The organism is Ruegeria sp. ABF4_144, from assembly GCF_056160045.1.
In genome coordinates this window covers 2,848,859-2,960,078 of record NZ_JBSWWK010000001.1, presented here as the reverse complement: position 1 = coordinate 2,960,078, position 111,220 = coordinate 2,848,859, and the positions used below count along the sequence as shown (strand labels likewise).

121 protein-coding genes, 1 other RNA gene and 1 riboswitch (2 of these 123 cut by a window edge) are annotated in these 111,220 nt (G+C 58.3%); of the genes, 85 read left to right on the top strand and 37 right to left on the bottom strand.

Going from position 1 to position 111,220, the window contains the following annotated elements; all coding sequences use genetic code 11:
- A protein-coding gene (locus ACXAGD_RS14785) for a lytic transglycosylase domain-containing protein (RefSeq protein WP_475211612.1) crosses the window boundary here: on the bottom strand, positions 1-1,111 show its 5' portion. The gene continues 854 nt to the left of window position 1, outside the view; the window shows 1,111 of its 1,965 coding nt (coding positions 1-1,111); the start codon lies at positions 1,109-1,111; its stop codon lies beyond the left edge, outside the window.
- 133 nt (positions 1,112-1,244) lie between these two features.
- On the opposite strand from ACXAGD_RS14785, the gene dapA reads away from it, so the two are divergent.
- Positions 1,245-2,117 (top strand): 4-hydroxy-tetrahydrodipicolinate synthase, encoded by an 873-nt coding sequence (gene dapA, locus ACXAGD_RS14780; protein ID WP_475211611.1) that lies wholly within the window; start codon positions 1,245-1,247, stop codon positions 2,115-2,117.
- A 73-nt stretch (positions 2,118-2,190) separates the two neighbouring features.
- Here the strand turns inward: dapA and ACXAGD_RS14775 are convergent, their stop codons facing one another.
- The 7 genes from ACXAGD_RS14775 to pdxR all read right to left on the bottom strand — a co-directional run bounded on the left by ACXAGD_RS14775 (position 2,191) and on the right by pdxR (position 12,167).
- Entirely contained in the window at positions 2,191-3,078 is an 888-nt protein-coding gene (locus ACXAGD_RS14775; protein WP_475211610.1) for a dimethyl sulfoxide reductase anchor subunit family protein, read from the bottom strand.
- The gene (locus tag ACXAGD_RS14770; RefSeq protein ID WP_475211609.1) at positions 3,078-3,827 is read right to left on the bottom strand and encodes a 4Fe-4S dicluster domain-containing protein; all 750 of its coding nucleotides are present in this window, start codon (positions 3,825-3,827) and stop codon (positions 3,078-3,080) included. The genes ACXAGD_RS14775 and ACXAGD_RS14770 overlap by 1 nt, the downstream gene beginning before the upstream one ends.
- The gene (locus tag ACXAGD_RS14765; protein WP_475211608.1) at positions 3,824-6,643 is read right to left on the bottom strand and encodes a molybdopterin oxidoreductase family protein; all 2,820 of its coding nucleotides are present in this window, start codon (positions 6,641-6,643) and stop codon (positions 3,824-3,826) included. Before ACXAGD_RS14765 ends, ACXAGD_RS14770 begins: the two co-directional genes overlap by 4 nt.
- Positions 6,644-6,670: 27 nt before the next feature.
- A complete protein-coding gene (locus tag ACXAGD_RS14760; RefSeq protein WP_475211607.1) occupies positions 6,671-7,702 on the bottom strand; it encodes a YeiH family protein in 1,032 nt (343 codons plus the stop codon).
- A gap of 71 nt (positions 7,703-7,773) precedes the next feature.
- On the bottom strand, positions 7,774-8,796 hold the full coding sequence (gene pta / locus ACXAGD_RS14755) for a phosphate acetyltransferase (RefSeq protein ID WP_475211606.1): 1,023 nt from the start codon (positions 8,794-8,796) through the stop codon (positions 7,774-7,776).
- A gap of 5 nt (positions 8,797-8,801) precedes the next feature.
- On the bottom strand, positions 8,802-10,580 hold the full coding sequence (gene xsc, locus ACXAGD_RS14750; protein WP_475211605.1) for a sulfoacetaldehyde acetyltransferase: 1,779 nt from the start codon (positions 10,578-10,580) through the stop codon (positions 8,802-8,804).
- Between the two features lie 126 nt (positions 10,581-10,706).
- Complete coding sequence (gene pdxR / locus ACXAGD_RS14745) at positions 10,707-12,167, bottom strand: MocR-like pyridoxine biosynthesis transcription factor PdxR (protein WP_475211604.1); 1,461 nt, start codon at positions 12,165-12,167, stop codon at positions 10,707-10,709.
- Positions 12,168-12,302: 135 nt separating this feature from the next.
- Between pdxR and ACXAGD_RS14740 the strand changes: the two genes are divergently transcribed.
- Both ACXAGD_RS14740 and ACXAGD_RS14735 read left to right on the top strand, forming a co-directional pair.
- Positions 12,303-12,611: an ArsR/SmtB family transcription factor gene (locus tag ACXAGD_RS14740; protein WP_475211603.1), complete on the top strand. Its 309-nt coding sequence runs from the start codon at positions 12,303-12,305 to the stop codon at positions 12,609-12,611.
- Positions 12,604-13,635 carry a permease gene (locus ACXAGD_RS14735; protein ID WP_475211602.1) on the top strand — a complete coding sequence of 344 codons (1,032 nt, stop codon included), beginning with the start codon at positions 12,604-12,606 and terminating at the stop codon, positions 13,633-13,635. The genes ACXAGD_RS14740 and ACXAGD_RS14735 overlap by 8 nt, the downstream gene beginning before the upstream one ends.
- 38 nt (positions 13,636-13,673) lie before the next feature.
- Here ACXAGD_RS14735 and ACXAGD_RS14730 read toward each other — a convergent pair whose 3' ends face one another.
- Together ACXAGD_RS14730 and ACXAGD_RS14725 are read right to left on the bottom strand one after the other, a co-directional pair.
- On the bottom strand, positions 13,674-14,066 hold the full coding sequence (locus ACXAGD_RS14730; protein ID WP_475211601.1) for a hypothetical protein: 393 nt from the start codon (positions 14,064-14,066) through the stop codon (positions 13,674-13,676).
- Between the two features lie 52 nt (positions 14,067-14,118).
- A complete protein-coding gene (locus ACXAGD_RS14725; RefSeq protein ID WP_475211600.1) occupies positions 14,119-14,880 on the bottom strand; it encodes a DUF1013 domain-containing protein in 762 nt (253 codons plus the stop codon).
- A gap of 130 nt (positions 14,881-15,010) precedes the next feature.
- Between ACXAGD_RS14725 and ACXAGD_RS14720 the strand changes: the two genes are divergently transcribed.
- Positions 15,011-15,652, top strand: coding sequence for a ribonuclease T2 family protein (locus tag ACXAGD_RS14720; protein WP_475211599.1), 642 nt, complete (start codon positions 15,011-15,013; stop codon positions 15,650-15,652).
- On the opposite strand, the gene ACXAGD_RS14715 is transcribed toward ACXAGD_RS14720, so the two are convergent.
- Positions 15,649-16,137: a hypothetical protein gene (locus tag ACXAGD_RS14715; protein ID WP_475211598.1), complete on the bottom strand. Its 489-nt coding sequence runs from the start codon at positions 16,135-16,137 to the stop codon at positions 15,649-15,651. The two genes, ACXAGD_RS14720 and ACXAGD_RS14715, sit on opposite strands and share 4 nt — an antisense overlap.
- A gap of 198 nt (positions 16,138-16,335) precedes the next feature.
- Between ACXAGD_RS14715 and ACXAGD_RS14710 the strand changes: the two genes are divergently transcribed.
- Positions 16,336-16,833, top strand: coding sequence for a lactoylglutathione lyase family protein (locus ACXAGD_RS14710; protein WP_170335661.1), 498 nt, complete (start codon positions 16,336-16,338; stop codon positions 16,831-16,833).
- 72 nt (positions 16,834-16,905) lie between these two features.
- Here the strand turns inward: ACXAGD_RS14710 and recR are convergent, their stop codons facing one another.
- The 4 genes from recR to ACXAGD_RS14690 form a co-directional block, all read right to left on the bottom strand.
- Complete coding sequence (recR, locus tag ACXAGD_RS14705) at positions 16,906-17,499, bottom strand: recombination mediator RecR (protein ID WP_475211597.1); 594 nt, start codon at positions 17,497-17,499, stop codon at positions 16,906-16,908.
- Between the two features lie 64 nt (positions 17,500-17,563).
- The gene (locus ACXAGD_RS14700; protein WP_475211596.1) at positions 17,564-17,908 is read right to left on the bottom strand and encodes a YbaB/EbfC family nucleoid-associated protein; all 345 of its coding nucleotides are present in this window, start codon (positions 17,906-17,908) and stop codon (positions 17,564-17,566) included.
- Between the two features lie 11 nt (positions 17,909-17,919).
- A complete protein-coding gene (locus ACXAGD_RS14695; RefSeq protein ID WP_475211595.1) occupies positions 17,920-18,207 on the bottom strand; it encodes a hypothetical protein in 288 nt (95 codons plus the stop codon).
- 86 nt (positions 18,208-18,293) lie between these two features.
- On the bottom strand, positions 18,294-20,045 hold the full coding sequence (locus ACXAGD_RS14690) for a DNA polymerase III subunit gamma/tau (RefSeq protein ID WP_475212604.1): 1,752 nt from the start codon (positions 20,043-20,045) through the stop codon (positions 18,294-18,296).
- Positions 20,046-20,176: 131 nt separating this feature from the next.
- Between ACXAGD_RS14690 and ACXAGD_RS14685 the strand changes: the two genes are divergently transcribed.
- Entirely contained in the window at positions 20,177-20,680 is a 504-nt protein-coding gene (locus ACXAGD_RS14685; RefSeq protein ID WP_475211594.1) for a protein-tyrosine phosphatase family protein, read from the top strand.
- 1 nt (position 20,681) lies between these two features.
- Here ACXAGD_RS14685 and ACXAGD_RS14680 read toward each other — a convergent pair whose 3' ends face one another.
- On the bottom strand, positions 20,682-21,089 hold the full coding sequence (locus ACXAGD_RS14680) for a hypothetical protein (RefSeq protein ID WP_475211593.1): 408 nt from the start codon (positions 21,087-21,089) through the stop codon (positions 20,682-20,684).
- Positions 21,090-21,172: 83 nt separating this feature from the next.
- A riboswitch (cobalamin riboswitch) is annotated at positions 21,173-21,393 on the bottom strand.
- Between the two features lie 141 nt (positions 21,394-21,534).
- Between ACXAGD_RS14680 and ACXAGD_RS14675 the strand changes: the two genes are divergently transcribed.
- Positions 21,535-22,392, top strand: coding sequence for an alpha/beta hydrolase family protein (locus tag ACXAGD_RS14675; RefSeq protein ID WP_475211592.1), 858 nt, complete (start codon positions 21,535-21,537; stop codon positions 22,390-22,392).
- Positions 22,393-22,431: 39 nt separating this feature from the next.
- Here the strand turns inward: ACXAGD_RS14675 and ffs are convergent.
- Positions 22,432-22,530, bottom strand: an RNA gene (gene ffs, locus ACXAGD_RS14670) — signal recognition particle sRNA small type.
- A gap of 39 nt (positions 22,531-22,569) precedes the next feature.
- A complete protein-coding gene (locus tag ACXAGD_RS14665) occupies positions 22,570-24,417 on the bottom strand; it encodes a bifunctional 2',3'-cyclic-nucleotide 2'-phosphodiesterase/3'-nucleotidase (RefSeq protein ID WP_475211591.1) in 1,848 nt (615 codons plus the stop codon).
- Positions 24,418-24,625: 208 nt separating this feature from the next.
- On the opposite strand from ACXAGD_RS14665, the gene nudC reads away from it, so the two are divergent.
- Genes nudC through ACXAGD_RS14650 form a run of 3 tightly spaced genes read left to right on the top strand, consistent with a single transcriptional unit; the run spans position 24,626 to position 26,615 of the window.
- On the top strand, positions 24,626-25,606 hold the full coding sequence (nudC, locus tag ACXAGD_RS14660; RefSeq protein WP_475211590.1) for an NAD(+) diphosphatase: 981 nt from the start codon (positions 24,626-24,628) through the stop codon (positions 25,604-25,606).
- A 40-nt stretch (positions 25,607-25,646) separates the two neighbouring features.
- Complete coding sequence (locus ACXAGD_RS14655; protein ID WP_475211589.1) at positions 25,647-26,114, top strand: SRPBCC family protein; 468 nt, start codon at positions 25,647-25,649, stop codon at positions 26,112-26,114.
- Positions 26,115-26,144: 30 nt separating this feature from the next.
- On the top strand, positions 26,145-26,615 hold the full coding sequence (locus tag ACXAGD_RS14650) for an N-acetyltransferase family protein (RefSeq protein WP_475211588.1): 471 nt from the start codon (positions 26,145-26,147) through the stop codon (positions 26,613-26,615).
- A 1-nt stretch (position 26,616) separates the two neighbouring features.
- On the opposite strand, the gene ACXAGD_RS14645 is transcribed toward ACXAGD_RS14650, so the two are convergent.
- Positions 26,617-27,450 (bottom strand): prephenate dehydratase, encoded by an 834-nt coding sequence (locus ACXAGD_RS14645; RefSeq protein ID WP_475211587.1) that lies wholly within the window; start codon positions 27,448-27,450, stop codon positions 26,617-26,619.
- 120 nt (positions 27,451-27,570) lie between these two features.
- On the opposite strand from ACXAGD_RS14645, the gene ACXAGD_RS14640 reads away from it, so the two are divergent.
- The 5 genes from ACXAGD_RS14640 (at position 27,571) to ACXAGD_RS14620 (ending at position 33,967) form a co-directional block, all read left to right on the top strand.
- Entirely contained in the window at positions 27,571-28,080 is a 510-nt protein-coding gene (locus ACXAGD_RS14640) for a c-type cytochrome (protein ID WP_475211586.1), read from the top strand.
- Between the two features lie 174 nt (positions 28,081-28,254).
- Positions 28,255-30,195, top strand: a complete 1,941-nt coding sequence (locus ACXAGD_RS14635) for an extracellular solute-binding protein (RefSeq protein WP_475211585.1) — start codon at positions 28,255-28,257, stop codon at positions 30,193-30,195.
- Positions 30,196-30,200: 5 nt separating this feature from the next.
- Entirely contained in the window at positions 30,201-31,286 is a 1,086-nt protein-coding gene (locus ACXAGD_RS14630; protein WP_475211584.1) for a microcin C ABC transporter permease YejB, read from the top strand.
- Entirely contained in the window at positions 31,287-32,393 is a 1,107-nt protein-coding gene (locus ACXAGD_RS14625) for an ABC transporter permease (RefSeq protein ID WP_475211583.1), read from the top strand.
- The gene (locus ACXAGD_RS14620; RefSeq protein WP_475211582.1) at positions 32,390-33,967 is read left to right on the top strand and encodes an ABC transporter ATP-binding protein; all 1,578 of its coding nucleotides are present in this window, start codon (positions 32,390-32,392) and stop codon (positions 33,965-33,967) included. Before ACXAGD_RS14625 ends, ACXAGD_RS14620 begins: the two co-directional genes overlap by 4 nt.
- Before the next feature lie 28 nt (positions 33,968-33,995).
- On the opposite strand, the gene ACXAGD_RS14615 is transcribed toward ACXAGD_RS14620, so the two are convergent.
- The 3 genes from ACXAGD_RS14615 to hemN all read right to left on the bottom strand — a co-directional run bounded on the left by ACXAGD_RS14615 (position 33,996) and on the right by hemN (position 38,032).
- Positions 33,996-34,475 carry a DUF995 domain-containing protein gene (locus ACXAGD_RS14615; RefSeq protein ID WP_475211581.1) on the bottom strand — a complete coding sequence of 160 codons (480 nt, stop codon included), beginning with the start codon at positions 34,473-34,475 and terminating at the stop codon, positions 33,996-33,998.
- Between the two features lie 93 nt (positions 34,476-34,568).
- Positions 34,569-36,500, bottom strand: coding sequence for an elongation factor G (locus ACXAGD_RS14610; protein ID WP_475211580.1), 1,932 nt, complete (start codon positions 36,498-36,500; stop codon positions 34,569-34,571).
- Positions 36,501-36,676: 176 nt separating this feature from the next.
- A complete protein-coding gene (gene hemN, locus ACXAGD_RS14605; protein WP_475211579.1) occupies positions 36,677-38,032 on the bottom strand; it encodes an oxygen-independent coproporphyrinogen III oxidase in 1,356 nt (451 codons plus the stop codon).
- Between the two features lie 61 nt (positions 38,033-38,093).
- Between hemN and fnrL the strand changes: the two genes are divergently transcribed.
- Both fnrL and ACXAGD_RS14595 read left to right on the top strand, forming a co-directional pair.
- Entirely contained in the window at positions 38,094-38,837 is a 744-nt protein-coding gene (gene fnrL / locus ACXAGD_RS14600) for a transcriptional regulator FnrL (RefSeq protein ID WP_475211577.1), read from the top strand.
- A 74-nt stretch (positions 38,838-38,911) separates the two neighbouring features.
- Positions 38,912-39,163 carry a GlsB/YeaQ/YmgE family stress response membrane protein gene (locus ACXAGD_RS14595; protein WP_170335624.1) on the top strand — a complete coding sequence of 84 codons (252 nt, stop codon included), beginning with the start codon at positions 38,912-38,914 and terminating at the stop codon, positions 39,161-39,163.
- Between the two features lie 41 nt (positions 39,164-39,204).
- On the opposite strand, the gene ACXAGD_RS14590 is transcribed toward ACXAGD_RS14595, so the two are convergent.
- On the bottom strand, positions 39,205-40,044 hold the full coding sequence (locus ACXAGD_RS14590) for a universal stress protein (RefSeq protein ID WP_475211575.1): 840 nt from the start codon (positions 40,042-40,044) through the stop codon (positions 39,205-39,207).
- Positions 40,045-40,238: 194 nt separating this feature from the next.
- Between ACXAGD_RS14590 and ccoN the strand changes: the two genes are divergently transcribed.
- Genes ccoN through ccoP form a run of 4 tightly spaced genes read left to right on the top strand, consistent with a single transcriptional unit; the run spans position 40,239 to position 43,652 of the window.
- Positions 40,239-41,846: a cytochrome-c oxidase, cbb3-type subunit I gene (gene ccoN, locus ACXAGD_RS14585; protein WP_475211573.1), complete on the top strand. Its 1,608-nt coding sequence runs from the start codon at positions 40,239-40,241 to the stop codon at positions 41,844-41,846.
- 15 nt (positions 41,847-41,861) lie between these two features.
- Entirely contained in the window at positions 41,862-42,590 is a 729-nt protein-coding gene (ccoO, locus tag ACXAGD_RS14580) for a cytochrome-c oxidase, cbb3-type subunit II (protein WP_475211571.1), read from the top strand.
- A gap of 10 nt (positions 42,591-42,600) precedes the next feature.
- A complete protein-coding gene (locus ACXAGD_RS14575; protein ID WP_475211569.1) occupies positions 42,601-42,792 on the top strand; it encodes a cbb3-type cytochrome c oxidase subunit 3 in 192 nt (63 codons plus the stop codon).
- Positions 42,789-43,652, top strand: coding sequence for a cytochrome-c oxidase, cbb3-type subunit III (ccoP, locus tag ACXAGD_RS14570; protein ID WP_475211567.1), 864 nt, complete (start codon positions 42,789-42,791; stop codon positions 43,650-43,652). Before ACXAGD_RS14575 ends, ccoP begins: the two co-directional genes overlap by 4 nt.
- Before the next feature lie 137 nt (positions 43,653-43,789).
- On the opposite strand, the gene ACXAGD_RS14565 is transcribed toward ccoP, so the two are convergent.
- Positions 43,790-43,921 carry a hypothetical protein gene (locus ACXAGD_RS14565; RefSeq protein WP_475211566.1) on the bottom strand — a complete coding sequence of 44 codons (132 nt, stop codon included), beginning with the start codon at positions 43,919-43,921 and terminating at the stop codon, positions 43,790-43,792.
- Between the two features lie 101 nt (positions 43,922-44,022).
- On the opposite strand from ACXAGD_RS14565, the gene ACXAGD_RS14560 reads away from it, so the two are divergent.
- From ACXAGD_RS14560 to nusG, 7 genes are all read left to right on the top strand, one after another.
- A complete protein-coding gene (locus tag ACXAGD_RS14560; protein WP_475211565.1) occupies positions 44,023-44,898 on the top strand; it encodes a LysR family transcriptional regulator in 876 nt (291 codons plus the stop codon).
- Positions 44,899-44,999: 101 nt separating this feature from the next.
- Entirely contained in the window at positions 45,000-46,427 is a 1,428-nt protein-coding gene (ccoG, locus tag ACXAGD_RS14555; RefSeq protein ID WP_475211563.1) for a cytochrome c oxidase accessory protein CcoG, read from the top strand.
- Position 46,428: 1 nt separating this feature from the next.
- The gene (locus ACXAGD_RS14550; RefSeq protein ID WP_475212602.1) at positions 46,429-46,887 is read left to right on the top strand and encodes a FixH family protein; all 459 of its coding nucleotides are present in this window, start codon (positions 46,429-46,431) and stop codon (positions 46,885-46,887) included.
- Between the two features lie 4 nt (positions 46,888-46,891).
- On the top strand, positions 46,892-49,069 hold the full coding sequence (locus ACXAGD_RS14545; RefSeq protein WP_475211561.1) for a heavy metal translocating P-type ATPase: 2,178 nt from the start codon (positions 46,892-46,894) through the stop codon (positions 49,067-49,069).
- 5 nt (positions 49,070-49,074) lie between these two features.
- On the top strand, positions 49,075-49,233 hold the full coding sequence (gene ccoS / locus ACXAGD_RS14540) for a cbb3-type cytochrome oxidase assembly protein CcoS (protein WP_475211559.1): 159 nt from the start codon (positions 49,075-49,077) through the stop codon (positions 49,231-49,233).
- 68 nt (positions 49,234-49,301) lie between these two features.
- Positions 49,302-49,499, top strand: a complete 198-nt coding sequence (gene secE / locus ACXAGD_RS14535) for a preprotein translocase subunit SecE (RefSeq protein WP_170328797.1) — start codon at positions 49,302-49,304, stop codon at positions 49,497-49,499.
- Between the two features lie 198 nt (positions 49,500-49,697).
- Positions 49,698-50,231, top strand: a complete 534-nt coding sequence (gene nusG / locus ACXAGD_RS14530; RefSeq protein WP_170415591.1) for a transcription termination/antitermination protein NusG — start codon at positions 49,698-49,700, stop codon at positions 50,229-50,231.
- A 128-nt stretch (positions 50,232-50,359) separates the two neighbouring features.
- On the opposite strand, the gene ACXAGD_RS14525 is transcribed toward nusG, so the two are convergent.
- Both ACXAGD_RS14525 and ACXAGD_RS14520 read right to left on the bottom strand, forming a co-directional pair.
- Positions 50,360-51,124, bottom strand: a complete 765-nt coding sequence (locus tag ACXAGD_RS14525; protein WP_475211558.1) for a hypothetical protein — start codon at positions 51,122-51,124, stop codon at positions 50,360-50,362.
- The gene (locus tag ACXAGD_RS14520; protein ID WP_475211556.1) at positions 51,121-51,981 is read right to left on the bottom strand and encodes a hypothetical protein; all 861 of its coding nucleotides are present in this window, start codon (positions 51,979-51,981) and stop codon (positions 51,121-51,123) included. The genes ACXAGD_RS14525 and ACXAGD_RS14520 overlap by 4 nt, the downstream gene beginning before the upstream one ends.
- A 311-nt stretch (positions 51,982-52,292) precedes the next feature.
- On the opposite strand from ACXAGD_RS14520, the gene rplK reads away from it, so the two are divergent.
- Entirely contained in the window at positions 52,293-52,742 is a 450-nt protein-coding gene (gene rplK / locus ACXAGD_RS14515) for a 50S ribosomal protein L11 (RefSeq protein WP_010440985.1), read from the top strand.
- Between the two features lies 1 nt (position 52,743).
- On the top strand, positions 52,744-53,442 hold the full coding sequence (gene rplA / locus ACXAGD_RS14510) for a 50S ribosomal protein L1 (RefSeq protein WP_475211555.1): 699 nt from the start codon (positions 52,744-52,746) through the stop codon (positions 53,440-53,442).
- A gap of 88 nt (positions 53,443-53,530) precedes the next feature.
- On the opposite strand, the gene ACXAGD_RS14505 is transcribed toward rplA, so the two are convergent.
- On the bottom strand, positions 53,531-54,364 hold the full coding sequence (locus tag ACXAGD_RS14505) for a phosphotransferase family protein (RefSeq protein WP_475212600.1): 834 nt from the start codon (positions 54,362-54,364) through the stop codon (positions 53,531-53,533).
- 477 nt (positions 54,365-54,841) lie between these two features.
- Between ACXAGD_RS14505 and ACXAGD_RS14500 the strand changes: the two genes are divergently transcribed.
- The 5 genes from ACXAGD_RS14500 to rpoC all read left to right on the top strand — a co-directional run bounded on the left by ACXAGD_RS14500 (position 54,842) and on the right by rpoC (position 65,270).
- Complete coding sequence (locus ACXAGD_RS14500) at positions 54,842-55,141, top strand: hypothetical protein (protein ID WP_475211554.1); 300 nt, start codon at positions 54,842-54,844, stop codon at positions 55,139-55,141.
- A gap of 312 nt (positions 55,142-55,453) precedes the next feature.
- Positions 55,454-55,972, top strand: a complete 519-nt coding sequence (gene rplJ, locus ACXAGD_RS14495) for a 50S ribosomal protein L10 (protein WP_170375385.1) — start codon at positions 55,454-55,456, stop codon at positions 55,970-55,972.
- A 79-nt stretch (positions 55,973-56,051) separates the two neighbouring features.
- On the top strand, positions 56,052-56,426 hold the full coding sequence (rplL, locus tag ACXAGD_RS14490) for a 50S ribosomal protein L7/L12 (RefSeq protein ID WP_008204003.1): 375 nt from the start codon (positions 56,052-56,054) through the stop codon (positions 56,424-56,426).
- A 250-nt stretch (positions 56,427-56,676) separates the two neighbouring features.
- Entirely contained in the window at positions 56,677-60,813 is a 4,137-nt protein-coding gene (gene rpoB, locus ACXAGD_RS14485; protein WP_475211553.1) for a DNA-directed RNA polymerase subunit beta, read from the top strand.
- 215 nt (positions 60,814-61,028) lie between these two features.
- Complete coding sequence (gene rpoC, locus ACXAGD_RS14480; RefSeq protein ID WP_475211552.1) at positions 61,029-65,270, top strand: DNA-directed RNA polymerase subunit beta'; 4,242 nt, start codon at positions 61,029-61,031, stop codon at positions 65,268-65,270.
- A gap of 197 nt (positions 65,271-65,467) precedes the next feature.
- Here the strand turns inward: rpoC and ACXAGD_RS14475 are convergent, their stop codons facing one another.
- Positions 65,468-66,133 (bottom strand): hypothetical protein, encoded by a 666-nt coding sequence (locus ACXAGD_RS14475; RefSeq protein WP_475211550.1) that lies wholly within the window; start codon positions 66,131-66,133, stop codon positions 65,468-65,470.
- 414 nt (positions 66,134-66,547) lie between these two features.
- On the opposite strand from ACXAGD_RS14475, the gene ACXAGD_RS14470 reads away from it, so the two are divergent.
- Positions 66,548-67,417 carry a DMT family transporter gene (locus ACXAGD_RS14470; RefSeq protein ID WP_475211549.1) on the top strand — a complete coding sequence of 290 codons (870 nt, stop codon included), beginning with the start codon at positions 66,548-66,550 and terminating at the stop codon, positions 67,415-67,417.
- On the opposite strand, the gene ACXAGD_RS14465 is transcribed toward ACXAGD_RS14470, so the two are convergent.
- Positions 67,402-68,208, bottom strand: coding sequence for a putative rhamnosyl transferase (locus tag ACXAGD_RS14465; RefSeq protein ID WP_475211548.1), 807 nt, complete (start codon positions 68,206-68,208; stop codon positions 67,402-67,404). The genes ACXAGD_RS14470 and ACXAGD_RS14465 overlap by 16 nt on opposite strands.
- A gap of 397 nt (positions 68,209-68,605) precedes the next feature.
- Here ACXAGD_RS14465 and rpsL point away from each other — a divergent pair, with 397 nt between their 5' ends.
- The 18 genes from rpsL (at position 68,606) to ACXAGD_RS14375 (ending at position 81,675) form a co-directional block, all read left to right on the top strand.
- Positions 68,606-68,977, top strand: a complete 372-nt coding sequence (gene rpsL, locus ACXAGD_RS14460) for a 30S ribosomal protein S12 (protein ID WP_005621086.1) — start codon at positions 68,606-68,608, stop codon at positions 68,975-68,977.
- A gap of 15 nt (positions 68,978-68,992) precedes the next feature.
- Entirely contained in the window at positions 68,993-69,463 is a 471-nt protein-coding gene (gene rpsG, locus ACXAGD_RS14455; RefSeq protein WP_039529242.1) for a 30S ribosomal protein S7, read from the top strand.
- Positions 69,464-69,481: 18 nt separating this feature from the next.
- Positions 69,482-71,599, top strand: coding sequence for an elongation factor G (gene fusA, locus ACXAGD_RS14450; RefSeq protein ID WP_475211547.1), 2,118 nt, complete (start codon positions 69,482-69,484; stop codon positions 71,597-71,599).
- A gap of 60 nt (positions 71,600-71,659) precedes the next feature.
- Positions 71,660-72,835 (top strand): elongation factor Tu, encoded by a 1,176-nt coding sequence (gene tuf, locus ACXAGD_RS14445; RefSeq protein WP_475208403.1) that lies wholly within the window; start codon positions 71,660-71,662, stop codon positions 72,833-72,835.
- Between the two features lie 187 nt (positions 72,836-73,022).
- A complete protein-coding gene (locus ACXAGD_RS14440) occupies positions 73,023-73,706 on the top strand; it encodes a hypothetical protein (RefSeq protein WP_475211546.1) in 684 nt (227 codons plus the stop codon).
- Positions 73,707-73,934: 228 nt separating this feature from the next.
- On the top strand, positions 73,935-74,249 hold the full coding sequence (rpsJ, locus tag ACXAGD_RS14435; RefSeq protein WP_008756422.1) for a 30S ribosomal protein S10: 315 nt from the start codon (positions 73,935-73,937) through the stop codon (positions 74,247-74,249).
- A gap of 18 nt (positions 74,250-74,267) precedes the next feature.
- Entirely contained in the window at positions 74,268-74,993 is a 726-nt protein-coding gene (rplC, locus tag ACXAGD_RS14430) for a 50S ribosomal protein L3 (RefSeq protein ID WP_170328778.1), read from the top strand.
- On the top strand, positions 74,990-75,607 hold the full coding sequence (gene rplD, locus ACXAGD_RS14425) for a 50S ribosomal protein L4 (RefSeq protein WP_155148664.1): 618 nt from the start codon (positions 74,990-74,992) through the stop codon (positions 75,605-75,607). The genes rplC and rplD overlap by 4 nt, the downstream gene beginning before the upstream one ends.
- A complete protein-coding gene (locus ACXAGD_RS14420; protein ID WP_008757532.1) occupies positions 75,604-75,900 on the top strand; it encodes a 50S ribosomal protein L23 in 297 nt (98 codons plus the stop codon). Before rplD ends, ACXAGD_RS14420 begins: the two co-directional genes overlap by 4 nt.
- Positions 75,897-76,529 carry a hypothetical protein gene (locus ACXAGD_RS14415; RefSeq protein WP_475211545.1) on the top strand — a complete coding sequence of 211 codons (633 nt, stop codon included), beginning with the start codon at positions 75,897-75,899 and terminating at the stop codon, positions 76,527-76,529. Before ACXAGD_RS14420 ends, ACXAGD_RS14415 begins: the two co-directional genes overlap by 4 nt.
- 121 nt (positions 76,530-76,650) lie before the next feature.
- Positions 76,651-77,412 (top strand): hypothetical protein, encoded by a 762-nt coding sequence (locus ACXAGD_RS14410; protein WP_475211544.1) that lies wholly within the window; start codon positions 76,651-76,653, stop codon positions 77,410-77,412.
- A 239-nt stretch (positions 77,413-77,651) separates the two neighbouring features.
- Complete coding sequence (gene rplB / locus ACXAGD_RS14405; RefSeq protein ID WP_170356688.1) at positions 77,652-78,494, top strand: 50S ribosomal protein L2; 843 nt, start codon at positions 77,652-77,654, stop codon at positions 78,492-78,494.
- Between the two features lie 3 nt (positions 78,495-78,497).
- Positions 78,498-78,776 (top strand): 30S ribosomal protein S19, encoded by a 279-nt coding sequence (gene rpsS / locus ACXAGD_RS14400; RefSeq protein ID WP_005980699.1) that lies wholly within the window; start codon positions 78,498-78,500, stop codon positions 78,774-78,776.
- Positions 78,777-78,779: 3 nt separating this feature from the next.
- A complete protein-coding gene (gene rplV / locus ACXAGD_RS14395; RefSeq protein WP_475211542.1) occupies positions 78,780-79,160 on the top strand; it encodes a 50S ribosomal protein L22 in 381 nt (126 codons plus the stop codon).
- The gene (gene rpsC, locus ACXAGD_RS14390; protein ID WP_008758042.1) at positions 79,160-79,870 is read left to right on the top strand and encodes a 30S ribosomal protein S3; all 711 of its coding nucleotides are present in this window, start codon (positions 79,160-79,162) and stop codon (positions 79,868-79,870) included. Before rplV ends, rpsC begins: the two co-directional genes overlap by 1 nt.
- A gap of 12 nt (positions 79,871-79,882) precedes the next feature.
- On the top strand, positions 79,883-80,296 hold the full coding sequence (gene rplP, locus ACXAGD_RS14385) for a 50S ribosomal protein L16 (protein ID WP_058283513.1): 414 nt from the start codon (positions 79,883-79,885) through the stop codon (positions 80,294-80,296).
- Between the two features lie 159 nt (positions 80,297-80,455).
- The gene (locus ACXAGD_RS14380; RefSeq protein WP_475211541.1) at positions 80,456-81,004 is read left to right on the top strand and encodes an amino acid synthesis family protein; all 549 of its coding nucleotides are present in this window, start codon (positions 80,456-80,458) and stop codon (positions 81,002-81,004) included.
- Between the two features lie 50 nt (positions 81,005-81,054).
- Positions 81,055-81,675 carry a 2OG-Fe(II) oxygenase family protein gene (locus ACXAGD_RS14375; protein ID WP_475211540.1) on the top strand — a complete coding sequence of 207 codons (621 nt, stop codon included), beginning with the start codon at positions 81,055-81,057 and terminating at the stop codon, positions 81,673-81,675.
- A 99-nt stretch (positions 81,676-81,774) separates the two neighbouring features.
- On the opposite strand, the gene ACXAGD_RS14370 is transcribed toward ACXAGD_RS14375, so the two are convergent.
- Positions 81,775-82,389, bottom strand: a complete 615-nt coding sequence (locus ACXAGD_RS14370; RefSeq protein WP_475211538.1) for a hypothetical protein — start codon at positions 82,387-82,389, stop codon at positions 81,775-81,777.
- 242 nt (positions 82,390-82,631) lie between these two features.
- Between ACXAGD_RS14370 and rpmC the strand changes: the two genes are divergently transcribed.
- From rpmC to ACXAGD_RS14215, 31 genes are all read left to right on the top strand, one after another.
- Positions 82,632-82,838 (top strand): 50S ribosomal protein L29, encoded by a 207-nt coding sequence (gene rpmC, locus ACXAGD_RS14365; protein ID WP_010437082.1) that lies wholly within the window; start codon positions 82,632-82,634, stop codon positions 82,836-82,838.
- Between the two features lie 4 nt (positions 82,839-82,842).
- Positions 82,843-83,073, top strand: coding sequence for a 30S ribosomal protein S17 (gene rpsQ, locus ACXAGD_RS14360; RefSeq protein WP_152459158.1), 231 nt, complete (start codon positions 82,843-82,845; stop codon positions 83,071-83,073).
- 76 nt (positions 83,074-83,149) lie between these two features.
- Complete coding sequence (rplN, locus tag ACXAGD_RS14355; protein WP_008757934.1) at positions 83,150-83,518, top strand: 50S ribosomal protein L14; 369 nt, start codon at positions 83,150-83,152, stop codon at positions 83,516-83,518.
- 2 nt (positions 83,519-83,520) lie between these two features.
- Complete coding sequence (rplX, locus tag ACXAGD_RS14350) at positions 83,521-83,832, top strand: 50S ribosomal protein L24 (RefSeq protein ID WP_008755589.1); 312 nt, start codon at positions 83,521-83,523, stop codon at positions 83,830-83,832.
- The gene (rplE, locus tag ACXAGD_RS14345; protein WP_475211536.1) at positions 83,825-84,385 is read left to right on the top strand and encodes a 50S ribosomal protein L5; all 561 of its coding nucleotides are present in this window, start codon (positions 83,825-83,827) and stop codon (positions 84,383-84,385) included. The genes rplX and rplE overlap by 8 nt, the downstream gene beginning before the upstream one ends.
- A 19-nt stretch (positions 84,386-84,404) precedes the next feature.
- Complete coding sequence (rpsN, locus tag ACXAGD_RS14340; RefSeq protein ID WP_068340744.1) at positions 84,405-84,710, top strand: 30S ribosomal protein S14; 306 nt, start codon at positions 84,405-84,407, stop codon at positions 84,708-84,710.
- 13 nt (positions 84,711-84,723) lie between these two features.
- The gene (rpsH, locus tag ACXAGD_RS14335; RefSeq protein ID WP_010437099.1) at positions 84,724-85,116 is read left to right on the top strand and encodes a 30S ribosomal protein S8; all 393 of its coding nucleotides are present in this window, start codon (positions 84,724-84,726) and stop codon (positions 85,114-85,116) included.
- A gap of 11 nt (positions 85,117-85,127) precedes the next feature.
- A complete protein-coding gene (gene rplF / locus ACXAGD_RS14330) occupies positions 85,128-85,661 on the top strand; it encodes a 50S ribosomal protein L6 (protein ID WP_008757873.1) in 534 nt (177 codons plus the stop codon).
- An 11-nt stretch (positions 85,662-85,672) separates the two neighbouring features.
- Positions 85,673-86,032, top strand: coding sequence for a 50S ribosomal protein L18 (rplR, locus tag ACXAGD_RS14325; protein ID WP_039523386.1), 360 nt, complete (start codon positions 85,673-85,675; stop codon positions 86,030-86,032).
- 115 nt (positions 86,033-86,147) lie between these two features.
- Complete coding sequence (gene rpsE / locus ACXAGD_RS14320; RefSeq protein WP_155148691.1) at positions 86,148-86,717, top strand: 30S ribosomal protein S5; 570 nt, start codon at positions 86,148-86,150, stop codon at positions 86,715-86,717.
- A 12-nt stretch (positions 86,718-86,729) separates the two neighbouring features.
- The gene (rpmD, locus tag ACXAGD_RS14315; RefSeq protein WP_475211534.1) at positions 86,730-86,918 is read left to right on the top strand and encodes a 50S ribosomal protein L30; all 189 of its coding nucleotides are present in this window, start codon (positions 86,730-86,732) and stop codon (positions 86,916-86,918) included.
- A 112-nt stretch (positions 86,919-87,030) separates the two neighbouring features.
- Positions 87,031-87,414 carry a hypothetical protein gene (locus ACXAGD_RS14310; RefSeq protein ID WP_475211532.1) on the top strand — a complete coding sequence of 128 codons (384 nt, stop codon included), beginning with the start codon at positions 87,031-87,033 and terminating at the stop codon, positions 87,412-87,414.
- 187 nt (positions 87,415-87,601) lie between these two features.
- The gene (locus ACXAGD_RS14305) at positions 87,602-87,817 is read left to right on the top strand and encodes a DUF1127 domain-containing protein (RefSeq protein ID WP_475211531.1); all 216 of its coding nucleotides are present in this window, start codon (positions 87,602-87,604) and stop codon (positions 87,815-87,817) included.
- Between the two features lie 177 nt (positions 87,818-87,994).
- Positions 87,995-88,855, top strand: coding sequence for a hypothetical protein (locus ACXAGD_RS14300; protein WP_475211529.1), 861 nt, complete (start codon positions 87,995-87,997; stop codon positions 88,853-88,855).
- A gap of 145 nt (positions 88,856-89,000) precedes the next feature.
- Positions 89,001-89,474 (top strand): 50S ribosomal protein L15, encoded by a 474-nt coding sequence (gene rplO, locus ACXAGD_RS14295; RefSeq protein ID WP_170387765.1) that lies wholly within the window; start codon positions 89,001-89,003, stop codon positions 89,472-89,474.
- 109 nt (positions 89,475-89,583) lie between these two features.
- Positions 89,584-90,948, top strand: a complete 1,365-nt coding sequence (gene secY / locus ACXAGD_RS14290; RefSeq protein ID WP_475211528.1) for a preprotein translocase subunit SecY — start codon at positions 89,584-89,586, stop codon at positions 90,946-90,948.
- Positions 90,945-91,520, top strand: coding sequence for an adenylate kinase (locus ACXAGD_RS14285; protein WP_475211527.1), 576 nt, complete (start codon positions 90,945-90,947; stop codon positions 91,518-91,520). The genes secY and ACXAGD_RS14285 overlap by 4 nt, the downstream gene beginning before the upstream one ends.
- 201 nt (positions 91,521-91,721) lie before the next feature.
- Positions 91,722-92,090, top strand: a complete 369-nt coding sequence (gene rpsM, locus ACXAGD_RS14280) for a 30S ribosomal protein S13 (protein ID WP_170334082.1) — start codon at positions 91,722-91,724, stop codon at positions 92,088-92,090.
- Between the two features lie 15 nt (positions 92,091-92,105).
- Complete coding sequence (rpsK, locus tag ACXAGD_RS14275) at positions 92,106-92,495, top strand: 30S ribosomal protein S11 (protein ID WP_008757289.1); 390 nt, start codon at positions 92,106-92,108, stop codon at positions 92,493-92,495.
- A gap of 114 nt (positions 92,496-92,609) precedes the next feature.
- The gene (locus ACXAGD_RS14270) at positions 92,610-93,626 is read left to right on the top strand and encodes a DNA-directed RNA polymerase subunit alpha (protein ID WP_058276312.1); all 1,017 of its coding nucleotides are present in this window, start codon (positions 92,610-92,612) and stop codon (positions 93,624-93,626) included.
- A gap of 118 nt (positions 93,627-93,744) precedes the next feature.
- Positions 93,745-94,167: a 50S ribosomal protein L17 gene (rplQ, locus tag ACXAGD_RS14265; RefSeq protein ID WP_039538314.1), complete on the top strand. Its 423-nt coding sequence runs from the start codon at positions 93,745-93,747 to the stop codon at positions 94,165-94,167.
- 155 nt (positions 94,168-94,322) lie between these two features.
- Positions 94,323-95,375: a TauD/TfdA family dioxygenase gene (locus ACXAGD_RS14260; RefSeq protein WP_475211526.1), complete on the top strand. Its 1,053-nt coding sequence runs from the start codon at positions 94,323-94,325 to the stop codon at positions 95,373-95,375.
- Positions 95,376-95,447: 72 nt separating this feature from the next.
- Positions 95,448-96,833 carry a trypsin-like peptidase domain-containing protein gene (locus tag ACXAGD_RS14255; protein WP_475211524.1) on the top strand — a complete coding sequence of 462 codons (1,386 nt, stop codon included), beginning with the start codon at positions 95,448-95,450 and terminating at the stop codon, positions 96,831-96,833.
- 1 nt (position 96,834) lies between these two features.
- Complete coding sequence (locus ACXAGD_RS14250; RefSeq protein WP_475211522.1) at positions 96,835-98,148, top strand: replication-associated recombination protein A; 1,314 nt, start codon at positions 96,835-96,837, stop codon at positions 98,146-98,148.
- Between the two features lie 106 nt (positions 98,149-98,254).
- On the top strand, positions 98,255-99,298 hold the full coding sequence (locus ACXAGD_RS14245) for an RluA family pseudouridine synthase (RefSeq protein WP_475211521.1): 1,044 nt from the start codon (positions 98,255-98,257) through the stop codon (positions 99,296-99,298).
- Entirely contained in the window at positions 99,295-99,966 is a 672-nt protein-coding gene (locus tag ACXAGD_RS14240) for an HAD-IA family hydrolase (protein WP_475211519.1), read from the top strand. Before ACXAGD_RS14245 ends, ACXAGD_RS14240 begins: the two co-directional genes overlap by 4 nt.
- Before the next feature lie 4 nt (positions 99,967-99,970).
- A complete protein-coding gene (locus ACXAGD_RS14235; protein WP_475211517.1) occupies positions 99,971-100,678 on the top strand; it encodes an ATP12 family chaperone protein in 708 nt (235 codons plus the stop codon).
- A gap of 207 nt (positions 100,679-100,885) precedes the next feature.
- Positions 100,886-101,902: an amino acid ABC transporter substrate-binding protein gene (locus tag ACXAGD_RS14230; protein ID WP_475211515.1), complete on the top strand. Its 1,017-nt coding sequence runs from the start codon at positions 100,886-100,888 to the stop codon at positions 101,900-101,902.
- A gap of 126 nt (positions 101,903-102,028) precedes the next feature.
- The gene (locus tag ACXAGD_RS14225) at positions 102,029-103,297 is read left to right on the top strand and encodes an amino acid ABC transporter permease (protein ID WP_475211513.1); all 1,269 of its coding nucleotides are present in this window, start codon (positions 102,029-102,031) and stop codon (positions 103,295-103,297) included.
- A 1-nt stretch (position 103,298) separates the two neighbouring features.
- A complete protein-coding gene (locus ACXAGD_RS14220; RefSeq protein WP_475211511.1) occupies positions 103,299-104,654 on the top strand; it encodes an amino acid ABC transporter permease in 1,356 nt (451 codons plus the stop codon).
- 12 nt (positions 104,655-104,666) lie between these two features.
- Complete coding sequence (locus ACXAGD_RS14215; protein ID WP_421596689.1) at positions 104,667-105,458, top strand: amino acid ABC transporter ATP-binding protein; 792 nt, start codon at positions 104,667-104,669, stop codon at positions 105,456-105,458.
- 45 nt (positions 105,459-105,503) lie between these two features.
- Here ACXAGD_RS14215 and ACXAGD_RS14210 read toward each other — a convergent pair whose 3' ends face one another.
- The 7 genes from ACXAGD_RS14210 to ACXAGD_RS14180 form a co-directional block, all read right to left on the bottom strand.
- The gene (locus tag ACXAGD_RS14210; protein WP_475211509.1) at positions 105,504-106,001 is read right to left on the bottom strand and encodes a SixA phosphatase family protein; all 498 of its coding nucleotides are present in this window, start codon (positions 105,999-106,001) and stop codon (positions 105,504-105,506) included.
- Positions 105,998-106,684: a ferredoxin gene (locus ACXAGD_RS14205; RefSeq protein ID WP_475211507.1), complete on the bottom strand. Its 687-nt coding sequence runs from the start codon at positions 106,682-106,684 to the stop codon at positions 105,998-106,000. Before ACXAGD_RS14205 ends, ACXAGD_RS14210 begins: the two co-directional genes overlap by 4 nt.
- 21 nt (positions 106,685-106,705) lie before the next feature.
- Positions 106,706-107,569: an acetylglutamate kinase gene (gene argB, locus ACXAGD_RS14200; protein ID WP_475211506.1), complete on the bottom strand. Its 864-nt coding sequence runs from the start codon at positions 107,567-107,569 to the stop codon at positions 106,706-106,708.
- A gap of 60 nt (positions 107,570-107,629) precedes the next feature.
- Positions 107,630-108,283 carry a ribosome biogenesis GTP-binding protein YihA/YsxC gene (gene yihA / locus ACXAGD_RS14195; RefSeq protein WP_475211505.1) on the bottom strand — a complete coding sequence of 218 codons (654 nt, stop codon included), beginning with the start codon at positions 108,281-108,283 and terminating at the stop codon, positions 107,630-107,632.
- On the bottom strand, positions 108,280-109,017 hold the full coding sequence (locus ACXAGD_RS14190) for an MOSC domain-containing protein (RefSeq protein WP_475211504.1): 738 nt from the start codon (positions 109,015-109,017) through the stop codon (positions 108,280-108,282). The genes yihA and ACXAGD_RS14190 overlap by 4 nt, the downstream gene beginning before the upstream one ends.
- Positions 109,014-110,843: a membrane protein insertase YidC gene (yidC, locus tag ACXAGD_RS14185; RefSeq protein WP_475211503.1), complete on the bottom strand. Its 1,830-nt coding sequence runs from the start codon at positions 110,841-110,843 to the stop codon at positions 109,014-109,016. The genes ACXAGD_RS14190 and yidC overlap by 4 nt, the downstream gene beginning before the upstream one ends.
- Before the next feature lie 123 nt (positions 110,844-110,966).
- Positions 110,967-111,220: the 3' portion of a putative bifunctional diguanylate cyclase/phosphodiesterase gene (locus tag ACXAGD_RS14180; RefSeq protein WP_475211502.1), read on the bottom strand. Its footprint extends 1,291 nt past the window's final position; 254 of the gene's 1,545 nt are visible here — the last part of the coding sequence; the start codon falls outside the window, past its right edge; its stop codon occupies positions 110,967-110,969.

Genomic DNA, 111,220 nt, shown 5'->3' with positions numbered 1-111,220 from the left:
AATCGGCACCTATCGAATAGGCGTCATAGGCTTTGTCCGCATCCCCTTGCGCCGCATAGGCCCGGCCCAGCCAATAGCCGCCGCGTCCTTTCGAAATCGGCGATTCCACCGCGCCCGAGAAATTCTGGAAATGCCGTACTGCCGTAGCGGGATCATTCAGCTTGCGCAGTGCTAGGAACCCGGCCAGCCACTCCAAATCCGCATAGCCATAGCCCATCTCGGGCGTCATGTGGTGGTTGGCGGCGATATTGTAGGCGCGGCTGACATCGCCATTGCGCATTTCAAGCCGTGCCAGTCGGCGGCGGCCCTCGGCCCATTTGTCCGGTTCACCCAGCGCATCCGGCCCGGTAGAGCGCGCCAGCATCAGGTCAATCGCGCTGTCGTCCAGCTCCTTCTTGTCGCGCCAGACAAAGCGGTCAAAAGCCAAACCCGGAGCCCCGGCCAGCGACTCCGGAACAGCGGCGACTTTGCCGTCCACACCGGGTTGGCGTTTTTGCAAAGCAATCCGCGCCTCGGCCAGCTTGCGCTGATCAGTGCTGACCAGTGGCAGCATCTGTCCAGCGCTGACAAGGTGCCCGTCCCACAGCATCCGGTCCAGTCGGGCGGTGTGATGGGGTTTCAGCAGTTTGCCAAAGTTCTCAAGGTAATCCTTCTGCAGACCAGCCCCCATCGGCATGGTACGCCATGCGGTCACGATATCGGCCTCGGCATCCCCTGTACGACCCTTAGCCTTAAGCGCCACAGCGTAGTTCAACGCACCCTCAGCGGTCTGGGGTGGAATATCGGCATAGAATTTCAATACGCGGTCGGGGTCTGCACCGGTGAAAGCGGGTTCGCTTTTGCGCCGTAGCCAGGCCTGCCCGGGCCAGTCTGGACGGCGGTCAAGAAACACCAGCACGTCGCCCGAGCTGCCAAAGCCCTGCCGCAGCCAGTGCCAGACGATGATATCGCGGCTGACAGACCCTCGGTTGCCAGACACACGCAAGGCTGCATTCCAGTCACCCTTGCGCATTTCATTCATCCCGGCGCGCAGATCGCCTACGTCGTCGGCCTGTGCCTGCCCGATTGAGCCCAGAATCACTGCTATCAAAAGCGCCAGAACGCGTGTCATGCCTTGCATTTCCCAACCAACCAAGGATACAGCCACTCAGGATAAACCTTGCGCCGCCGGGATCAACTCACATCGCGACGATTGTGATGGCCCGAGGCGTAAAAAATGCTAACCGCACACCAAGGAGCGTGTCATGTTCAAAGGCTCAATGCCAGCCCTCGTCACCCCGTTCACAAACGGCGAGTTGGACCTGAAGACACTCAAACACTTGGTGGAATGGCAAATTCAGGAAGGTTCGACCGGGTTGGTCCCTGTTGGTACCACCGGTGAAAGCCCGACGCTCAGCCATGAAGAGCATGAAACCGTGGTGGAAGAGGTCGTCAAGGCCGCTGCCGGTCGTGTGCCGGTGATTGCAGGTGCGGGCTCGAACAATACGGTCGAAGCGATCCGCTTCGTGCGATTCGCAGAACGAATTGGCGCGGACGCGGCACTGGTTGTGACGCCCTATTACAACAAGCCCACCCAAAAGGGTTTGATCGCGCATTTCCGCGCGCTGCATGACTGCGCAGATATTCCGATCGTCATCTACAACATTCCCGGCCGGTCGATCATCGACATGACGCCCGCAACGATGGGAGAGCTGGCCGAGCTGCCGCGCATTGTGGGCGTGAAGGACGCGACCGGTGATTTGGCCCGCGTCAGCCAGCAGCGCGCTTCCTGCGGGCCGGACTTCTGTCAGCTGTCCGGTGAGGACGCTACCGCGCTGGGCTTCAACGCACATGGCGGTGTCGGCTGCATCTCGGTCACTGCAAACGTGGCGCCGAAACTGTGTGCTGAATTCCAGCAGGCAACGCTGGCCGGCGACTATGCCAAGGCGCTGGCTTATCAGGACCGTCTGATGCCCCTGCACGAAGCGATCTTTATCGAGCCGGGTCTGGTTGGTGCGAAATACGCGCTCAGCAAGCTGGGCCTGTGCAGTGAAGAGGTACGCTCGCCGCTGACGCCATTGGACGACAGCACCAAGGCCGCCATAGACGCGGCGATGGCCCATGCTGATCTGATCTGACTTTATAGACAATCAAAATGAATGGGCGGCCTCTGATCTCAGATGGCCGCCCGTTTTCGTTTGAGTGTGAGATTTAACGCTTGCCGTAATACAGCCCTACCACATGTTCGGCCTGCGCAAAGAACAGCCAGCGAGACACTACAACGCCGGTCAGATGTGACAGCACTGCCAACAGCGCAAAGATATGTTTGATCGCAACGCCCGAGACCGGGATAAGGATCAACAGCAAGGGCAGCACAAACGCGAGCCCGAAGGAAATCACCCGTAGTTTCTGCGCATGTTTGCGACCCACCACGTGAACGAATTCACGCAGCAGATAGTTCGTGCCGGTGTGTGGCGGCTCAAAAGCGCGGACGGTACCTCGGCCACCCAAACCAGTGGCAGTGCCCAAGGAGGTGCCGGAACCGGCAAATGCAGCGTCGCCTTTGGCCCAATAGGCCAACTGTACAGCCCCTGCGATGGCCAACAGCCATGGGGCCAGGGCCTCGGCACCAGCTAACAGCGCGCCTCCTGCCAGACTGAAAGACAGGAACATTGCCGGGGTCAGGTTCATGTTCCAACGCGGGATGGTCTTGAGCTGGGTGTAGATCATCGAGGTGGTGAACACGGTGGCGAGGCAGAGCAGCGCTCCGATCCAGCCTATGATCGCCCAATGGCTGCCCGCAAACACGGCGCCAAGGGCATACAGCCCCATGATAAGCAGCGCTGCAACGGCACAAACGCCTTCCCGGCTCAGCCAGCTGGAGCGCCATTGGCTGAAAGCCTTCCAAGCGCGTTCTGGATGACCCAAGTGGAATGTCGAAGCCAGCAAGCCGCCCACCGCCAGCGCATATGCAATGAGGTAGAACACAAATGCCACGAAACCGGTCACCGCAGGCTGTCCAAGGCCAAGGAAAAACAGCAACCCGAAGCCCAACCCGGAGCTGGTTGTGAAGATGATGACAGAAGGGGCTGGGTGCATCAGAGCTTCTCCAGAGTTTTGTCTAGCCACCCAAGGAAACCCTTGGGTTCTTCGGCGACGGGGGCCAGCAGCGGGGCCAAGATGTCGATCTGGTCCTCGATCTGATCCTTGGGCCGCGGCGGCAGGTATTTGTTGACGGGCTTGGTGCCCATCTCAGGCATCAGGTCCATCCCTTCGCGCTCGGCAACCAGTTTGCTGACATCGCTGTTGGGGTCGCCCAGATCACCAAAATGCCGCGCGCCCGCCGGGCAGGTGCGCACGCAGGAGGGCACGCGGTCCACCTCAGGCAAGTTCTCGTTATAAATGCGGTCAACGCAGAGGGTGCATTTCTTCATCACGCCTTCCGCCGCATCCAATTCCCGCGCGCCATATGGGCAGGACCATGCGCACAAGCCGCAACCGATGCAGTCGCTTTCATTGACCAGCACGATGCCATCTTCGACCCGCTTGTAACTGGCCCCGGTGGGGCAGACGGTGACACAGGGCGCGTCCTCGCAATGCAGGCAGGATTTGGGGAAGTGGATCAATTGCGCCGTACCCTGCTCCGGTTGCACCTCGTAGGAATGCACGCGGTTCAGGAAGGTGCCCGACGGGTTGCCGCCATAGGCGTCCTGATCCGACAGCGGCGCGCCATAGTTTTCGGTATTCCAGCCCTTGCAGGAAATCACGCAGGCGTGGCAGCCGACACAGGTATCAAGGTCGATAACCAGACCCATCTTACGTTCGGTGGATTGGGGGAGTTGGGTCATTTGCCTACCTTCCACGCAAGATCTTTCGGGCCGGTTCCAACGGGTGACTGGATCGCGTCAAATTCGGGCTGGCTTTCTGCGTCGCCCGGGGCTGCCGACTTTTCGATTTTCACTTTCAGATCGAACCATGCAGCTTGGCCAGTGACCGGGTCGGAGTTCGCCCACCGCATCCCGTCGCCTTTGGGTGGCAGCAGCTCGTGGATCAGGTGGTTCAGCAGGAAGCCTTTGGTCGCTTCTGGTGCATCCTCTTGCAGCGCCCAGGCGCCTTTGCGTTTGCCGATGGCGTTCCATGTCCAGACGGTATTGTCGTTCAGTGCCGCCATCTCCATCACGGGTACAGTGATTTCGCCATGCGGAGAACTGACCTTAGCCCAGTCTCCGTCCTGCAGCCTATGCTCGCGCATCAGTTTGGTCGGAACGTAAAGCGGGTTGCGTCCGTGCAACTGGCGCAGCCACGCATTCTGGGTGCCCCAACTGTGATACATTGCCATCGGACGCTGGGTCAGGGCGTTGACGGTGAAGCCTTCGTTGCCCTGCTGGTCGGTTTCATACCAGATCGGCAGCGGATCCATCTTCTCTTTGATGCGCTGACGCAGGTGGTCTGGGGGCTGTTTGTCGCCATGCCCTTCGGCGGCCAGTTGGAACTTGCGCATAGGTTCAGAATAGAGCTGGAACAGGTAGGGTTGCGGGCTGTCATAGATGCCCATGCCTACCGCCCAATCCTGATAGGCTGTATTCCACGGTTTGTAGTAATCCGCGCCTTTGGGAATATGCGCGACGAAAAAGCCACCATTTTCGATATAGCGGTTCAGTTGTTCCGGGTTGACCTCTCCGCGGCCTTCCTTGTCACCGTCTTCGCCCCGAAACCCGGCGAGCGGACCGATGCCCGGCTTACGCTGGTGGTTGACGATATAGTCGGCGTAATCCTTCCACTTGGGCGTGCCGTCTTCGTTGGTGAAGCCCGGCAGGCTCATGCGGTTGGCGAGTTCGATCAAAACCGACTGAAAGCCGCGCACGTCGCGGTCGGGTTCCACAACCGGCCAGCGGATCGCGTCGGCAGCCGCGTCAGCCTCGCAGATCGGGCGATCTAGCAGCGATATACAGTCGTGCCGTTCCAGATAGGTGGTGTCGGGCAGGATCAGATCCGCATAGGCCACCATTTCCGAGGAATATGCATCCGAATAGATGATTTTTGGGATGACATATTTGCCGTCTTCGGTTTTGGCCGTCAGCATCTCCATCACACCTTTGGTGTTCATGGAGGAGTTCCACGACATGTTCGCCATATACATGAACAGCGTGTCGATCTTGTAGGGATCGCCTGCCGCAGCGTTTGAGATCACCATATGCATCAGGCCATGGGCCGACATCGGGTTTTCCCAAGTGAACGCCTTGTCGATCCGCTGCGGTGTGCCGCAATCGTCGATCAGCAGGTCCTCGGGGCCGCGGGGGAAGCCGAGATGCGGGCCTTCCAGCGGGCGGCCCGGGCGGCGATCGCCATGGGGCGTGGGATGCGCCTCGACCGGCTTGGGGTAGGGTGGCTTGAAGCGGAAGCCACCAGGCACCTCGACCGTGCCTAGCAGGATTTGCAGCACGTGCAGGGCGCGGCAGGTCTGGAACCCGTTTGCATGGGCCGAGATGCCGCGCATGGCGTGGAAGCTGACCGGGCGGCCGATCATTTTCGAATGCGTCTCACCCCGAAAGTCGGTCCATTCGTGGTCCAGCTCGATCGCTTCGTCAAAGGCGACGCGGGCAATCTCGGCGGCAATGGCGCGGATGCGTTTGGCGGGGATACCGCACCGCTCGGCGACGGCTTCGGGGGCGTGGTCGTCGGACAGGTATTTCTCGGCCATCAGGTGGAAGACTGGGCGATGGGTGACGCCGTCTTTTTCATAGGTGGCCGACAGGTCCGGGCGCACGCCGGGTTTGTCGAAGGCGGTGGGTTCGCCGGTGACACGATCGATCACCAGCGGTTTGCCGTCTGCGTCGCGCAGGAACAGGCCCTTTTCAGGCCCCTCGGTAGCGTTCACCAGAACCGGCGCATTGGTGTAGCGGCTGAGGTAGTCCAGATCGATCTTACCTGCCTTCATCAGCACATGGATCAGCGACAGGATAAACAACCCGTCGGTGCCCGGTGTGATGCCGACCCAGTCATCAGCGACAGCATTATAGCCCGAGCGGATCGGGTTCACTCCGATCACCCGCGCACCGCGCGCTTTGATCTTGCCGATGCCCATCTTGATCGGATTGCTGTCGTGGTCCTCGGCTACGCCGAACAGCATGAACAGCTTGGTGTGGTCCCAATCGGGCTGGCCGAACTCCCAGAATGCGCCGCCCATGGTGTAGATGCCGCCCGCTGCCATATTGACCGAGCAGAACCCGCCATGAGCCGCATAGTTAGGTGTGCCGAAATTCTGTGCCCAGAAAGAAGTGAAGCTTTGGCTTTGATCACGGCCAGTGAAGAAGGCCAGTTTCTGCGGCGCGGTTTCGTGCAGTTCGTTCAGCCAGCCGACGGCGGTGCTGATCGCCTCATCCCATTCGATTTCACGAAACTCACCCGAGCCGCGCGGACCGACCCGCCGCAAGGGCTTGCGCAGACGGGATGGCGCGTTGACCTGCATGATCCCCGCCGATCCTTTGGCGCACAGAACGCCCTTGTTGACCGGGTGATCTCGGTTGCCCTCGATATAGGCAACTTTGCCGTCCTTCATGTGTACATTGATGCCACAGCGACAGGCGCACATGTAACAGGTGGTGCGCCGGACCTCGTCCGAGACTTTGGGGCTGGTATCGATCTTCGGTTGCTGGATGGTCATCTGGCGTCCTTCTGTCGGGGCAGCGTATCAGGTCAGGAATGTTATTCCGGCAAGGATAACTCCTGCAATGAAAAGAGTTTCTACGACGATCAGGGCGATGGCCGCGCCGCCGACCGACAGGATCTGTTTGAGGTTGGTTTTCATACCGACCGCAGCGATGGCGATCAGCAGCAACCAGCGCGAAACTTGACTGAGCAGTTCGGAGATAAATGGCGGGATCAGGCCGAATGAGCTGGCCGCAGCCAGAACCAGAAAACCCACGACAAAGCTCGGCAGGATCGGGGGGCGTTTGCCTGCCTCGTCCATGTCGGTAACGCCACGGATGATCAATGAGGCGACCAGAACCACCGGCGCCAACATCGCCACGCGGAACAGTTTTACCAGTGTCGCGGTGTCACCGGTCTGTTCCGAGATCGAGAACCCCGCGCCGACCACTTGGGCCACGTCGTGGATCGTACCGCCAAGGAACACGCCGCCAGCCACGTCGCTCATGCCCAGCGTGCGCACCAGGATGGGATAGGCGATCATCGCGATGGTCGACAGCACGGTGACGCCCAGAACGGTGAAGATCAGCCGTTCCTCAGATCGCTCATCCTTGGGTAGGATGGCGCTGATCGCCATCGCGGCAGAGGCGCCGCAGATCGCGACCGATCCTGCGGTCAGAAAGGCAAAACGCCATTTATGGCCAAAGAACCGCGCGATCAGCAGGCCAAAGGCAATCGTGGCCAGCACCCCGCCAACAACCAATGCTATTAGATCCCAGCCCAACCCCATCATCAGCGTCATAGATACGCGCACACCCAACAGCGCTACGCCCAGTCGCAGCAGCGATTTCGCAGCAAAGCCGATGCCGGGGACGGTTTTGCCCTCTTCCCCCAGAAAGCTAAGCGCGATGCCCAGCAACAGTGCCATCAGCATTGCTGGCGTGGCATAATGCTCGGACAGGAATTTGGCAGTCACGGCAACGGTTATCGCCACCAGCACGCCGGGAAACAGGGTGCGGATCGTCTGTGAGGCGTTTGCGCCAATAAGAGACGTAAGTTCGGTCTTTGCCAGCATCTACCCGACATGCCTTCTGGAAAAAATTGCGGTATTGGCGGACAGGCCGCCAGCGTTCTTCGGTGGCCGGGTCAACGCGTCTCCGGTGTGGATTGGGTGTGTTGCGCCTGAACGGCTGTCACGGCGATCATGTGTAGAATGTCTTCTGCGGAGCAGCCGCGCGACAGGTCGTTGGCGGGCTTGGCCAGTCCCTGCAGCACCGGCCCGATCGCCTCAACCCCGCCGATGCGTTGAGCGATCTTGTACCCAAGGTTTCCTGCATTCAGGCTGGGAAAGACAAAGACATTGGCCTCACCTTTCAGCGGCGAGTCCGTGGCCTTCTTGGCCGCAACCTCGGGCACGAAGGCTGCATCGAACTGCAACTCTCCGTCGATCAGAAGCGACGGGTCTTTTTCGCGCGCGATATGCGTGGCCTCGACAACCTTGGAGACCTTGGCATGTTCGGCACTGCCCGAGGTGGAAAAGGACAACATCGCAACGCGTGGGGTGTCACCTGTCAGGGTCTCGTAGGACGCGGCCGAGGCACGGGCGATCTCGGCCATTTCATTTGCGTCCGGATCAACGACCAGACCGCAGTCGGCAAAGATGTGTGCTCCCTTGACCTCGTGATGGTCCTTGCAGAACAGCATCAGGAAAAAGCTTGAGACCATCGCGGCATCCGGTGCCGTACCGATGATCTGGAGCGCGGCGCGCACGGTATCGGATGTGGTTTCGACCGCGCCGCCGACAGTACCGTCGGCGATGCCCTGCTGCACCAGCAGGGCGGCATAGGTAAGCCGGTTCGTAATCTGTTGCTGCGCCTCTTCCAGCGTCATACCCCGATGCTTACGCCGCTCGTACAGCGCCTGCGTCAGGTCGGGCGTTAATTCGGACTCAGCCGGATCGTGGACTTCAATCCATTCAGGGTCATAACCCTCATGGGCCTGCAACAAGGCCGAAACCTCAGCCTTGTCGCCTATCAGGATGATCCGTGCGACGTTTTCTTTCACGGCCATAACCGCGCCTTGAACAACACGGGGATCATCGCCCTCGGCCAGGGCGATGATCTTGTCAGAGGCGCTTGCCGTCCCGAGAATGGCGCGCAGCGGCTTCACGCGGATTAAACTCCGGCCTGAGGGGCCATGTCGTCCGAGCTGATGCCAGCAACTTCGACAGGCTTCTTCATCGCATCACGGCGGAAGGGCTCACCCAGTTCCTGGTTGATCATGGCTTCGATCAGGGTGGTGATGCCGTTCTTCTGGTCCTCGATGGCCTGATTCAGGGCTGCGGTCAGCTCGTCCTGAGTACGGGCAACGACGCCTTTCAGACCACAGGCCTGCGCGATACCGGCATAGGACACTTTGGTGTCCAGCTCGGTGCCGACGAAGTTGTCGTCGAACCACAGGGTCGAGTTCCGCTTTTCCGCACCCCACTGGTAGTTGCGGAAGACGATCTGGGTCACGGCGGGCCATTCCTCGCGGCCGATAGCGGTCAGCTCGGTGACCGCGATGCCAAAGGCACCGTCGCCCGAGAAACCAACAACCGGTGTGTCCGGGCAGCCGATCTTGGCGCCGATCACCGACGGCAGACCATAGCCACAGGGGCCGAACAGGCCCGGGGCCAGGTATTTGCGGCCCGCTTCAAACGACGGATAGGCGTTGCCGATGGCGCAGTTGTTGCCGATGTCGGACGAGATGATCGCCTCTTTCGGCAGCGCGGATTGGATCGCACGCCAGGCCATGCGCGGGCTCATCCAGTCTGGCTTGGCGGCACGGGCGCGCTCGTTCCAGGTGGTGCCCGGATCGTCCTGCTCGTGGTCCATCGAGGTCAGTTCCTGTGCCCAACGCGATTTTTTCTCCGCAATTTTCACTTTGCGCGCGTCGCGACCCTCGTCACCAGCGGTGTCTGCCAGCTGTGCCAGGATGTTGGTTGCAACGGTGGCGGCGTCGCCGACGATGCCGACCGAGACCTTCTTGGTCAGGCCAATGCGATCCGGGTTGATGTCGACCTGAATGATCTTCGCATCAGCCGGCCAGTATTCCAGTCCGTAACCGGGCAGGGTCGAGAACGGGTTCAGACGGGTGCCAAGGCACAGAACCACGTCGGCTTCCTTGATCAGCTCCATCGCGGCTTTCGAGCCGTTATAGCCCAGAGGACCGGCAAACAGCGGGTGCGAGCCGGGGAATGCGTCGTTGTGCTGGTAGCCAACGCAAACCGGGGCGTCCAGACGCTCGGCCAGCGCTTTCGACGCTTCGATGCCGCCCGCGGACAGAACCGTGCCTGCACCATTCAGGATAACCGGGTTCTTGGCGTCCGACAGCAGCGCCGCGGCTTCGGTCACGGCCGATGCACCGCCCGACGGCAGTTCGAATTCGACAACGGCGGGTAGCTCGATATCGACGACCTGAGTGAAGAAATCACGCGGTACGTTGATCTGTGCTGGGGCCGATGCACGTTTGGCCTTGGTGATAACACGGCTCAGAACTTCGGCCATCCGCGACGGGTCGCGCACTTCTTCCTGATAGCAGACGCAGTCGGCGAACATGCGCATCTGCTCCATTTCCTGGAAGCCGCCCTGACCCATGGTCTTGTTGGCGGCCTGCGGCGTAACCAGCAGCAGCGGGGTGTGGTTCCAGTAGGCGGTTTTGACTGCGGTGACAAAGTTGGTGATGCCGGGACCGTTCTGCGCGATCATCATCGACATTTTGCCGGTGGCGCGGGTGTAGCCGTCAGCCATCATCCCGCCCGAGCCTTCATGCGCGCAATCCCAGAACGTAATGCCAGCTTTCCCGAAAATATCCGAGATTGGCATCATGGCCGAACCGATGATGCCAAAGGCATGTTCGATCCCGTGCATTTGCAGCACCTTAACAAAGGCCTCTTCGGTGGTCATTTTCATCTGAGTGTTCTCCGCGCATAGGTGGGTGGAGCCGGGCCATTGGCTCAGCCTTTGGATACGGTTTAGGCGCAAGGGGCCGGGCGACGTTAGGGCCAGAATTTGCGGCGGAATAGGTCCAGAGTCGCGTCAGATGGCACGAATCGCGTCGGCGATCAGTTTCACACCCGGTGCGATGCGGTCTTGCCGGATAGAGGAATAGCCGAGGCGATAGAAATTCTGCGGGCGGTCTGGCCCCGAAAAGAATGGCGCGCCGGGCTCGATATGGACGCTCTGGTCCTGCAACGTGCGAGCCAGCCGGGTCGTGTCGACATGTTCCGGCGCGGACATCCACAAAGAGGACCCGCCCAGAATGCCGCGCCCGGCCACGGTCAGCCCGTATTCTTCGACGGCAGTGTCCAGTGTTTCGCGCCGTCGCGCCAGAACCTTGGACATGCGCCTGATCTGCGCATCGTAATGGCCCAGTGACAGGAAATAGGCCGCCGTGCGCTGGATATGACCCGGTGGATGGCGCAGCACCAAAGACCGCAGTGCGCGGGCCTCGCGAATAAACGGCTCCGACCCGACCATGTAGCCAAGCCGCAATCCCGGGAAAAGGGATTTCGAGAAGCTGCCCACATAGATTACCCGGCCATCCCGATCCATCGACTTCAGCGCCGGAGAGGGTGCACCAAGAAAGGCCAGCTCGAACTCATAGTCGTCTTCGACCACCATCGCGTCCAGGTCTCGTGCGCGCTCCAGCAGTTTGTTTCGACGGCTGACCGGCATGGTCGAGGTTGTGGGGCTTTGGTGACTGGGCGTGGTGAAGATGACGTCAGTGTCGTCAGGCAGCGCGTCCGGCGGCAACCCGTCGCGATCAACCGGCAATGGGGTGACGTTACAATCCCAAACCTCCAACAGGCTGCGCAGGGCGTAATAGCTCGGGTCTTCGATCACTGCCGTCCGGTTGTGGGTCAGCAAGATGCGCGAGGCCAGCCACAGCGCGTTCTGCGCGCCCATGGTGATCAGAATCTCTTCGGGGCGGGCGGCAATACCGCGGCGGGGTAGGGTGTGGCGGGCGATGAACTCGACCAGCAGCGGATCATCCTGATCGACGTAGTCTGCGGTCAGGGAATCGAAGTCCTTGTGACCCAGCGCCCGCACGGCGCACAGGCGCCAGTTGGCGTGGTCGAACAGGGTTCGGTCGGCCTGCCCATAGATGAACGGATAGCGATAGTCGCGCCAGTCGGCTGGTTTCGACAGCACATCCCTCCCCGAAAACCGCCGGGCCAGCGCCGCGTCCCAGTCCACGGTTTCGGTGCCGCGCTGGACGGGGGTATATTTCGGCGGCACGGGCGCGTTTTGCGAAACATAATACCCCGACCGGCCTTTGGCGGTGAGGTAGTCATTGGCCAACAGTTCGGTATAGGCCAGCGTCACCGTGATCCGGCTAACGCCCAGATGGGCCGCCAATTTGCGGGACGAGGGCAGCTTTTCCCCGACATGGAATCTGCCGGAAAGAATGCCTTCGGCGATCATCTGCTGGATTTGCGCCTGCAGCGTGCCTTGCCCGTTCAGCTCAAGAAAGAAAGTGTCGACCGATATTGCCATAGGGCCTTATAGGTTGGCCTTATGGGTTGGGCAATCTGGACTTAAGCAATTCTCGAGAATTCGTGATGCAAGTGGTTGACCCTGCGGCTTGATTAAACTAAATAACCAGAAATCTAGTTTAATGGAGTAAGCGAGATGTGGGAAACCGCTGCAGCAGGATTTTCGGCTATGGGATCCGAGGCCCGGCTGAAGGTTCTGAAGACTCTGGTCCGGGCTGGGCAAGCTGGCCTGACGGTTGGCGAGATACAAGAGAGGACGGGGATCGCCCCGTCAACTCTGGCGCATCACCTTCGATTTTTGGCTGCGGGCGGCGTCGTCGAGCAAGAGAAAGTTGGGCGCAACACGATCAATCGTGCCTGCTATGACGAATTGAGAAATCTGGCGCAGTTCATCCTTGCCGAATGCTGCGCAGACGAAGTGGGAAAGGCCGCGAACGATGGTTGAGTTGACACAAAACCCAAAGGTTTCGGCCAAAACCGCCCTTGATTTGATCAAGACCCCCTGGGCGTTGATCGTGGCGATCCTGGTGGCTGTCGCCGTTCTGGACCCCGGCAACTGGACTGAGGTCGTGACCTTTGCCGGCAAGGCGCTGGCGCATACCGGTCAGTACATCCTGTTTGCCGTTCTGCTGCTGTCTTACCTCAAGGCGACCGGGGCCGAAGTTATGGTTGCCCGCGCCTTTGAAGGGCGCGAAACGCGAATGATCTTCCTTGCGGCGCTTTTCGGCGGGTTGGCTCCGTTCTGTTCCTGTGAGGTCATTCCGTTCATTGCCGGTCTGTTGGCACTGGGTGCACCGCTGTCTGCAGTGATGGCGTTTTGGCTGAGCTCTCCGCTGATCGACCCGCCGACCTTGCTGATCACAGCAGGCGCGCTGGGCTGGCCGTTTGCCATCGGCAAAGCCGTCGCAGCCGTCGCGCTGGGTCTGTTCGGAGGCTTCGTCGTGCGTGGCCTGATGCGCTCGGGGGCATTTGCGCAACCGTTGCGCGAATACAAACCGGCCGGGTGCTGCGGGTGCGGTCCGAAACAGGACGACAAACCGGTCTGGCGCTTCTGGCAGGAACCCGAACGCCGCCAGCGATTCCGCACTGAATTCGTGCACAACGGGCTGTTCCTTCTGAAGTGGTTGGCACTGGCCTATGTGCTCGAAGCGCTGTTGGTCAGCTATGTGCCGGCGGACCTGATCGCCCGCGTGGTCGGTGGTGAAGGTGTCGTGCCCATCGTGATTGCCGCGCTGGTCGGGATGCCAGCCTATCTGAACTCGTACGTCGCGCCGCCGCTGCTGGCAGGGCTGACGGAACAGGGGATGAGCGCGGGTGCGGCGATGTCCTTCATGGTCGCAGGCGCGGTCAGCTCAATCCCGGCAATGGCGGCGGTTTGGTCGCTGGTCAAACCTCGTGTCTTTGCCACCTATCTGGGGCTGGGGATCACAGGTGCGATCATCGCGGGAATCCTGTTTCAGATGATCTAAAGGAAAAACCGCCCGGTGAAACCACCGGGCGGTTTTGCTTATTGGTTGGCCTCGCACAGGCTCGGCAGTTTGAAGCGATACCGTGCCTCACCGCTGTCTACGTAGACGCGTTTTTCGACACAGGCAGTGGTGCCGACGGTGCGGGCAACATGTTCTTTGGGTTCATTGATCGATGTGGCCGACCCGTCCGGCAAGCGCACCGAGGCGATGACACCGTTTTTGAGGTCGCCGTTCACCGGGGTAGCCGACAGGACCGCAACGGTTATGAACGAGTCATGTTCGTGCGCGCCATCGTCATTAAGAACAAGCAGCGCGGTAGCGATGGAGATGGTGCCAATAACTGCCACCACCAGCAGGCCCCAGGTTTTCAGAAAAGCATAGATCGAAACGGCGCGATGTGGGCCAAAGATCTTGGACAGGAAGGTCAGCATAGGTTTTCCGAGAAAAAAGCCCCGGTCCGTTCAGACCGGGGCTATCTGAGCATTAGGGGCGCAGATCGTCTTCGTCTTCTTCGTCGGCCCCACCCTTGGGCAGGTTGAAGAAGCTGTCTGCGTCAATGATCGGTTCGTCGTCTTTTTCGGCTTCGGGCTCATCGGACAGCGAGAAGGTCTCAAGGCCTTCGATCGCGGTCGGGATCTTCGGCGCAGCGTCCATTTCCAGCGACTGCTCAGTCGAAACCAGTTTACGGCGTTCGTCATCGCTCATGACGCCACCTTCGGCAGCTTTTTTGGCAGCGGCTTTCTGAACGATTGCGTCCAATTCGGACTGTTTACAAAGGCCCAGTGCGACCGGGTCGATCGGCTGCATATTGGCGATGTTCCAGTGGGTTCGCTCGCGGATCGACTGGATGGTGGGCTTGGTTGTGCCGACCAGCTTGGCAATCTGACCATCGCTGAGTTCGGGGTGGAACTTGACCAACCACAGGATCGAGTTCGGACGGTCCTGACGTTTGGACAGCGGCGTGTAACGCGGGCCACGGCGCTTTTCCTCACCGGCAGCAGCGGCGTTGAACTTCAGCTTCAGCTTGTGCAGCGGGTTGTTCTGCGCCGAGTCGATCTCTTCCTGGGTCAGCTGGTTGTTGGCGATGGGGTCGAACCCTTTGACGCCCGCGGCCACGTCACCGTCTGCGATGCCCTGCACTTCCAGTTCGTGCATGCCCACGAAATCCGCGATCTGCTTGAAGCTGATCGTGGTGTTGTCCACCAGCCATACGGCTGTTGCCTTGGCCATAAGCGGTTTTGCCATCAGCCCGTCTCCTATAAATACATCTGTCCCGTCGCCGGAATTCGGCGGCCCCGTGGTCTTGGGGCAGGTTTCCGTTGTCGGGGAACTTGGCCCGTATATAGTCGCGCCAAGGCAAGAAGGGAAGAGGCGAATGCGCTGGGCGGTTTTGGGGCTGGTTTTGTGGGTGTTGAGCGTGATCGCGGCGCTGGCCGATGGCGAAAAGGCGGGGGAGTTCGACTACTACGTTCTGTCGCTCAGCTGGTCGCCCAACTGGTGCGCCCGCGAAGGGGATGCACGTGGTTCGGACCAATGCGATGCGCGTCATGACCACGGCTGGATTTTGCACGGGCTTTGGCCGCAATATCATCAGGGCTGGCCTGCCTACTGCCGCACACCCGAGGCACCACCGTCTCGTGCCATGACCCGCGACATGGCCGATATCCAAGGATCATCTGGCCTTGCGTGGCATCAGTGGAAGAAGCACGGCACCTGTTCCGGCCTTTCCGCATCGGACTACTATGCGTTGTCGCGGCAGGCTTATGCGCAGGTCGAGCGTCCGCAGGTGTTCCGTAAGCTGGACGCGTCGGTCAAACTGCCCGCTTCGGTGGTGGAAGACGCATTCCTAAAGGCCAACCCTGCGCTGGAACGCGACATGATCACCATCACCTGCAAACAGGGCTACATCGAAGAGGTACGCCTGTGCCTGTCGCGTGACCTTGAACCGGTGCCTTGCGGGCGGGATGTGATCCGCGACTGCACAGCCAAGGACGCGCTGTTCGATCCGATTCGTTAAAGCTCTCGGTTCTGGCATTCGCGGGCATATTCCAACGCTTTGGCAGTGCCTTTGAGATCAATCGCCATCACCACTTCGCCCGCCGGGTTGTAGACGGTCATCGTTTTGTTCTGCGCAATCGCTTGGACGAAACCCCGGTCGGTGAAAAACACGGTCGCCCCCGGCACATCGCGCTGATTGAACCCAATGGCGGTGGCGTCAAAGCTCTTGCCGTCCAGCTCGAACCGGATCGGATAGCTTTTACCTTGTTCGATATCGCCCCAGGCTTTGTTGTAGACGGCGAAGTATCCGCGATTGTCCAACGCATCATAGCCGATACGCACGACCGAGAGGTCCTGATAGATGGTCTGGATCAGACAGCCGTTGCCCAGCGCGGGATCCATCATGATGTTCCAGCCCTCAACAAAGCCCTTGTCGATGAGTTCCTGCGAAAAAGCGGCGGTTGCTGTAAAGGCGGCCAGCGTTAGGGCGAAAAGGCGTTTCATAACTGTTCCCAATATCAAATGGATAAGGTCACAGACATAGTACACGCTGCGTGCATGAGGCAAAGGCCGTTCTTGATTGATGTGGCCGCGAACAAAGACCTATGTGTATTGCGGAACCCGGCTATGTCTCGCCGGGCGAGCGCTTGAAACTCGGCTGCGGCAGAATAGTTTTCGCTCCATAAAGTTAAGGAGCGCGCCATGCCGCAACATCCAAGAACATTCTCTCATATCGGATTGTCCGTCCCAAACGTTGACGAGGCCGTAAAGTTCTACTCAGAAGTCCTTGGTTTTTACGTAATCATGCCACCGACGGACGTAGTAGAGGATGACACGGATATCGGTGTCATGTGCACTGATGTGTTTGGCCCGGAATGGAAAAAACTACGTATTGCGCATCTCGCTACCGCTGATCGGATCGGGTTCGAGCTTTTCGAGTTTCACGGGAATTACGTACCTGAAAACAATATCGATTTTCGCCAGAATGGTACGTTCCATTTTTGCGTTCAGGACCCGGATGTCGAAGGCCTTGTAGAAAAAATCGTGGCCGCAGGTGGCAAACAGCGGATGCCGATCCGATACTATTACCCCGGAGAGAAACCATACCGTATGGTCTACGTTGAAGACCCCTTTGGCATTGTCTTCGAGATTTACAGCCACTCTTATGAATTGACCTATTCGTCTGGTGCTTACACCTGACAAACTGGGCAGGTTCCGGTGTGAAACTGGAACAGGCAACAGCGTGTTCTGGTTGACGTCGTATCGCGGTACTCAGAGCTCTTTTCGGGCTCTTAGCGCCGCCGTAATCGTCCCGTCATCCAGATAATCCAGTTCGCCGCCAATAGGCACGCCTTGCGCCAGTGAAGTCAGGCGAACCTGCCCTTCCAACTGATCGGCGATGTAGTGCGCCGTGGTCTGGCCGTCGACTGTGGCATTCAGCGCGAGGATGATCTCGGTAATCCCTTCGGCCATGACCCGATCTTTCAGTCGGGGAATGCGCAACTCGTCCGGGCCGACGCCGTCCAGCGCCGACAACGTACCGCCCAGCACGTGATAGCGGCCTTTGAACACGCCTGCGCGCTCCATCGCCCAGAGGTCGGCGACGTCTTCGACCACGCACAACTCTCCGGTTGCGCGGTCCTCGCTGTTGCAGATGTCACAGATATCGGTGGTGCCCACGTTGCCGCAGTTCAGGCATTCTCGGGCGGTGACGGCAACCTGCTGCATCGCGTCAGATAGCGGTGTCAGCAATAGGGCGCGTTTGCGGACCAGGTGCAGTACGGCGCGACGGGCCGAGCGGGGCCCGAGGCCCGGCAGCTTGGCCATCAGGTCAATCAGGTTGTCGATATCGCTGTTCGAGCTCACCGCGAATGTTCCTGCAAAAGGGCCGGGCAGGGGTGCCCGGCCGGTTTTCCGTCAGGAGTGTCTATCAGAACGGCAGTTTGATGTCTGCGGGCAGACCCATGCTTTCGGTCAGTTTTGCCATCTCGGCCTGAGAACGCTCGGCTGCTTTGGTCTGCGCGTCTTTGATGGCGGCCAGGATCAGGTCTTCGACCACTTCCTTGTCGTCGCCATTGAAGATCGACGGGTCGATGTCCAGACCTTTGAGCTCACCCTTGGCAGTGGCGGTCGCTTTGACCAGACCTGCGCCGGATTCGCCGACAACCATCAGGTTGTTTAGCTCTTCCTGCATATCCGTCATTTTGGCCTGCAAATCCTGCGCTGATTTCATCATCTTGGCCATATCGCCCAGACCGCCGAGTCCTTTGAGCATTGTTCTTTCTCCTAATTGCGGGGGCGCAGAGCGCCGTGAATGAGTGTGGCACATATCGCAATTGCCAGCCCAAGGAACAAGAGGGGAGATCCAATGCAACCTTCGCGCATTGCTTCCCATCTGACATCGTCCAATACGGGGCCATAATAATCCCCGCTAACCACAATGGCAGCAAGGAACCACAGCGCGGCGATCACCCATTTGATAACACGTCGATTTCCTGTGATCGCGATCAGGCTGAGACTTACAAGAACTACGATCAACGGGTTGAGGGCCAGTGCTACGAACTCGTCAAGCATGGACGCAGGTCCTGACGTCGGGTCCCATAGCGGTCTTTCTTTATCGCATACTTCGGCCATCGCACTTGAAGCTGCAAAAGAGAGGATCAATCCTCCTCGAAGGGATCCCATTCGTCTTCCACCTCGGGCAGGGCTTCGGTTTCGACCTTGGCAGCGCGTTCTTCCGGTGTCTCAATCCGTTTAATGCGCGCTTTGGGAAACTGCATCAGGACGGCCTGCACCAAAGGGTGCTGCTCGGCCTGCGCCTTCAATGCCAGATCAGCTGCGTCACGGACCTCGGCGATGGTTGCCGCTTCCCCATCGGCGACGATGGACACCGCCCAGCGGTTTCCGGTCCACCGCTGTAGTGCCGAACCGATCCGGGCGGCCAGATCGGTGGGGGCGTTATCCGTCGGTGTGAACTCGATCCGGCCGGGTTGGTAGGATACGAGGCGGACGCCATTTTCAACTTCGACCAACAGTTTCACGTCGCGGTTTGTGCGGATCAGTTCCACGACATGGTCAAAGCTAGGATAGCGCGCAAGGGCTGCTTGGGTGTCTTGGGCCAGCGCGGCGGTGGGTGCGCCAGCAGGGCCGCGCGCTGTTGTGGTATACGAAGCAGGAGCTGGCTGTGCAGGCGCATGGGACGGTACGGCCATGCCGCCTCCGGGGCCGCCGTTCGGCGGGGGTGGAGGTGCATCCTGTAGCCGCTTGATCAGTTCCTCCGGGCTGGGCAGGTCGGCCACATGGGTCAGGCGGATCACGGCCATTTCGGCGGCCATCATCGCATTTGGCGCGGCCGAGACTTCTTCCAGCGCTTTCAGCAGCATCTGCCACATCCGAGTCAGAACCCGCATCGGCAGGGCTTCGGACATCTGTTGCCCACGGGCGCGCTCATCCGGCGAAACCGTCGGGTCTTCGGCCGCATTCGGGGTGATTTTCACGACCGAGACCCAGTGAGTGATCTCGGCCAGATCGCGCAGAACGGCCAGTGGGTCGGCGCCCTCGGCATATTGTGCGCTCAGTTCAGTTAGCGCGCCTGCCGCGTCCCCGCGCAGGATCATGTCCATCAGGTCCAGCACCCGCCCGCGATCGGCCAGGCCCAGCATCGCACGCACCTGATCGGCGCTGGTTTCCCCGGCCCCGTGCGAGATCGCCTGATCCAGCAGAGAGGTCGCATCCCGCGCTGAGCCTTCGGCGGCGCGGGTGATCAAGGCCAGCGCGTCATCGGCGATCTGGGCATTCTCGGCCGCTGCGATCTTGCTGAGCAGGCCGATCATGTCCTCGGGTTCGATCCGGCGCAGGTCGAACCGCTGACAGCGCGATAGAACCGTCACAGGGACTTTGCGAATCTCGGTTGTGGCGAAGATGAACTTCACATGCTCGGGCGGTTCCTCAAGCGTCTTCAGCAGCGCGTTGAAGGCGCTGGTCGACAGCATGTGGACCTCGTCGATGATGTATATCTTGTAGCGCGCACTGGCAGCACGATAGCGGACGCTGTCGATGATCTCGCGAATGTCGTTCACGCCGGTGCGGCTGGCGGCGTCCATCTCCATCACGTCGACATGGCGGCCTTCCATGATGGCCACGCAATGCTCGCACTGACCGCAGGGTTCTGTGGTAGGCTTGCCTTCGCCATCGGGGCCGATGCAGTTCATGCCCTTGGCGATAATCCGCGCCGTGGTGGTTTTGCCGGTGCCGCGAATGCCGGTCATGATAAAGGCCTGCGCGATCCGGTCGGCTTCGAACGCGTTTTTCAGCGTGCGCACCATCGCGTCCTGACCCACTAGGTCGGCAAAGGTTTCGGGGCGGTATTTGCGGGCAAGAACCTGATAGGCGGGGCTGGGCGTGTCGTTCATGTCTGCTCTGTCGGATTCGGGTTCCGATGCAGCGTAGAGACCCCCGCCGCCCGCGTCCACATCCCGCTTGGCGAATTTCTGTTTGCGTCGCAGTTTATGTACCTTAAGCACGTATCAAGGAGGGCCATCTGGTGAGACTGTTTGCAATTCATCCGGTGCAGGTAGGGAACGGTACGGTCGCCCTGTCGCCATTGCCGGGGCGCGCGGGAAATTACGCTCAGGACTTTCACGTTATCCGCGACTGGCAGCCCGACCTGGTGATTTCCATGACCACAGAGGGCGAGATGCTACAGGAGGGTGCCTCCGGATTCGGCGATGACCTGTGCGCCGCTGCAATCGCGTGGGCCCATCTGCCGGTCACGGATTTTGGCGCGCCGCCGCCTGAGGTTCAGGCCGCGTGGTCCGACGTTAGCGCGGCTGCGGCACAGGTTCTGGCCCGTGCTGGCCGCGTGCTGGTGCATTGCCGGGGCGGTTGTGGCCGGTCCGGGATGGTTGCCTTGCGCCTTATGGTAGAACACGGTGAACGCCCCGAGGTGGCGCTGAGACGTCTGCGTGCCGTACGGCCCTGCGCCGTTGAAACCGACGGTCAGTTGGACTGGGCAGCGCAGGCGGCCAGCGCCCGACGGAACAATTAACTCAGAGCGCCGCGTGCTGTTCTGGTAGTGCAACCGGGCTTTGAGCCAGCGTCGAAACCTCAAGCATCGCGTAGGGTGGGTGGGCCAGGACATCGGCGGGCAAAGAGCTGAACACATCCGTGAACATCATGTCTGCATAGCTATCAAGTGAATCGGTAGAGACATCGGGCTCCGCGCCGCAAAAGACTCGAATCTGATCCTGACGCGCGCGAAAGCGGGCGGTACAGCCTTCCGGGCAATGGGTCAGCTCGCTGCTGCCTTCGACCTGGAAATTTGGTGTTGTGGCAGGTGCAGCGGTCTCAATCGCCTGGGTGATGACGCGCGCGACTTGTGCCAATGCCGGGCAGGTTTTTCCGGTGCGCTGGCAAACAGTGGCCGAGAATTCGTGTGTTTTGGTCTTCCAGATCATGATGCGCCCTCCGCGCGCAGAACGGGGGCGTAGAACAGGTGTGACAGCGTGCCGACGACCTGCCCCGGACACCCCGCCCGAGTTTCGGTTTTGGTTCGATGGCAGGTCTCCTGACTTGCGGGTCTACGCGTTGCCGACCTTCCCAGCCTTTCGGCCAGTGGTATCCCGGCATTGCTCACCGCTTACAGTTGCGGGGGCAGTCTCGGCCTTGGTTCGTTCCGGCATTGCCGGGCAGAACCGCACCGTGTTCCCTTTTCATCCCGCCCCAAGATCTGGGTCGAGAACCATCGCGTCATCGCTAGCGGGTGTGGGCGACCTGAGTCAAGCGGGCAAATTGCGCGGACAAGCGGACGTGTGGTCATGCAAGGGCGCTGTTGACTTGTGGGTGGAAACAAGGCGGACTGGAGAAAGTGAACCAATCGGTTCAAAATCTGGAGGCCGTACTATGCTGGACGCTGCACAAGCTGTATCAACCGAGGACTTCCAGTTTCCCTCTGGCGCGGGCAGTCTGTCTGCGCGCCTGTACCTGCCCGCTTCGGCACCCAGGGTTGCCGTGGTCATTCACGGCGCAACCGGCGTGCCCAGGGACTACTATCGGCATTTTGCACGTTGGCTGGCCGAGGTGCAGGGAATGGCCTGTCTGACCTATGACTACAGTGATTTTGGCCATTCTTTAAGCGGGCCGTTGAAAGCATCGCAGATTAAAATGGCCGATTGGGCCTTGATCGACATGCCTGCGGCCCGGGCGGAGATGCGCCGCAGGTTCCCTGACGCGCAGCAATGGAGCATCGGTCATTCTGTCGGCGGGATGTTGGGGCCGATTCAACCGGATATCGATCAGATCGACCGCATGATTTGCGTCTGCGCTGGTCCAGTAACGGTGTCAGACCACCCTTGGCCTTACCGAGCGTTGGCTTTGCTGTTCTGGTACGGTCACGCGCCCGTGGCGGTGAAAGCACTTGGGTACCTTCCGGGAAAGGCGCTGGGATTCGGAGCTGACTTGCCTGCAAGCGTCTATTGGCAGTGGCGGCGGTGGTGTACCGCTCCGCAAAACTACTTGCCCGAGATTGGGGTAACTCTGCCCGAGGCCCGCTGGGCGCAGTCAGAGACACCCGTCGACCTGTTCACTTTCGAAGACGACGATCTTGTACCGCCCGCAGCAGTCTGGCGGTTGGCAGACCTGTATGGGCCGCATGCGCGCCGTCACCTGTTGTCTCCAGATGAGTTCTGCCTGCCGGACGTGGGGCATATCGGTGCCTTCGCCCGCCGCAATGCCGCCCTCTGGCCACGGTTGATCGCATGACATCGCCTGTTCCGGCGATTTACATGCACTGAAGGGAAGAAGTGAGAGGTTGGACATCGACCCAAGCGGGGCTCGTTGTGGCTGCTTCCTTCCGGACCTGACCAGGTTGGCGAGGCGCTCGCCCGCGCCAACCTCTCATCGGTCGATATAGGCAACAGGCGCGGAAAAGACAACCCGTCAGAGCGTCAAACGGATCAGCAAAAAGCCGTCATCGTCCTCTCTGACCAGCTGTGGGGCGTATTCCTCAAGCTCGGCAATGTGATCGCGGGCCTTCGGACCGGTCCTGAGCAGAGCTGTCGCCCCCGGCAACGGCTTAAAGCGAAAGGCGCGGGGGGCGTTTGCCATCGAATCCCGGGGCAGGGCACCCGACAGGTAATTCTGCAAAATCTGCTGGACGGGCTGAGCAGGCAGCGCGACCGGCTCGGCGTGGTCGACAAAGGGGAAATGTCCCCCTCCGTTGGCACGGTAATTGTTCAGCGCAACGACAAAGCGCTGGTCAGCGGCCACGGGGCGCCCCTCGAATCGGATATCGTGAATGCGGCGATGCGCAAGATTGGTCAGGCGCCCTAAATCGTCAAAGCGCGAAGGCTGCGAGAGGTCGATCTGATAACTTAGCCCCTGGAGAACGTCGAAGTTATGACCGGCACGGCTGGGGTCGACCAGATCGGTTTCAAAGTCTGGCTTAATCTGATTGAAAACGCATACCGACATTTCCAGCCAATCGCTGATCTGCGCGCCATTCACGACCACAGCCTGCAATTCGTTGGGAAATACGTACAGATCGTTGATGTGACGCAGGAATACCTGCCCCGGTGGCACATCCGTGTAAAAGCGCGGCCCGGCGCGCCCTCCGAACTTTGAAGGAGCCACCGCGGATAGAAGAGGCAGCTCTGCTAAGGGCGTTCCTTGCAGATGTGGACGCAGGGCCGCTGCCTGTGCTGCGGCAACCAATGCAAGCCCCCTGTCCGGGGCGCAAAAGCTGAAATAGCTGTGCAGATGCCGGTCTGTTCGCCCCATGGGCTGTGCAGCGTGACGGCGTGTTTCCGAATGGCCTTTGGTGAACACGCGCAGCAATTCAGGATCTTCTGCAACCGGCTGGACCAAGCCGTCAGTGCCGACTGGGCAGACCGAGCGCAATTCGGCGCTGTGATCCTGAATGGCCCAAGTTCCGTCATATGCCCTGTTTAGAATGAGGTCGATCACCCCCAGATTTGACCCGGCCGGGCCCGGCATGACCACCGGTTTTCCGTGGACCCGCCCCCGGATGGCGTCGACATGGTCCAACCCCTCATGAGCAGGGCCGGGAAGCGTCAAGTGGGAATGCCCCGCGATCACGGCGTCAATGCCGTCGATGGCAGCCATTGGGATGATCGCATTTTCCATGTCGGGTTCTGCATTGGGTGATCCCAACCCTGTATGCGCCAGCGTCAGGATCAGATCACACCCCTCTGCTTGCAGGTCACGCACCTTGTTGCGGGCGCAGGTTAGCATGTCGTCCATGACGATTTTGCCTTGCAGCCTGTGCGACTCCCACTTTGCGGTCTGTGGGGGTAGGACCGAAAATACACCGATTTTCAGCGTGGCCTGCTGGCCCTGATACAGCGCCCTGCGGGTCAGAATTTCATGGCTTTTCCAAAAAGGGTTGGTCTTTTGCCTGTGCGCATTGCTGCACAACACCGGGCAGGGGGCATCGGCCAGAATACGGTCCAGAACTTCCAGCCCAAAGCCGAAATCGTGGTTGCCCAAACCGATGGCGTCATAGCCAAGCTCCCCAAAGGCCTGCATCAGAATATGCGGCGCATTGGTCTGTTCCGCTGCCCAATCCCCGATCGGAGTGCCCTGCAGAGAATCTCCGTTGTCGAAAAGCAGAACCAGCGCGCCCGCTGTCATCGCTTCGTACCGCGCGGTCCGGATCAGGCTGGCGGTACGCGTAAGCCCGATCGAGGGTTCCGGGGCGTCCGAGTAATAGTCGAATCCGCTCAGGTTCATATGCAGATCGGAGGTTGCCAAAATCCGTATCTTCAAGACAGGGTGAGACTGAGGAACAGGGCGTGACAAATCTCTACTTTTAGCAGTTATATGTTAAGCATTTTCCCCAAGAAGTATAATAGATGCAACATATAAGGCGTGCCTGCGATCATTTGACGGCCGCGGGTTTCCGGGTTTCTGGAATTGCCATTGCAACGCTGCCGCAGCCGTGGCAGCCCTGTGTCGACGACCCAAAGGAACACTCATGAAACACGCGGAACTAGTGACGTTTGGCGGCTCCGGCCTGGATCGTGCTGCACATATCCGGGGGGATGCGGATCAGCTTGCGCAGATGAGGGCCCATCCGCAGGCGTCATGCCTGCTGATGTGGCGAGGCAAGCCGCTGGTTCAGGGAGAGGGCCTGGATCGGCTGGGTCTGATCCCCATGGCGCATGATCTGGTGGCAAACGGTCCGGGTGGTATTGTTGAGGAATCCATTTTTCTGGGCCTTTCGGATGGATCGCCGGTTTTCGCGCTCGATATCTCGAACTGGTCCCCCGAAGGCCAGGACATGTCCCAGTTGGGGGCGTTTGTTGATCGGACCGAGCAGCAACATCCCGAACTGCCCCAAGGCCATGTCTTTGCTGAGTTGCGCCGGGTCATGACCCGCCTCTCGGCGCGCGATGCAGAGCTGTCCGCGGCGGCTAAGGCAGTGATCGGATGGCACGAAACCCACCGGTTCTGCGCCCGTTGCGGTGCTGCCAGCGAGATATCACAAGCCGGATGGCAGCGCAGTTGTCCATCCTGCGGCGGGCAGCACTTCCCGCGTACTGACCCGGTTGTGATCATGTTGATTACAAACGGAGATTCAGTACTGATCGGGCGATCTCCGGGATGGCCCGAGGGGATGTATTCCCTGCTGGCCGGTTTTGTTGAGCCCGGTGAAACGCTTGAGGCCGCTGTTCGACGCGAGGTGATGGAGGAGGCAGGTGTGCCGGTCGGCGCGGTAAGTTACCTGTCGAGCCAACCCTGGCCGTTTCCGGCCTCATTGATGTTTGGCTGTGCGGGTGAAGCGCTGTCGCGCGAGATCACCATCGACCCGGTGGAAATCGAGGATGCGATGTGGGTCAGCAAGCCCGAGATGATGCAGGCCTTTGCCGGAGAGCATCCAAAGCTGTTGCCAGCCCGCAAGGGGGCTATCGCGCATTTCCTGCTGCAAAACTGGCTTGCGGATACGCTCGACTGACAGATACTAGGCCACAAGCTAAAGAGAACCACGACCCGTCATGCAGTTTACAGCGCGCGAAGATATCGAAGCCCCCATCAACGCGGTGTTTGAGATGGTCGCTGATTTTGAGCGGTTCGAGCGTCTGGCGATGCGCCGCGGGATCGAAGTGCGACGCCTGTCGGGCCATATGGGCGTGGTGCCGGGTACGCAGTGGGAAACTGAGTTCAAGCTGCGCGGCAAGCCTCGCCAAATCTCGATTGAAATGGCGGAATGCGATCCGCCCTCTCTTTTGCGCTTCGATGCCATCAGCAAGGGTATGAACGGGGTGACAATCATTGAATTCCTTGCTCTGTCCCAGCGCCGCACCCGTCTGAGCATTGACATGTCTCTTGCTGCCAGATCTTTGCCTGCGCGGCTGTTGCTGCAATCGTTGCGTTTGGGTCAGGCGCGGTTCCGACGGCAGTTTCAGTTGCGGCTGAATGAGTTCGCCCGCGAAATCGAAGAGCGTCACCTGCATGGCACATAGGCCGTCCGGACTGATTGGTGGGGACTACGAATGAGCAATGTTGTTTTTCGCACGGTCATAGCAGAAGACGCTGAGGGTATTTCCGACGTCTTGCAGGACATAGCGGCAGCCGGCAAAAGAACCAGGCCAAGCGACGTCGGATTTGCCAGAGCGCAATACGTGGCCCATCCCGACAAGATCCGATGCACTGTCGCCGTGGATGCAAACAACAGGCTGTTGGGGTTTCAATCGCTCATAAAAGCACAGGAAAACAATCCCTACGAAGTGACCGTGGGTTGGGCTGTCATAGGCACACATATCCGGCCCACAGCAGCCCGTCTTGGCGTTGGTCGGGGCTTGTTTGCTCAATCACTGGTCGCTGCGCGCGCGTCAGGGGTTCCGGCGATCGATGCGACGATTGCAGCCGACAACGCCGAAGGGCTGGCCTACTATCACGCGATGGGCTTTGTCGACTACAGGCAGCTGGCCGGTGCCGTTTCCAAAAAGTATTCGGTGCGATAACCTAGCCGCGCGGATGTGCTGCCGGATAGACGCCCAAAATCTCGACATTGGTGGTGAAGTGTTCCAGCTCGTCCATGGCCAGTTGGACGTTTCGGTCATCCGGGTGGCCGACGATATCGGCATAAAACTGGGTCGCAGTGAATGAGCCATCGACCATATAACTTTCCAGCTTGGTCATGTTGATGCCGTTGGTGGCAAAGCCCCCCAGCGCCTTGTAAAGCGCCGCCGGGATGTTGCGCACCTGAAATACGAAGCTGGTGATCATGCCATGCGGTCCGCGCCGGGACAGGTCCGACTGGCGGGACATGACAAGAAAGCGCGTGGTGTTGTTGTCCTGATCTTCGATATGGCGGGCCAGTACGTTCAGGCCATAGATTTCCCCGGCCAACTCACTGGCCAGCGCGGCGGAATGCAGGTCGCCTTGTTCCGAGACCTCACGCGCGGCGCGGGCGTTGTCGGGGCTGACGCGGCCTCGGATGTTGTGTTCCTTCAGGAAGCCGGCGCATTGCGGCAGCAGAACCAGATGGGAATGAGCCTCGGTAACATCGGCCAAAGTTGCCCCGGGCACGGCCAGCAGGTTGATGTGCACGCGCACGAAGGCTTCATCAATGATATGCAGTCCGCTGTGCGGCAAAAGACGGTGAATATCCGCTACCCGGCCGTAGGTCGTGTTCTCGACCGGCAGCATCGCCAGATCCGCTTCGCCGGACCGAACCGATTCGATCACATCTTCGAACGTACGGCAGGGCAGGGCCTCCATATCGGGGCGCGCATTGCGGCAGGCCTCGTGGCTATAGGCGCCGGGTTCTCCCTGAAATGCGATACGTTTTGTCATATGGTCGATTCCGTGCAACAAGTTCTTGAATTGGGCGTTTAGTCGCGGTGTCTATACCTTGCCTCTCGACATGGGAAGCCTTAGACACCTGCGCAGACAGCTGAAATGGACAAGCGATCAATGTTCGACACGATGACAGTTACCAAGGCCGCTGCAGGCCTGTTTGGCACCTTTCTGGTGCTGCTTCTGGCCAAATGGGGTGCCGAGGTGCTTTATCATGCCGATGGGCACGGTGAGACGGCTTCTTACATCATCGAAACCGAAAGCGCGGGTGAAAGCGCAGACGGTGAAGAGGTGGTATTCGAAGATATGCTGGCCGCCGCCGACCCGGACAAAGGTGCCAAGGTTTTCCGTAAGTGCACCGCCTGCCACAAGCTGGAAGACGGCGCCAACGGCACTGGCCCTTACCTGTACGCAATTGTGGATCGTCCCGTTGCTTCGGCCAAAGGTTTCACAGGCTATTCGGCGTCGATGCAGGCGCATGGCGGCAACTGGACACCCGAAGCTCTGGACGCGTTCCTGACACGTCCCAGCGCCTATATCTCGGGCACATCCATGAGCTTTGCGGGCCTGAAAAAGCCGCAGGACCGCGCCGATCTGATTGCTTATCTGCAGACCATCGGCAACTGATCCTGTGATCAACCGCACTGAGTTTCAAAGCCGCTGCCCCGCGCAGCGGCTTTATTTTTGCCTAACGACATCTTCACAAAGCGTTCACGCAATCTAAACTTGAACCTGACAGTGCTGGTCATTTAGCTGGCGCGCGCGAGATATAGACAGACCGGATAATCAGGAGAGGCAGCCATGGCGAAAAAAAGTGTTTCGGGCTCTGGGTTCCAAATTAACCGCAGAACCACGTTGCAAATGCTGGGCGGCGGCCTTCTGACGTCAACGCTTGCTCCGGTGCCCGGGTTCGCAGCAGGCGCGGCAGAACCTGAGATCATCCGTGCGCATGGGTACTCCTTCTTTGGCGATCTAAAGTACCCGCCGGACTTCAAGCATTTCGACTATGTGAACCCGAATGCCCCGGTGGGTGGTGAGATATCGGTTGCTTCACGCGGAACCTTTGACGGAATGAACCGGTTCAACTGGCAGGGTAAGGCTGGTCGCTATTCGGGATTGATAGCAGAGTCCATGTTTGGTGACAGCCCCTTCGGTTCCGCGTCTCCGGCAGATTCCATTACCGAAGCCTATGGTTTGCTGGCTGAAGCGGTCGAATACCCCAGCACCAAAGAGTGGTGTGTTTTCTACATGCGTCCCGAGGCACGGTTTGCCGACGGAACGCCGCTGACCGCGCATGACGCTGCGTTTACGCATGACCTTTTCCTGGAACAGGGTATCCGTAGCTATGCGCGCGGCGTCAAGCAGCGCATCAAGGGGTACGAGATTATCGACGACTATACGATCAAGTATAATTTTGTTGACGGAATCTCGCGCCGATCCCTAATTTCGCAGGTTGGCGGTACACCTGTTTTCTCGAAAGAATGGTACGAAAAAACGGGTGAGAGGCTGGATAAGCAAAGCCTAGTCACGCCTATGGGCAGTGGTCCCTATGTCCTTGATGACTATGAGATCAACCGCTTTATCGTCTATCGCCGCAACCCTGACTATTGGGGTTGGCACCTGCCGATCAACGTTGGCCGGCACAACTTTGAAACCGTTCGGGTCGAATACTTCGCGGATGACGCGGCAGAGTTCGAAGCGTTCAAGGCGGGGATCTACAACTTCCGTACCGAAGGAAGCACCAAGAAATGGGCGACCGGATATGATTTCCCGGCGGTTCAGAACGGATATGTAAAACGTGAGAGCATTCCGGTGATGCTGCCGCCATCGCCATCAGGTTTCATCTTCAACATGCAGCGCGCACCTTTTGACAACATCAAGGTCCGCGAAGCGCTTGGGCTGGCGTTCAATTTCGAATGGACATCTGAGTCTCTGCAATTTGGGCTGACGGAACAGCGCCATTCCTTTGCTGAAAACTCTGAGGTCGCCGCAGATGGATTGCCGGATGAGCAGGAAACGGCGTTCTTGCGGTCTCTGGGTGACCTGGTGCCAGAAGAGATTTACACGCAAGAAGCTGTGCGGGCCCATACATCGAACGCCAGTCGCACGGTTGATCGCCGCAACAAGCGCACAGCGCTCAAACTGTTTGAAGAGGCGGGGTGGACGGTATCCAGCAACGGCAAGCTTCAGAATGCCGAAGGACAGCCGCTTGAGGTCACCATAATGCTGAACGCGTCCTCCTCGGATACTGCTGAGGCTATCGTGACGACCTATGCTGCAAGCCTGGAAAGCTTTGGCGTTGCGGTGACAGTCGAAAAAACCGACAGCGCGCAGTGGATTCAGCGCTACTACGACAAAGATTTCGATATGATCTTTTTCCGCAATCAGACCTTCCTGGAGGCGGGCACCGGGCTCAAACAGTTCTTTGGGTCTGAAACCGCGGTGGTGTCGTCGTACAATCCACAATCTCTGCAAGAGCCGCTTGTGGACGCGATCATTGATGGGGCCCTTGCAACGAAGTCGCGCGAAGAGGAGATCGCCGCGCTCAAATCGTTGGATCGGGTGCTGCGTTACCTCCGCATTCAGGTCCCGACCGGTTATGTGGCGGAAACCTGGGTCGCGTATTACGACATGTTTGAACATCCCGAAGAGTTGCCGCCCTTGGCCGTCGGGCAGTTTGACTTCTGGTGGTTTAATGAAGAGAAGTACCAGAAACTGAAGGCTGCAGGCGCGGTGAGGTAACCGAATTGGGCGCGTATATTCTTCGCCGGCTATTGCTGGTCATACCGACGCTACTTGGAATCATGATCGTGAACTTCACCCTGGTGCAATTTGTGCCGGGGGGGCCGATCGAGCAGATACTGGCTCAGATGCAGGGCGAAGGGGACGTGTTCGCAGGCTTTGCCGGTGGCGAAGGCGCCCCGGCCGAGGAAACCTTTGGGTCCGACAGCGAGTATATCGGCGCCCGCGGTTTGCCGAAGGAGTTTATCGAAGAGCTCGAAAAAGAGTTTGGCTTCGACAAACCTCCGGTCGAGCGGTTTCTCACGATGATGGGCAACTACCTGACGCTGGATTTCGGTGAGAGTTATTTCCGCTCGATCAGCGTGATCGATCTGGTGCTGGAAAAGATGCCGGTGTCGATCTCGCTGGGTTTGTGGTCGACGCTGATTGCTTATCTGGTGTCGATCCCGCTGGGTATCCGCAAGGCGGTCAAGGACGGATCGCGTTTCGACACCTGGACCAGCGGCACCATCATCGTGGCCTATGCCATTCCGGGCTTCCTGTTTGCAATTCTTCTGTTGGTGCTGTTCGCCGGTGGCTCCTATTGGCAGATCTTCCCGCTGCGCGGGCTGACCTCGGACAATTGGGAGAGCCTCAGCCTGCTTGGCAAGATCGCCGACTATTTCTGGCACATCACCCTGCCGGTCATCGCCCTGACGATTTCCGCCTTTGCGACGCTGACGCTGCTGACCAAGAACTCGTTTCTGGATGAGATCAAAAAGCAGTACGTGATGACCGCCCGTGCCAAGGGTTTGAGCGAGCAGAAGGTGTTGTATGGGCACGTCTTCCGCAACGCTATGCTAATCGTCATTGCGGGCTTCCCAGCTGTGTTTATCGGAGTGTTTTTCAGCGGATCGATCATCATCGAAACCATCTTCTCGCTGGACGGTCTGGGTCGACTGGGATTCGAGGCCGCCGTGGCGCGCGATTACCCGGTGATTTTCGGAACGCTGTTTATCTTTGGCCTGATGAGCCTAGTCGTCGGCATCATCAGCGACCTGATGTATGTGCTGGTCGACCCGCGCATCGATTTCGAAAAGCGGGAGGGGTAAATGGCACTGTCCCCACTCAACCAGCGCCGCTGGCGCAATTTCCGCCGTAATGGCCGGGCGTTCTGGTCACTGATCATTTTTTCGGTGCTGTTCGGCCTATCACTGTTTGCCGAGTTCATCGCCAACGACAAACCTATCCTGGTGAAATACCGGGGTGAGTTCTATACACCGATCTTCAACTTCTATCCGGAAACCGAGTTCGGCGGCGACTTTCAGACCGAAGCGATATATCGCGACCCCGAGGTTCAGTGCCTGATCGACAGCGGAGGGCTTGAACAATGTTTCGACGATCCCGAAGGCATCATTGATGAGATCAAGGCCGGGACCTATCAGGCCGAAGGGTTTGAACGTGGCTGGTCGATCTGGCCGCTGATCCCGTATTCCTTCAACACCAGTGTGGATCGGCCGGGGGCTGCACCTCTGCCGCCCAACGGGCAGAACCTGCTTGGCACAGATGACACCAAACGCGACGTTCTGGCGCGGGTGATCTACGGTTTCCGTCTGTCTATAATGTTCACCCTCGTCGTCACGGGGGTGGCCAGTGTAATCGGCGTCTTCGCGGGGGCCATTCAGGGCTTCTTTGGCGGCTGGCTGGATCTCGTGTTCCAGCGCATCATCGAAATCTGGTCGGCCACGCCGTCGCTTTATGTGATCATCATCATGTTCGCCATTCTGGGGCGAAGTTTCTGGCTGCTGGTGGCCTTGATGATCCTGTTTGGCTGGACCGGTCTGGTGGGCGTTGTGCGGGCCGAGTTTCTGCGGGCGCGGAACCTTGAATATGTACGTGCCGCGCGGGCGCTGGGCGTCGGCAACATGACCATCATGTTCCGCCACATGCTGCCGAATGCGATGGTCGCGACGCTGACCTTCATGCCGTTCATCGTAACGGGGACCATCGGTGGCCTGGCCTCATTGGACTTCCTCGGCTTCGGTCTGCCATCCTCGGCCCCGTCGCTTGGAGAGATGACCTTGCAGGCAAAACAGAACCTGCAGGCACCCTGGCTGGCCTTCACCGCATTCTTCACCTTTGCCATCATGCTGTCGCTGCTGGTCTTCATCTTCGAAGGCGTCCGCGATGCGTTTGATCCGAGAAAGACCTTCTCATGAGCCTTTTGGATGTGAACAACCTCAAGGTCTCGTTCCGGCAGGATGGGCAGGTGAGTGCGGCGGTCAAGGGCGTGTCCTTTACCGTTGATCGGGGGGAAACCGTGGCCTTGGTGGGCGAATCCGGCTCGGGTAAGTCCGTCACAGCTTTGTCCACCGTGTCATTGCTCGGCGACAGCGCCATTGTTGAGGGATCGGTGAAGTACGATGGCGACGAGATGATTGGCGCCTCGCAAGACAAGCTGATGGATGTGCGTGGCAACGATATCAGTTTCATCTTTCAGGAGCCGATGACCTCGCTCAACCCTTTGCACACGATCCAGAAGCAGATGGCCGAGTCACTTGCCCTGCACCAGGGATTGACCGGCGACGCGGCGCGCGAGCGGATTGTCGAGTTGCTGACCAAGGTCGGCATCCGTGATCCGCGCGACCGGTTGGACAGCTATCCGCACCAACTGTCCGGCGGGCAGCGGCAGCGGGTGATGATCGCGATGGCGCTGGCCAATAAGCCGGACATTCTGATCGCGGACGAGCCGACAACCGCGCTGGATGTAACTATTCAGGCGCAGATTTTGGAACTGCTGGCCGAACTGCAGAAAGCTGAGAATATGGGGATGCTGTTCATCACCCATGACCTTGGCATCGTGCGACGTATCGCTGACAGGGTCTGTGTGATGAAAGATGGTGAGATCGTCGAAACCGGCGAAACAGCCGAGATTTTCAACAATCCTCAGCACCCCTATACGCGCAAACTTCTGGGGGCCGAGCCCTCGGGCCATCCTGATCCGGTCGCGCCAGACGCCGAAGAGGTCGCCCGGACGGAGCACCTGAAGGTGTGGTTCCCGATCCAGCGTGGATTTCTGAAACGGACAGTGGGCTATGTGAAGGCCGTGAACGACGCCACGCTGAACGTTCGTGCGGGCGAGACGTTGGGCATCGTTGGCGAAAGTGGCTCAGGCAAGACGACGCTGGCTTTGGCGATCATGCGACTGATTGCGTCTGAGGGCGGGATTACCTTCCGCGATCAGGACGTGCGCCGCTGGTCCACGCGTCAGCTGCGGCGGCTGCGCAAGGACATGCAGATCGTTTTTCAGGACCCGTTCGGCAGCCTCAGCCCGCGGATGACCTGCCAGCAGATCATTGCCGAGGGGTTGGCGATCCATAAGGTTGACCCCCACCGTGCCCCACGTGAATTGGTAGCCGAGGTGATGACCGAGGTGGGCCTAGACCCTGAGGCGATGGACCGCTACCCGCACGAGTTTTCAGGCGGTCAGCGCCAGCGCATCGCGATTGCACGCGCCATGGTGCTGCGGCCCAAATTGCTGGTTTTGGATGAACCGACCAGCGCGCTGGACATGACGGTGCAAGTGCAGATCGTTGATCTGCTGCGCGATCTGCAGCGGAAATACGGGTTGGCCTACCTGTTCATCAGTCACGATCTAAAGGTCGTGCGCGCCATGTCCCACAAGGTGATCGTCATGCGAAACGGCGATGTTGTTGAAATGGGCACGGCCGAGGACTTGTTCGAAAACGCCCAAACCGACTACACGCGCGAACTGATTGCAGCGGCAGGGTAGGGCGGGTAGTTACCCGCCCGGCCAGAGATCACAGCCCCAGATCTTTTTTGATCTTGTTGAATTTGCTTTTCTGGGTGTCGCCTTTGACCTGTTTTTCGTACTTATGCTGGTACCAATCTGATTTCTCCGGAAGGTAACGTTCCCAAATAGTTCCGTCCGGTGCTGTTACGAACTCCCAGCACTCGTTGTACAACTCTGACTTTGTTTGACCGTTCTCAGGCCAATACCACGTCGTCTCGTTGCACAGTTTTCCTTTGTTGGTGACGTACCATTTGCCGATACCGATGGAGTCGCCACTTTTGCCAACGCCATGCATGACGCCGTTGGGAGCCCAATAAAATTTGCTGCCGCGGCTCCAGTTTGACGTTTTCCCTGAAAACAACTGTGCAATTTGCTGGGGATCAGTCGCCGATGCGCCCTTGGGTTTACCTTTGGCAAGGCCTTCACTGGCAAGCAGTACTAAGGATACTGCGGCGGCCGTGCTCAGGATGGCTTTTGAATATCCCATAACAAAGACTCCTCTCTAACTCTTTCTAAAAAGTGGGACGTTGTCCCGGATGCCCTCTGACCGGCGAGGCCGATCAGAGGAATTCTGAAAATGTCAGTGTGCGTTTGCCGTTTCGCGGGAAACGGATTTCGGTACCGGCCCGCGTAGCTCTTCGTAGTGATCAAAGCTCAGCTTGACCCAACCGGTGCCGCGCGTGGCGCTGGCGAGGGTGCGGTGCAACTCATCCTCTGCCACGGCAGGCAGCTGGGCGTTGAAAATTTCCCAGCCCGACGCGTTGGGGTTGCCTTCAAACCCTAGTACCTGACCCTGCAGAGAACTGATGGTCGGAACCAGATCGCCCACGAAGTCCGAGGGCAAGTGGATCTCGGCGGTTAGGATCGGTTGCAGGACCACCGGTTTGGCTTGCGGCAGGGCCTCGCGCACGGCGTTCTTTCCGGCGGTGCGGAAGGCATAGTCCGAGCTGTCCACGTTGTGGTGTTTGCCGTCGCTCAGCGTTACTTTCACATCAACCACCGGGAAACCCTCGGGGCCTTGTGCAAGTGCGTCCTTGGCCCCGTGTTCGACCGAGGGGATATAATTCTTGGGCACCGCGCCGCCCTTGACGATCTCTTCGAACTGGAAACCCGCCCCGCGTGGCATCGGCGCGACAGATATCACCACATCTGCAAACTGCCCCGCGCCACCGGATTGCTTCCGGTGACGGTGGCGATGTTCGACGGGTGCGCGAATGGTTTCACGATAGGCTGTTTCGACCTGCTCGGTCGCGATCTCGATTCCGAAATCCTCATCCAGCTTGGCGGTGACGCGCCGCATGTGCTGCGGCCCCTGCGAGCCCAGAATGGCATGACCGCTCAGTTCGTCTTGCTCCAGATGCAGGCCGGGGTCGATTTCAACCAGGCGAGACAGCGCATTCGACAGGCGCACGTCGTCGCGCTCATGCGCGGGGGAGACGATTTGGCGGAAGGCCACAGGATGGGAGGACGCCCATTCCGGCAGCGGTGTCGCCTCGGTACTGTCATAGAGGTTGCCGGGGTTCAGGTGGTCGGATTTCACCGCCAGTCCGATCTGCCCGGCTGGCAATTCGGCGATTTGAGTCTTGGCGTCCAGCGTAGTCAGGTTGCCGACTGTCTCACCGCCCAGATTTTCATGCGCTTTGACGCCATCGCCCAAGCCGCGCAGAACGACGATCTTGCCGATATGCTTTTTCACATCCGCGAACCCGGCAATGGCGCGGGCATTCTCGGCGGCCTCGTCACGGTCGGCCGCAATGTCGAATTCTGGAGCCTCATGCCGCAGTGCCTTCATCAAGCGTGTCAGGCCGTTGCCGTGGCTGGCGGCCCCCAGGCAGGCCGGGATCAACTGGTGGTTCTGCAGCACTTGCGCCGCCAGATCATAAACCTCGTCGCTGGGGGGCTGCTTGTCCTCGATCAGTTGTTCCAGCAGGTGATCATCGAAATCCGAAAGGGTTTCCAGCAATTCGGTGCGGGCTTCCTGTTCGCGATCCTCGACCGATTGCGGCAGTTCGATCAGGGCCGAGGGTTGCCCCTCTTGATACTTCCATGCCCGTTCCGAGATCAGATCGACCGCGCCGATGATCGTTTCGCCATCACGGATCGGTACCTGACGTAGGGCGATATGGTGGGTGCAATAGGTCTGAAGTGCCGCGATAATGTCGCGGATGCGGCCGTTCGGATTGTCCATGCGGTTAATGAACAGAAAGCAGGGAATGCCAGCCTCTTCGACCAGCCGCAGGTAGGGCGCGCACAGGACGGCTGCGTTCGGGTCAGGTGGGACAACCACCACGGCGGCGTCCGAGATTGCCATAGCCGGACCGACATAGGCGAGGTTGTCGCCACCGCCATCCACGTCGATCGCGCACCAGGGCTCGTTCAAGTAAGAAAAACCGTGCAAATGCACGGTTCCGGAAACGTCGAATGTTGTGGGCCGGTCGTCGAGGCGGCTTATGGCCTCGACCAGAGTGGTTTTGCCCGATTGGCTGGGGCCGAGGACGGTGAAAACGCGCATAGGTGCTGTCCCTCTTTCAAATTGCAGATCGACTGCACGAAAAGGGTAGCCTCACGCGAATGCGTCGGCGCAATTGTCTGTTACTCGGCCTGCCTCAGTTGCGGGCGAGACGTTCGCCCGCCCTGCAAGTGTGTGAAAAACCGACCCGTCGCGTCAAGCCCTGACCTCTTGGCGGTTCAGATTGCTGAGCTGTGGCCGGCTTTACTTAGATCATAAGCGTCAAAGCTGCGGGCTATCATGCGGGTCAGCGGGCGCGCTTCGTGCGGTACGTACAACCCGTCCTCGGTGATGCGCAGCAAACCGTCAAAGGCGCTGTTGGCGTCCTGATACATGCTTTGCAGCTCGGTGGCTGTGATGTCGTGGTCACGCAGAATTTCAGCGCTGTCGATCTGGAAATCGCACATCAGCGCCTCGATCAGTCGCGAACGTAAGACGTCCTGCCCTTTGAACAGGTGCCCGCGCGAAGTCGAGAAGCGGCCCTCGCGGATCGCTTTGGTATGAGCGGACGTCGCGGGCGCGTTCTGCGCATAGCCCTGAGGGAAGCGCGAGATCGAACTGGCACCGACGCCAATCAGAACATCGGCCTGATCGTCAGTATAGCCTTGGAAATTCCGCTTGAGCCGGCCAGCCTTCAACGCATGGGTCAAGCCATCATCCTGCGTAGCAAAGTGGTCGATGCCGATCTCTGCGTAATTGTCCCACATGAACAGACGGCGAGCGGTGTCGAACAGGTCCAGCCGCTGTTCAGGCGTGGGCAAGGCATCCGACGGAATCAGCTGTTGCCGCTTGGCCATCCACGGTACATGCGCATAGCCATACAGCGCCACTCGATCCGGGCTGAGCGACAGCAGTTTCTGCACACTTTCCGTCATCCGGGTTTTGGTCTGGTGCGGCAGGCCATACAGGATATCAGCGTTCAGGCTGGTGATCCCCCGCGCGCGGATCATGTCCACGGCTTCGCGGGTGGTGTCATAGCTTTGGATGCGCCCGATAGTCTTTTGGATCTCGTCGTCGAAATCCTGCACCCCGATCGAGGCGCGGTTCATGCCGGCTTCGGCAAGTGCGTCCAGACGAGCTTCGTCGATCTCGTTCGGGTCGATCTCAACCGAGAACTCGGCATTTGGCCCCAGCGGCACCACGTCCAGAATCCGCGCCGCCAGATCACGCATCAATTCGGCGTTCAGCAGGGTCGGTGTGCCGCCGCCCCAATGCAGGCGCGACAAGGTGATGCCTTCGGGCAGGCGCTCGGCCAGCAGGTCCAGCTCGGCCTTCAGCACATCCACGTAGGCGATCACCGGGTTGTCCGTCTGCGTGCCCTGCGTCCGGCAGGCGCAGAACCAACACAGCCTGCGGCAGAAGGGAACGTGGATATAAAGCGATACAGAACTGCCGGGTTCAAGGCCGGAAATCCAGTCGCTATAAAGACTTGACCCCACATCATTGCTGAAGTGGGGAGCGGTCGGATAGCTTGTATAACGCGGCACTTTCGCGTCAAAAAGTCCAAGCTTTGCCAATTGTGGTTTCACTATCATGGCGATACGTTTAAGGGACGGCCCGGCCATATGCTTTGACCGAGATCAAGTGGAAACGCGCATGACACCGATATTCAAGATCGACCATACGAACTGTGAGGATTGCCCTATCCGGCATCGCGCAGTGTGCGCGCAATGCGATGCGAACGAGCTGGAAGAGCTTGAAGGCATTAAATATTACCGCAGTTTCGAAGCGGGCCAGACGATCATCTGGTCCGGGGATCAGATGAACTTTGTCGGCTCAGTCGTGTCCGGTATCGCATCGTTGACGCAGACGATGGAGGACGGGCGCACGCAGATGGTCGGCCTGTTGCTACCCAGCGATTTCGTTGGTCGGCCGGGACGTGATTCTGCCCCATATGATGTGCTGGCAACAACGGATCTGGTCATGTGCTGCTTTCGCAAAAAACCCTTCGAAGAACTGATGAGCTCAACGCCGCACATCGCACATCGGCTGTTGCAGATGACGCTGGATGAACTGGACGCGGCACGCGAGTGGATGCTGGTTCTGGGGCGCAAGACCGCGCGCGAGAAGATCGCCAGCCTGCTGTCAATCATCGCCCGTCGCGACGCCTCGATCCACCAGAAGGGTAACTCCGGCCCGATTGTGTTTGATCTGCCCCTGACCCGTGAGGCGATGGCGGATTACCTTGGCCTGACGTTGGAAACAGTCAGTCGTCAGATCTCGGCCCTGAAAAAGGACCAGGTCATTCTGCTGGAAGGCAAACGCCACGTCACGATCCCGGACATGGGGCGCCTGATGGAAGAGGCAGGGGACGACTCGGATGGCGGGTTTCTGGTCTGACACGCTTGCAGCGTGACTGAGGCCGCGCGCCGTGCTTAACTGGCTCTGAGCGAAGCAAGCCTCAGGAGTAAACCATGGAATTCAGTAGCATTCTGGCGATGCTGTTCATCGGCGCGGTTGCCGGATGGCTGTCGGGCAAGATCATGGAAGGCCGCGGATTTGGCCTGATTGGCAATATCATCGTCGGCATTGTCGGTGCGTTTCTGGCCGGGTTGATCTTTCCGGCGCTGGGATTTGCTGTGGGCGGGGGCGTGTTCTCTTCTATCTTCTTTGCCACGATTGGCGCGGTGATCCTTCTGTTCCTGATCGGCCTGATTAAAAGATAGTAAAGCCGCCCCTAAAGGCGGCTTTTGCATTCTTGATCACCTCAGTGGGCCAGGAACACCGGCACCGAGGCTTGTTCCAGCATGTTCCGGGTCGCACCCCCCAGAATGGCTTCGCGGAACCGCGAATGGCCATAGGCGCCCATCACGATCATGTCCGCTTGGGTGTCCGCAGCGTGCCGGTTCAGAATGTCGGACACGCGGGTCATGGTTTTGCTGAGCACGTCGATCTCGCATTTCACGCCGTGACGCGCCAGCATTTGTGAAAGTAGTCCGCCGGGGTCCGAGCGATCAGGCCCGTGGCGCGGCGGGTCGATGACGACGATGCGCACAAGCTCGGCTTCGATCAGGAAGGGCAGAGCGCGACGAATGGCGCGCATGGCCTCAACGCTTTCGTTCCAGCCGATCAGGATCGTGCCGGGTTGGGCGAACGGTGTGGCTTCATTTGGCGTGATCAGAATCGGAGCGTGACCTTCAAACATTGCAGCTTCGACGATGGGTTCGGCCTCGGCGCCGCGATCTTCGCCATAGGGTTGCGGTAAGATGACGAGGTCGGAAAACCGTGCGCGGTGGGCGACGTGGCGCCCGATATCAGAAATCTGCGCTACGCCGCTTTCGGCGGACCAACGGGTGTCGGTTTTGCCCAGATAGGACTTGGCGTAGGTCAGGATTTCCTCGGCTTCGGCATTGGCGCGGTTCAATGTTTCTTGAAGAATCAAGGCGTTGGCGCCCGCGTAGTAGTAACCTGTCTGGCTGCGGTCGACGCCCAGGCAGAGCGCCTCGACATGCGCGTCCTGTGCCGAAGCCAGTGCAGCCATCTGCGCCAGAGCCGGATCGCTCTGGCTTGTGTCCGTCATGACGGTGAGAAGAGATTTATACGCCATTTTGACCTCGTGCCTGCGGAGCGTCCTGCTGCGTCCTGATGACCCAGCAGCAAGATTACGATTGTCACAGAAATCGGGCTATTGTCTTGACACAGATCAAAGCAGTTCTGGTCTCTGTCCGACAAAACAGCAGCCAGTCAAATAAGCCTCGCGGCATATAAAGAATCGCGTGGGGCATGGCAAAGGGACGCAATATGTCAAATTACATCAAGCTGATCGTGCTTGGTCTGATCGCGATATTCGCGGCGATCGGAACCAATTATGCACGCGATTTGGCGTATCAGGTGCACGCAATTCTGGTGATGGTGATCGCCGTTGGTTTGTTCATCTGGACGCTTAGAAACACCGATGAGCCAGATATTCTCGTGGATCGCTCGGGCGAATACATGGATGGGGTCATCCGCTACGGCGTGATCGCAACCGCCTTTTGGGGCGTGGTCGGGTTCCTGGCGGGGACCTTCATTGCGTTCCAGCTGGCCTTTCCGGCGCTGAACTTCGAATGGGCGCAGGGTTACCTGAACTTTGGCCGCTTGCGTCCGCTGCACACCTCGGCGGTGATTTTTGCGTTTGGCGGCAACGCGCTGATCGCGACCTCGTTCTATGTCGTACAGCGGACCAGCGCCGCGCGCCTATGGGGTGGCAACCTGGCGTGGTTCGTATTCTGGGGCTACCAGTTGTTCATCGTGCTGGCCGCAACCGGTTACGTGCTGGGCGGGACCCAATCCAAAGAGTACGCCGAACCCGAATGGTATGTAGACCTGTGGCTGACCATTGTCTGGGTAGCCTATCTGGCCGTGTTCCTGGGCACCGTGGTCAAGCGGAAAGAACCCCACATCTACGTGGCGAACTGGTTCTATCTGGCCTTCATCGTTACCGTTGCGATGCTGCACTTGGTCAACAACATGACCATCCCGGTCAGCATCTGGGGTTCGAAGTCGGTCATCGTCTGGTCGGGCGTTCAGGATGCCATGATCCAGTGGTGGTACGGCCACAACGCTGTGGGCTTCTTCCTGACCGCAGGCTTCCTGGGCATGATGTACTACTTTATCCCGAAACAGGCCGAGCGTCCTGTGTTCTCGTACAAGCTGTCGATCATCCACTTCTGGGCGCTTATCTTCCTGTACATCTGGGCTGGTCCGCACCACCTGCACTATACCGCTCTGCCAGACTGGGCCTCGACGCTGGGCATGGTGTTCTCGGTCGTGCTCTGGATGCCTTCGTGGGGTGGTATGATCAACGGTCTGATGACCCTGTCGGGCGCATGGGACAAGCTGCGCACTGACCCGGTTATCCGGATGATGGTGATTTCGGTCGGCTTCTACGGCATGTCCACCTTTGAAGGCCCGATGATGTCGATCCGTGCTGTGAACTCCTTGAGCCATTACACCGACTGGACCATCGGTCACGTGCACTCGGGCGCGCTGGGCTGGAACGGCATGATCACCTTTGGTGCGCTGTACTTCCTGGTGCCTGTCCTTTGGAAGCGTGAGCGTCTGTACTCGCTGCAGATGGTCAGCTGGCACTTCTGGCTCGCCACCATCGGTATCGTGCTCTACGCCGCGTCGATGTGGGTCACCGGTATCATGGAAGGCCTGATGTGGCGCGAAGTGGATGCCAACGGCTTCCTGGTGAACTCGTTCGCCGATACCGTGGCGGCCAAGTTCCCGATGTATGTGGTGCGTGCTCTGGGTGGCGTCCTGTTCGTCGCTGGTGCTGTGATCATGTGCTACAATCTGTGGATGACTGTGCGGAAAGCGCCGGCCAAAGAGGCCAGCCTGACCGTCGCGGTCCCGGCTGAATAAGGAGGGCCGGTAGCTATGGCAATTCTCGACAAACATAAGATCCTCGAGACCAACGCGACCCTCCTGCTGATCTTCAGCTTTCTGGTCGTGACCATCGGTGGCCTGGTTCAGATCACCCCGCTGTTCTACCTTGAGAACACAATCGAGAAGGTGGAGGGCATGCGCCCGTACACCCCTCTCGAAATGGCGGGGCGTGAGATCTACATCCGCGAAGGCTGCTATGTCTGCCACAGCCAGATGATCCGCCCGATGCGGGATGAGGTTGAACGTTATGGCCACTACTCGCTGGCGGCTGAGTCGATGTATGACCACCCGTTCCAGTGGGGCTCCAAGCGGACCGGACCTGATCTGGCGCGTGTGGGTGGCCGTTACTCGGACCAGTGGCATGTGGACCACCTGCGTGATCCGCAGTCGGTTGTTCCGGAATCGGTGATGCCGAAATACGGCTTCCTCGAGCACCGCAAGCTGGATGGCAAGTATATCGGCGACATCATGGCAGCAAACGCTGTTGTGGGTACGCCCTATACCGAAGAGATGCTGGCCAACGCGCAGGCGGACTTCCGTGCGCAGGCCGATCCGGACAGCGACTATGACGGGCTGCTGGAACGCTATGGCGACAAAGTCAGCGTGCGCAACTTCGACGGTCAGCCCGAACTGACCGAAGCAGACGCGCTGGTTGCTTATTTGCAGATGCTGGGAACGCTGGTCGACTTCTCGACCTTCACCCCGGACGCGAGCCGCTAAGGAGGGTGTGATGGAAGAATATACTCTTTTAAGGCAGTTCGCGGATAGCTGGATGCTGCTTGTGCTGTTCATCTTCTTTGTTGGCATCATCATCTGGGTGTTCCGACCCGGTGCCAGCAAAGAATACAAGGACACCGCCAATATCCCGTTCCGGCACCAAGACAAACCCGCCGAATCTGAATCTAAGGAGGCGCGGCAATGAGTAAACCATCTGAAAAACTGCCGGGCGATCCAAACACAACCGGACATACCTGGGACGGCATCGAAGAATTCGACAACCCGATGCCGCGTTGGTGGCTGTGGACCTTCTACGCCACTATTTTCTGGGGCGTGATCTACACGATCATGTATCCGGCTTGGCCATTGGTTCATTCTGCGACAGCCGGTGTTCTGGGCTGGTCCACGCGTGAGGATGTGCAGCAGGAAATGGTGAGCTTCGAAGAAGCGAACGCACCCTGGAACGCCAAGCTGGTTGAAACACCGCTGGAACAGATCTCGGCCGATGCCGAGCTACAGCAATACGCGGTGAACGCGGGCGGCGCTGTGTTCCGCACCTGGTGTGCGCAATGCCACGGCTCGGGTGCACAGGGAGCAACCGGCTTTCCGAACCTGCTGGATGACGCTTGGCTGTGGGGCGGTTCGCTCGAAGATATCGAGCACACCATAGCCCACGGTATTCGGAACGAGGAAAGCGACGATGCACGCTATTCCGAAATGCCGGCCTTTGGAGAAATTCTCGAAGGGGAAGAGATCACTCAGGTGGTTCAGTACGTCATGTCGCTGACCAATGCGCAGACCGACGATGCGGCGGCGCAGGCGGGCAAAGTTGTTTTCGAAGACAACTGTGCGGCCTGTCACGGCGAAGACGGTAAAGGCGATGTCTTCCAGGGCGCGCCGAACCTGACCGACGCGATCTGGCTTTATGGCGGTAGCCAAGAGGCTCTGACCGAGACGGTCACCTATAGCCGCTTTGGTGTGATGCCCGCTTGGGAAAACCGTCTGACCGATGCGCAAATCCGCGCCGTCACCGCCTATGTTCACCAGCTTGGTGGTGGTCAGTAAGGTCTAAGGAATACCTTCGGACGGTTCGCCGCCCGAAGGTTGAGGCACCGGCTGTTCCATCTGTTCGCGCGTTTCCTGAACAGCCGGTGCTACAACTCCAAACTAGTGTTCCGCCCCGACTGGGTCCAGAGGACTTGTCACTTTGGGCGTGCAGTTGTGACGCGCAAGCTTACCTTCCACCATGGATCATCTTTCAACCGCTTTTTCGGTTCGTTGAGTGCCTCGATTTGTGTGGCGACCATGAAGGTCTTGGCGAAAACGGACAGCATCTGACCTCTCCTTCGTTTGACTCCAAATTGGGTTCAGGATTGATCTGCAGGCGCGGAAATGCGACTCAATTGAAAATTGAACGTGTAAGCAGGATTTACATATGGATTGGTTGAAGATGCCGCCGTTAGCGTCGCTGAAGGCTTTTCATGCCTTTTCGGAAACGGGGAACGTGGTGCAGGCAGGGACTTTGTTGAATGTCAGCCACGCTGCCATCAGCCAGCAATTGCGCGCGTTAGAGAAACATCTGGGTGCAGCACTATTGGATCGAAGCGGAAAATCCATGACCCTGACCCCCGAGGGCGAGAGGCTGGCCCGCGCCCTGCATCTGGGATTTGGCGCCATCGGCGATGCGGTGGCTGATCTATTGCACCTGACCGAGGATCGACCGGTTCACATTTCGCTGACCGCGTCTTTTGCGGCTTCTTGGCTGATGCCGCGTCTGCCTGCCTTTCAGCTCGAACATCCCGATGTTCCTCTGGTGCTGGACCCGTCGCCCGAACTTGTAAGCCTTCGGCCGGGCGGGGTAGATGTCGCGATCCGTTATGGGGATGGGAACTGGCCCGGCCTGACGTCGGAGCTTTTACTGCAAAGCCCCATCGTGATCGTCGCTGCGCCCTCTTTGCTGCAGGGCAGGGCGTCAATGACCCCGGAGGAGCTAAGCCAACTGCCCTGGCTTGAAGAGCTTGGCACCACCGAGGCGACCTCGTGGCTTGCCCAGCGGGGGGTCGAACACGACCTCCGCGCAGGGCGTATTGTGCTACCGGGAAACCTCGTGCTCGAAGGTCTGCGGGCCGGGCAAGGGGTTACTGTCACCGCGCGGCATTTTGTCGAGCCGGACATAAAAGCGGGCCGCCTTGTCGAGCTATTTTGCGAACCCGGCCAACAGGGCTATCATATAGTTACCAGCGACGCCCCGCTGCGCCCCGGAGTCAAGGTTTTTGTGACGTGGCTCAGGCGGCAATCTGGTCGCATGTGACAAAAGGTGTCTGTGCGATGCGCTTTTGACCCATGTCAAAGTGGGGCCCGTTGTGATCTGGGACAAGACGCCTAAAAAACAGCCACATCTGGAGCCAGCTCGTGAGCGAATCCGACCCAGCCCCCAGCCTTTATGCTGCTAGGGAGCCCATCTTTCCCCGGCGCGTGTCCGGTCCTTTTAGAAACCTGAAATGGATCATCCTCGCGGTCACATTGGGGATTTACTATCTGACACCTTGGATCAGGTGGGACCGCGGCCCCAGCTTGCCGGATCAGGCGGTACTGCTGGATTTGGCGAATCGTCGCTTTTACTTCTTCTGGATCGAGATCTGGCCGCACGAATTTTATTTCGTTGCGGGCCTGCTGATTATGGCAGGTCTCGGGCTGTTTCTTTTCACCTCGGCTCTTGGGCGCGTTTGGTGCGGCTATGCTTGCCCGCAGACCGTGTGGACCGACCTTTACATTCTGGTTGAACGCTGGATCGAAGGGGACAGAAACGCCCGTCTGCGTTTGCACCGGCAGGAAAAATTGGATCTCCGCAAGGCCCGCTTGCGTTTGACGAAGTGGACCGTTTGGCTGTTGATCGGCGTGGCTACTGGCGGTGCCTGGGTATTCTATTTTGCGGACGCGCCGACACTGGCCCGCGATTTGGTCACCGGCAACGCCCATCCGGTTGCCTACACGACCATTTTGATTCTGACCGGCACGACTTTTCTGTTCGGCGGGTTCGCTCGCGAGCAGATTTGTATCTATGCCTGCCCATGGCCCCGTATTCAGGCCGCGATGATGGACGAGGATACTCTGGTCGTTGGCTACCGCGAATGGCGCGGTGAACCGCGCGGCAAGGGTAAGCGGACAGCGGATTCCGAGTTGGGCGACTGCATCGATTGCATGGCCTGTGTGAATGTTTGCCCTGTAGGGATTGATATTCGCGACGGACAGCAGCTGGAATGTATCACCTGCGCCCTGTGTATCGATGCCTGTGATGACATGATGGCCAAGATCGGCAAGCCACGCGGTCTGATCGACTACATGGCGCTGAGTGACGAGACCCGCGAACGTGCGGGCCAACCGCCCAAGAATGTCTGGAAACATATCCTGCGGCCGCGGACGATCATGTATACCGCCCTGTGGTCTCTGGTTGGCTTTGGCTTGCTGTTTGCGCTGTTCATCCGTTCCGACATCGATCTGACCGTGGCACCAGTGCGCAACCCGACCTTCGTAACCCTGTCCGATGGCACCATCCGCAACACCTATGATGTGCGTCTGCGCAACAAACATGGTGAGGATCGACCGTTCGAGCTGTCGCTGACTGGTGATCCGGCGCTGCAGCTGCAAATTGAAGGTGTCGAGGGCAATACTGTTAATGTCACGGCAGATACGGCACAATTGACGCGAGTTTACATCATTTCCGCAAAGGGAACCGGACCTTCGGCTGCGGACACTACTCCGGTGCGCATTTGGGTCGAGGATGTTGAAAGTGGTGAACGTGCCTATAAGGACACTACGTTCAATGGACGAGGAAACTAAGATGGCTGAGCGTCAGTTTACCGGAAAACACGCTTTGGCGGTGTTCGTCGCCGCCTTTGGTGTGATCATCGCTGTCAATCTTGTGTTGGCCTATAGCGCGGTGAAGACCTTTCCGGGGCTTGAAGTGAAGAACTCGTATGTCGCTAGTCAGGAGTTCAACGAGCGTCTGCAGGAACAGCAGGCGCTGGGCTGGCACATCCGTGCCGAGGTTTCGGGCGGTCTGCTGATCCTGCACATCACCGACAAGACCGGTGCTCCGGTCGAAGTGGCAGAGTTGCAGGCGGTCGTTGGCCGTGCGACCCATGTGAAAGAGGACTTCTCGCCCGATTTCACCTTTGACGGTCAGGCTTATGCAACCCCGGCGGCTTTGGGCGAGGGTAACTGGAACATTCGTCTGGTCGCCAAGGATCATGACGGCGCGAAGTTTGCGCAGCGCGTGCCGCTGTATGTGAAGGGGTGATTGGATGACGGCGCAGCTTACATCCGGTACGGCGGCCTGCCCGGGATGCATTGCCAGCCCTGCAGAACCGGCGCGCCCCATTCCGCAGGATGTGCAGATTGCGTTGTCCCTGCCGGGTATCCATTGCTCGGCTTGTATCGCCACGGTCGAACGTGAGCTGAACGCCCATCCCGGCGTGGAAGATGCGCGAGTGAACCTGACCCTGAAACGCGCGATGGTCAAAGCGGCTCCCGATCTACGCGCCGCCGATCTAATCCCGGTGCTAGAGAATGCGGGTTTCGAGGCGCATGAGCTGGACCCCGGCGCCCTGTCGGCCACGCAGGCGGACAAGGCGGGCCGCGATCTGTTGATGCGCCTAGCGGTGGCCGGGTTTGCCTCGATGAACGTGATGCTGTTGTCGGTGTCGGTCTGGTCGGGGGCCTCGGATGCCACGCGCGACATGTTCCACTGGATCTCGGCAGCGATTGCGCTGCCCGCGATTGCCTTTTCCGCGCAGCCTTTTTTTACCAACGCCTGGAGCGCCCTGCGCGTGCGCCGCCTGAACATGGACGTGCCGATTGTGCTGGCCATTGTGCTGGCGCTGGTGACGTCGCTGTGGGAAACCGCGCTCAGTGGTGAACACGCCTATTTCGACGCGGCGCTGACGCTGACCTTCTTCCTGCTGGCGGGCCGCTATCTGGATTACCGCACCCGCGCCGCCGCCCGATCCGCGGCCGAAGAATTGACGGCGCTTGAAGTGCCTCGCGCTATTAGGCTGGTCGATGGGGCCGAAGAAGAGGTCGCCGTGGCCGCGCTGGCCGTCGGTGACCTGGTCCTTGTCCGGCCCGGTGGCCGTATGCCGGTGGATGGTGAAATCGTATCCGGCCAGTCGGAACTGGATCGCTCTTTGCTGACCGGGGAAACCCTGCCGGTCTTTGCCGAGGCTGGCCTGACTGTCAGTGCCGGTGAGGTCAACCTGACAGGCCCCCTGACCATCCGGGCAACAGCGGTGGGCGAGGATACTTCGCTGCACCGCATGGCTGATCTGGTCGCCATCGCTGAATCGGGGCGGTCGCGTTATACCTCGCTGGCTGACAAGGCGGCTAAGCTTTATGCGCCCGGTGTGCACATCCTGTCGGCCATCAGCTTTCTGGGTTGGTATATCTATTCCGGCGATATCCGCACCGCGCTGAACATCGCCGCTGCCGTTTTGATCATCACATGCCCTTGTGCGTTGGGTCTGGCCGTACCTGCGGTGACCACGGCAGCCTCGGGGCGGCTGTTCCGCAAGGGGATGCTGATCAAGCACGCCACCGCGCTGGAACGTCTGGCCGAAGTGGATACGGTCGTCTTCGACAAAACCGGTACGCTGACCTCGGGCACGCCCGAACTGACCAATCTGGGCGATCATTCCCGCGCGGACCTTGAGATTGCTCTGGCATTAGCCGAGGCGTCTTCGCATCCGTTGTCGGCGGCACTGACCAAGGCTGCACGGAATACCGGGATCAAACCGGCCAGCCTCAAGGATGTTACCGAAGTTCCGGGCTATGGCACCGAGGGCAATTGGCGCGGCCAGCGGGTGCGCCTGGGTCGTGCGGCATGGACCGGCGCAGAAGAGGGCAACCAAACCGCAGCCTGGCTGTCGGTTGGTGGACAACCCCCTGTTTCTTTCCTGTTCACGGACAGCCTGCGCTCCGGCGCGGCCGAGGCGGTTCAGGCTCTTCGCGATGCGGGCAAGGACGTCATCCTTATTTCCGGTGACACGCAGGGCGCGGTGCAGGCGCTGGCTGCAAAGCTGGGGATCGAAAACTGGGTCGCGCAAGCGTTGCCACAGGATAAGGCAGCCCGCGTGCAGGAGCTAAGTGATCAGGGCCGTCGCGTTCTGATGGTCGGTGATGGTTTGAATGATACGGCGGCACTGGCAGCAGCACATGTGTCGATCTCTCCGGCCTCGGCACTGGATGCGGCGCGGGTGGCGTCGGATATCGTGCTACTGGGCTATGATCTTGCCCCGATCGCGGATGCCTGCGATACGGCTGTGAAGGCGACCAAGCGGATTCGTGAGAACTTCCGCATCGCCACCGTGTATAATATCATCGCGGTACCGCTGGCCGTAATTGGCTTGGCCACACCGTTGATCGCGGCACTGGCGATGTCGACCTCGTCCATCACCGTGTCCCTTAACGCCTTGCGCCTGAGGTAACTGATTTGGAAGTACTGGCCTATCTGATACCGATTTCCCTGCTTTTGGGTGGGGTTGGCCTTGTGGCGTTTATCTATACGGTTCGATCAAACCAGTATGATGATCCCGAAGGTGATGCGCGCCGTATCCTGAACGACGAATGGGACGACAAGCCCAGGCCCTGACGGCCCTTGAAATTGCCGCAATGCCCGGTTATGTCCGGCCCATCCGCTAGCAGAGAGAACCAAGCCAAATGGCAACTATGAATCCGATCCAGTTCATTCAGCAAGTCCGCGCCGAAGTCTCAAAGGTCGTTTGGCCGACCCGGCGTGAAGTTCTGCTGACCACGGTCATGGTGTTCATCATGGCGGCGCTGACGGCCGTGTTCTTTGCGCTGGTGGATCTGGCCATTCGCGGCGGACTGCAGGCGATTCTGGGCGCGTTCAGCTAAACCGGTTTGGGCAGGCGGAAACGCCACTGCCCCCTTGCACACCGCGCGATGTCAGAGTAGGTGACGCGGTACTATTCGGAATGGGCGTGCGGCGATTCGGGCTGCGCGCCGCTTTTTATTCCGGGTGATGCGATAGAATTTCAATGACGGTGCTGCGGCAACCCGTGCGCACCGAAGACAAACAAGGACGACAGGTTCATGGCGAAACGGTGGTACTCGGTCAGCGTTCTTTCGAATTTCGAAAAGAAGATCGCAGAGCAGATCCGCACGTCCGTGGCCGAGCAGGGCCTTGAGGACGATATCGACGAGGTTCTGGTGCCCACCGAAGAGGTGATCGAAGTGCGCCGGGGCAAGAAGGTCACGACCGAACGCCGCTTCATGCCCGGCTATGTGCTGGTGCATATGGAGATGTCGGATCAGGGCTACCACCTTGTGAACTCGATCAACCGCGTCACCGGTTTTCTAGGCCCGCAAGGCCGCCCGATGCCGATGCGTGACGCCGAGGTGAACCAGATCCTCAACCGCGTTCAGGAAGGCGAAGAAGCGCCCAAACTGATGATCAGCTTTGAGGTCGGCGAGAAGGTCAAGGTCAACGACGGCCCGTTCGAGGATTTCGACGGTATGGTCGAAGGCGTGGACGACGAGAATCAGAAGCTGAAGGTTTCGGTTTCGATCTTCGGTCGCGAAACCCCGGTCGAGCTGGACTTTACCCAGGTGACCAAGCAGAGCTGATTGAACCTGCAGCGAGATTCGAAGCGCCGCGATGCCTTGGGCAACGCGGCGTTTTTTTGTTACAAACCAGTTCTAGCGGCCGAAGGCAAAGGGCAGGTTACTTCGGTGGCAGGGAAGGAACTGTGTAGCTATGGCGGTCCGGGGATCAGTTCATTTTGTTGAAGGGCTGTCAGAATGTCGAGGATTGTCGACGGGCTGAAATCCACCGATCCGTCAAGAAAGACACCCAGCCCACCTTCTCCGATCTCTTTCGGGCCGCCATTGTCGTAAACCGGATCGAGTGAAGCGAGCTCTGCTGGCAATTCCGGACACAACGGGGTTTCGTTCAAAACAAGGTCCACAGCGGCCAGCATCAATTCCTTAACAGAGTCCAGAGTGTCGTCCTTCAGAAGTTGCTCGCGCTGTTCTTCAGGGGCCGTAAGTGTAAGATCAATGAGTTTGAAATAAGCACAATTGTCGCGCAGCTCGACGGTCGCCGCAGTGGACATATTCGCCAGGATGGCTCTTTTTTGTTCGCCCCGCTGAAAGTCGCGCTCGCTGGTTCGGCTGCATTCGAAGATTGTGATGGTTACATCCCCATTCAAGTCAATCGCGTCGTCTTGGGCATTGAGGCTTAGGTCATCCAGCCGGGCCTGCAGGCCGCAATTGTCGATGATCGCGTTGTCAGCCAACCGCTCTGGCACAGTTTCTTGTATCTCTCGGAGGTCGAGAAGGGCGTTCACCCCGATCCGTGTCGGGGCAGCGGCAGTGATTTTCAGGTCCAACGTGTAGGGGAGCTTTGTTTCGCGCACCGGCAAGGTGGCGTCGATCAGAAAGTTCACCTCTTGAGCGCTAGGAGCGCGAACGCCAGGAACCGCTGCTGCCAAGACCAGGATCATGAACCAATGTCTCATTCAGCAAACTCCAAAACACCAAGCTCCTTTAGGCCCGCAAGAACTTTGACGATTGTCTCGGCGCTGACATCAGCCGATCCGACAACTGCGGCTCCCATCCCGCCCGGAGCAATTTCGCGTGTGCCGCCGGATTCGTAGATCGGGTCGAGAACGGTGAATTCTTCGGGCAGTGGCGGGCAGACCGGGTTGGCGGCCAAAAACTCTCCACCCTTTTCAAGCACGGCTTCGTTGATGCGGTTGGTTAAACCAAAAAGATTGCTGACGGCGCCGATAAAGCCACGAGGGTTGAGGTCAACATTTTCGATACTGAATGTCAGGCACTGGCCTTTGACTTCCGCCTTGGCGACAGCAACGGCATCGACTGTAGCCCCAAAATAACGAATGCCAGCTTCTTCACGCCGGTTGCACCTGGTAAATTGAGCGCGGGCCGAACCCTCGACCTTTACAGTATCCCCTATGGCGGTGACATCGCGGACCTCAAGATAGATCTGACGTTTGCAGCTTTCTTCCAGAGGGCCAGTCAGAATCTGCGGCGCCTTTTCCTGCAATCCACGCAGGTCCGTGAACGCCCTTATTCGCAACCGTGTGGGGCTGGCTTCTTCAAGGCCACTGTAAACCGTGAAGGGAACGGGAATGTCGCGTAGGGGAACTTCCTTGGTCAGTTTTATCTGAAACCGACCGGCATAGGTGGCAGGATCAATTCCCGTCGTGGCGGTTGACGCGGGACTGTTGAACCCGTTGGATTGGCCGGTTGTCTCGGACGCAGCGTCCTGATCCTGAGCCTTGCTGCCGCATCCCGGCAGCATCGCCAGGAAAACGCAGATCAGTAGCCCCTTGTTCAGCCGAGATGATGCCATCCCCGATCACCTCTTTTGCAATCAAGCAGTTCCAAGATACCCACCTTGTTCTCTGGTGCAACTTATGTATTCAAATAAATTATTCTGTTTGGCTGTTTCTAACTGACACTTGGGTCGGGCCAAGACGAAAAGGGTCAATTGGGAATACGGTGACATCCACTTGCCAACCCCATCGTTCCCCTGTAAATGCCGCCTCTATCGTCTTCGGGCGAGATTCTCTCGTGGGAGGTTGCTGGGATCGCGATCCCGGATCGGACCACGCAACATAAACCGGGTGGAACGCGTTTCACCTACGTTGAAAGGAAAACCAAATGGCCAAGAAGCTTGCTGGTACAATGAAACTGCAGGTTCCTGCAGGTCAGGCGAACCCGTCGCCGCCAGTTGGTCCGGCGCTGGGTCAGCGCGGCATCAACATCATGGAATTCTGCAAGGCGTTCAACGCCAAGACCGCAGACATGGAGCCCGGCGCTCCGTGCCCGACCGTGATCACCTACTATCAGGACAAGTCCTTCACCATGGACATCAAGACGCCGCCCGCGTCTTACTACCTGAAAAAAGCAGCTGGTCTGAAGCCGGTCGGCAAGCGTAACCGCCCCCGTGGCGCGGAGAACCCCGGTCGTGAGACCGTGGCCACCGTGACCTCAAAGCAGGTTCGTGAAATCGCCGAAGCCAAAATGAAAGATCTGAACGCCAACGACGTCGAAGGCGCAATGCAGATCATCCTGGGCTCGGCCCGCTCCATGGGCATCGAGGTGAAGTAAGATGGCAAAACTCGGTAAACGTACCCGCGCTGCGCGCGAAGCTGTCGCTGGCAAGGAAAACCTGTCGGTCGAAGAAGCAGTTGCCCTGGTCAAAGCCAACGCAACCTCGAAGTTCGACGAGACTATCGAAATCGCGATGAACCTGGGCGTTGACACCCGTCACGCAGACCAGATGGTTCGTGGCGTTGTCGGTCTGCCGAACGGCACCGGTAAAGCGATGCGCGTTGCTGTATTCGCTCGTGGCCCCAAGGCTGACGAAGCAAAAGAAGCAGGCGCAGATATCGTTGGCGCAGAAGACCTGATGGAAACCATTCAGGGCGGCACCATCGAATTCGATCGCTGCATTGCTACCCCTGACATGATGCCGATCGTCGGTCGTCTGGGTAAAGTTCTGGGCCCCCGCAACCTGATGCCGAATCCCAAAGTTGGCACCGTGACCATGGACGTGAAAGCAGCCGTGGAAGCAGCCAAGGGCGGTGAAGTTCAGTTCAAGGCGGAAAAAGGCGGCGTTGTGCACGCTGGCGTTGGTAAAGCGTCGTTCGACGAAGCCAAGCTGGCCGAAAATGTCCGTGCTTTCGTCTCGGCTGTGGCCAAGGCCAAACCGTCGGGCGCCAAAGGCACCTACATGAAGAAAATCGCACTGAGCTCGACCATGGGCCCGGGCGTGACTCTGGACGTGGCTGCTGCTGCGGGCGAATAAGCCTTAGCTTCAGTTGCAAAGATTTGATCCCGGGTGGTGCGAACTGCCCGGGATTTTCTTTTGTGAAATGCTTGCGAGTTAAGGCCTTTCAACGGTTTTGAAAGGCGATCTGCAGCCGATCCCCCAGCCGCTGTCGCCTGTCTTCCTCGTAGGGGCTGCAGCGATGATCGACGTGCCACGACGCAAGCCAGTCTTTCAGCAGACGCCCGCGGATGCAGAAATCCAGTATTCCCATATGGATCGGGTGCCGATAGCGGCGAAAGAACATGTCCTTGTTCAGTTTCAGGATGCCGCTGCGGTCTACGTCGGGCGGCTCGGCGTCGCGGAAAACATCTGACTTGAGAAAATCGACAATGTCATAAACGGCGAGCTTCTCGCGCATCTCGGTGAAGTCCAGTCCGATCATCTCACCTTTGCCGACAATCAGGTTCTGGCCGTGAAAGTCGCCATGCGAAAACACCCGCGTATCGGGGATGCCTTTCAGATTCAGCGCAGACTTTTCCAGAATTTCCGCCATATGCCCGCCTGTTGCCCGGATGTGCGGCGGCACGGATTGCTGCAGCTCGTAGATGGCGTCGATCATCCAGCGCGGCCGAAACGCATACTCGGTGGACGGCCGGCAGCTATGCAGGTCGTGCAGCCACGCCCCGGCGCGGCGGTAGATCCGGGCGACCTGATCGTCGTCTTTACTGTTGTGGATCACGTCCGCTGCGGTGGGACGATCTACGAATTCGGAGACGAAGAACATGCCCCCGGGCGACAGGTAATAAGGGTGCACAGCGCGCGAGGTCTCGAATTGCAAAAACTGCTGCGACAGTTCGGTCAGCAACTCAAATTCTCGCTGTAATCGGCCAGAGGCCGGAGACAGCGTGTCTATTTTCAGTGCGTAATCCTGTTGCTTGCCTTTGATCCTGAGAACCATACGCGTGTCGGCAAAGTCATGTGATCGGTACACGCAGTCGAAATGCAATACTTCGTCAGCGGTGTGTTGTGTGGAAAACTCATGCACGCAAGAGGCCGCGCGTGCTCTTTCTTCATCGGTTATTGGCAACATCGAAGGGAACGCACCATGCCTCGGGTAGTTTAGTTGGCTGCGATCACAGGACCGGAGTTCACGCACTCTGTCAACGAGAAGAGGGGTTTTAGCAGGGCCGTTCTTGCACCGTAGCTAGGTGTAAGCCGCAAGCTGGGAAATATACAAACACAGTTGAATGTGTAACAGCCGCCATGAAAGAGGCAAAACGGGAAAAACAATCCCTGGGTGTCTCCCCTTTCCATGGGCCGGGCTCTACTGGTTCCCAAAAAGAGCTATGAGATATCAAATGACACTAAACACAGTGATGGCCGCTGTGATTGGTGGAACGATTTTCCGGTCTGGCTGTGCATATAACAGTCCGGAATGGAATACTGTGCGGAAAAGGCAGAAGAGCGCGGCGACTTCGCCATGGATCGACTGAATTTCGCGAATACACTTTTCAGCGCCGATGATGACGCCTGCACGTTCATAATCGGGAATTTTTCTGGCTACCGTGAGACCTTCGCGTTTGTGGGAAATTCGCTTCTGGCGAACGACTACAGCCCAGCAGGCGGTTCAAAAAAGGGCCTGAAGTACAAAAAGGGTGATCAAGGTTTTTTCGTTTATGGATACTATAACGGCCAGGCCGGTCAATCCGTGGTGTCGATCACCCGGGAGAATTGAACGAATTGACGGGGAATCGGCAAGCAAGCTTGTTTAATTTACCTCTTGGAAACCCCGGTCATCTGCCCTAAAGAGAGCTGCGGAGTAAAGCGTGCGATTCGTCGTGCGCTTTATTTCGTTTCGTCCAAGACGGTGGGTGGGTCCATATGGCCCCTTAATTCCCTGCCTGAGACGGGTAAGACCAAAGAATTCTGAGGGTCACGATCCTCGGGCGAGTTTTGGCCAATCCCGTAACAACGGACCTGAACGCCGGGGCGCAAGCCACGGCAAATATGAGCCGGGATGTCTGACATCCCAAACTTGGAGAGAACTGTGGATAGAGCCCAGAAAGAGAAAGTGGTCGAGGAACTCGGCCAAATCTTCGAAAGCTCTGGCGTCGTAGTGGTTGCCCACTACGCCGGTCTGACAGTTGCCGAGATGCAGGACCTTCGCGCACGTGCTCGTGACGCGGGTGGCTCCGTGCGTGTTGCCAAAAACAGGCTCGCCAAAATCGCCCTTGAGGGTAAGCCGTGTGAAAGCATGGCCGACCTGCTGACAGGGATGACCGTTCTGACCTATTCCGAGGACCCTGTGGCAGCAGCCAAAGTGGCCGAGGACTTCGCCAAAGAGAACCAAAAGTTCGAAATCCTTGGCGGTGCAATGGGCGAGAACGCTCTGGACCGGGCTGGTGTTACAGCCGTGTCGAAAATGCCGTCGCGTGAAGAGCTTATTGCTACGATCGCTGGTATGCTTGGCGCGCCTGCTTCGAACATCGCCGGTGCAATTGGCGCACCTGCAAGCAACATCGCAAGCATCCTTTCCACCATCGAAGAGAAGGCGGAAGCTGCGTAAGCGGTTGGCACTGAATGATCTGCGTAGGGTGAACACCCTGACGTTGGAACACACACTGTAAACGGAAAGAGCTGATAAAATGGCTGATCTGAAAGCACTCGCAGAAAGCATCGTGGGTCTGACCCTGCTGGAAGCACAAGAACTGAAAACCATCCTCAAAGACGAATACGGCATCGAGCCCGCAGCAGGCGGCGCAGTTGTCATGGCTGCTGGTGGCGACGCCGGCGGTGCAGCTGAGGAAGAAAAAACCGAATTCGACGTCGTTCTGAAGAACGCCGGCGCATCGAAAATCAACGTCATCAAAGAAGTTCGCGGCATCACCGGCCTGGGCCTGAAAGAAGCCAAGGAACTGGTCGAAGCCGGCGGCAAGATCAAAGAAGGCGTGGACAAAGCAGAAGCAGAAGACGTCAAAGCCAAGCTGGAAGCAGCTGGCGCCGAAGTCGAGCTGGCCTAAGCTTAGTCTCTGGTGCATCGCTGATGCGCCGAAACATTTGGCTGGGTCCGGAGAAATCCGGGTCCAGCCGAACCTGTCTTAGAAAGGGCCTCATGGGTTGGGGCGTTTTCTTAGACGCGGTTCTCGGATCGGGAGGCTGCCTTCGGGACGGTGGCCATGAATTGATCCGGACGTGTCGTCTCGAATGTGCAAGATGCCGGGGCCCGACGGTGTCTTTGCCCGCTGAGAACATCGAAAGGTGACATCTGACATGGCTCAAACGTTCCTTGGCCAGAAACGTCTTCGTAAATATTACGGCAAAATCCGCGAAGTGCTGGAGATGCCGAACCTCATTGAGGTCCAGAAATCTTCTTATGATCTTTTCCTGCGCTCCGGCGATGCAGAACAGCCCACTGACGGCGAAGGCATCAAAGGTGTGTTCCAGTCGGTTTTCCCGATCAAGGATTTCAACGAAACCTCCGTTCTGGAGTTCGTGAAATACGATTTGGAAAAACCCAAATACGACGTCGAAGAGTGCATGCAGCGCGACATGACCTACAGCGCGCCGCTGAAGGTTACTTTGCGTTTGATCGTATTTGATGTCGATGAGGACACTGGCGCGAAATCGGTTAAAGACATCAAAGAACAGGACGTGTTCATGGGCGACATGCCCCTGATGACGCCGAACGGTACGTTCATCGTGAACGGCACCGAGCGTGTGATCGTGTCCCAGATGCACCGTTCGCCCGGTGTGTTCTTTGACCACGACAAGGGTAAAACCCATTCCTCGGGCAAACTGCTGTTTGCCTGCCGCATCATCCCGTATCGCGGCAGCTGGCTGGACTTTGAGTTCGACGCCAAGGACATCGTGTTCGCCCGTATCGACCGTCGCCGTAAGCTGCCTGTGACCACCCTGCTGTACGCGCTGGGTCTGGATCAGGAAGCGATTATGGACGCGTACTACAACACCGTGTCCTACAAGCTGGACAAGAAGAAGGGCTGGGTCACACCGTTCTTCCCCGAGCGTGTGCGCGGTACCCGTCCGACCTATGACCTGATCGACGCGAAATCCGGTGAAGTGATTGCCGAAGCGGGCAAGAAAGTCACCCCGCGCGCGGTCAAGAAACTGATCGAAGAAGGCGTGGTCACCGACCTGCTGGTTCCGTTCGATCACATTGTCGGCAAATATGTCGCCAAGGACATCATCAACGAAGAAAACGGCGCTATCTATGTCGAAGCGGGTGATGAGCTGACCCTGGAATACGACAAGGACGGCGACCTGATCGGCGGCACTGTCAAAGAACTGATCGATGCCGGTATCACCGACATCCCGGTTCTGGACATCGACAACGTCAATGTCGGCCCCTACATGCGCAACACCATGGCCGCAGATAAGAACATGGGTCGCGAAACCGCGCTGATGGACATCTACCGCGTCATGCGCCCGGGTGAGCCGCCCACCGTCGAGGCTGCGTCGGCCCTGTTCGACACCCTGTTCTTCGACAGCGAGCGTTATGACCTGTCCGCCGTTGGCCGCGTGAAAATGAACATGCGTCTGGCTTTGGATGCGCCGGACACCCTGCGTACCCTGCGCCGCGAAGACATCGTGGCCTGCATCAAGGCGCTGGTTGAACTGCGTGACGGCAAAGGCGACGTGGACGATATCGACCACCTCGGCAACCGTCGTGTGCGTTCGGTCGGCGAACTGATGGAAAACCAGTACCGCGTTGGCCTGCTGCGCATGGAGCGCGCGATCAAAGAGCGTATGTCGTCGGTCGAAATCGACACCGTCATGCCGCAAGACCTGATCAACGCGAAACCGGCTGCTGCTGCTGTTCGTGAGTTCTTCGGCTCGTCGCAGCTGTCGCAGTTCATGGACCAGACCAACCCGCTGTCTGAAGTCACCCACAAACGCCGCCTCTCGGCGCTTGGCCCGGGTGGTCTGACGCGTGAGCGTGCGGGCTTTGAGGTGCGCGACGTACACCCGACCCACTATGGCCGGATGTGTCCGATTGAAACGCCCGAAGGTCCGAACATCGGTCTGATCAACTCGCTGGCCACCTTTGCCCGCGTGAACAAGTATGGCTTCATCGAAACACCCTACCGCGTCGTCAAAGACGCCGAGGTGACCGACGAGGTTCACTACATGTCCGCGACCGAGGAAATGCGTCACACCGTGGCGCAGGCGAACGCGACACTGGATGCGGATGGCAAGTTCATCAACGATCTGGTTTCGACCCGTCAGGCCGGTGACTACACCCTCGCCCCGCGCGAGAATGTTGACCTGATCGACGTGTCGCCGAAACAGCTGGTCTCGGTCGCTGCATCGCTGATCCCGTTTCTTGAAAATGACGACGCCAACCGCGCTCTGATGGGCTCGAACATGCAACGTCAGGCGGTTCCGCTGCTGCGCGCCGAAGCGCCGCTGGTCGGTACCGGTATCGAGGAAAAGGTTGCGATCGACTCGGGTGCTGCGATTCAGGCGAAACGCGCCGGTATCATCGACCAGGTCGATGCCCAGCGTATCGTTATCCGCGCTACCGAAGATCTGGAACTGGGTGACGCTGGCGTTGACATCTATCGTCTGCGCAAATTCCAGCGGTCTAACCAGAACACCTGCATCAACCAGCGTCCGCTGATCAAGGTGGGTGACACCGTCCAGAAGGGCGAAGTCATTGCCGACGGTCCGTCCACCGATATGGGCGAACTGGCGCTTGGTAAGAACGTGGTCGTCGCGTTCATGCCATGGAACGGTTACAACTACGAAGACTCGATCCTGATCTCGGAACGTATCGCGCGTGACGACGTCTTTACCTCGGTCCATATCGAGGAATTCGAAGTCGCCGCCCGTGACACCAAGCTGGGCCCGGAAGAGATCACCCGCGACATCCCGAACGTCGGTGAAGAAGCGCTGCGCAACCTCGACGAGGCGGGCATCGTTTACATCGGCGCGGATGTTGAGCCAGGCGATATTCTGGTCGGCAAGATCACTCCGAAGGGCGAAAGCCCAATGACCCCGGAAGAAAAGCTGCTGCGCGCCATCTTTGGTGAAAAAGCATCTGACGTGCGCGACACCTCGCTGCGCGTGAAGCCGGGCGATTACGGTACGGTGGTTGAGGTCCGCGTCTTCAACCGTCACGGCGTCGAGAAAGACGAGCGTGCGCTGCAGATCGAGCGTGAGGAAGTCGAACGTCTGGCCCGTGACCGGGACGACGAGCTGGCGATCCTGGACCGCAACATCTATGCGCGTCTGCAAGGCCTGATCCTGGGTAAAACCGCAGTCAAAGGCCCGAAAGGCGTCAAGGCAGGGTCGGTGATCACCGAGGAACTGCTGGAAACCCTGACCCGTGGTCAGTGGTGGCAGCTGGCGCTGGAAGGCGAGCAGGACGCACAGATCGTTGAGGCTCTGAACGAGCAGTACGAAGTGCAAAAGCGTGCTCTGGACGCCCGTTTTGAAGACAAGGTCGAGAAGGTCCGTCGTGGCGACGACCTGCCGCCGGGTGTGATGAAGATGGTCAAAGTCTTCATCGCCGTGAAGCGCAAGCTGCAGCCGGGCGATAAGATGGCCGGTCGTCACGGGAACAAAGGTGTGATCTCCAAGGTTGTTCCGATGGAAGACATGCCGTTCCTGGCCGATGGTACTCCGGTTGACTTCTGTCTGAACCCGCTGGGCGTGCCTTCGCGTATGAACGTCGGTCAGATCCTTGAAACCCACATGGGTTGGGCCGCACGCGGTCTGGGTCTGAACATCGACGATGCTCTGGGTGAATACCGCCGGTCCGGCGATCTGACCCCGGTGCGCGAAGCGATGAAGCTGGCCTACGGCGAGAATGTCTACGAAGAAGGCATCACCGGTCTGGACGAGGATGGCCTGATCGAGGCTGCGGGCAACGTGACCCGCGGTGTTCCGATCGCAACCCCGGTCTTTGACGGTGCCAAAGAGGCTGACGTCAACGACGCGCTGGTGCGTGCGGGCTTCTCGGAAAGCGGTCAGTCGATCCTGTTCGACGGCCGTACCGGTGAGCAATTTGCGCGTCCGGTGACCGTGGGCATCAAGTACCTGCTGAAACTGCACCACCTGGTGGACGACAAGATCCACGCGCGTTCGACCGGGCCGTACAGCCTGGTGACCCAGCAGCCGCTGGGCGGTAAGGCGCAGTTCGGTGGTCAGCGCTTTGGTGAGATGGAAGTCTGGGCTCTGGAAGCTTACGGCGCCGCCTACACCCTGCAGGAGATGCTGACGGTGAAATCGGATGACGTCGCCGGCCGGACCAAGGTCTATGAGTCGATCGTCAAGGGCGAGGATAACTTTGAAGCGGGCGTACCGGAATCGTTCAATGTTCTGGTTAAAGAAGTCCGTGGCCTCGGCCTGAATATGGAACTCCTGGATGCGGAGGTTGATGAGTAATCAATGAACTGGGTTGGGGAGCTTCCAGTATGGACTGGTGTCCTAGGAGCTTACCTGAGTGGCTGCCTTATAATTGCGTCAATTCAATATGCCCCGCACAGCACCTCAACCCTGTTCAAGATTCTAAGACCGATACTTTTTCTTTTTGGAGGGTTCGCCTTCCTAGCGTCGGTCCAAATCATCTTCTTCTAAATCCCCTAAGAAAGGGACTTTAAATGAACCAGGAAATCACCAACAACCCGTTCAACCCGCTGACGCCCCCGAAGGTTTTTGACGAGATCAAGGTCTCGTTGGCGTCGCCCGAGCGGATCCTGTCTTGGTCCTATGGTGAGATCAAGAAACCCGAAACCATCAACTACCGGACGTTCAAGCCTGAACGTGACGGTCTGTTCTGCGCGCGTATCTTTGGCCCGATCAAAGATTACGAATGTCTGTGCGGCAAATATAAGCGGATGAAGTATCGCGGCGTTGTCTGCGAGAAATGCGGTGTGGAAGTCACCCTGCAGAAAGTCCGCCGTGAGCGTATGGGCCACATCGAACTGGCCGCGCCCGTCGCACATATCTGGTTCCTGAAATCGCTGCCGTCCCGCATCGGTCTGATGCTGGACATGACGTTGCGCGATCTGGAACGCGTTCTGTACTTTGAAAACTATGTCGTTATCGAGCCCGGTCTGACCGACCTGACCTATGGCCAGATGCTGACCGAAGAAGAGTATATGGACGCGCAGGATGCCTATGGCATGGACGCGTTCACCGCGAATATCGGTGCTGAAGCCATTCGTGAGATGCTGGCCCAGATCGATCTGGAAGCCGAAGCCGAGCAGCTACGCGCTGATCTGGCCGAAGCCACCGGCGAACTGAAGCCCAAGAAGATCATCAAGCGTCTGAAGGTTGTTGAATCCTTCCTCGAGTCGGGCAACCGGCCTGAATGGATGGTGATGACCGTGATCCCGGTCATTCCGCCGGAACTGCGCCCGCTGGTTCCACTGGATGGTGGCCGTTTCGCGACCTCGGATCTGAACGATTTGTATCGCCGCGTTATCAACCGGAACAACCGTTTGAAGCGCCTGATTGAGCTGCGCGCGCCTGACATCATCGTCCGTAACGAAAAGCGGATGCTGCAGGAATCCGTTGACGCTCTGTTCGACAACGGCCGTCGTGGCCGCGTGATCACCGGCGCCAACAAGCGTCCGCTGAAATCGCTGTCGGACATGCTGAAAGGCAAGCAGGGTCGCTTCCGTCAGAACCTTCTGGGTAAGCGCGTCGACTTCTCGGGTCGTTCGGTCATCGTGACCGGTCCGGAGCTGAAGCTGCACCAGTGTGGTCTGCCCAAGAAGATGGCGCTGGAACTGTTCAAGCCGTTCATTTACTCGCGCCTTGAAGCCAAGGGTCTGTCTTCGACCGTGAAACAGGCGAAGAAACTGGTCGAGAAAGAACGTCCCGAAGTGTGGGATATCCTCGACGAGGTGATCCGCGAACACCCTGTCATGCTGAACCGTGCGCCGACGCTGCACCGTCTTGGCATTCAGGCGTTCGAGCCGGTTCTGATCGAAGGCAAAGCCATTCAGCTGCACCCTCTGGTCTGTTCGGCCTTTAACGCCGACTTCGACGGCGACCAGATGGCCGTTCACGTCCCGCTGAGCCTTGAGGCCCAGCTGGAAGCGCGTGTTCTGATGATGTCGACGAACAACGTTCTGTCGCCTGCAAACGGCGCACCGATCATCGTTCCGTCGCAGGATATGATCCTGGGTCTGTACTATGTGACCTTGGAACGCGAAGGCATGCCGGGCGAAGGCAAAGTGTTCGGTTCGATCGACGAAGTTCAGCACGCGCTGGATTCCGGCGAAGTGCACCTGCACTCGAAAATCACCGCGCGGATCACGCAGATCGACGATGAAGGCAACGAAGTTCAGAAGCGTTATGAAACCACTCCGGGCCGTCTGCGCCTGGGTGCGTTGCTGCCGATGAACAACAAGGCGCCGTTCGAGCTGGTCAACCGCCTGCTGCGGAAGAAAGAAGTGCAGCAGGTGATCGACACCGTCTACCGCTATTGCGGTCAGAAAGAGTCAGTTATCTTCTGTGACCAGATCATGTCGATGGGCTTCAAAGAAGCGTTCAAGGCGGGCATCTCGTTCGGTAAGGACGACATGGTCATCCCCAACGACAAGTGGGGCATCGTCGATGACACCCGCGGTCAGGTGAAAGACTTTGAACAGCAGTACATGGACGGCCTGATCACTCAGGGCGAAAAGTACAACAAAGTTGTCGATGCCTGGTCGAAGTGTAACGACCGCGTCACCGAGGCGATGATGAGCACGATCTCGTCGTCGGATCGGGCAGAGGACGGCTCCGAGCAGGAACCGAACTCGGTCTACATGATGGCTCACTCCGGTGCGCGTGGCTCGGTTACTCAGATGAAACAGCTGGGCGGTATGCGTGGCCTGATGGCCAAGCCGAACGGTGACATCATCGAGACGCCGATCATCTCGAACTTTAAAGAAGGTCTGACCGTTCTCGAGTATTTCAACTCTACCCACGGTGCCCGTAAGGGTCTGTCGGATACCGCTCTGAAGACGGCGAACTCGGGTTACCTGACCCGTCGTCTGGTGGACGTGGCGCAAGACTGTATCGTCCGTGAGATCGACTGTGGCACCGAGCGTGCGATCACTGCCGAAGCAGCCGTGAATGACGGTGAGGTTGTCGCCTCGTTGGCTGAACGTGTGCTGGGCCGTGTGGCAGCTGACGATGTTCTGCGTCCGGGCACCGATGAGGTGATCGTGGCCGCAGGTCAGCTGATCGACGAACGTATGGCCGACACCATCGACGAAGCTGGTGTTCAATCGATGCGCATCCGCTCGCCTCTGACTTGTGAGTCCGAGGAAGGTGTCTGTGCAACCTGCTACGGTCGTGACCTTGCACGCGGAACCATGGTGAACACAGGTGAAGCTGTCGGCATCATCGCCGCTCAGTCGATCGGTGAACCCGGTACACAGCTGACCATGCGTACATTCCACATCGGTGGTGTTGCGCAAGGTGGTCAGCAGTCGTTCCAGGAAGCCAGCCAGGAAGGTGTCGTATCCTTCGAGAACCCGCAGATCCTGGTCAATGCTGGAGGCGAAAGCCTGGTCATGGGCCGGAACATGAAGCTGGTGATCAAGGACGAACATGGCGAAGAGCGTGCCAGCCACAAGCTGGGCTACGGCTCCAAGCTGTTTGTCAAGGATGGCACCAAAGTAGCCCGTGGCGACAAGCTGTTCGAGTGGGATCCCTACACCCTGCCGATCATCGCCGAGAAGGCCGGTACTGCGAAATACGTTGACCTTGTTTCGGGCCTTGCTGTCCGCGATGAGACCGACGAAGCAACCGGCATGACCCAGAAGATCGTGATCGACTGGCGCGCCGCCCCCAAAGGCAGCGACCTCAAGCCCGAGATCATTCTGGTCGGCGAAGATGGCGAGCCGGTCCGCAACGATGCGGGCAACCCGGTTCACTATCCGATGTCGGTGGATGCGATCCTGTCTGTCGAAGACGGTCAGCAGGTTGAAGCTGGTGACGTTGTTGCGCGTATCCCGCGTGAAGGCGCCAAAACCAAGGACATCACCGGTGGTCTGCCGCGTGTGGCCGAACTGTTCGAAGCCCGCCGTCCGAAAGATCACGCGATCATCGCAGAAGCCGATGGTTACGTGCGCTTTGGCCGCGACTACAAGAACAAGCGCCGCATCAGCATCGAACCGGCTGACGAGTCCATGGAGACCATCGAGTACATGGTACCCAAGGGTAAGCACATCCCGGTCGCCGAAGGGGACTTCATCCAGAAGGGTGAATACCTGATGGACGGTAACCCGGCTCCGCATGACATCCTGTCCATTATGGGTGTCGAAGCGCTGGCGGATTACATGATCGACGAGGTGCAGGACGTCTATCGTCTGCAGGGCGTGAAGATCAACGACAAGCACATCGAGGTCATCGTGCGCCAGATGCTGCAGAAGTGGGAGATCCTGGATTCAGGCGACACCACCCTGCTGAAAGGCGAACACGTCGACAAGCAAGAGTTCGACGCGGCCAATGAGAAGACCATCGCCCGCGGTGGTCGTCCGGCACAGGGCGAGCCGATCCTCTTGGGGATCACCAAGGCCTCGCTGCAAACGCGTTCGTTCATCTCGGCGGCGTCGTTCCAGGAAACCACTCGCGTGCTGACCGAAGCTTCGGTTCAGGGCAAGAAGGACAAGCTGGTTGGCCTGAAAGAGAACGTCATCGTTGGTCGTCTGATCCCCGCCGGTACCGGTGGAGCTACTCAGGCGGTGCGTCAGGTTGCCCAGTCGCGCGACAACGTCGTGATCGAAGCTCGCCGGGAAGAGGCCGAAGCGGCCGCTGCCCTGGCCGCGCCGATGATGGACGACGACATGGTCGGTGATGAGCTGGACGTTCTGGTGGAAACACCGGAAAGCCGCGAGTAGGCGCACTAGCATAAATTCAGGAAAGGCCCTGCGGAAACGCGGGGCCTTTTCTTATGTGAAAGAGTGCCAGAAGGTGATTTGTTGCGGGGGCTCTATCCAATTCCAATGGCGGCATTGAGCCCTTTGTGACCGATGCTGCAAGCACCACGAAGGATTGCTTTACCGTTGGAGGATTGATGTTCTAGCAAACACTTAACTTACATTACATGGTACGCGAGGTATGAGCCTTGGACAGGCTCACATTTTCGTCCCGGTTCAGCGGCTCCGAAAGCTGCGAGGTAAAACCGCTCCTCGCTCCTTTGTGGGCCTAGGCGAAAATCTGATTTTCCCAATACACACTTGGCGAACGTTCTCGTCCTATCGACGTCAAACGATGGCTCGAGTACTGCCCAACTTTTCTCGTCAAGGTCGGTTGGTTCGGAGAAGTGTTTCCACACGTTTGAATGCTTGGTTGCCCACCATAGTAAATAGTCGGCTTGATACGGCAATACTGCCTTTAGCCCAAATGCATAGTTTGGGTTGGGTTCATCTCCAAGATTGGAGATGGACAGAATTGAACCGGGTAGGTTGTCATTTGAAAGAACTTTTGTTCGGTCACCAAACTGGCCAAAGTATTTTGTGTTCAGACTTTCAAGTGTGGAGGCGCCCGCAAATTGAGAGTGGCCCGAGAGCTTTCCTCGCTCCTCAACACTTGCCAAGTCATGGCAAGATAGAAGCCTCTCGGTCAGAATTGGGTTGTCGGAAATACGCCATCCATTTTCCTGAAAGATTGCAACTACATCTTCTCGATGCAGCCGACCCGCAATTCTTTTGATAATACAGGTGAAAATAACAGAGACGGCTCGCTCAACGTTCTCTGCCATTGCACTGCCGAACTCGTTCTCGGTTCGATCCATAAACGTGGAGTATGAACGTTGAACACCCCGACGGCGTGGTTTTAGTTCGTTCAAATGGGCTACGGTGGATTCTAGGTTCATACGTGACAAGATGGATTAACTGAGGCTGACTTGCAAAGCGTCAAATCGTTGTTCGGAAAGTCTATGAACGAACCTTGAAGCGACACTTGGCGTGGTTGTGACAGAATCTCACTTTGTCCGCACAGACAACCTTCTATGATGCCAGGGCAGCTTAGCTTTTTTACGCACTATGTGGTCAGGTTTAGGCCATACGCTGATTGTATTTTCCGGCTGACAGAATCTTACGGAAGGGGCAGTTGACAAATCCGCTGTGCGCTCTGTCTATGGGTTGAACTGTCGCTAGTCCTGGAAGCCGCCACTATGACTCCAAACGTAAAAGGCGCTCTGCTGATGGTTGGCAGTATGGCGGCATTTACAATCAATGATGCGCTGATCAAGGCCGCCGGGGTAGAGATGCCGTTGTTTCAGATGGTCGCTATGCGCGGAGTTCTGGCGACGGTTCTGGTGTATCTGCTGGCGCGCAATCTTGGGGCGCTGCACCTGAATTTTCCGCGCCATGACAAGTGGCTGGTGGTGGCGCGGTGTGTGGCGGAACTCTCGGCTACGTTCTTCTTCCTGACCGCGTTACTGCATATGCCGTTGGCCAATGTAACGGCCGTGTTGCAGGCCTTGCCGCTGACCGTGACCCTTGGTGCAGTGGTGTTCTTCGGCGAACAGATTGGTTGGCGGCGGGTTCTGGCCATTGCGCTGGGGTTCCTTGGTATGCTGATGATCGTCAGGCCGGGTCCCGAGGGGTTCAGCATTTATGCCATGTACGCGTTGATCGCGGTTGTGTCGGTCACCATCCGCGATCTGATCACGCGGCGGATGTCGATTCACGTGCCTTCGCTGGCTGTCACCTTGGCGACCTCGTTTACCATCACCGTCGCAGCCGGGTGTGCCTCGCTCGCGTCAGGTTGGCAGCCGATGCCAACAGGCGCGGGGCTGATGGTTGCCTGTGCTGCGGTGTTTGTGCTGACCGGTTACTTGTGCAGCGTCATGGTGATGCGTGTCGGAGACGTCGGCTTTGTCGCGCCGTTCCGCTATTCCAGTCTGATCTGGGCGCTGGCCCTGGGATGGCTGGTGTTTGGAGACTGGCCGGACTCGGTCACTTTGATCGGAGCAGCCATGGTCGTTGGGGCCGGGATGTTCACGTTGTTCCGCGAACGGCACTCTCACGCTGCCGAGTGAGCCCGCCGCACTGCATCCTGTTCAATGGCAAAGCGGGCGATGAATTCGCCCTCCTGCTCGGGCGTCAGCGGCGACAGATCAGTGGTACTGTTGCGGGCATGGGGTGAATCGTTGAATTGATTCAAGGTGCGCACCCACATCGGCGCATCCGGGTAACTAATCACCGGCATGAAGTTCCCGATACGGTGATGGGCGAAGTTCATGATCGTCTGCTCGCAATCACCGCGCACATGCATGGCGAATCCGACGCCTAACAGGGGCCGAAACACCTGTGCAGCCCGAATACCGTTTGCGCCGAAACGGGCAAGGAACCCCTGATTATAGTCGATTGCGACGGTTTTGTTGTTCGCCATCAGGCCTTCGCCCTCGACCGTCGCGTCGCGCAGACGTTCAACGAAATCCACCGAGACGGCATCATCATCGTCATGGCGGAATTGCACGCACGGCGCACCGGGATTGTCGCGCGCGGCGTTCAGGATCTCTTTCATCACTTTGCGGTGGCGGACGGGCTCGCGGGCTATGATCCGAACCTGTTTCATGCCTGCGGTCAGATCATGCAGCCGGTCAAAGGCGGGTTTCGGCAGGCATTCCCCGATTACGATCAGGAACTGAAAGTCCTCATCGGTCTGTTCCTTGAAACAGGGCAGGGTGGTGGTTTCGAACAGGCGGAACCGTTCTTCTAGCCGCGCCGGGTTATAGAGGTACTGCCTGCGTTCCTCGATCGTGTCGTGTTCGACCTGAAAACCGCCATGAGCGGGGTAGGAAAAGCGGCAAAGGCCTATGACTTGCATGAATCATCCGTGGTGCAGACCGTTGCATGGACTATGCCTGCGCGCCGGGAAACCCGCAACGGGCGGTCGCGCTGGAAATCCCCGACGGGACCTGATAAATCCTCACGGACCGGCCGGTTGATCCCTTGATTTGGTGTACTGTTGACACTCGGGCCGACTCCCCCTATTACGCGCGTCATCTCGGTACCGGGGGCCGCCCCATAACCGATTTCAGTAATGAACTGGTCAAGGCCCGGACAATTTTGCAGTTCGCGCCCTCTGATAACCAACCGCGACGTTCACCTCGGAATGGGAACGCTCGCGGGTTTTGCGCTTGTGGACGCATAAGTGCAGCAAGTTTAACCGCACGCAATACGCGTGCATGTCATGTGTGTTGCAAAACGGGGAAGAAACCGGAATGCCAACTATTCAACAGCTGATCCGCAAGCCGCGGCAGCCCAAAGTAAAACGCTCGAAGTCCATGCACCTGGAGCAGTGCCCGCAGAAACGCGGCGTCTGCACACGTGTTTACACCACCACGCCTAAAAAGCCGAACTCGGCTATGCGTAAGGTTGCCAAGGTGCGCCTGACCAACGGGTTCGAGGTCATCTCGTACATCCCCGGTGAAAGCCACAACCTGCAGGAACACTCGGTTGTTCTCATCCGTGGCGGCCGTGTAAAAGACCTTCCCGGTGTGCGTTACCACATCCTGCGCGGTGTTCTGGATACTCAGGGCGTCAAAGATCGTAAGCAACGTCGTTCGAAATACGGCGCGAAGCGTCCCAAGTAAGAAGGAGAGGCTGATATGTCACGTCGTCACGCCGCCGAAAAACGCGAAGTCCTGCCTGACGCCAAATTTGGCGACAAGGTTCTGACCAAATTCATGAACAACCTGATGATCGACGGCAAAAAGTCGGTCGCAGAGCGCATCGTCTACAACGCGTTTGACCGCGTTGAGAACAAGATCAAACGCGCTCCTGTCGAAGTGTTCCACGAAGCGCTCGACAACATCAAACCGTCGGTCGAGGTTCGCTCGCGCCGGGTTGGTGGTGCAACCTATCAGGTTCCGGTCGAAGTGCGCCCCGAGCGCCGCGAAGCACTGGCCATCCGCTGGCTGATCACTGCTGCGCGTGGCCGCAACGAAAACACCATGGAAGAACGCCTCGCCGGCGAGCTGCTGGACGCTGTACAGTCCCGCGGTACCGCCGTGAAGAAGCGCGAAGACACCCACAAGATGGCCGAGGCGAACAAAGCCTTCAGCCATTACCGCTGGTAATTCTAGAGGCTTATCCAAATGGCACGCGAATATCCGCTCGAACTGTACCGTAACTTCGGTATCATGGCGCACATCGACGCAGGTAAGACCACCTGCTCGGAGCGTATCCTGTATTACACTGGCAAATCCCACAACATCGGTGAGGTGCACGATGGTGCAGCCACCATGGACTGGATGGAGCAGGAGCAGGAACGCGGCATCACGATTACTTCGGCTGCGACCACTACCTTCTGGGAGCGCACCGAGGACGGTCAGACTGCCGAAACCCCGAAGCACCGCCTGAACATCATCGACACCCCCGGCCACGTTGACTTCACCATCGAAGTTGAGCGTTCGCTGGCGGTTCTCGACGGTGCCGTCTGCGTTCTGGACGCAAACGCCGGTGTTGAGCCCCAAACCGAAACCGTGTGGCGTCAGGCTGACCGCTACAAAGTTCCGCGCATGGTTTTCGTCAACAAGATGGACAAGATCGGCGCAGACTTCTTCAACTGCGTTCGCATGATCGAAGACCGCACCGGCGCACGCGCTGTTCCGGTTGGTATTCCGATCGGCGCCGAGACCGAGCTGGAAGGCCTGGTCGACCTGGTCACCATGGAAGAGTGGCTGTGGCAGGGCGAAGATCTGGGCGCAAGCTGGATCAAAGCTCCGATCCGCGACAGCCTGAAAGACATGGCTGACGAATGGCGCGGCAAGATGATCGAAGCGGCCGTCGAAATGGACGACGACGCCATGATGGAATACCTGGAAGGCAATGAGCCCGACGTTCCGACCCTGCGCGCCCTGCTGCGCAAAGGTACCCTAGACATCGCGTTCGTTCCGGTTCTGGGTGGTTCGGCGTTCAAGAACAAAGGCGTTCAGCCGCTGCTCAACGCTGTGATCGACTATCTGCCCAGCCCGCTGGACGTTGTTGATTACATGGGCTTCAAACCCGGCGACGAGGAAGAAGTTCGTGACATCGCCCGTCGTGCAGACGACGACATGGCCTTCTCGGGTCTGGCGTTCAAAATCATGAACGACCCCTTCGTTGGCTCGCTGACCTTCACCCGGATCTACTCGGGCACCATGAACAAGGGTGACTCGATCCTGAACTCGACCAAAGGTAAGAAAGAGCGCATCGGTCGTATGATGATGATGCACTCGAACAACCGGGAAGAGATCGAAGAAGCATTTGCAGGCGACATCATCGCGCTGGCGGGTCTGAAAGACACCACCACCGGTGACACTCTGTGTGATGCGAAGGATCCGGTGGTTCTGGAAACCATGACCTTCCCCGATCCGGTTATTGAGATCGCGGTTGAGCCCAAAACCAAGGGCGACCAAGAGAAGATGTCCCAGGGTCTGGCCCGTCTGGCCGCCGAAGACCCGTCCTTCCGCGTGGAAACTGACCTGGAATCGGGTCAGACCATCATGAAGGGCATGGGCGAACTTCACCTGGACATCCTGGTGGACCGTCTGAAGCGCGAGTTCAAAGTCGAGGCGAACATCGGTGCGCCGCAGGTGGCATACCGTGAAACCATCTCGATGCCGGTCGAACACACTTACACCCACAAGAAACAGTCGGGTGGTTCGGGTCAGTTCGCGGAAGTCAAGCTAGAGATCCAGCCGACCGAAGCAGGCGAAGGCTATTCGTTCGAAAGCCGCATCGTTGGTGGTGCCGTTCCGAAGGAATACATCCCGGGTGTTGAAAAAGGCATCAATTCGGTCATGGACAGCGGCCCGCTGGCTGGCTTCCCTGTGATCGACTTCAAGGTTGCCCTGCTGGACGGTAAGTTCCACGACGTTGACTCGAGCGTTCTGGCGTTCGAAATCGCATCGCGGATGTGTATGCGTGAAGGCATGCGCAAAGCAGGCGCGAAGCTGCTGGAACCGATCATGAAGGTCGAAGTGATCACCCCGGAAGAATACACCGGCGGTATCATCGGCGACCTGACATCGCGTCGGGGCCAGGTGTCGGGCCAAGAGCCGCGAGGCAACGCCATCGCAATCGATGCGAACGTTCCGCTGGCGAACATGTTCGGCTACATCAACACTCTGCGTTCGATGTCGTCGGGCCGTGCCCAGTTCACCATGCAGTTCTCGCACTACGATCCGGTTCCGCAGAACATCTCGGACGAGATTCAGGCGAAATACGCGTAAGCGAAGATTTGAGGGAGCTCCGGTCTGGGGCTCCCTTCATTACCGACAAAGGAGGCCATCATGGCAAAGGAAAAGTTTGAGCGTACAAAACCGCACGTCAACATCGGCACGATTGGCCACGTTGACCATGGTAAAACGACGCTGACCGCAGCGATCACCAAGTATTTTGGTGACTTCAAAGCGTATGACCAGATTGACGGTGCGCCGGAAGAGAAAGCGCGCGGCATCACCATCTCGACCGCCCACGTGGAATACGAGACCGAGAACCGCCACTACGCGCACGTTGACTGCCCCGGCCACGCCGACTACGTCAAGAACATGATCACCGGTGCTGCGCAGATGGACGGCGCGATCCTGGTTGTGAACGCAGCTGACGGCCCGATGCCGCAGACCCGCGAGCACATCCTTCTGGGCCGCCAGGTTGGCATCCCGAAGATGGTCGTGTTCCTGAACAAAGTTGACCAGGTTGACGACGAAGAGCTGCTGGAACTGGTTGAGATGGAAGTTCGCGAACTGCTGTCCAGCTACGAATACCCCGGCGACGATATTCCGATCATCGCAGGTTCGGCTCTGGCCGCGATGGAAGGCAACAACCCGGAAATCGGCGAAGAGAAAATCAAGGAACTGATGGCGGCTGTTGATGAATACATCGACACCCCTGAGCGTGCTGTTGACCAGCCGTTCCTGATGCCGATCGAAGACGTGTTCTCGATCTCGGGTCGTGGTACCGTTGTGACCGGCCGTGTTGAGCGTGGCGTGATCAACGTTGGTGACGAAATCGAAATCGTCGGCATCCGCGACACTTCGAAAACCACCTGCACCGGCGTTGAAATGTTCCGCAAGCTGCTGGACCGCGGTGAAGCAGGCGACAACATCGGCGCCCTGCTGCGTGGTGTTGACCGTGAAGGCGTTGAGCGTGGCCAGGTTCTGTGTAAGCCGGGTTCGGTTACACCGCACACCAAGTTCGAAGCCGAAGCCTACATCCTGACCAAGGAAGAAGGCGGCCGTCACACTCCGTTCTTCGCGAACTACCGTCCGCAGTTCTACTTCCGTACGACTGACGTGACCGGCACCGTGACCCTGGCCGAAGGCACCGAGATGGTCATGCCCGGCGACAACGTGTCGTTCGGCGTTGAGCTGATCGCACCGATCGCGATGGAAAACGGTCTGCGCTTCGCGATCCGCGAAGGCGGCCGCACCGTCGGCGCCGGCGTGGTGTCGAAAATCATCGAGTAAGGCGCGCTTGTCGCGCCTGGTTGCGGCAGGCGATTTTCCAGAGGAAAATCTGCCGGAAGCAACTCGGTTCAACTAAAGAAGGCCGTCCCACATCGGGGCGGCCTTTTCTGTGAAGTGACATGCTACTTGCATTTCGTGTTTTGAATGTCGACTGTGCCTCGAAACAACTTAAAGAAGATTGCCGCTCATGGTTTTAAGAATTCTCTTTGTTTTTTCTTTGGTCTTACCAAGTGCTTCGGCGCTGCAAGCTGAAGAAGACTTTGTCGTTCAGTTGAATACTCGCACATTCTACGCCGGTGAAGACTATTGGGGGTGGGACACCGACACGAACTTTCTTCCGATCAATAGGCTTGATTGGTTGAACGAAATGCTGATGGGAATGCCAATTTTGGACCATACGGTAATCCATGTTAAACAGCTCAATCAGGATTCCGATTTTCTAATGTCGCGGACTGGCCCCGGTGGATGGTACACCAATCCCAAGCCTGTGCCAGAGCACTTGAGACTACCGGGATATACAGTAAATACGGGCGAGGGCAGCGGATTCAGGCTTATGCATCTCACGCCAAATTCTTCGCCAATACAGTATTCATTGGGATGTACTGCAGAGCGAGATTCGGAAACTTATGAGTATTGCGGGCTGTGGGCACGCTACCCCCTAGATCCTCGGGTGATAGTTCAGACCCGTATCTATAATCCACCGCCGATGGATCAACTGGACAAGTATTTCCAAGAAGTCGCTGAGCTTACAGTCGGTATTGCACTGTGTTTGGATATCACGGATCAGATGGAAAAAAACGCAGTACAATCAGTGCGTGGATACTTGGTCGGAGAGGATAAAAGTCTCTGTGCGGACGGGTTATCGTCGTAAGCTTAAGCCGTTCTTCAAGCGCTGGATTGCAGTGTGCTGCTTAGGATGACGCGATCTACGGCGTTCCATCCAACAAACCCCTTGCCAAACCCCACCAACCCCACTACTACGCGCGAGTTCTCAATAAGAACGTCAAGGCGGGGTGATTCCCGCCTTTTGGGTTCGAAGAGGGTTGGCGATGCGCGTCTGTCCTCCTCTCAACCTTAACGCCTAAAAAAGGCTGTTAATATGCAAAGCCAAAACATCCGTATTCGGCTGAAGGCATTTGACTATCGCGTTCTGGATGCCAGCACGCAAGAGATCGTCAACACTGCCAAGCGGACCGGCGCGAACGTGCGCGGCCCGATCCCGCTGCCGAACAAGATTGAGAAGTTCACGGTTCTCCGTGGCCCTCACGTTGACAAGAAATCCCGCGACCAGTTCGAGATCCGTACGCACAAGCGTCTGCTCGACATCGTTGATCCGACCCCCCAGACCGTTGACGCGCTGATGAAGCTCGACCTCGCTGCTGGTGTGGACGTCGAGATCAAGCTGCAGTCGTAAGATCGGAGGGTATAGATTATGCGCTCTGGTATTATCGCAAAAAAAGTTGGCATGACCCGCCTGTTCATGGAAGACGGCAAGCAGATCCCTGTGACCGTTCTTCACTTGGACAACCTGCAGGTTGTTGCACAGCGGACCGCTGACAAAGACGGTTACACTGCCGTTCAGCTGGGCGCTGGTGCTGCCAAGGCAAAACGCACCTCGAAAGCCATGCGCGGTCACTATGCCGCTGCAAAGGTTGAGCCCAAGCGTAAGCTGGCCGAGTTCCGCGTCTCCGAAGATGGCCTGATCGATGTGGGCGCCGAGATTTCGGCAGAACACTTCCTGGAAGGTCAGAAGGTTGACGTTTCCGGCACCTCGATCGGTAAAGGCTTTGCCGGTGCGATGAAGCGCCACAACTTCGGTGGTCTGCGCGCTTCGCACGGTGTTTCGATCAGCCACCGTTCGCACGGTTCGACCGGTCAGTGTCAGGACCCGGGCAAGGTTTTCAAAGGCAAGAAGATGGCCGGTCACATGGGTGCTGCCCGTGTAACCACCCAGAACCTGGAAGTCGTCAAAACCGACGCCGACCGGAACTTGGTCTTCATCAAAGGCGCCGTTCCCGGACCGAAATCGGGCTGGGTCACCGTCAAGGACGCCGTGAAGAAGAAAGCACCGGAAGGCCTGCCTTTCCCGGCTGCTGTGAAATCGGCTGCAACCGAAGCACCTGCGGAAGAAGCTCCCGCGGAAGGTGGTGAAGCATGAAACTTGATGTAATCAAACTGGACGGCGGCAAAGCCGGCGACATCGAGCTGAACGCCGATCTGTTCGGTCTCGAGCCACGAGCGGACATTCTGCACCGTGTGGTCCGTTGGCAGCGCAACAACGCGCAGGCCGGCACCCACAAGGTAAAGACCCGCTCGGAAACCAGCTACTCGACCAAGAAGATCTATCGCCAGAAGGGCACCGGTGGCGCACGCCATGGTGACCGCAACGCGCCGATCTTCCGCAAGGGTGGTATCTACAAGGGCCCGACCCCTCGTTCGCACGGCCACGACCTGCCTAAGAAGTTCCGCAAGCTTGGCCTGCGCCACGCTCTGTCGGCAAAAGCCAAAGCAGGTGAACTGGTTGTGATCGAGAACGCCGAAGCCGAAGGCAAGACCGCCGCTCTGGCCAAACAGGTTGCAAACCTGGGCTGGAAACGCGCTCTGGTCATCGACGGCGCAACCGTGAACGAAGGTTTCCTGAAGGCGTCGCGCAACATCGAAGGTCTGGATATCCTGCCGTCGATGGGTGCAAACGTTTATGACATCCTCAAGCGTGACACCCTGGTGCTCACCAAGGCGGCTGTCGAAGCACTGGAGGCTCGTCTGAAATGAGCGCGAAGGCAGAACACTACGACGTGATCCGCAAGCCGATCATCACCGAAAAGTCGACCATGGCGTCCGAAAACGGCGCGGTTGTCTTTGAAGTGGCGATCGACAGCAACAAGCCGCAGATCAAAGAGGCCGTTGAGGCGCTGTTTGGTGTGAAGGTCAAAGCGGTGAACACCACCGTGACTAAAGGCAAGGTCAAGCGGTTCCGCGGCCAGCTGGGGCGTCGGAAAGACGTCAAAAAAGCTTATGTGACCCTGGAAGAGGGGAACACAATCGACGTGAGCACCGGTCTTTGATCCGACGCTTACTGCGACTATTCACGGCCTCGGCGGTTCAACCCGCCGGGGCCGATTTCGTTTCGGACCCTGAAACTGTGCGTGCGCAGGTGCTGGAGCAAATGCGGGCGTTCAGCGCCGAGCCCTATTTTCAGATCGCTGATGAGAAGCTGGGGTTGCTTTCGGTGTTCGACGATCTGAAATACGACCGGGCGGATGTGGACATGGTCTCTCCTGCAATGCGTAAGCACGTGGTCGGCAAGCTTAGTCCGTTGGGGTTTCGCCAGACCTCCGGTACGGTGCTGGAACACGCCGAGGCCGATATGCGCGTGCACATCCCCAAGTTCCACGCCCTCGGCGCCTCGCCCTTCGACATTGCACGCTATACCGAGAAACGCCCGCAGGATTTCTGCCTGCTGACGCCCACGCAAGTGGCCTGTCAGTACGTGGATCATTTTGAGCTGGACGACGCGGTGCAGCGGATCGAAGCGTTGATTGCGAAGCACCCGATCAACCTGCTCAAACTGGCGGACTATCTGGAAGGCAAACCCAAACACCGCGCTTTTCGTGAGGTGCTGGGTCATATCAAACTCAAGCAGCGCATCGCGGTGGAGTCCGAGCCGCTCTGCCGCAGGCGGTCTTTGGGGTAGTCGACTTATTGGGCGGGAGAGAAGCTGGTCTAGTTTTTATCCTTCACGTTGACTTGCACACTTGCAGCGGTAGCTGCAACCGCATAACTCTCCGATAGTTTGAGATACGGTGGAGCATACATTGAGCAACGGTGACGAAAAGACTTGTGAAATTGTGCGTGCGGCCCTCATTGCCAATGACGTCGACTATGAAGAAAAGGAAATTCAGAACGCTACAAAATTTACTGCAAAATCAGGTACGCAGTCAGCGTCTATCAACGTATACAATACCGCCAAACTCCATGTTGAAGGCAAGCAATGTGATTTGAAAGATTGGCTCACTGAACTGAAGACAAGTGTTGAAAAAGGCGGTAGCGGACCGCTGGCAGTTCTCCCAGCGGAAATCGAGAAATTCCCGCAAACTATGCGAGAGCGAGTGCCGGATTGTGACGATGTGATTCTCTGGTTCTTTCAAGAGTCGCTTCGTTGTTACAAAGCAGATAGCATTGCTGGAGCTGCTTTCATGCTTGGGGCTGCAAGTGAGAAAGCAATCCACATTTTGATCGATGAATATGGAAATGCAATTGTTAGTGAAGAACACAAGAACAGATTCTTCTCACGTGTTAACAATCGTATGATCTCGAAGAAGTATGAGGAATTCAAAGCTTCTTACAACGGTTGCAAGAGTAAACCTGACGAAATGGTTTTGGCTCAAGACTTAACCCAGTTGCTTGACAACGCATTCAACTTCTATCGTCATACCCGTAACGCGGTAGGGCATCCGCAGATAGTGCCTGATCTTGATAAAGGTGTAGTGCTGGCAAACCTCGGGCAATTCATAGTCTATGTCGAACGGGTTTACGGTCTTATCAATCACTTTAAGAAAACAGGTGTCGAAGTCTAGTGCGCTATTCTCTGTCGGCCTTGAATTCGCTTATTAATGGGCGTGTCAAGAAAACAGATCCCCTATAGACACCCACCGCCAACCCTGTTACACGCACCCAATCTTGCGGCCTCGGATTCGTTCCGGGGCCTCTGATATTTGTAACCGGGGACCTTCGGGGCCCTATACCCTTGGCACCTACGGGGGCCTATCACATAGCGGGGCAACGCCCTGCACTTGCTAAACGGAAGACAGAAAGCATGGCACTCAAGTCGTACAAGCCGACGACGCCGGGCCAGCGCGGGCTGGTGCTGATCGACCGTTCGGAGCTTTGGAAAGGACGTCCGGTCAAGTCTCTCACTGAGGGTTTGACCAAATCGGGCGGCCGGAACAACACCGGACGGATCACTTCACGCCGCCGCGGCGGTGGCGCAAAGCGTCTCTACCGGATCGTTGACTTCAAACGTAATAAATTTGATGTCGCGGCAACCGTCGAGCGGATCGAATATGACCCGAACCGGACCGCATTCATCGCACTGGTAAAATACGAAGACGGCGAGCAGGCGTATATCCTGGCTCCGCAGCGTCTGGCTGTTGGTGACAAAGTCATCGCGTCGGCAAAAGCTGACATCAAGCCGGGCAACGCAATGCCGTTCTCGGGCATGCCCATTGGTACCATCGTCCACAACATCGAGATGAAGCCTGGCAAAGGCGGTCAGATCGCACGTGCGGCCGGTACTTACGCTCAGTTCGTTGGTCGCGATGGCGGCTACGCTCAGATCCGTCTGAGCTCGGGCGAGCTTCGCATGGTCCGTCAGGAATGCATGGCCACCGTTGGTGCCGTGTCCAACCCCGACAACTCGAACCAGAACCTCGGTAAAGCCGGTCGTATGCGCCACAAAGGCGTTCGTCCGTCGGTTCGTGGTGTTGCAATGAACCCGATCGATCACCCGCACGGTGGTGGTGAAGGTCGTACCTCGGGTGGCCGTACACCGGTTACACCGTGGGGTAAGGACACCAAGGGTAAGCGTACCCGCAACAAGAACAAAGCGTCCCAGAAGCTGATCATCCGCTCGCGGCACGCCAAGAAGAAGGGACGTTAATCTATGTCTCGCTCTGTTTGGAAGGGTCCTTTCGTCGATGCTTACGTGCTGAAAAAAGCCGAAGCAGCGCGCGAGTCGGGCCGCAACGAAGTCATCAAAATCTGGTCGCGTCGTTCCACCATTCTGCCCCAGTTCGTGGGTCTGACATTTGGTGTGTACAACGGCCAGAAGCATATCCCCGTAAACGTCTCGGAAGACATGATCGGTCAGAAGTTCGGTGAATACTCGCCAACTCGTACCTATTATGGCCACGCCGCAGACAAAAAAGCGAAGCGGAAGTAAGTCATGGGCAAGGAAAAGAACCCCCTCCGCGTGGCTGAAAACGAAGCAATGGCGAAAACGCGCATGCTTCGCACCAGCCCGCAGAAACTGAACCTGGTTGCGCAAATGATCCGCGGCAAGAAAGTTGAGAAGGCTTTGACCGACCTGACTTTCTCGAACAAGCGTGTCGCGCAGGACGTCAAGAAGTGCCTGCAGTCCGCAATCGCGAATGCCGAAAACAACCACAACCTGGACGTTGACGAGCTGATCGTCGCCGAAGCATGGGTTGGCAAGAACCTGGTCATGAAGCGCGGTCGTCCGCGTGCCCGTGGCCGTTTCGGCAAGATCATGAAGCCGTTCTCGGAGATCACCATCAAGGTGCGTCAAGTTGAGGAGCAAGCCTAATGGGTCATAAAGTAAATCCGATCGGCATGCGCCTGCAGGTCAACCGCACCTGGGATAGCCGCTGGTACGCCGACACCAAGGACTACGGTGATCTTCTGCTGGAAGACCTCAAGATCCGTGAGTTCATCAACAAAGAGTGCAAGCAGGCCGGTGTTGCCCGTGTGATCATCGAACGTCCGCACAAGAAGTGCCGCGTCACGATCCACACAGCACGTCCCGGTGTCATCATCGGCAAGAAAGGTGCAGACATCGAAGTTCTGCGCAAAAAGCTTGCTCGTATGACCGACAGCGAACTGCACCTGAACATCGTCGAAGTGCGCAAGCCCGAGCTTGACGCGCAGCTGGTTGCCGAGTCCATCGCTCAGCAGCTGGAACGTCGTGTTTCGTTCCGTCGCGCAATGAAGCGCTCGGTTCAGAACGCCATGCGCATGGGCGCCCTGGGTATCCGGGTGAACGTCGCTGGTCGTCTGGGCGGCGCCGAAATCGCACGGACCGAGTGGTACCGCGAAGGCCGCGTGCCTCTGCACACCCTGCGTGCCGACATCGATTACGCACATGCCGAAGCGATGACTCCTTACGGGATCATCGGGATCAAGGTCTGGATCTTCAAAGGTGAGATCATGGAGCACGATCCGCAGGCACGTGACCGTAAAGCACAGGAACTCCAGGACGGCCCTGCACCTCGTGGTGCTGGTGGCGGTCGTCGCTAAGGAGGGAAAGATATGCTTCAACCAAAGCGTACTAAATTCCGCAAGATGCACAAAGGCCGGATCAAGGGTCTCGCCAAAGGCGGCTCTGATCTGAACTTTGGCACCTACGGCCTGAAAGCTCTTGAGCCTGAGCGTGTAACTGCACGCCAGATCGAAGCTGCACGTCGTGCAATGACGCGTCACATGAAGCGTCAGGGCCGCGTCTGGATCCGCATCTTCCCCGACACTCCGGTCACTGCAAAGCCGATCGAAGTTCGTATGGGTAAAGGTAAAGGTTCGGTCGATCGCTGGGCATGCAAAGTCAAGCCTGGTCGCGTGATGTTCGAGATCGACGGCGTCAATGACGACATCGCCCGCGAGGCCCTGCGCCTGGCCGCGATGAAGCTGCCGATCAAGACTCGCGTCGTGGTTCGCGAAGACTGGTAAGCGATTGGGGGAAACCCCGTTCGTGACAAGATTGACCCCCGTCGGGAAACCGGCGGGGGTTTTCTGTTGGCTCTACGGTTCGTGAAACAGCGGGTTGTTAAAAACGTCGACCTTCACCCGTGACGATCCTAGTCTAACAGACAGGAATGGGAGGGCTATATGGTTCAACTGCGTAAAAAGATGTTCGTCAAAGAAGTCATCGTAACTGACCAATTGGGCCATCCCTGTGATCCGGTTTGCCGCGTCGCTGCGCTGGCGGTGGTGCAGAACCCTCTGGCCGGACGGTTCTCGGATGACCTCTCAGAGCTGTTTGAGATCGGTGCAATACTGGGCCCAGAGCTTGCGGCTGCAGCGGTTTCGCAATTAGACGGGGCGCCAGTCTCTTACGGGAAGGCGGCGATTATCGGAGTGAGCGGCGACTTGGAGCAGGGCGGGGCGATCCTTCATCCCAAATTGGGTGCCCCCATGCGCGCGGCGGCAGGCGGAGGGGAAGCGGTGATCCCCTCGAACGCCAAGCTGGGCGCACCGGGCTGCGCGATTGATCTGCCGCTTGGGCACAAGGACAATCCGTGGTCGTTCGACCATTTCGATACAATGACGCTGAACATTCCGGATGCACCAAAACCGGATGAGATCGTGCTGTGCATCGCCTATGCTGACCGTGGTCGTCCGATCCCGCGCTGTGGCAAGGGGCCTATCAAGACGTAGCCCGTCAACATTGGCTGGCCTTGTCCAAGGGGCTGGGGTATGCCCGGCCCATGGCACAGATTGAATCACTCTTCGTAACCCGTCTTTATCGCGCAGCTTTGTCCGAGTTCGATCCCAAGATCGACGCGGAGGAACTGGAAAGTTCTTGCCTTGTCATCGCCGAGGATGATGAGGCCGGGCAGGAATGGTGTGAAGAGAATGGCTATCCCGGCTATACCAGCTATGCCTCATTGACCGATCTGCCTTGGCGGTTCCCGATCTTTGCCGATCTGGTCACTGCACTGGACCAGCACGTCGCGGCGTTTGCCAAGGATCTGGAGTTTGATCTGGGCGAGGGCGAACTAAAGCTCGAAGACCTGTGGATCAACATTCTACCCGAGGGCGGAATGCACTCCAGCCACCTGCATCCGCACAGCGTGATCTCGGGCACGACCTATGTGTCAATGCCGGAAGGGGCGAGTGTGTTGAAGCTGGAAGATCCGCGTTCAGGCCGGATGATGGCTGCGCCGACGCGTTTGAAAGGTGGTCGGCGCGATTTGCAGCCGTTCATCTATATGAAGCCGCAAGTAGGAGACGTCCTGCTTTGGGAAAGCTGGCTGCGCCACGAGGTGCCGATGAACATGGCCGAAGACGAGCGGATTTCGGTGAGTTTTAATTATAAGTGGGAGTGAGCCCCGGCCCGCGCAGCGGCAATCGCTCCGGTGGAGCGATTGAGGGGTGAACGGGCGGAGCCCCACCAGGTTTCGCGGTAGTTTTAGACCTAGTCGACGCTACCATTGAATTTCATCAATAGTAATTGGTGGGCCAAAATAGTCAGCTGAAAGTGAAAACGACAGCTTGTCTCGATCATGCTGGATTCTGATCGTTGCCTTTCTCTCCTCATTGCGAAACTTGTCTCCGAATATGGTCGGATTACTCGGATCAAACGCTCCAACCCAATTGCTTGCCTTGGTAAGTCTCAAATTTATCCATTTCTCGATTTCGGCGATGTTTTTAGATGATCTTTCTATCTCTGGATACGTGGTGCTCTCGCACCGAAAAACTCCGTATTCGTCGAACGGAAAGTTGAAAACCTGCAATCGTGCACTTTGGTCAGGTGCCAGAATCTCAAAGCGTTTGTTTTTGTCGAATGTGGATGGAAGGGGAGCTAACAGCTCTAAATCTCGAGTTTCGAAGTAGCCAAGGCATGTCTCAGCAACCCAAACAAATGAGTTGCTTCTGTCGTAAGGTTGCCAAGGCACCGTCGAATACCCTGGGTCCTCGAATCTATTACCGGTCGAATATCTGGCGGTGTCTTCAGCGGAAGCGCGAATGCCAAGAGCGCCTAATGCAAAAATCAACTTGATAAGGGCTACGAAGTGTAACTTCGGTTTTCTCAAATTCATTCGGTTGTCTCTGTAATGTCGGTCTTGAAAACTTGCCTTGGATAGTGTGGCAAGTGTCTTGCATCGCATCAACCCTATTGCCTCCAAACTTCCTCTTGCCACCCCACCTCTAAACCCTTATACGGCGGCATCCTGCGATCTCCCGGCGTTGTCGGGCGATTCGTATGTCTATCATTCATCCACCAGGTCCAAGGTGACCCTGTCAGGGGGCCTTCTGGTGTTTTGAGCAAAGGAAAAAGGCGATGAACGCCCAAGAACTGCGTGACAAGACCCCGGACCAGCTCCGCGAGGAACTGGCCAACCTGAAGAAAGAAAGCTTTAACCTGCGCTTTCAACAGGCAACCGGTCAGCTGGAAAACACTGCTGGCATCAAAGCGGCCCGCCGCAACGCTGCCCGCGTTAAAACCATTCTGAACGAAAAGGCCGCTGCTGCGGCATCGGAGGAGTAATCCTATGCCCAAGCGTATCCTGTCCGGAGTAGTAACCAGCGACGCCAACGAGCAGACCGTGACCGTTTCGGTTGAACGCCGCTTCAAACACCCGCTGCTGCACAAAACCGTTCGTAAGTCCAAGAAATACCGGGCTCACGACGAAAAGAACGCCTTCAAGGTCGGTGACACTGTACGCATTATCGAATGCGCGCCGAAATCGAAGACGAAACGTTGGGAAGTTCTGGAAGCGTAAGCTTCTGGGATTTTCCCATTTGTCGAAACCCTGGGGGATCTAACTAGACCAGCCCCCACAGGTCGGGAGAAACCACATGATCCAGATGCAGACCAATCTGGATGTCGCTGACAACTCCGGCGCACGCCGAGTTCAGTGCATCAAGGTCCTGGGTGGTTCCAAGCGTAAATACGCCTCCGTCGGCGACATCATTGTCGTCTCGGTGAAGGAAGCCATCCCGCGCGGCCGCGTAAAGAAAGGTGACGTCCGCAAGGCCGTCGTCGTACGCACCGCCAAAGAAGTTCGCCGCGAAGACGGCACAGCGATCCGTTTCGATCGCAACGCCGCCGTCATCCTGAACAACAACAACGAGCCCGTAGGTACCCGTATCTTTGGCCCCGTTGTTCGCGAACTGCGCGGCAAGAACTTCATGAAAATCATCTCGCTGGCTCCGGAGGTGCTGTAATCATGGCTGCTAAACTCCGCAAAGGCGACAAGGTCGTCGTGCTGGCCGGCAAGGACAAGGGCAAAGAGGGAACGATTACCTCGGTTGACCCCAAAGCCGGTAAAGCTGTTGTCGATGGTATCAACATTGCCATCCGTCACACCCGCCAGACCCAGAACTCGCAAGGTGGTCGTCTGCCTCAGGCAAACCCGATCGAATTGTCGAACCTGGCTCTGCTGGATGCAAACGGTAAAGCAACCCGCGTTGGCTTCCGCATGGAAGGTGACAAGAAGGTCCGCTTCGCCAAGACCACAGGGGACGTGATCGATGCTTGATTCCGCAACCTACACCCCGCGTCTGAAAGCTCAGTACGTTGAAACCATCCGTGCTGCTCTGAAAGAAGAGTTCGGCTACAAGAACGACATGCAGCTGCCCAAGCTGGAAAAAATCGTTCTGAACATCGGTTGTGGTGCTGAGGCCGTCAAAGACTCGAAGAAAGCGAAAGCTGCCGTCGAAGATCTGACTGCGATTGCTGGTCAAAAGGCCGTTGCAACCAAGGCGAAAAAATCGATCGCGGGTTTCCGCGTCCGTGAAGACATGCCGCTGGGCGCGAAAGTGACTCTGCGCGGTGACCGGATGTACGAATTCCTGGATCGTCTGATCACCATCGCGATGCCGCGCGTTCGTGACTTCCGCGGTGTTAAGCCGTCTTTCGATGGTCAGGGCAACTTTGCCATGGGCATGAAAGAGCACATCGTGTTCCCGGAAATCGACTTCGACAAAGTCGACGAGGTCTGGGGCATGGACATCGTAATTGCCACCACAGCGAAAACCGACGCTGAAGCAAAGGCACTGTTGAAAGCATTCAACATGCCGTTCAACGCGTAAGCGCCGGAAGGATAGAGACATGGCTAAAAAAGCAATGATCGAACGCGAGAAGAAGCGCGAACGCCTGGTGGCCAAATATGCCGCAAAGCGTGCCGAGCTGAAAGAAATCGCGAATGACGAGAGCCGCCCGATGGAAGAGCGTTTCAAAGCGCGTCTGAAACTGGCGAAACTGCCGCGCAACAGCTCGGCTACCCGTCTGCACAACCGCTGTCAGCTGACCGGTCGTCCCCACGCTTACTACCGTAAGCTGAAGGTCAGCCGTATCGCGCTGCGCGAGCTGGGTTCTGCTGGTCAGATCCCCGGCATGGTGAAATCGAGCTGGTAAGGGAGACATAGATATGAATGATCCTATCGGCGATATGCTCACCCGTATCCGCAACGCGCAAATGCGCGGCAAGTCCACCGTTTCCACCCCAGCTTCCAAGCTGCGCGGTTGGGTTCTGGACGTGCTGGCGGACGAAGGTTACATCCGTGGCTACGAAGCGACGACCGGTGAAAACGGTCATCCGGCCATCGAAATCAGCCTGAAATACTACGAAGGCACCCCTGTCATTCGCGAACTGAAGCGGGTCTCAAAGCCTGGCCGTCGCGTATACATGGGCGTCAATGACATCCCGCAGGTCCGTCAGGGTCTGGGTGTGTCGATTGTCAGCACTCCGAAAGGTGTGATGTCGGACGCAAACGCTCGCTCCAACAATGTTGGCGGCGAAGTGCTCTGCACCGTCTTCTAAGGAGGTCTGCAATGTCTCGTATTGGTAAAAAGCCGGTCGAGCTGCCCAGCGGCGTTTCCGCCTCTGTGTCAGGTCAGACCATTGAAGTCAAAGGTCCGAAAGGCACCCGCAGCTTCACCGCTACCGACGACGTTACGCTGTCGGTTGAAGACAACGTGGTCAAAATCGACCCCCGTGGCATGTCCAAGCGTGCCCGCCAGCAGTGGGGCATGAGCCGCACCATGGTTGCCAACCTGGTAACCGGTGTGACTGAAGGCTTCAAAAAAGAGCTGGAGATCCAGGGTGTTGGTTACCGGGCTCAGATGCAGGGCAACACCCTGAAGCTGAACCTGGGTTACAGCCACGATGTTGATTTCACTGCTCCGGAAGGTGTCACCATCACCGCGCCGAAGCAGACCGAGATCGTTGTGGAAGGTATCGACCAGCAGCAGGTGGGCGAAGTCGCGGCCAAAATCCGCGAATGGCGCCGTCCCGAGCCGTACAAAGGCAAGGGCATCCGCTATAAGGGCGAGTTCATCTTCCGCAAAGAAGGCAAGAAGAAGTAAGGACGCAAACAATGGCAAACAGCAAAAGAACCCTGTTTCTGAAGCGCCGCCTGCGCGTTCGGAACAAACTTCGCAAAGTCAACGCCGGCCGTGTACGCCTGTCGGTTCACCGTTCGAACAAGAACATCAGCGTTCAGCTGATCGACGACGTTCGTGGCGTGACCCTGGCTTCGGCCTCGACCCTGGAAAAAGATCTGGGTGTTGTTGGCAAGAACAACGTCGAAGCGGCCACCAAAGTGGGCGCGGCCATCGCCGAGCGTGCCAAGAAGGCAGGCGTCGAAGAGGCCTATTTCGATCGTGGTGGCTTCCTGTTCCACGGCAAGGTGAAGGCAGTTGCCGACGCCGCGCGTGAAGGTGGTCTGAAGATCTAAGACCTGCGGGCAGCTTTACAGCTGCCCCGATGATCCGGGGGCCTCGGCAACAGTCGGGGCTCACTTGGATTGAAGAAACGGCGCGACAAGCGCCACATGAGAAAAGGGATGCCAAATGGCAGAACGTGAAAACCGTCGGGGCCGTGGCCGCGACCGTGAAGAAGCACCGGAATTTGCAGATCGTCTGGTCGCAATCAACCGCGTGTCGAAAACCGTAAAAGGTGGTAAGCGCTTTGGCTTCGCCGCTCTGGTGGTTGTTGGCGATCAGAAAGGCCGCGTTGGCTTTGGCAAAGGTAAAGCGAAAGAAGTACCTGAAGCCATCCGTAAGGCAACCGAACAAGCCAAGCGTCAGATGATCCGCGTGCAACTGCGCGAAGGTCGTACCCTGCACCACGACATCGAAGGCCGTCACGGCGCTGGTAAAGTGGTAATGCGCACCGCACCTGAAGGTACTGGTATCATCGCCGGTGGTCCGATGCGTGCTGTGTTCGAAATGCTGGGCGTTAAGGACGTTGTGTCCAAGTCGCTGGGCTCGCAGAACCCGTACAACATGATCCGCGCCACCATCAACGGCTTGCAAAAAGAGCAGAGCCCGCGTTCGGTTGCAGCACGTCGTGGTAAAAAAGTTGCTGACATCCTGCCCAAGCGGGACGAAGCACCGGCTGCTGCTGAAGCAGAAGCATAAGGAGAGCGACCCATGGCAAAAACCATCGTCGTCAAGCAGATTGGTTCCCCGATCCGCCGCCCCGCCGAACAGCGCGCAACCCTGATCGGCCTGGGCCTGAACAAGATGCACCGCACGCGTGAGCTGGAGGACACTCCTTCGGTCCGTGGTATGATCCGCAAGATCCCGCATCTGGTAGAGATCGTCGAAGAGCGCGGCTAAGCGCACTTCCTTCGAACAAAGAAACGCCTCCGATCCGTTCGGGGGCGTTTTTTATTGCCATTTGAACAAGCTGGGGTACCCTTAATCGTATTTTTTTGAATGGATGATGAGTATGAAACTATTTCTTGCTGCGCTTTGCGTCTCGGCAATTGGTACAACCGTCTACGCCGACTGCCCCGCCAAATCTCCGAAATTTTCGAAAAGTTACTATTCTGATGGCGACCAGAAAGTGAATGCGGCGTGGCTGCAAAAGAACCTGTCCGGGCGCAAGGTTGTATTTCCGGGGAGGGAGGTTGAGACTTACTTTCCCAACGGAGCCTATTCCTACACGGCGAACGGGCAGTCATGGAAAGCGAATTCCTACAGGTTCTACGACAATGGGGTCCGGTGTATTGGCTATGATAAGCCCCGTTTTGATCTGTATGTTGTAAACAACGGCAAACTGGTCTTGGTGAACCAGCAAAAGCAACGATACGTTGGAGACATCCGGAAGTAGGTTGTCGATGACCGAACGGAGTCAGACTGTCCGATCCCACAGCGGCCACCCATGCGTTGTTTGCAAACCGGCTAGACCGAAACTTCGGTTGTTAGCGATATCTGCTGCGCCTATCTGAACACTGTCCCAAACAGGAACAGAACAAAGTCATCAGGGAATACGCCCTGATCAGGAAAGGAAATCAGATATGGCTTACACAGCAACAACCACACATGGCGGCATCAACCTGGTCGCACGCATTTCACAATTCGTGGCAAAAGTGAAAGAGGCTTATGTCCTGCGTGCCGAGTACAACCGGACCTATTCGGAACTGCAGGGTTTGACCGATCGCGAACTGAATGACATCGGCGTTCGTCGTTGCGATATCAAAGACATCGCCCAGGAACACGTTTACTGCTCGTAATCGCTAACATACCACCACTCACACAGAGGCGCCATTTGGCGCCTCTTTTGGTTTCAGGGGACATCGCGCCACAGCCCAGAGATTTTTGGGTCAGAGCATTGCGACCGCGCCCCTATTGCGTCACATGCGTATTGGACGGCTGTCAGAGGCCGGTGCAATTGTGTGGAAAGACTGTTAATGGCGCGCGAATATCAGATCGGAATGCTGTGGGTCGATGGACCGCTGAGCTTTCTGGAACAATTGTGTATCAAGTCCTACCTGGATGCAGGGCAACATGTACGTCTTTACACATATGGGACCGTATCAGGTATCCCCGAGGGCGTCGAACAGCGCGACGCGCGCGAGGTTCTGCCCGATTCCGAGTTCATCACACATGGCAGAACTGGAAGCCCCGCGCCGCATTCCGACAAGTTCCGGTATCGCCTGCTGGCACAAGAGTCCGATTTGATCTGGGCGGATACGGACGCCTATTGCCTCAAGCCATTCACAACCGAAAGCGGCCACTACTACGGGTATCTTGAGGGCGAAGTAGCGATCGGTGTGCTTGCCTTGCCGCAGGACAGCGAAACACTGGCTAAGCTGATCGAGTTCACAAATGATCCTTATCGGGTTCCACCGTGGCTACCCCCTCGTCACCGTAAGCCGCTGGAACAGGCGCTGCAGGACGGAGCGCCAATCAATGTGCCGGAAACGCTTTGGGGGGTCTGGGGGCCAAAAGCCTTCACCTGGGCGTTGAAAGAGACGGGCGAGATCAAATACGCACTGCCCGAGCATGTGTTCTATCCGCTCAACTACACGCGTCGGCGGGCCTTGGCCCGACCCGGGGCCAAGATCGCCCATTATTTCAAGGACGACACGGTTTCCATCCACCTTTATGGCCGGCGTATGCGGGTGATCATGCGGAACATGTATAACGGCCAGCCCAGTCCTGACAGTTTGGTTGGAAGGCTGGTCGAAAAGCACGGCATCGATCCGCTTGCCGCGCCTATTATCAAACATGGTGAGGATGACGCCGACGCACCACAGGTTGACGGCTGATTCTGCGCCGATCCTCGGGCTTGCCAAGCAGGGGTAAGGGGCCTATACGCCTCCGGTGGGTTTCCGCCCATGAGAATCAAAACCAAGAAATGCCGTGTTTGGCCCATCACGCTTCGGGGGTCATATCCGGCTTAGGAGAAGCGAAATGAAACTGAACGAATTGCGCGACAATCCTGGCGCCAACCCAAAACGGACCCGCGTTGGCCGTGGTCCGGGTTCCGGCAAAGGTAAAATGGGTGGCCGTGGTATCAAAGGTCAGAAATCCCGTTCGGGTGTGGCCATCAATGGCTACGAAGGCGGCCAGATGCCGCTGTACCAGCGCCTGCCTAAGCGTGGTTTTAACAAGCCGAACCGCAAGGAATTCGCCGTTATCAACCTGGGCCTGATCCAGAAATTCGTCGACGCGGGCAAGCTGGACGCCAAAGCTGCGATCACCGAGGACGCACTGGTTGCATCCGGTCTGGTTCGTCGCAAACTGGACGGTATCCGCGTTCTGGCCAAAGGCGAAATCAGCGCCAAAGTGAACCTGGAAGTTACCGGTGCTTCGAAAGCTGCCGTTGAGGCAGTTGAAAAAGCGGGCGGTTCACTGACGGTCACAAAAGCTGCTGCGGCAGAGTAAGCGCTTGTGAGCGGGCGAAGACCCGCTTACATAGACCTCAGAGTTTTCCAAGACGCCGTCCGAGCCGGAAAACGGTTCCGGGCGGCGTTTTCATAAGAGAGACCGATTTATGGTATCAGCAGCAGAACAAATGGCAGCCAACACAAGCTGGTCTGCCCTTGGCAAAGCCACCGATCTGCGCAACCGCATCCTGTTCACGCTGGGTTTGTTGATCGTCTATCGTCTGGGCACCTTTATTCCGGTGCCGGGAATCGACGGCCAGGCACTGCGTGAGTTCATGGAGCAGGCGGGGCAGGGCATCGGCGGCATGGTTTCGATGTTCACCGGCGGGGCGCTGGGTCGAATGGGTATCTTTGCCCTCGGCATCATGCCCTATATCTCGGCCTCGATCATCGTGCAGCTGCTGACATCGATGGTTCCCGCGCTCGAACAGCTCAAGAAAGAGGGCGAGCAGGGCCGCAAGAAGATCAACCAGTACACCCGTTTCGGCACCGTGGCTCTGGCCACCGTTCAAGCCTATGGTCTGGCTGTTTCGTTGGAATCGGGCGATCTGGCGACCGATCCGGGCATGTTCTTCCGTATGTCGACCATGATCACGCTGGTTGGTGGTACCATGTTCCTAATGTGGCTGGGTGAGCAGATCACTGCACGCGGCATCGGCAACGGTATCTCGCTGATCATCTTCGTCGGTATCATCGCCGAGGTTCCGGCCGCTCTGGCGCAGTTCTTTGCCTCGGGCCGTTCGGGCGCGATCAGCCCCGCCGTGATCATTGGTGTGATCGTGATGGTCATCGCCGTAATCACCTTTGTGGTGTTCATGGAACGGGCGCTGCGCAAGATCCATATTCAGTACCCGCGCCGTCAGGCCGGCATGAAAATCTATGAGGGCGGCTCTAGCCACCTGCCGGTCAAAGTGAACCCGGCCGGCGTTATCCCGGCGATCTTTGCAAGCTCGCTGCTGCTGCTGCCGGTGACGATCTCTACCTTCTCGTCGGGTGCAACCAGCGGACCGGTGATGTCGTGGCTGCTGGCCAACTTTGGCCCCGGACAGCCGCTGTATCTGCTGTTCTTCGCGGCCATGATCGTGTTCTTCGCCTATTTCTACACGTTCAACGTGTCGTTCAAGCCAGACGATGTGGCGGATAACCTGAAAAAGCAGAACGGTTTTGTGCCGGGTATCCGTCCGGGTAAGAAAACTGCCGAGTATCTGGAATACGTGGTCAACCGCGTGCTGGTTCTGGGTGCGGCCTATCTGGCAGCGGTCTGTCTGCTGCCTGAAATTCTGCGGAACCAGTTTGCCATCCCGTTCTATTTCGGCGGCACTTCGGTTCTGATTATCGTCTCTGTGACCATGGACACGATCCAACAGGTTCAGAGCCACTTGCTGGCGCATCAATACGAAGGACTTATTGAAAAGTCCCAACTGCGCGGCAAAGGTAAAAAACGCGGCAGGAAGGGACCCGCTCGTCGATGAACATCATTCTTCTTGGCCCCCCGGGGGCAGGCAAAGGCACTCAGGCGCAGCATCTGGTTGAAACCCGCGGGATGGTTCAGTTGAGCACCGGCGACATGCTGCGCGAGGCCAAGACCTCGGGCACCGAAATGGGCCAGAAGGTTGCTGAGATCATGGACGCGGGCAAGCTGGTCACCGATGAGATCGTGATTGGCCTGATCGAAGAAAAGCTGATGACCGAAAAGGGCGCTGGTTTTATTTTTGACGGCTTCCCGCGCACGCTGGCGCAGGCCGACGCTCTGGCGGCGTTGCTGACCAAGCTGGGTCAGTCGCTTCACACCGTGATCGAGATGCGCGTCGATGACGAAACGCTGGTCAAGCGGATCGTCAACCGGGCCGAGGAAGCGCGCGCTGCAGGTAAACCTGTGCGGGCGGATGACAACGAAGACAGCGTTCGAATCCGGTTGATGGAATACTATAAAAAGACTGCTCCGCTGATCGGCTATTACCACGCCAAAGGTGATCTGCGCCCGGTCAACGGTCTGGCCAGCATCGACGAAGTCACCGCCTCGATTGAGGCGATTCTGGGCTGACTTAAGGTTGGGGCTTGACGGCCCCACCAAAAGCCCATATCGACCCCCATCCCCTTAGGGAATCAAGATCGCAGGCGGGATTCGTCCCGACTGCCCCGACCACCTCGAATAATGCTGAACCCTCTGGCGACACTGCCACGGTAAAGCGTTGTGAAAAAAGGTTCTGGAGCTACGGAACCGCAACGAAAAGGAAAGTGACACGTGGCACGTATTGCCGGCGTAAACATCCCGACTGCAAAGCGGGTACCTATCGCCCTCACATATATCACCGGTATCGGTAACACCTCGGCCAAAGCGATCTGCGAAGCCGTGGGCATTGAAGCGACCCGTCGCGTCAACGAACTGTCCGACTCCGAAGTTCTGGCCATCCGTGAACACATCGACGCCAACTACACCGTTGAAGGTGACCTGCGTCGTGAAGTTCAGATGAACGTCAAGCGCCTGATGGACCTGGGCTGCTATCGCGGTCTGCGTCACCGCCGCAACCTGCCGGTTCGCGGTCAGCGCACCCACACCAACGCTCGTACCCGCAAAGGCCCCGCAAAGGCCATCGCTGGTAAGAAGAAATAAGGGAGGGTCTGACTGATGGCACGTGATAAGACTCGCGTTAAGCGCAAAGAGCGTAAGAACATCGCATCGGGCGTTGCCCATGTGAACTCGACCTTCAACAACACCAAGATCCTGATCTCTGACGTACAGGGCAACGCCATCTCGTGGTCGTCTGCTGGTACCATGGGCTTCAAGGGATCGCGGAAATCGACCCCCTACGCCGCTCAGATGGCTGCAGAAGATGCAGGCAAAAAGGCGCAGGAACATGGCGTCAAGACGCTGGAAGTCGAAGTTCAGGGCCCCGGTTCGGGTCGTGAATCGGCTCTGCGCGCGCTGGCTGCAGTGGGCTTCAACATCACGTCGATCCGCGACGTGACTCCGATTGCTCACAACGGCTGCCGCCCGCCGAAGCGCCGCCGCGTCTAAGCGATTTTGAATTGAGCTGGGGCTGTGTTTTTGCACGGCCCCAGCACGTCATTTTAAACCTCGGGCGTCTGCACCTTGTTGGTCATGGGGCGCGGACAGGAATGGAGGGATTACATGATCCATAAGAATTGGGCAGAATTGATCAAGCCGACCCAGTTGGAAGGCAAGCCGGGCAACGATCCCGCGCGTCAGGCGACTCTGGTTGCCGAGCCGCTGGAGCGCGGCTTTGGTCTGACTCTGGGCAACGCGCTGCGCCGCGTTCTGATGAGCTCGCTGCAAGGCGCGGCCATTACCAGCGTTCAGATCGACAATGTATTGCACGAGTTCTCGAGCGTCGCAGGCGTTCGTGAAGACGTCACCGACATCATCCTGAACCTCAAGCAGGTTGCCCTGCGCATGGAAGTCGAAGGGCCCAAGCGCCTGTCGATCAATGCGAAAGGCCCCGCAGTTGTCACCGCCGGTGACATCAGCGAAAGCGCGGGTATCGAGGTTCTGAACCGCGATCACGTCATCTGCCACCTGGATGATGGTGCCGACCTGTTCATGGAACTGACCGTCAACACTGGCAAGGGCTATGTCTCGGCTGAGAAGAACAAGCCAGAAGACGCACCCATCGGCCTGATCCCGATCGACGCGATCTATTCGCCGGTCAAAAAGGTTGCCTATGACGTTCAGCCGACCCGTGAAGGTCAGGTTCTGGACTATGACAAGCTGACCCTGAAGATCGAAACCGACGGTTCGATCACTCCGGAAGACGCGTTGGCCTTTGCCGCTCGTATCCTGCAGGATCAGCTGTCGATCTTCGTCAACTTCGACGAGCCGGAATCGGCTGGCCGCCAGGACGAAGACGATGGTCTGGAGTTCAACCCGCTGCTGCTGAAGAAAGTGGACGAGCTGGAGCTGTCGGTCCGTTCGGCAAACTGCCTGAAGAACGACAATATCGTTTACATCGGCGACCTGATCCAGAAGACCGAAGCCGAGATGCTGCGCACCCCGAACTTCGGCCGCAAGTCGCTGAACGAGATCAAAGAAGTGCTGTCCGGCATGGGTCTGCACCTTGGCATGGATGTCGAGGATTGGCCGCCCGACAACATCGAAGATCTGGCGAAGAAATTCGAAGACGCGTTCTAAGCGCGTCTTCACCAATGCCCGGGCTTTCCGGGGACAATACGGGCACTTCCGCCCCAAGGAGAGCCGGTGACACGCATCGCCGGCCAGACAAAGCAAAACGCAAGATAGGAATTGAAAAATGCGTCACGCACGTGGTTACCGCCGCCTGAACCGTACTCATGAGCACCGCAAGGCTCTGTTTGCAAACATGGCTGGCTCGCTCATCGAGCATGAGCAAATCAAAACAACCCTGCCCAAGGCAAAAGAACTGCGCCCGATCATCGAAAAGCTGGTCACTTTGGGCAAGCGCGGCGACCTGCACGCCCGTCGTCAGGCCGCAGCACAGCTGAAAGAAGACAAAGACGTCGCAAAGCTGTTCGAAGTTCTGGGCCCCCGCTACGCCGAGCGCCAGGGCGGATATGTCCGCATCCTGAAAGCTGGCTTCCGCTATGGCGACATGGCCCCGATGGCGATCATCGAATTCGTTGATCGTGACGTCGACGCCAAAGGCGCGGCCGACAAAGCCCGCGTTGCCGCCGAAGAGGCAGCAGACGAAGAATAAGAAGGCCCGGCTTTCTGATTTCGACCCCCGCGTCCCGGACGCGGGGGTTTTTTGTTGCTTGGCGGTGTCGTATTTGGATCATTTGCATTGCATTCCAGTCATGACCGCGCCGTCTTGCCGCGCCATTCTGGAAGGCAAGCCAGGGAGGGAAGACTATGACGCAGTCTGAGAGACCGACCGAACTCACAGGGCCATCTGCCTGGACAGGGCAGGACATGCGTAAGCGGCAGGACGAATGGATTGTCGAGCTAACGCCAGAGGATATTGCTGACTTGGAGCAGGCTGCGCGCCATTACCTAAGTTTGGGTCGGGACATCGGTGAAATCACAATGGCCAATTTCCCGTTGCAACGGATGGATGTGCATCTCGCCGGGCTGCGCGACAAATTAATCCGAGGAATCGGGTTTGAGGTGATCCGGGGCCTTCCAGTGCAGAACTACACACAGGAATTGGCGGCAGCGATCTTTTGCGGAGTGGGGGCGCATCTGGGATCGGCACGCTCGCAAAACGCGCAGGGGCATATTCTGGGCCATGTCCGGGATATTGGGGCTGATGCAAATGACCCGAACACGCGGATCTACCAGACCCACGAGCGCCAAACGTTCCACACTGACAGCGCCGATATCGTTGGGCTGCTGTGTCTGCGCGACGCCAGGGAGGGTGGAGAATCACTGCTGGTCAGTGCCGAAGCGATCTACAACCGGATGCGTGCAGATTGCCCGGACTTGCTGGAGCGGCTCTTCGACCCCATTGCGACCGACCGTCGGGGTGAAGTACCGGAGGGCATGCAGCCTTTTATGACCATTCCGCCCTTCAGTTGGCATGATGGCAAGCTGACGGTGTTTTATCAGCGGCAATACATCGACAGCGCACAAAGATTCCCCGAGGCCATGCGCCTCACGCCGGATCATGTTGCGGCGCTGGACCGGTTCGATGCGCTGGCCAATGATCCAGAACTGCACCTGAGTATGCGTTTGCAGCCCGGGGATATGCAGTTTGTCTACAACCATTCTCAGCTGCATGACCGGACTGGGTTTACCGACTGGCCCGATCCGGCGGAACGGCGTCACTTGTTCCGCCTTTGGTTGTCGCCGAAGGGTGACCGAGAGTTGCCGGATGTGTTTAGGCAGCGCTACGGCAGTGTTGAGGTCGGCAATCGCGGTGGGATCATCACAAGGGGCACGCAGTTGCACGCTCCGCTCGATTGAACCACCACCACATGCTTGCATTACGTTTCGCGCGGACGCATATCCATCTCAACTCTGTAATTCGAGGTCTGCATGTTCCGCGCGACACTTATCGCTCTTTCTGTTGCCTGCGCTTCTGTTGCCACGGCTGAAACCCGCGTCCCGCAATCCCAGACCGAGATTTCGCTCGGCTTTGCGCCGGTGGTCAAAGAGGCCTCGCCAGCGGTCGTCAACATCTATGCCAAGATCGTGCGGCAGGGGCGGGCGAACCCGTTTTTCTCGGACCCGTTTTTTCAGGACTTCTTTGGGCGTGGATTCGGAGAAACCCGTCCGCGGGTGCAGAACTCGCTGGGGTCGGGTGTGATCCTGTCGGACGATGGGTATGTGGTGTCGAACTACCACGTGGTCGGGACGGCCACGGAAATCCGGGTGGTGACCACGGATCGGCGCGAGTTTTCGGCGCAGGTGGTTCTGGGCGACAAGGAAAGCGACATCGCCATCCTGCGGCTTGAAGAGGCCAAGGACCTGCCTTACCTGCAGATGCGTGATTCCGACCATGTTGCGGTTGGAGAGCTGGCGCTGGCCATCGGCAACCCGTTCGGGGTGGGGCAGACGGTGTCGTCCGGCATCATCTCGGGGCTGGCGCGTACCGGAGCAGCCACAGGCAACGCGCGGGGCTATTTCATTCAGACGGATGCAGCGATTAACCCGGGTAATTCGGGTGGGGCGCTAATTGATGTGAATGGCGACCTGATAGGGATCAATACGGCAATTTTAACCCGCTCGGGCGGGTCCAATGGCATCGGCTTTGCGATTCCGGCCAATCTGGTAGCGGAGTTCCTGCGACAGGCGCAGGGCGGCAATGACAGTTTTGTCAGCCCCTGGGCCGGGATGGCGGGCCAGCACATGAGCGCGGATATCGCTGAGTCTCTTGGGCTGGTGATCCCGCTGGGAGTGGTAATTTCCGACCTGCATCCCCTCAGCCCCTTGGCCGAGGCCGGTCTGCGCGTAGGTGATGTCGTAACCCATGTGGATGGGGATGAAGTGAACTCGCCCGCCGAGATGAAATTCCGTATGGCGGTCGCCGGTGTGGGTGGCACGTCGATGGTGACCCGGCTGCGGGGGGAAGAGCGCGCCGAGGTGGAAATCGCGCTGATCAAGGCGCCTGACACCCCGGCGGCCGAAGAAACCACGTTGGACAACCAGACCGTGATGCCGGGCCTGACCGTCTCGCGCGTTAATCCGGCGGTGATCGCAAAGATGGGCCTTGTGCTGTCTCAGGCCGGAGTGGTCGTGGTGGATGCCGGCCCCTATGGTGGCCGGTCGGGGTTGCGGCCGGGTGATGTGGTCAACAGCATCAATGGCGCGCAGATTAAAACTCCCGAAGATGTGGTCGATGCGCTGACCGACCCGGGGCGCCGGATCAATCTGGATATTCTCAGGGGTGGCCGTACGGTCTCTCTCCGGTTCCGGTTGTGACGTGAGCGACCTGTTCGATACCGGGGCCGCTCAGCCCGCACCACCCGCGCACCGCCCGCTGGCTGACCGGCTGCGGCCGCAGACTCTGGCTGAGGTGATCGGGCAAGAGCAGGTATTGGGCCCGGATGCGCCGCTTGGGGTCATGCTGGCGTCGGGCAGCCTGTCCAGTCTGGTGTTCTGGGGTCCTCCGGGTGTTGGCAAGACCACCATCGCGCGGCTTCTGGCGCAGGAGACCGATCTGCATTTTGTTCAGATCAGCGCGATCTTCACTGGCGTTCCAGACCTGAAAAAGGTGTTCGAGGCCGCGAAGATCCGCCGCCAGAACGGGCAGGGCACGTTGCTGTTCGTGGATGAAATCCACCGGTTCAACAAGGCTCAGCAAGACGGGTTTCTTCCGCATATGGAGGACGGGACCATCCTGCTGGTTGGGGCCACGACCGAAAACCCGTCCTTCGAGCTGAACGCCGCTGTGCTTAGCCGGGCGCAGGTGCTGGTGTTGGAGCGCCTCAGCCTAGCCGATCTGGAACGCTTGACCCAACGGGCCGAGAAAGAGCTGGATCGCGCGTTGCCCCTGACCGGCCCGGCGCGCGAGGCGCTGCAAGAGATGGCCGATGGCGATGGCCGGGCGCTGTTAAACCTGATCGAGCAGATCGCGGCGTGGAAGGTAAAAGCTCCGCTAGACCCCGATGCGTTGTCGACGCGGCTGATGAAGCGGGCGGCGAAATACGACAAGTCAGGCGATGAGCATTACAACCTGATCTCGGCCCTGCATAAATCGGTGCGCGGGTCCGATCCGGACGCGGCGCTGTATTGGTTCGCGCGGATGCTGACAGGGGGAGAGGACCCGCGCTATTTGGCCCGCCGCATCACGCGGATGGCGGTCGAAGATATCGGGCTGGCTGATCCGCAGGCGCAGGCGATCTGTCTGCAGTCGTGGCAGACTTATGAACGACTGGGCTCGCCCGAGGGCGAGTTGGCTTTGGCACAGGCGCTGGTCTATCTGGCGTTGGCGCCGAAATCGAACGGGGCTTATGTGGGATACAAGGCAGCGATGCGGCTGGCCAAGCAATCTGGCAGCGAGCCGCCGCCCAAGCATATCCTGAACGCGCCAACCTCACTGATGAAGGATCAGGGTTATGGCGCGGGCTATGCCTATGACCATGACGCCGAGGATGGGTTTTCGGGACAGAACTACTTCCCGGACGGGATGGAGCGGCCCGAGCTGTATCAACCGGTTGAGCGTGGCTTCGAGCGGGAACTCAAAAAGCGGCTGGATTACTTCGCGAAACTGCGGGCGCAGCGGAACAGGCCCTAGCGCTGGCTTGACTCTTGCGGTGCGGCACGCCACAGACGCGCATGTTTTCTAAGGCACCTATGGGCACACAATCCGCGCGGAACCGCCGCGTGAAGGGGATATCGGCATGAGCGGCGTACAAATGATCACCGTGGCAGAGGGTGACGGCGACCAGCGGATCGACCGGTGGCTGCGCCGTCTGTTTCCGCATGTCAGTCAGGGCCGCATCGAAAAGATGTGCCGCAAGGGTGAGCTGCGTGTTGAAGGCGGTCGGGTGAAGGCCTCTACCCGGCTTGAGGTTGGGCAGGTTGTGCGCGTGCCGCCTCTGCCCGATGCCGATCACAAGCCTGCCGAGGTCAAGCGGCGCATATCAGACGCCGATGCCAAGATGATCCAGTCCTGCGTGATCTATCGCGACGACCACGTATTGGCGCTGAACAAGCCGCACGGTTTGCCTGTACAGGGCGGCAGTGGTCAGACCCGCCACGTCGACAGCCTGTCTGAGGCGCTGCGCTTTGGCTATGACGAGAACCCCCGCCTTGTGCACCGGCTGGACAAGGACACTTCGGGTGTCCTGTTGCTGGCTCGCACACGTGAGGCCGCGAAGGGGCTGACCGCAGCCTTCCGTCACCGTGATACCCGCAAGATCTATTGGGCGCTGGTAGCTGGGGTGCCGACCCCGTATCTGGGCGAGATCAAGACTGGCCTCGTAAAGGCTCCGGGTCACGGCAAGCACGGCGAGGGCGAAAAGATGATCCCCGTCCACCTGAACGAGCTCGACGACAATCCGGGCGCAAAGCGGGCGCACACGCTTTATGCGACGCTATATCGAGTGGCCGGGCGTGCTGCGTGGGTGGCGATGGAGCCGATCACCGGCCGTACCCACCAGCTGCGGGCGCATATGGCGGCAATCGGGCATCCGATCATTGGTGACGGCAAATACGGCGGTTCGGGGCAGGAAAATCTTGGCGATGGCTGGGGCGCGCAATTGGGCGGAATCATCAGCAAAAAACTGCACCTGCACGCCCGTCAGGCAACTTTCCAGCATCCGATGACGCGCAAGACTATTACCGTCACCGCTCCGTTGCCGGAACATATGAAACACAGCTGGGACACTTTCGGCTGGACCGAGGACCTGGCCGCGGACGACCCGTTTGAGGAACTGCAATGAGCGCACCGCTGCGTCTGGTGCTGTTCGACGTAGACGGCACTCTGGTCGATAGTCAGGGCAGTATCGTTTCGGCAATGACCGCCTGTTTCGATGCCCAGTGCCTGCCGGTGCCAGAGCGCGAAGCAATCCTGTCGATCGTCGGGTTGTCCCTGCCCAATGCACTGGCACAGCTGGCACCCGAGCATCCCGAAACCATGCAGCACCGCTTGGTCGAAGGGTACAAAGAAGCCTATCATGCACAACGGCTTGAACAGGGGGCGGCAAGCTCTCCGCTGTATCCCGGGGCGCTGGACGCCATCCAAGCTCTGCACGCGGTGCCGGAGGTTCTGTTGGGCGTGGCCACCGGGAAATCTCAGCGCGGGTTGGATGCGTTGATCGAGGCGCATGAGCTGGAGCGGTTCTTCGTGACACGACAAGTCGCGGATCACCATCCGTCCAAACCGCACCCGTCGATGATCGACACGGCACGCGGCGAAACCGGGGTCGATGCAGTCAATACGGTCATGATCGGAGACACAAAGTTCGACATGGACATGGCGCGAGCTGCCGGTGTGGCTGGTGTTGGCGTGACCTGGGGCTATCATGACCGATCCGTTCTAGACGGCGCGACCTGCATAATTGAAACCTTTGACCAGTTGCCTCGCGCGCTGGACAGTATCTGGACCTGACAACATGAGCGATTGGAAGCCCAAGCGATTTTGGACCGAGAGCGCGGTGGTCGAAACTGAGGGCGGATATACCGTCGAACTGGACGGCCGCCGGGTAAAAACACCCGCCAAGGCGGCGTTGGTTCTGCCGACCCGCGCCATGGCTGACGAGGTCGCCACAGAATGGGATGCGCAGGAAAAAGTGATCGACCCGACGGTGATGCCGTTCACCCGCTCGGCAAATGCAGCAATCGACAAGGTTCACCATCAACACGCCGAAGTTGCAGACATGCTGGCCGACTATGGCGATTCGGACTTGTTGTGCTATCGCGCGGTTCACCCGCAAGAGTTGCAGCAGCGCCAGGCCGAACAGTGGGACCCGGTGCTGGATTGGGCAGCAGAGACACTGTCTGCACGACTGTTGCCTGTTGCCGGTGTGCTACACCAACCCCAACCGGCTGAAGCGCTGGCAACCCTTCGGCAGCGTGTCCACGGGCTGAACGACTTTCAAATGGCGGCCTTTCATGACCTTGTCAGCCTGTCGGGCTCTCTCATTCTTGGATTTGCCGCGGCGCAAAACCGGGGCGATGCCGAGGAAATCTGGCAAATTTCTAGGTTGGATGAGCTGTGGCAGATTGAGCAATGGGGCCATGACGACGAGGCCCACGCGGTTGCCGAGACCAAGAAGGCGGCCTTTATGCACGCCAAACGGTTCTTCGACCTCTCTATTTGAGCCCTTATAGCCTGATTTTCTGACGTTGTGTGGAACATCTCTGGATTGACCCATCGTTTTCCCTGATCCGACCCTTGACGTTTGTGAATGATTGCGCCCAAACTCATGCCCACTAAAGGGGAGACACCTTTGGGAAACCTTTCCGGTGCCAGAGGTGCCGGACAGAACCGTCCTGTGATAGGGGCGGAAAATCAGGAAGAGGTAAAAATGAAAAAATCCGTATTCTTGGGCGTGGCAACCATTGCCGGCCTGGCTGCTGGCGTAGCCGCGGCGGGAACTGCCGACGATGTCAAGGCGCGCGGCAAGCTGAACTGCGGCGTGGCGACTGGTGTTCCCGGTTTTGCCAGCCCGGATGCCAACGGTGAGTGGCAGGGCTTTGACGTGGCCGTATGCCGTGCCGTCGCAGCCGCCGTTCTGGACGATCCGTCCGCTGTCGAATTCATTCCGACCACCGGTAAAACCCGTTTCACCGCGCTGGCATCGGGCGAGATCGACATGCTGGCCCGTAACACCACATGGACCTTCAGCCGTGACGTCGACCTGAAGTTCGAATTCATCGGCATCAACTACTATGATGGTCAAGGCTTCATGGTTCCCAAGGCTCTGGGCGTTAGCTCGGCCAAGGAACTGGACGGCGCCACCGTCTGCATCCAGACCGGCACCACAACCGAGCTCAACCTCGCGGATTTCTTCCGCATCAACAACATGAGCTACGAGCCGGTTCCGATCGAAACCAACGCCGAAGCGCAGCAGCAGTACCTGGCTGGTGCCTGTGACGTCTACACCACCGACGCCTCGGGCTTGGCCGCAACCCGCGCCACCTTTGAAAACGCGGGCGACCACGTGATCCTGCCTGAAATCATCTCGAAAGAGCCGCTGGGCCCGCTGGTCCGTCACGGCGATCACGAGTGGGGCGATGTGGTTCGCTGGACCCTGAACGCGCTGATCGCAGCCGAAGAGCTGGGCGTGACCTCGGCGAACATCGACGAGATGGCCGCTGGCACCGACAACCCCGAAGTGAACCGTCTGCTGGGCAGCGAAGGCACTCTGGGTGAGATGCTGGGTCTGGACGCAGCCTGGGCGCAGCGTGCGATCAAAGTTGGTGGCAACTACGGTGAGATCTTTGCCAAGAACATCGGTGAGGAAACTCCGATCGGTCTGGCACGCGGTCTGAACGCACAGTGGACCGATGGCGGTCTGCTCTACGCACCGCCGTTCCGCTAAAATCCACGGAAAAGGGCGCGGTTCAACCCGCGCCCTTTTTCCATAAATAAGAAACACTCCCGGATAGATTGAGCGAAGACCAACTTCGCCGGCTAAAAACGGGATGAACGGGGAAAAACATAGGTCATGACGACACTCACTGACCCGCCGAAGGAGCACTTCCGGCTGTCCATGCTCCTTTACGATACGCGGTATCGATCTGCGACCATTCAGGTCATCGCGATGATCGGTTTCATGCTTCTGGCAGCCTGGATTATCAACAACACCATTCAGAACCTCGAAACGTTGGGCAGATCGGTCGGGTTCGACTTTTTTGCTGAACCGGCAAGCTATGACATTAACCAACGCCTGCTGGAGTACGACTCGCGCGATACCCATCTGCGTGCGGCGTTTATAGGCCTGCTAAACACGCTGGTTGTTGCAGTTCTGGGCTGTATTACGGCAACAATCATCGGTGTCATGGTTGGTGTTCTGCGTCTGTCTAATAACTGGCTGATCGCGCGGATCATGACGGTTTATGTCGAAATGTTCCGCAACGTTCCGGTCCTGCTTTGGATCGTGTTCGCTATGGCGATCCTGATTGAAAGCCTGCCTGCGCCGCGCGCATTCCGGGGTGAAAATCCAGAAGCCACGATGGATCTCTTCGGCACTGTTGCTGTGACCAACCGCGGGGTCTACATCCCCGAGTTTCTGTTCTCGCGCGGCCTGGGCGACATCCACCTGTTCGGGACATCAAGCCTGCGTTTTGACGTCTCACTGGACCTGATCGCTTTCCTGATCGTGCTTGGCGGCAGCATCTTTGCCATGCGCAAAGTGTCGGCCTGGGCCAATGCCACGCAGGAAAAGACCGGTGACCGTCCGACCATCTGGTACATCCAATTGGGCCTGCTGTTCGTGCCATCGGCCATCCTGCTGGGCGCGCTGGGCTTCCACCTGGGCTATCCCGAGCTGAAGGGCTTTAACTTCACCGGCGGCACCCACCTACGGAACTCGTTGATCGCACTGTGGCTGGCCCTGTCGCTGTACACTGCGGCTTTCATCGCCGAGATCGTTCGCGCCGGTATTCTGGCCATCTCGAAGGGGCAGACCGAGGCTGCATCCGCACTGGGTCTGCGCCCGGGCCGGACCATGCGTCTGGTGATCCTGCCGCAGGCGTTGCGGGTGATCATCCCGCCGATGATCTCGAACTACCTGAACCTGACCAAGAACTCGTCGCTGGCGATTGCGGTCGGATATATGGACATCACGGGGACGCTGGGCGGTATCACCATGAACCAGACCGGCCGCGAGCTGGAATGCGTTTTGCTGCTGATGCTGGTCTACCTGACCATCTCGCTGAGCATTTCGGCGGTGATGAACTGGTACAACAACCGTGTCAAACTGGTGGAGCGGTAATATGAGTGATGTTTCATTTGTCCGCACGGAAATGTTGCCGGAACAAGCACCACCCGCATCCGAGGTCGGTGTGCTGGGATGGATCAAGCATAACCTGTTCTCAAGCTGGCTGAACGCAATCCTTACGCTCATCTCGCTGTATTTCATCTACTATGTGCTCTCCAACATTCTGGCTTGGACGTTCCAATCCGTTTGGAATGCCAATTCACTGTCGGAATGTCGTGAGATCATGATGGCGACCTGGGGTGATACTCATGGTCATGCCTGCTGGGGCGTGATCAAGGACCGGTGGCTGCAGTTGCTCTACGGGTTTTATCCACCTTATCCGGCGCATCCGGACGCAACGTGGTCTAATCCGCCTGAATCGGGCGGCTGGCCGGCCTATTTCCGGCCGAACCTGACTTTCATCCTGTTGCTGGTTGCGATTGCGCCGGTGTTGTTCACCAAAGTGCCGCGCAAGCTGTTGATTGTGACGGCGGCTTATCCGTTCCTTCTGCCTTGGCTGATGTGGGGCGGGTCGATCTGGGGACCGCTGATGGTCGCTGCCGGGTTCGCCATCGGTTATCTCGCCTACAAGGTTGTGCTTCCAATGGCGGGGTCCCTGACGGCGTTAATCCTTGCAATCGGGCTGCCCATTCTGTGGTGGTTGTTTGCTGCTGGCGCAGTTGCTGACGCGGTCAACTCTGTCATTCCAATTGGTATAGCGACTGTCGAAAGCCGCGACTTTGGCGGTTTCATGCTGGCGATCCTGCTGGGCGTTGTGGCCATTGGTGTCTCGTTGCCGATCGGCATCGTTCTGGCACTCGGCCGTCAGTCGGATCTGATGATCGTCAAATACCTGTGCGTGGGCTTCATCGAGTTCATCCGCGGTGTGCCGCTGATCACGCTGCTGTTCGTGGCCTCACTGCTGCTGAACCTGTTCCTGCCGCCGGGCACCAATTTTGACATCATCTTGCGGGTGATGATCATGATGACCCTGTTCTCGGCCGCCTATATGGCCGAGGTAATCCGGGGTGGTCTGGCTGCCCTGCCACGCGGTCAGTACGAAGGGGCTGACAGTCTGGGCCTGAACTACTGGCAGGCGCAGCGGTTGATCATCATGCCGCAGGCGCTGAAAATCTCGATCCCGGGCATCGTGAGTACGTTCATCGGTATCTTCAAGGATACGACACTGGTTTCGATCATCGGTCTGTTCGACGTGATCGGTCTGACCAACGGCATCCGCGCCGATACCGCCTGGAACGGCGTCTACTGGGAACTGTTTGCCTTTATCGGCGTTCTGTTCTTCGTCGTCTGCTTCTCCATGTCCCGTTATTCCATGTATCTGGAGCGCAAGCTTCAGACTGGCCACCGTTAAGGAGTTCAACACATGTCTGAACTTGCAATTGAACGCGAAATCGACCGCTCGAAAATGCAGGTGAGCGACGAGGTCGCCATCGAAATCACCAACATGAACAAGTGGTACGGGTCGTTCCATGTGCTTCGTGACATCAATCTGACCGTCAATCAGGGCGAGCGGATCGTGATCGCGGGGCCTTCGGGGTCGGGTAAGTCTACCCTAATCCGCTGCCTGAACGCGCTGGAAGAACACCAGCAGGGCACGATCGTGGTAGACGGGACCGAGCTGTCGAATGACCTGAAGAACATCGACAAGATCCGGTCCGAGGTTGGCATGGTGTTCCAGCACTTCAACCTGTTCCCGCACCTGACCATTCTGGAAAACTGCACGCTGGCCCCAATCTGGGTGCGCAAGACGCCTAAGAAAGAGGCTGAAGAGCGCGCGATGCATTTCTTGGAAAAGGTGAAAATCCCGGATCAGGCGCTGAAATATCCCGGCCAGCTATCGGGTGGTCAGCAGCAGCGTGTGGCGATCGCCCGCTCGCTGTGCATGATGCCGCGGATCATGTTGTTCGATGAACCGACATCGGCCCTTGACCCCGAGATGATCAAAGAGGTGCTCGACACCATGATCGAACTGGCCGAGGAAGGCATGACCATGCTGTGCGTGACCCATGAGATGGGCTTTGCCCGTCAGGTCGCCAACCGCGTGATCTTTATGGATGCCGGTCAGATCGTGGAACAGAACGAACCGGAAGAGTTCTTCAACAACCCGCAGAGCGAACGGACCAAGCTGTTCCTCAGCCAAATTTTGGGGCACTGATCCAAGCGAAACGAAAGAAAAGGCGGGGTTTTACCCCGCCTTTTTTCATTCCAGCAGCTCACGCGGAATGACAAACCCCTGCACGTCGCCGCTGTGCCAGCGGGCATGCGCCCAGTCGTGGATATCGAACCGGATCACGGTCGTGGCGCAGGTGGGGTAGTCGTGGAACCGGGCGTGGTCGGGGGCTTGCCTGACGAGACGGCTGGCAAAGGCAGCAATGCCGGGGTTGTGCCCCAACATCAGCACGGTGGGTTCTGTGGCGCCTGACAGCTCATTCAGCATGCTCTCGGGGGCCGCATGATAGAGCGCGCGGTGGAAACACACCTTGTCCGCCTGCAATCCCATCCGATCCCAGGTTTCACGCGTGCGGGTCGAGGTCGAACTCAGCACCTCATCCGGCAGCCAGCCGTGTTCACGCAGCCACTCGGCAATCGCTGTTGCTGACTTACGCCCGCGCTTGTTCAGTGGGCGGTCGTGATCATTAAGTGCCGGGCTGTCCCAACTCGATTTCGCGTGGCGGGTCAGGATCAGGGTGCGGGTCATGACGGGTGAAACGCTCTCATATGGTGGGCGGATTGATCCGGGTCGCGCTCTGCACCTGCGCTCAGCGGGCAGGACAGCCGGGCTATGCAGCCGCCGGTCATGCAGGTTTCCCCTTCTGGGGTGGATAGATGAGTGTGGCAGGCTGCGACGTCATAAAAGTTTCGGGTGTTTAATGCTTCGACCGGGCAGGATGTTGCACAGGGCGCCGGGCATTCCGTGCAAGGCGAGGTGCTATTGCTTTCGGGGATGTCGAATACCCGTGCGAAATGCAGTGCCCCTCGAAACGAGATCATCATGCCCACAGTGTCATGCACCAGCGCCCCTACCGGGCTGCTGAAGGTGCGACCGGATTTTAACGCCCAATCGATGAATGGTGCGTAAGGCGGTCCGCCGAACGGAAAATATGCCTGCGCACCCAGATCCTGTGCCATTTGCCCAATGACGCGACTGGACCAACGGTCCACAGGGTCGGGCTCTGACCATTCCGGCGACGCCTTCAAGACGGGCCAGAAAGCCGAACCTGCGCCTAAAAGGACCAGAGTTCCCCCGTCCAGGCCCTTGGCACCGCTTTTTCGCGGATGTGTCGAGCCCATGACGATTAGGCCCGCTTGATGCGCAGCGCGCATTACCCAGCCATAGCTGATTGCTGCTGCGTAAGAGGAGGGTGGTGGATGTCCGGTCATCTCTCCTCCACAGGCTGTGGGTCAGTCGGGGCGGATCAGTGACCCGGCACCGTGCTCTGTGAACAGCTCCAGCAGCACCGCATTGGGCGCGCGACCGTCCAGAATAACCACGGCGCGGACACCGCTGTGCAGTGCGTCCAGAGCCGTTTCGGTCTTGGGGATCATCCCGCCCGCAATGGTGCCGTCCATGGTCATTTCGCGGATCTGACCTGCTTTCAACTCGGTCACAACTTCACCGCCTGCGTTCTTCACGCCCGAGACATCCGTCAGCAGCAGAAGCCGGTCTGCCTTTAGGGCGGAGGCAATGGCTCCGGCGGCGGTGTCACCGTTGATGTTGAAGGTCTCGCCGTCCTTGCCTGCCCCCAAGGGTGCAATTACCGGGATCACATCATGCGAGAACAGGTTGTGCAGGATGGCCGGGTCCATCTCGGACGGAGAGCCGACAAACCCAAGCGACGGATCGGCCTGATCGCAGACAATTAGGTTTGCGTCCTTGCCTGACAGGCCCACAGCTTTACCACCCTGGCCATTGATCGCCTGCACGATGCGCTTGTTCACGAGGCCGGACAGAACCATCTCGACCACCTCAACGGTGGCTTTGTCGGTCACGCGCTTGCCGTTCACAAACTCGGACTGGATATCCAGCTGATCCAGCATCGCATTGATCATCGGACCGCCACCATGCACGATCACCGGGTTCACTCCGACCTGACGCATAAGGACTACGTCGCGGGCAAAGCTTTCCATCGCTTCGTCGCTGCCCATGGCGTGGCCGCCCAGTTTGATGACGACAATCGCGCCGTCATAACGCTGCAAGTACGGCAAGGCGCTGTTCAAGGTGGCGGCGGTGGCGATCCAGTCCCGGTTCATATCTCTTGTCTTCATGGCTTAGGTCCCTTTGACGTTCCGTGTTAGGGCCTTTGCGCGGTGCTGCCAAGGGGCAAGCTATTCCAGATGCGCGATGATCGAACGAAGAGTGGGTATGCCGTCGCCTTTTTCAGACGAGGTCAGCACGATTTCCGGGAAAGCCGCCGGGTGTTTGGACAACGCGCCGCGCACCTGTTCCAGCACCTTTTCGCGCTCCTTGGCCTTGACCTTGTCGGCCTTCGTCATCACGCATTGAAAGGTCACGGCGCTGGTGTCCAGAAGCTTCATGATCTCGGCATCGACCGGTTTCACCCCATGGCGCGAGTCGATCAGGACAAAGGCCCGGCGCAGGGTTTGACGGCCGCTCAGGTACTGTTTCAGCAGCCGTTGCCATTTTTCCACCACCTTTACCGGCGCGTTGGCATAGCCATAGCCGGGCAGGTCCACCAGATAGAGCTCCGGGCCTTGGGTGAAGAAGTTGATTTCCTGCGTGCGGCCCGGCGTGTTCGAGGCGCGCGCCAGACCCTTGGTGCCGGTCAGCGCGTTGATCAGGCTGGATTTTCCCACGTTCGAGCGGCCTGCAAAGCAGACCTCCAGCCGGTCGGGCGCGGGCAGGCCGTTCATGGCGACCACGCCTTTGACGAACTCGGATTCGCCTGCAAACAGCTTGCGACCACGCTCGGACGCGAATTCATCCGGGTCTTCAGCCAAAGGGAAGGGGAGGGTGCTCATAGCAGTTCTACCTTGTCGCCAACCGAAATTGCGCCGCCTTTGATGACCTCGGCATAGACACCAAAGTCCTTGTGGCCCCAGGTTTCCAGCGCGCCCAGAGTATCTGCGTCGCGTGCGCCTGTTTCCGGGTTGGCCGTGGTCGCCAGACAGCGGGTGATGCGGTCACGGACACGGAACACAGCTTCGCCGATCTGAAGCTCGCGGCCCAGCCAGTCGAATTCCTCCCACAGCGGCATACCATCAAACCAAACATTGCCGCGCCAGCGGTGGATGGACAGGTCTTGTCCTAGCTTTTGTCCAACCGCGCGATGAGACGCTATGTTGCAAAGGCTGATTGAGGGGAAGTCGCTGTCGGTCATACCGCGCCCGGGAACCCGGATGATCCGCGCTGAGGCGGCCCGATCTGCGGGCATCAGGGGTTTGACCCAGTCCAGAAACGCTTGAGGCTCGCGGTCGGGTGCAAAACTCAGGTCCGGGCGGTCCGGGTGGTACAGGGTCAGGGTTTCACCGTTGGACCGGGCCGAGATTGCCATCAATTGCGGCGCCTTCGCTCCGCGGCTGAAATTGGCGCACGGCACCCATTCCGAGCCGTCCGCCTTGGACGCCTCATGCGCAACCGCCCAAACGCGATCCCCGGGCATGGTCTGCCCGGGGATCACGGTTACGGTTTCGACGGCTTCCCGACCATGGCTTTTGATCGGGTGCCGCCAAAGCTGGGTTACTTCAGCATTCATTTGTCATCCGTTTTCGGCGTGCGCTTGAAACTGGACTTGATGTTGCCGAACACATCCGGCGTATAGCCCTGGCTGCGCATGATCAGGTACTGCTGGGTGAATGTGATCGTGTTGTTCGCGATCCAGTACACTACCAGCCCGCTGGCAAAACCGCCCAGCATGAACATGAACACCCACGGCATCCATGCAAAGATCATTTGCTGCGTCGGATCAGTTGGTGCCGGGTTCAGTTTCTGTTGCAGCCACATCGAGATACCCAGCAGCAACGGCAGGATACCGATGAAGATCAACGCCATGAAGCTTTCCGGCGCCGGGGCCGCCCAGGGCAGCAGGCCGAAGAAGTTGAAGATCGAGGTCGGATCCGGCGCGCTGAGGTCCTGGAACGGGCCAAACCACGGCGCCTGGCGCAGTTCGATCGTGACGAAGATCACCTTATACAGCGAGAAGAAGATCGGGATCTGCATCAGGATCGGCAGACAGCCCGCAGCGGGGTTCACCTTTTCCTTCTTGTACAGCTCCATCATGCCCTGCTGCATCTTCTGACGGTCGTCGCCAGCAGCCTCTTTCAGGGCCTCCATCTGCGGCTGCAGTTCTTTCATCTTCGCCATCGAGACGTAGGACTTGAACGCCAACGGGAACAGGATCGCCTTGATGATCAGCGTCAGGCCGATGATGGACCAGCCCATGTTGCCGATCAGCGCGTTAATATTGTGCAGCAGCCAGAAGATCGGCTTGGTCAGGAAGAAGAACCAACCCCAGTCGATGCTGTCGATGAATTTCTGGACGCCTTCCTTCTGGTATTCTCGGATGGTTTCCCATTCCTTGGCACCAGCAAACAGCTGCGTAGTGACCTCTTCCGTCGCGCCCGGGGCAACGGTCAGGGTCGGCAGAACCGTTTCGGTCTGATAAATCTTGCGGCGCGCGTCATATTTCGCAGCAGCCTTGAAGGCGGTTCCCGGCTCGGGGATCAGCGTGGTCATCCAGTAATGGTCGGTGAAGCCGATCCAGCCGTCTTCCTTGACCTGATAGACCTCGGCCTGCGCGCGTTCGTTCGGATCGATGTCAAAGTCACGGACATCTCCATAGTCGATCTCGGCCAGCGTGCCGTCGGCCATGCCGATTACGCCTTCGTGCAGGATGAAGAAGTTCTTGAGATCAGGCAGATCGCCATCCTCGCCAATCCCGTGGCGGGCCAGAATGCCATAAGGGGCCATTCCAACTTCGGATTGCGAGTTGTTTTCGACAGACTGCGTGACCGAGAACATATAGTCTTCGTCCACGGAAAGCGTGCGGCGGAACGTCAGACCTTTGTCATTATCCCATTTCAGGGTGATCGGAGTGTCGACGCCCAGGATCTCACCCTGCTCGACGGTCCAGAGCGTGTTCGGGCCGGGTACATCTGCACCAGCAACACCAGCGCCCGGAGCCCAGCCATAGAGAGCATAGTAAGCCGATTCCGATCCGACCGGGGACAGTAGCTCTACAATCGGTGCGCCTTCTTCGATCGAGACCTTGTAGTCCTTCAGGAACAGCTCATCGATGCGGCCACCCGACAGCGACAGACTACCCTTCAGGCGAGGCGTGTCGATCTCGACCCGCGGAGCCTGCTCCTCGGGCAATGTCTCTTCAGCGGCGGTTGTCGCTTCACCAACAGTGCCTGTGCCGGCCGCGCTGGGCGTCTGAACCTCATTGCCATCAACGGCTGCAATCTCGGACTCTCCGGGCACGGTTGTCTGTTCCGGCGGGGGGAACAGCACGAACCAAACAAGGATCACGACAAAGCTGAGCGCGGTTGCAAGGATGAGATTCTTGTTCTGATCGTCCATCGGGGACAGCCACCTTAAGCAGTGAAATACACCCGGTGGGTTCAACAGAGTGCAGGCCCAAAGGTCAAGCGGAATCGCCTGTCAATTCGTCACGGATCGCGTTTCTGTGGCGTAAATTCGCGATTACTGGCCTGTCTTGCGCCCGATCTTCGGCATTCCGTTGACCTTGTTCTGATGTGCCGCAACCCAGTCCAGCGTCTTTTCAAACGGCATTGGCTTGCCAATCCCGAACCCCTGAACATGATCGCATCCCAGTTGCGCCATGAGGGCATGTTCGCCCAGCGTCTCAACCCCTTCGGCCAGCGTTTCGACTTTCAGCCGCTCGGCCATGGTCAGGATGGCGCTAACCAGTTGCTGTTGGCTGGCGTCGCGATCTG

Bases quoted from the DNA above. Each gene is read 5' to 3' on its own strand.
- dapA (WP_475211611.1), top strand. From the start codon at position 1,245: ATGTTCAAAGGCTCAATGCCAGCCCTCGTCACCCCGTTCACAAACGGC.
- ACXAGD_RS14775 (WP_475211610.1), bottom strand. From the start codon at position 3,078: ATGCACCCAGCCCCTTCTGTCATCATCTTCACAACCAGCTCCGGGTTG.
- ACXAGD_RS14770 (WP_475211609.1), bottom strand. From the start codon at position 3,827: ATGACCCAACTCCCCCAATCCACCGAACGTAAGATGGGTCTGGTTATC.
- ACXAGD_RS14765 (WP_475211608.1), bottom strand. From the start codon at position 6,643: ATGACCATCCAGCAACCGAAGATCGATACCAGCCCCAAAGTCTCGGAC.
- ACXAGD_RS14760 (WP_475211607.1), bottom strand. From the start codon at position 7,702: ATGCTGGCAAAGACCGAACTTACGTCTCTTATTGGCGCAAACGCCTCA.
- xsc (WP_475211605.1), bottom strand. From the start codon at position 10,580: ATGAAAATGACCACCGAAGAGGCCTTTGTTAAGGTGCTGCAAATGCAC.
- pdxR (WP_475211604.1), bottom strand. From the start codon at position 12,167: ATGGCAATATCGGTCGACACTTTCTTTCTTGAGCTGAACGGGCAAGGC.
- ACXAGD_RS14740 (WP_475211603.1), top strand. From the start codon at position 12,303: ATGTGGGAAACCGCTGCAGCAGGATTTTCGGCTATGGGATCCGAGGCC.
- ACXAGD_RS14735 (WP_475211602.1), top strand. From the start codon at position 12,604: ATGGTTGAGTTGACACAAAACCCAAAGGTTTCGGCCAAAACCGCCCTT.
- ACXAGD_RS14730 (WP_475211601.1), bottom strand. From the start codon at position 14,066: ATGCTGACCTTCCTGTCCAAGATCTTTGGCCCACATCGCGCCGTTTCG.
- ACXAGD_RS14725 (WP_475211600.1), bottom strand. From the start codon at position 14,880: ATGGCAAAACCGCTTATGGCCAAGGCAACAGCCGTATGGCTGGTGGAC.
- ACXAGD_RS14720 (WP_475211599.1), top strand. From the start codon at position 15,011: ATGCGCTGGGCGGTTTTGGGGCTGGTTTTGTGGGTGTTGAGCGTGATC.
- ACXAGD_RS14715 (WP_475211598.1), bottom strand. From the start codon at position 16,137: ATGAAACGCCTTTTCGCCCTAACGCTGGCCGCCTTTACAGCAACCGCC.
- ACXAGD_RS14710 (WP_170335661.1), top strand. From the start codon at position 16,336: ATGCCGCAACATCCAAGAACATTCTCTCATATCGGATTGTCCGTCCCA.
- ACXAGD_RS14700 (WP_475211596.1), bottom strand. From the start codon at position 17,908: ATGCTCAAAGGACTCGGCGGTCTGGGCGATATGGCCAAGATGATGAAA.
- ACXAGD_RS14695 (WP_475211595.1), bottom strand. From the start codon at position 18,207: ATGCTTGACGAGTTCGTAGCACTGGCCCTCAACCCGTTGATCGTAGTT.
- ACXAGD_RS14690 (WP_475212604.1), bottom strand. From the start codon at position 20,045: ATGAACGACACGCCCAGCCCCGCCTATCAGGTTCTTGCCCGCAAATAC.
- ACXAGD_RS14680 (WP_475211593.1), bottom strand. From the start codon at position 21,089: ATGATCTGGAAGACCAAAACACACGAATTCTCGGCCACTGTTTGCCAG.
- ACXAGD_RS14675 (WP_475211592.1), top strand. From the start codon at position 21,535: ATGCTGGACGCTGCACAAGCTGTATCAACCGAGGACTTCCAGTTTCCC.
- nudC (WP_475211590.1), top strand. From the start codon at position 24,626: ATGAAACACGCGGAACTAGTGACGTTTGGCGGCTCCGGCCTGGATCGT.
- ACXAGD_RS14655 (WP_475211589.1), top strand. From the start codon at position 25,647: ATGCAGTTTACAGCGCGCGAAGATATCGAAGCCCCCATCAACGCGGTG.
- ACXAGD_RS14650 (WP_475211588.1), top strand. From the start codon at position 26,145: ATGAGCAATGTTGTTTTTCGCACGGTCATAGCAGAAGACGCTGAGGGT.
- ACXAGD_RS14645 (WP_475211587.1), bottom strand. From the start codon at position 27,450: ATGACAAAACGTATCGCATTTCAGGGAGAACCCGGCGCCTATAGCCAC.
- ACXAGD_RS14640 (WP_475211586.1), top strand. From the start codon at position 27,571: ATGTTCGACACGATGACAGTTACCAAGGCCGCTGCAGGCCTGTTTGGC.
- ACXAGD_RS14635 (WP_475211585.1), top strand. From the start codon at position 28,255: ATGGCGAAAAAAAGTGTTTCGGGCTCTGGGTTCCAAATTAACCGCAGA.
- ACXAGD_RS14625 (WP_475211583.1), top strand. From the start codon at position 31,287: ATGGCACTGTCCCCACTCAACCAGCGCCGCTGGCGCAATTTCCGCCGT.
- ACXAGD_RS14620 (WP_475211582.1), top strand. From the start codon at position 32,390: ATGAGCCTTTTGGATGTGAACAACCTCAAGGTCTCGTTCCGGCAGGAT.
- ACXAGD_RS14615 (WP_475211581.1), bottom strand. From the start codon at position 34,475: ATGGGATATTCAAAAGCCATCCTGAGCACGGCCGCCGCAGTATCCTTA.
- ACXAGD_RS14610 (WP_475211580.1), bottom strand. From the start codon at position 36,500: ATGCGCGTTTTCACCGTCCTCGGCCCCAGCCAATCGGGCAAAACCACT.
- hemN (WP_475211579.1), bottom strand. From the start codon at position 38,032: ATGATAGTGAAACCACAATTGGCAAAGCTTGGACTTTTTGACGCGAAA.
- fnrL (WP_475211577.1), top strand. From the start codon at position 38,094: ATGACACCGATATTCAAGATCGACCATACGAACTGTGAGGATTGCCCT.
- ACXAGD_RS14595 (WP_170335624.1), top strand. From the start codon at position 38,912: ATGGAATTCAGTAGCATTCTGGCGATGCTGTTCATCGGCGCGGTTGCC.
- ACXAGD_RS14590 (WP_475211575.1), bottom strand. From the start codon at position 40,044: ATGGCGTATAAATCTCTTCTCACCGTCATGACGGACACAAGCCAGAGC.
- ccoN (WP_475211573.1), top strand. From the start codon at position 40,239: ATGTCAAATTACATCAAGCTGATCGTGCTTGGTCTGATCGCGATATTC.
- ccoO (WP_475211571.1), top strand. From the start codon at position 41,862: ATGGCAATTCTCGACAAACATAAGATCCTCGAGACCAACGCGACCCTC.
- ACXAGD_RS14575 (WP_475211569.1), top strand. From the start codon at position 42,601: ATGGAAGAATATACTCTTTTAAGGCAGTTCGCGGATAGCTGGATGCTG.
- ccoP (WP_475211567.1), top strand. From the start codon at position 42,789: ATGAGTAAACCATCTGAAAAACTGCCGGGCGATCCAAACACAACCGGA.
- ACXAGD_RS14565 (WP_475211566.1), bottom strand. From the start codon at position 43,921: ATGCTGTCCGTTTTCGCCAAGACCTTCATGGTCGCCACACAAATCGAG.
- ACXAGD_RS14560 (WP_475211565.1), top strand. From the start codon at position 44,023: ATGGATTGGTTGAAGATGCCGCCGTTAGCGTCGCTGAAGGCTTTTCAT.
- ACXAGD_RS14550 (WP_475212602.1), top strand. From the start codon at position 46,429: ATGGCTGAGCGTCAGTTTACCGGAAAACACGCTTTGGCGGTGTTCGTC.
- ACXAGD_RS14545 (WP_475211561.1), top strand. From the start codon at position 46,892: ATGACGGCGCAGCTTACATCCGGTACGGCGGCCTGCCCGGGATGCATT.
- secE (WP_170328797.1), top strand. From the start codon at position 49,302: ATGGCAACTATGAATCCGATCCAGTTCATTCAGCAAGTCCGCGCCGAA.
- nusG (WP_170415591.1), top strand. From the start codon at position 49,698: ATGGCGAAACGGTGGTACTCGGTCAGCGTTCTTTCGAATTTCGAAAAG.
- ACXAGD_RS14525 (WP_475211558.1), bottom strand. From the start codon at position 51,124: ATGAGACATTGGTTCATGATCCTGGTCTTGGCAGCAGCGGTTCCTGGC.
- ACXAGD_RS14520 (WP_475211556.1), bottom strand. From the start codon at position 51,981: ATGGCATCATCTCGGCTGAACAAGGGGCTACTGATCTGCGTTTTCCTG.
- rplK (WP_010440985.1), top strand. From the start codon at position 52,293: ATGGCCAAGAAGCTTGCTGGTACAATGAAACTGCAGGTTCCTGCAGGT.
- rplA (WP_475211555.1), top strand. From the start codon at position 52,744: ATGGCAAAACTCGGTAAACGTACCCGCGCTGCGCGCGAAGCTGTCGCT.
- ACXAGD_RS14505 (WP_475212600.1), bottom strand. From the start codon at position 54,364: ATGGTTCTCAGGATCAAAGGCAAGCAACAGGATTACGCACTGAAAATA.
- ACXAGD_RS14500 (WP_475211554.1), top strand. From the start codon at position 54,842: ATGGAATACTGTGCGGAAAAGGCAGAAGAGCGCGGCGACTTCGCCATG.
- rplL (WP_008204003.1), top strand. From the start codon at position 56,052: ATGGCTGATCTGAAAGCACTCGCAGAAAGCATCGTGGGTCTGACCCTG.
- rpoB (WP_475211553.1), top strand. From the start codon at position 56,677: ATGGCTCAAACGTTCCTTGGCCAGAAACGTCTTCGTAAATATTACGGC.
- rpoC (WP_475211552.1), top strand. From the start codon at position 61,029: ATGAACCAGGAAATCACCAACAACCCGTTCAACCCGCTGACGCCCCCG.
- ACXAGD_RS14475 (WP_475211550.1), bottom strand. From the start codon at position 66,133: ATGGCAGAGAACGTTGAGCGAGCCGTCTCTGTTATTTTCACCTGTATT.
- ACXAGD_RS14470 (WP_475211549.1), top strand. From the start codon at position 66,548: ATGACTCCAAACGTAAAAGGCGCTCTGCTGATGGTTGGCAGTATGGCG.
- ACXAGD_RS14465 (WP_475211548.1), bottom strand. From the start codon at position 68,208: ATGCAAGTCATAGGCCTTTGCCGCTTTTCCTACCCCGCTCATGGCGGT.
- rpsL (WP_005621086.1), top strand. From the start codon at position 68,606: ATGCCAACTATTCAACAGCTGATCCGCAAGCCGCGGCAGCCCAAAGTA.
- rpsG (WP_039529242.1), top strand. From the start codon at position 68,993: ATGTCACGTCGTCACGCCGCCGAAAAACGCGAAGTCCTGCCTGACGCC.
- fusA (WP_475211547.1), top strand. From the start codon at position 69,482: ATGGCACGCGAATATCCGCTCGAACTGTACCGTAACTTCGGTATCATG.
- tuf (WP_475208403.1), top strand. From the start codon at position 71,660: ATGGCAAAGGAAAAGTTTGAGCGTACAAAACCGCACGTCAACATCGGC.
- ACXAGD_RS14440 (WP_475211546.1), top strand. From the start codon at position 73,023: ATGGTTTTAAGAATTCTCTTTGTTTTTTCTTTGGTCTTACCAAGTGCT.
- rpsJ (WP_008756422.1), top strand. From the start codon at position 73,935: ATGCAAAGCCAAAACATCCGTATTCGGCTGAAGGCATTTGACTATCGC.
- rplC (WP_170328778.1), top strand. From the start codon at position 74,268: ATGCGCTCTGGTATTATCGCAAAAAAAGTTGGCATGACCCGCCTGTTC.
- rplD (WP_155148664.1), top strand. From the start codon at position 74,990: ATGAAACTTGATGTAATCAAACTGGACGGCGGCAAAGCCGGCGACATC.
- ACXAGD_RS14420 (WP_008757532.1), top strand. From the start codon at position 75,604: ATGAGCGCGAAGGCAGAACACTACGACGTGATCCGCAAGCCGATCATC.
- rplB (WP_170356688.1), top strand. From the start codon at position 77,652: ATGGCACTCAAGTCGTACAAGCCGACGACGCCGGGCCAGCGCGGGCTG.
- rpsS (WP_005980699.1), top strand. From the start codon at position 78,498: ATGTCTCGCTCTGTTTGGAAGGGTCCTTTCGTCGATGCTTACGTGCTG.
- rplV (WP_475211542.1), top strand. From the start codon at position 78,780: ATGGGCAAGGAAAAGAACCCCCTCCGCGTGGCTGAAAACGAAGCAATG.
- rpsC (WP_008758042.1), top strand. From the start codon at position 79,160: ATGGGTCATAAAGTAAATCCGATCGGCATGCGCCTGCAGGTCAACCGC.
- rplP (WP_058283513.1), top strand. From the start codon at position 79,883: ATGCTTCAACCAAAGCGTACTAAATTCCGCAAGATGCACAAAGGCCGG.
- ACXAGD_RS14380 (WP_475211541.1), top strand. From the start codon at position 80,456: ATGGTTCAACTGCGTAAAAAGATGTTCGTCAAAGAAGTCATCGTAACT.
- ACXAGD_RS14375 (WP_475211540.1), top strand. From the start codon at position 81,055: ATGGCACAGATTGAATCACTCTTCGTAACCCGTCTTTATCGCGCAGCT.
- ACXAGD_RS14370 (WP_475211538.1), bottom strand. From the start codon at position 82,389: ATGAATTTGAGAAAACCGAAGTTACACTTCGTAGCCCTTATCAAGTTG.
- rpmC (WP_010437082.1), top strand. From the start codon at position 82,632: ATGAACGCCCAAGAACTGCGTGACAAGACCCCGGACCAGCTCCGCGAG.
- rpsQ (WP_152459158.1), top strand. From the start codon at position 82,843: ATGCCCAAGCGTATCCTGTCCGGAGTAGTAACCAGCGACGCCAACGAG.
- rplN (WP_008757934.1), top strand. From the start codon at position 83,150: ATGATCCAGATGCAGACCAATCTGGATGTCGCTGACAACTCCGGCGCA.
- rplX (WP_008755589.1), top strand. From the start codon at position 83,521: ATGGCTGCTAAACTCCGCAAAGGCGACAAGGTCGTCGTGCTGGCCGGC.
- rplE (WP_475211536.1), top strand. From the start codon at position 83,825: ATGCTTGATTCCGCAACCTACACCCCGCGTCTGAAAGCTCAGTACGTT.
- rpsN (WP_068340744.1), top strand. From the start codon at position 84,405: ATGGCTAAAAAAGCAATGATCGAACGCGAGAAGAAGCGCGAACGCCTG.
- rpsH (WP_010437099.1), top strand. From the start codon at position 84,724: ATGAATGATCCTATCGGCGATATGCTCACCCGTATCCGCAACGCGCAA.
- rplF (WP_008757873.1), top strand. From the start codon at position 85,128: ATGTCTCGTATTGGTAAAAAGCCGGTCGAGCTGCCCAGCGGCGTTTCC.
- rplR (WP_039523386.1), top strand. From the start codon at position 85,673: ATGGCAAACAGCAAAAGAACCCTGTTTCTGAAGCGCCGCCTGCGCGTT.
- rpsE (WP_155148691.1), top strand. From the start codon at position 86,148: ATGGCAGAACGTGAAAACCGTCGGGGCCGTGGCCGCGACCGTGAAGAA.
- rpmD (WP_475211534.1), top strand. From the start codon at position 86,730: ATGGCAAAAACCATCGTCGTCAAGCAGATTGGTTCCCCGATCCGCCGC.
- ACXAGD_RS14310 (WP_475211532.1), top strand. From the start codon at position 87,031: ATGAAACTATTTCTTGCTGCGCTTTGCGTCTCGGCAATTGGTACAACC.
- ACXAGD_RS14305 (WP_475211531.1), top strand. From the start codon at position 87,602: ATGGCTTACACAGCAACAACCACACATGGCGGCATCAACCTGGTCGCA.
- ACXAGD_RS14300 (WP_475211529.1), top strand. From the start codon at position 87,995: ATGGCGCGCGAATATCAGATCGGAATGCTGTGGGTCGATGGACCGCTG.
- rplO (WP_170387765.1), top strand. From the start codon at position 89,001: ATGAAACTGAACGAATTGCGCGACAATCCTGGCGCCAACCCAAAACGG.
- secY (WP_475211528.1), top strand. From the start codon at position 89,584: ATGGTATCAGCAGCAGAACAAATGGCAGCCAACACAAGCTGGTCTGCC.
- ACXAGD_RS14285 (WP_475211527.1), top strand. From the start codon at position 90,945: ATGAACATCATTCTTCTTGGCCCCCCGGGGGCAGGCAAAGGCACTCAG.
- rpsK (WP_008757289.1), top strand. From the start codon at position 92,106: ATGGCACGTGATAAGACTCGCGTTAAGCGCAAAGAGCGTAAGAACATC.
- ACXAGD_RS14270 (WP_058276312.1), top strand. From the start codon at position 92,610: ATGATCCATAAGAATTGGGCAGAATTGATCAAGCCGACCCAGTTGGAA.
- rplQ (WP_039538314.1), top strand. From the start codon at position 93,745: ATGCGTCACGCACGTGGTTACCGCCGCCTGAACCGTACTCATGAGCAC.
- ACXAGD_RS14260 (WP_475211526.1), top strand. From the start codon at position 94,323: ATGACGCAGTCTGAGAGACCGACCGAACTCACAGGGCCATCTGCCTGG.
- ACXAGD_RS14255 (WP_475211524.1), top strand. From the start codon at position 95,448: ATGTTCCGCGCGACACTTATCGCTCTTTCTGTTGCCTGCGCTTCTGTT.
- ACXAGD_RS14245 (WP_475211521.1), top strand. From the start codon at position 98,255: ATGAGCGGCGTACAAATGATCACCGTGGCAGAGGGTGACGGCGACCAG.
- ACXAGD_RS14240 (WP_475211519.1), top strand. From the start codon at position 99,295: ATGAGCGCACCGCTGCGTCTGGTGCTGTTCGACGTAGACGGCACTCTG.
- ACXAGD_RS14235 (WP_475211517.1), top strand. From the start codon at position 99,971: ATGAGCGATTGGAAGCCCAAGCGATTTTGGACCGAGAGCGCGGTGGTC.
- ACXAGD_RS14230 (WP_475211515.1), top strand. From the start codon at position 100,886: ATGAAAAAATCCGTATTCTTGGGCGTGGCAACCATTGCCGGCCTGGCT.
- ACXAGD_RS14225 (WP_475211513.1), top strand. From the start codon at position 102,029: ATGACGACACTCACTGACCCGCCGAAGGAGCACTTCCGGCTGTCCATG.
- ACXAGD_RS14220 (WP_475211511.1), top strand. From the start codon at position 103,299: ATGAGTGATGTTTCATTTGTCCGCACGGAAATGTTGCCGGAACAAGCA.
- ACXAGD_RS14215 (WP_421596689.1), top strand. From the start codon at position 104,667: ATGTCTGAACTTGCAATTGAACGCGAAATCGACCGCTCGAAAATGCAG.
- ACXAGD_RS14210 (WP_475211509.1), bottom strand. From the start codon at position 106,001: ATGACCCGCACCCTGATCCTGACCCGCCACGCGAAATCGAGTTGGGAC.
- ACXAGD_RS14205 (WP_475211507.1), bottom strand. From the start codon at position 106,684: ATGACCGGACATCCACCACCCTCCTCTTACGCAGCAGCAATCAGCTAT.
- argB (WP_475211506.1), bottom strand. From the start codon at position 107,569: ATGAAGACAAGAGATATGAACCGGGACTGGATCGCCACCGCCGCCACC.
- yihA (WP_475211505.1), bottom strand. From the start codon at position 108,283: ATGAGCACCCTCCCCTTCCCTTTGGCTGAAGACCCGGATGAATTCGCG.
- ACXAGD_RS14190 (WP_475211504.1), bottom strand. From the start codon at position 109,017: ATGAATGCTGAAGTAACCCAGCTTTGGCGGCACCCGATCAAAAGCCAT.
- yidC (WP_475211503.1), bottom strand. From the start codon at position 110,843: ATGGACGATCAGAACAAGAATCTCATCCTTGCAACCGCGCTCAGCTTT.